The sequence below is a fragment of the Streptomyces sp. NPDC040545 genome (assembly GCF_055595065.1).
This window is the reverse complement of sequence record NZ_JBVIWA010000012.1, coordinates 120,109-233,379: the sequence shown is the minus strand read 5'-3', so window position 1 is coordinate 233,379 and position 113,271 is coordinate 120,109. Positions and strand designations below refer to the sequence as shown.

Genomic DNA, 113,271 nt, shown 5'->3' with positions numbered 1-113,271 from the left:
GCGCACCGAGGAACGCGCACCGACGTGGCACCCTCATGCAACGTCACACATTATTGGGCGGATCCGTCCCGACGCACAGGTTCTCGGTCATGATCAGCCCACCAGGGAAGTCGCACACGAGTCACGAACCCGACATATGCACCCGAACAGCGACAAGAGGACCCAGGGTTTGCGGCTCACCCACCTGCCCGGTCTCAAGATCCGAACCCCGGGTCGACACCGGGAACGACGTCCGCGACGACGCCAACCGTCTTGGCGGTCGACCGGGGACAGGGCCGCGTTCCCGACCGTCTACACTCCGCCCCCATCCACGAACCCACACCGCCCGGAAACGCCGAAGCCGCAGGTGCGATCGTTTCTGCACCTGCGGCTTGTGGTGGGGCGGGTGGGACTCGAACCCACGGCCGACGGATTATGAGTCCGCTGCTCTAACCGGCTGAGCTACCGCCCCTTCACGGCGTGGCGCGTACACGTGTGCGCGCCGTCTGCCGCAGCATAGCCGCTCATACGATCTCCTGCCTCGGATGCCTCGCATGATCGGCTTCGCCTGTTCAGAGAGACCGCGCTGAGCGCTGCCCGGTTCCGGAACGGGGCGACAAAGAAAAGAAGAGGACCCCTCAGGGTCCTCTTCTTCTTCCTTGCTCCCCCGGCTGGACTCGAACCAGCAACCCTCCGGTTAACAGCCGAATGCTCTGCCAATTGAGCTACAGGGGACCGCGCTCCCCCGACTGGACTCGAACCAGTAACCTGCCGGTTAACAGCCGGCTGCTCTGCCAATTGAGCTACAGGGGATTGCTGCGGTGCATCGAACAGCCCACCTCCGGCGTTGCCGGGGGGCGAGTGCCCGTTGCGAGTCATAGATTAGCGCAAGCAGGGGGGTGCTCCGCCAATCGGTATCGACAGCGGGCCGGGCACCACACGACGAAGGGTGACAGGCATGCGGTACAAGGTCACGTTCGTGGTCGGACTGGCCCTCGGGTACGTGCTCGGAACCCGGGCCGGACGCGAGCGCTACGAGCAGCTGCGGAAGTCCGCGCGGCAGGTCGCGCAGAACCCCGCGGTGCGCAATGCCGCCGAGACCGCCGGCCAGACCGGGCGCGAGTTCGCCGGGAAGGCCTTCACCGCGGTGAGCCACAAGGTCGGCGACGCCGTCCCGGACTCGCTCGCCGGGCGGGTACGGGGGCTGCGCGACCGGGTCGGCGGCGGCGCCGGCGAGGACGACTGGGGCACCAGCAACACCTGAGCTGCACAGCTCCGTGCCGGGGCCCACGGGATCCATGAGGTTCCGGGGGCTCCGGACCGGTCGGGTCCGGCCCCGCGTGCGGCAGAATTCACCGCATGGGGATAGTCGCCGGGCTGGACAGCTCTTCCGCGTTCACACGCATCGTCGTCTGTGACACCGAGACCGGCGCCGTGCTGCGCCAGGGGTACGCACCCCATCCACAGCCCACCGGTGAACCGGAAGGCGCGAATCCCCACGAGACCGACCCGCAGGCCTGGCTGCTCTCGCTCGGCGAGGCCGCCGGCGGCGGGCTCCTCGAAGGGGTCCAGGCCATAGGGGTCTCCGCCCAGCAGCACGGCCTGCTGCCGCTGGACCCGCAGGGCGCTCTGGTACGCCCCGCCCTCGTCGGCAACGACAAGCGCGGCCAGGTCGCCGCCGCCGACCTCATCGACGCCTACGGCGGCCGGCACGGCTGGGTCGAGGCGGTGGGCTCGGTCCCGCACTCCGCGCAGCCGGTCGCGAAGCTGGCCTGGCTGGCCCGCAACGAGCCCGAGGCGGCCCGCCGGATCGCCGTGCTGATGTCCCCGCACGACTGGCTCGTCTGGCAGCTGCTGGGCCGCCCGGCCCGCCGGACCACCGACCGCGGCGGCGCCTCCGGTACCGGGTACTGGTCGGCGGCCACCGGGACCTGGCGCCCCGACCTGGTCGAGCTCGCGCTCGGGCACCGGGCGCTGCTGCCCGAGGTGCTCGGCCCGGCCGATACCGCCGGGACCACGCCCGAGGGGCTGCTGATCTCCGCCGGCACCGGCGAGACGATGGCCGCCGCGCTCGGGCTGGGGCTCGGCCCCGGCGACGCGGTGGTCTCGCTCGGTGCCTCCGGTTCGGTGATGGCGGTGCACCACGAGGCGGTGTCGGAGCCGGGCGGGCTGGTCACCTCGCTGGCCGACGCCAGCGGGATGCACCTGCCCGTGGTGAACACCTCCAATGCCGTGCGGGCGCTGCGCGGCACCGCCGAGCTGCTCGGCACCGACCTGGAGGGGCTGTCCGAGCTCGCGCTGAAGTCGACGCCGGGCGCGCACGGCCTCGTACTCCTGCCGTACCTGGAGGGTGAGCGGACCCCGAACCTGCCGCACGCCGCCGGCACCCTGTCCGGGCTGCGCCGGGACTCGATGAAGCCGGAGCACCTGGCCCGGGCCGCCTTCGAGGGCATGCTGTGCGGGCTGGTGGACGCGCTGGACGTGCTGCGCTCGCGCGGGGGCGAGATCCGCCGGGTGTTCCTGCTGGGCGCGGCCGCCGAGCTGCCCGCCGTGCAGGCCGCGGCCCCCGGGCTGTTCGGTACGCAGGTCGTCGTACCGGCGCCGGCCGACTACGCGGCGCTGGGCGCGGCCCGCCAGGCGGCCTGGGCGCTCGGTGTGGCGCAGGGCACCCTGGCCCCGCACACCCCGCCGGTCTGGCCGGCTCCCGCGGCCCAGGTCTTCGAGCCGGGCGAGGAGTTCCCGGCGTGGCAGGCGGTGCGCCAGCAGTACATCGCGACGCGGGAGCAGATCCACCCCGGGGCGTTCTAGGTCGGGCCGGTCGGGCCGGTCGGGCCGGTCGGGCCGGTCGGGCAGCGCCTACGTCGCGGGGCGGGGCAGGGCTGGTCCTTTTGACCGGCCTTTGCGAAATCCGGTGGGGATCACAGGGCCGGTTGGCCCAAGATGGGTTGAACCCCTCGATCATGCCGACCGGAGCCTGCGCGTGCTCATACGACTTCTGCGGACCCATCTGGGTACGTACCGGAAACCCATCGCGGTGCTGGTCCTGCTGCAACTGCTGCAGACCAGCGCCAGCCTCTACCTGCCCACCCTCAACGCCGACATCATTGACAACGGTGTCGTCAACGGCGACACGGGCTACATCCTGCGCTTCGGCGCGCTGATGCTCGGCGTCTCCCTGGTCCAGCTCGTCTGCAACGTCGGAGCCGTCTACTACGGCGCCCGCACGGCCGCGGCCTTCGGCCGGGACGTCCGCGCCGCGATCTTCGACCGCGTGCAGAGCTTCTCGGCGCGGGAGCTGGGCCAGTTCGGCGCTCCGTCGCTGATCACCCGTACGACGAACGACGTCCAGCAGGTCCAGATGCTGGTGCTGATGACCTTCACCCTGATGGTCTCGGCCCCCATCATGTGCGTCGGCGGTATCGCCATGGCGCTCTCGCTCGACGTGAAGCTGTCGGGCGTGCTGCTCGCCGTCGTCCCGGTGCTCGGGATCTCGGTCGGCGCGATCGTCTTCAGGACGCGGCCGCTGTTCCGCCTGATGCAGGTGCGCCTGGACACCGTGAACCGGGTCCTGCGCGAGCAGATCACCGGCAACCGGGTGATCCGCGCCTTCGTCCGCGACGACTACGAGAAGGACCGCTTCCGCGAGGCCAACGCCGACCTGACCGGTGTCTCGCTGTCCGCCGGCAAGCTGCTGGCCTTCATGTTCCCCACGGTCATCGTGGTCGTGAACATCTCCAGCGTCGCCGTCATCTGGTTCGGTGCGATGCGCGTCGACAGCGGCGGCATGGAGATCGGCCAGCTGACGGCCTTCCTCGCCTACCTGATGCAGATCGTCATGGCCGTGATGATGGCCACCTTCATGTTCATGATGGTGCCGCGCGCCGAGGTCTGCGGGGAGCGCATCCAGGAGGTCCTGGACACCGAGTCCAGCGTGGTGCCGCCCAAGGACCCGGTGCGCGAACTCGCCCGCCGCGGCCGCCTGGAGCTGCGCGGCGCCGACTTCCGCTACCCGGGCGCCGAGGCCCCGGTCCTGCGCGGGGTGGACCTGGTGGCCCGCCCCGGTGAGACCACGGCGGTCATCGGCTCCACCGGAAGCGGCAAGTCCACGCTGCTGGGCCTGGTCCCGCGCCTGTTCGACGCGACCGGCGGCGAGGTCCTCGTCGACGGCGAGGACGTCCGCGTGCTCGACCCGGACCTGCTGGCCAGGACGGTCGGCATGGTGCCGCAGAAGCCGTACCTGTTCTCCGGGACCATCGCCTCCAACCTGCGCTACGGGCGCCCGGACGCGAGCGACGAAGAGCTCTGGCAGGCGCTGGAGGTGGCCCAGGCCAAGGAGTTCGTCTCCGCCCTGGAGGGTGGCCTGGACGCCCCCGTCAGCCAGGGCGGAACCAATGTCTCCGGCGGCCAGCGCCAGCGTCTGGCCATCGCCCGCACGCTCGTGCAGCGCCCGGAGATCTACCTCTTCGACGACTCTTTCTCGGCCCTGGACTACGCCACGGATGCGGCGCTGCGCGCGGCGCTCGCCCGCGAGACCGAGGACGCGACCGTGGTCATCGTCGCCCAGCGGGTCTCCACGATCCGCGATGCCGACCGGATCATCGTCCTGGACGAGGGCCAGGTCGTGGGTGAGGGACGCCACCACGAGCTGATGGCCGGCAACGAGACCTACCGGGAGATCGTGCTCTCCCAGCTGACGGAGGCGGAGGCCGCATGAGCGGGCCCGGAGGACGGATGATGATGGGGCCGGCCCAGCGGTCCATGGACTTCAAGGGCTCGGGCAAGCGGCTGCTGCGTCAGCTCGCGTACGACCGGGCCAAGATCTGGGGGATGGTCGCGGCCGTCGTCGGCAGTGTCGGCTGCGCGGTGGTCGGCCCGAAGATCCTGGGTGAGGCCACCGACCTGGTGTTCGCGGGGATCGTCGGCCGCGAGATGCCGGCCGGGATCACCAAGCAGCAGGCGCTGGACGGCCTGCGCGCCCGGGGCGAGGACGGTATGGCGGACATGCTCGCCGGCACCGACTTCACCCCGGGGCAGGGCATCGACTTCGGTGCCGTGGGGGTCGTCGCGATCTGGGCGCTGGTGGTCTTCACCCTGGCCGGCCTGCTGATGCTGGTCGCCACGCGGCTGTCGAACCACGTCATGAACGGCACCGTCTACCGGCTGCGCGAGGAGCTCCAGGCGAAGCTGTCGCGGCTGCCGCTGTCGTACTTCGACCAGCAGAAGCGCGGCGAGGTGCTGAGCCGGGCCACGAACGACATCGACAACATCGGCCAGACGATCCAGCAGACGATGGGTCAACTGCTGAACTCGCTGCTGACCATCGTCGGCGTGCTCGTGATGATGTTCTGGATCTCGCCGCTGCTGGCGCTGGTCGCGCTGGTGACCGTACCGCTGTCGGTGTTCGTCGCCGCGAAGATCGGCAAGAAGTCGCAGCCGCAGTTCGTGGCGCAGTGGAAGGCGACCGGCGCGCTCAACGCCCATATCGAGGAGATGTACTCGGGCCACAGCCTGGTCAAGGTCTTCGGCCGGCAGAAGGAGTCCGCGGCCGTCTTCGCCGAGCAGAACGAGGCGCTGTACCGGGCCTCCTTCAAGGCGCAGCTGGTCAGCGGCATCATGCAGCCCGTGATGTTCTTCATCTCGAACATCAACTACGTGCTGATAGCCGTCGTCGGCGGGCTCAGGGTCGCCTCCGGCACCCTGTCGATCGGTGACGTGCAGGCCTTCATCCAGTACTCGCGGCAGTTCTCGATGCCGCTGACGCAGGTCGCCTCGATGGCGAACCTCGTGCAGTCCGGTGTCGCCTCGGCGGAGCGGGTGTACGAGCTGCTGGACGCGGCGGAGCAGGAGCCGGACGCCGAGGTTCCGGAGCGTCCGCAGGAGCTGCGCGGTCAGGTCACCTTCGACAAGGTGGCGTTCCGCTACGAGCCGGACAGGCCGCTGATCGAGAACCTCTCGCTCACGGTCGAGCCGGGCCACACGGTCGCGATCGTCGGCCCGACCGGCGCCGGAAAGACCACGCTGGTCAATCTGCTGATGCGGTTCTACGAGGTCACGGGCGGGGAGATCGCCCTCGACGGGGTGGACATCGCGAAGATGACCCGCGAGGAACTGCGCGACGGCATCGGCATGGTGCTCCAGGACACCTGGCTGTTCGGCGGCACCATCGCGGAGAACATCGCCTACGGTGCTTCGCGCGAGGTCACCCGTGCCGAGATCGAGGAGGCGGCGCGGGCCGCCCACGCGGACCGGTTCATCCGCACCCTGCCGGACGGCTACGACACCGTCCTGGACGACGAGGGCGCGGGGGTCAGCGCGGGCGAGAAGCAGCTGATCACCATCGCCCGGGCGTTCCTGTCGGAGCCGGTGATCCTGGTGCTCGACGAGGCGACGAGCTCGGTGGACACCCGTACCGAGGTGCTGATCCAGAAGGCGATGGCGCGCCTCGCGCGCGGCCGTACGTCCTTCGTGATCGCGCACCGGCTCTCCACGATCCGCGACGCCGACGTGATCCTGGTGATGGAGAGCGGATCGATCGTGGAGCAGGGCACGCACGAGGAGCTGCTGGCCTCGGGCGGCGCGTACGCGCGGCTGTACGCGGCGCAGTTCGCGCAGGCGGTGGCCGAGGTCGACTAGCGGTCCCCTTCGTGCGCCGCACGGCGCAGGGCCCTCGGGTACGGGACGTACCCGAGGGCCCCTGCGGGACAGCGCTTAGCATGACGGCATGGCACTGGACGTGGTGATTCGCCCTGCTCGGGCGGAGGACGAACGCGAGATACTGGAGCTGTTCCGCTCGACATGGTCGCGCGTGAGCGAACCCGGCCCGGAGCGCCCGGCCGACGCCGCCGTCTTCGACGAGCGCCACCCCGTGGAGAACTACCTCGTCGCGGAACGCGGTCGCAGGATCGTCGGGTACATCGCCCACGCCCCGGCCAGCCCCCTCGAAACCAATCGGCACGTCCGGCACGTCCAGGGACTGGCGGTCCTCGAATCCGCCCGTGGCAGCGGGGTCGGGCAGGCCCTCGTCGAGGCTGTCTGCGCCGCCGCGCGGGCCGGTGGTGCCCGCCGTATGAACCTGCGCGTGCTCGGCCACAACGGGCCGGCGCAGCAGCTCTACCGGCGGTGCGGCTTCACCGTGGTGGGTGTGCTGCCCGAGGAGTTCCTGCTGGACGGGGCCTACGTCGACGACGTCTGGATGAGCCGGAGCCTGTCCGGCCCGCACGATCCCGCGCAGCCGTAGCCGTAGCCGTATCCGTAGACGTAGGTGGCCGAGCGACGGAGCGGGGGCGCCTGGCGGGGCGCCCCCTTTTTCCGATGGTCCGCCGGTCCGGTGCCGTCAGTCCAGGTAGCCGCGGAGCTGGTCGGCGAAGGCGTGGTCGCGCAGTTTGTTGAGGGTCTTGGACTCGATCTGGCGGATCCGCTCACGCGTCACGCCGAAGATCCGCCCGATCTCCTCCAGGGTGCGGGGCCGCCCGTCGGCGAGGCCGTACCGCAGCTGCACGACCTTGCGTTCGCGCTCGCCGAGGGTCGACAGGACGGCTTCGAGGTGCTCGCGCAGCAGGAAGAAGGCGGCCGACTCCACGGGCGAGGCGGCGTCCCCGTCCTCGATGAGGTCGCCGAGCGCGACGTCGTCCTCCTCGCCCACGGGGGCGTGCAGGGAGACCGGCTCCTGGGCGAGGCGGAGCACCTCCAGGACCCGCTCGGGGGTCAACTCCAGGTGGACGGCCACCTCTTCGGCCGTGGGCTCGTACCCGCGCTCCTGGAGCATCCGGCGTTGTACGCGGACGACCCGGTTGATCAGTTCGACGACGTGGACGGGCACGCGGATGGTCCGGGCCTGGTCGGCGAGGGCCCGGGACATCGCCTGCCGGATCCACCAGGTGGCGTAGGTCGAGAACTTGTACCCGCGGGCGTAGTCGAACTTCTCGACGGCCCGGATCAGCCCGAGGTTCCCCTCCTGCACGAGGTCGAGCATGGTGAGTCCGCGGCCCACGTACCGCTTGGCGACGGAGACGACGAGCCGCAGGTTCGACTCGATGAGCCGGCGTTTGGCCATCCGCCCCATGACGACGAGCTTGTCGAGGTCGAGGGCGAGCTGGGAGTCGAGGTCGGGGGTGTTGCCGAGTTTCTCCTCGGCGAACAGGCCGGCTTCGACGCGTCGCGCGAGGTCCACCTCTTCGGCGGCGGTGAGCAGCGGGATCCTGCCTATCTCGCGGAGGTACTGCCGGAACAGGTCGGCGGACGGTCCTGCTCCGCCTCCGCCGTCGGTGCTGCTGCGCCTGCGCTGCACGGGCACCGGCTCGATCAGCTCCAGTACCTCGGGCTCTTCGTCCACGGCCTTGGCCTCCGAGGACTCGCTCACGTTCACGGTCAGGGTCCGGGTCTGCACGGGGGCGACCTCCAGGGCTCCGAGGACGGGGGCACCGCACCTCAGTGTGGGGTACGACACATCGCGGCCACGAGGGGCGTGCGAGCACTTTCTGAGTCCGGTGCGTGACCGGATGGTTACCCGCAGGCGGGAAGCGCGATGCGGATCGGACACATGTCCGAGATGATCGACTGCATGGCGGGGTGGAGACGGTCCCGTGGACCGCGGACTCCCCCGGCCGGGCGGCGGCTGCTTCGAGCGCCACCTGAAGCTGCTGCTGCCCGCGGACTTCGACCGGGCGGCCCTGGCGTCCCTGGTCGTCCCGCACGGGGGCCCACCTGTCCTGGAACGCCCGCCGGGTCCTGGCCGCGGGCACGCACGAGCGTTTCGTGACCCGGCGGTGGCGCGGCAGGGCGGCGGAGGCGGGGGGGGTGCCTGCGACGCGCTGGTCGGCGCGCTCGGCGCGGCCGGGTACGAAATCCGTTCGGAGGAGCGGGAGTTCGTGCTGTACGACAGCGACCTGTCGGTGGACGACGGGTGGATCGAAAGCTAGGCCGGCTCGACGCGGACCGCGCAGACCTTGAACTCCGGCATGCGGGACGTGGGGTCCAGGGCCGGGTTGGTGAGGGTGTTGGCGCGGCCCTCGCCCGGCCAGTGGAAGGGCATGAAGACCGTGTCCGCGCGGATGGTGTCGGTGATGCGGGCCGGGGCGACGGCCCGGCCGCGGCGGGAGGTCACGGCGAGGGGGCTGCCGTCGACGGCGCCGATCCGGGCGGCCAGCCGGGGGTGGAGTTCCACGAAGGGGCCGGGGGCGGCCGCGTTGAGCTCGTCCACCCGGCGGGTCTGGGCCCCGGACTGGTACTGGGCGACCACCCGGCCGGTGGTGAGCAGCAGCGGGTAGTCCGCGTCGGGGACCTCGGCGGCGTCGCGGTGGGAGACGGGGACGAAGCGGGCCCGGCCGTCGTCGGTGGCGAAGCGGTCCAGGAAGAGGCGCTCGGTGCCCGGGGGGTCCTCGGTGCCTTCGGGGCCTGCGGGGCAGGGCCAGAAGACGCCCTGTTCGGCCTCGATGCGGGCGTAGGTGATGCCCGAGTAGTCCGCGGGACCACCGGCCGAGGCGCGGCGCAGTTCCTCGAAGACCTCCTCCGGCTCGGTGGGGAAGCCCTTCTCGACGCCCAGGCGGGCGGCGAGTCCGTGCAGGACGTCCAGGTCGCTGCGGACCCCCGGCGGCGGGGTCAGCGCCCGGCGGCGCAGCAGGACGCGGCCCTCCAGGTTGGTGGTGGTGCCGGTCTCCTCCGCCCACTGGGTGACCGGGAGGACCACGTCCGCGAGGGCCGCGGTCTCGGAGAGGACGACGTCGGCCACCGCGAGGAAGTCCAGAGAGCGGATGCGGTCCTCGACGTGCCCGGCGCGGGGGGCGGACACCACCGGGTTGGAGCCCATCAGGAGCAGGGCCTTCACGTCCGTACCGAGGGCGTCGAGGAGTTCGTAGGCGCTGCGCCCCGGGCCGGGGAGGCTGTCGGGGTCGACGCCCCAGACCCCGGCGACGTGGGCGCGGGCCGCCGGGTCGGTGAGCTTGCGGTAGCCGGGGAGCTGGTCGGCCTTCTGGCCGTGCTCGCGGCCGCCCTGGCCGTTGCCCTGCCCGGTGAGGCAGCCGTAGCCGGACAGCGGGCGGCCGGCCCGGCCGGTGGCCAGGCACAGGTTGATCCAGGCGCCGACGGTGTCGGTGCCCTTGGACTGCTGCTCGGGGCCCCGGGCGGTGAGGACCATGGCGGATTCCGGGGCGCAGAACATCGCCACGGCCTCGCGGAGCCTGGGGACCGGTATCCCGGTGATGCGCTCCACCAGCTCCGGCCAGTGGGCCATCGCGGCGGCCCGGGTCTCATCCCAGCCGGTGGTGCGGGCGGCGATGAACTCCTCGTCGGTCCGCCCTTCCGCGACGATCAGGTGCAGCAGGCCGAGTGCGAGGGCCAGGTCGGTGCCGGGGCGCGGGGCGAGGTGCAGGTCGGCCTGTTCGGCGGTGCGGGTGCGGCGCGGGTCGATGACGATGAGGGTGCCGCCATTGGCCTTGAGCTCGGTGAGGTAGCGCAGGGCGGGCGGCATGGTCTCGGCCAGGTTCGAGCCGACGAGGATCACGCAGCCGGTGCGCGGGATGTCCTCCAGCGGGAAGGGCAGCCCGCGGTCGAGCCCGAAGGCCCGCTGGTGGGCCGCGGCGGCCGAGGACATGCAGAAGCGGCCGTTGTAGTCGATCTGCGAGGTGCGCAGGGCGACGCGGGCGAACTTGCCGAGCGCGTAGGCCTTCTCGTTGGTGAGCCCGCCGCCGCCGAAGACCCCGACGGCGTCGGGGCCGTACGTGCGGCCGGTGCGGGCGAGTCCCGCGGCTACGGCGTCGAGGGCCTCCTCCCAGGTGGCCGGCTCCAGCTGCCCGGCGTGGGTGCGGACGAGCGGCCGGGTCAGGCGTACCCGGGAGGAGAGCACGGCGGGGGCGGTGCGGCCCTTGCCGCACAGCGCGCCCCGGTTGACGGGGAAGTCGGCCCGCTCCTCCACCGCCACGGTGGCGCCGCCCGGTTCGGGGCGCAGCCTCATCCCGCACTGCAGGGCGCAGTAAGGGCAGTGCGTGTCGGTGACGGAGCCGGAGCCGGAGCCGGAGGTGTGCATACGGTCCAGCGTGGGTCGGCGGTGTTACGCCGGCCGCCGCCGCGCGTTACGAGTGCGGGTGCTCCGCCTCAGCGCCGCCGGACGGCTGCGGTGAGGCCCGGCGCGGTGGTGGGCGGTCGACGGGTTCGGCGTACACGATCCGGCCGTCCCGCCGGCGGGCGCCGGCGCGGGTCACTGTCCCGTCAGGTACTTCACCGTCAGGCCGGCGGTCCAGCCGCCGTCGACGGCGAGTTCGGCGCCCGTGATGTAGCCGGCGGCGTCGGAGGGCAGGCGCGTCAGTCTGCCAGGGCGGCCAGGGCCCGCGACACCCCTTCCTCCTTCGGTCCGAGGAAGCGCGGTGCGGGCTTGAAGGCCGCGTCCAGCGCGGCCTTGCCCGCCGCGAAGACCTCGCGGGTCTCGCCGTAGTACCAGGTGGCGTCGTGCACGTCGGCGACCCCGACGCCGTACGACTCCAGGCCCGCCGCCTGGCACAGGGCGACGGCCCGGCGGATGTGGAAGCCCTGGGTGACCAGCACGGCCCGTTCCACGCCGAAGATCTCCTTGGCCCGCACGCAGGAGTCCCAGGTGTCGAAGCCCGCGTAGTCGCTGACGATCCGCCCGTCCGGCACCCCGTGCGCGGTGAGGTACGTGCGCATCGCGTCGGGCTCGTCGTAGTCGTGCCGGCCGTTGTCCCCGGTGACGAGGACGACCTTGACCTTGCCGGTGCGGTACAGCTCGGCAGCGGCGTCGAGCCGGTCGGCGAGGTAGGGGGTGGGCCGGCTCCCCAGCAGGCCCGCGCCGAACACCACGGCCACCTCGGCGGCGGGCGCGTCGGCCGTGGTCCGCAGCCGGTCGGCGGCCGCCGCGTGCATCCACGCCGAGGGCAGCAGCGCCAGCACGCAGCCCGCCATGACGGCCTGCACCGCCCGCCGCCGGGTCCGTACGCTGCGCAGCGCCGCCACCGCCCGGCTCCACTCGACTCTCGGCAGGCGCGGTCGGCGCATCATCCATCCCCTGGTGGTCTCGGTTGCTCGTCCGCTGGTCAGGACGCGTACGGGGGCCGCGCGGTTCGCCCGGCCCGCGATCTGCGGCAGGTACACCGCCGGCCGCGCCGGCTGCGGACAGCCGCGCCGGCCGCCCTGTGAGCACACGGCAAAGACCCGTCATCCCCGCGCAACGCGGCGGCAACCTCCGGCGCGGAGGATCGGTTCATGACGGAGCCGGTGCACCCTCCCGAGTTTCCCGCCCTCCCCTTCGACAGCACGGCCGAGCTGCTCGGCCGCATCACCCTCCAGCTGGGCACTCAGCTCAGCGGCCTGCGCCGACCCGGAGTCCGCCCATGCAGCCCACCCTCGTCGCCGTGGCCCACGGCAGCCGTGACCCGCGCGCCCTGCACACCGCCCTCGCCCTCCTCGAACGGGTCCGCGAGCTCCGCCCCCGGCTCGACGTCCGGCTCGGCCACGTCGAGCTGAACGAGCCGCTGCTCGACGACACCCTGGACGGGCTGTCCGGCTCGGCCGTGCTCGTCCCGCTGCTGCTCGGCCGCGGGTACCACGTCAAGCGTGATCTCCCCGCGGCCGCCGCCCGGGCCGGCCACCTGCTCACCCGCGTCGCCGCCCCGCTGGGCCCGCACCCGCTGCTCGTCGAGGCCCTGTACGAGCGGCTCCTGGAGACCGGCTGGACCCCGGCCCCCGGTTCGGCCGTCGTGCTGGCCGCCGCCGGTTCCCGCGACCCCGACTCAACGGCCGACACCCGCCGCACCGCCGCCCAGCTTTCCGAACGCCTCGGCGGCGTGCCGGTGACCCCCGCCTACGCCTCCGCCGCCGCGCCGAGCGCGCCCGAGGCGGTCCGGGCCCTCGCCGCCCGCGGTCACCACCAGATCGCCGTGGCCTCGTACTTCGCCGCTCCCGGCCGGTTCGCCACCCAGACCGCCGCGGCGGCGCCGGGCCCCGCCGCCGCCCCGCTGGGCGATCACCCGGCCCTGGCCCGGCTGCTGCTGCACCGCTACGACGAGGCCCGTGCGCTGCCCCTCGACCTGGTGCGGCCGGAACTCGTCTCCGCCTGATCCCGGTTTGTCAGTTGTTCCGGTTACCGTCTCTGCATGGAAGGCACCACGCACGCCCTCACCGACGACCACCGCGACCTCTACGACGCGGCCGACACCGAGCGCTGGGCCGCCGAGCCCGACAAACGGCCCGGCCGGACCGCCTTCCAGCGCGACCGCGCCCGTGTGCTGCACTCGGCCGCGCTGCGCCGCCTGGCCGGGAAGACCCAGGTCGTCACCCCCGGCAGCCGTTCCTACGACTGGGACGCGAGTCCCCGGACCCGCCTGACCCACTCGCTGGAGTGCGCCCAGGTCGGGCGGGAGCTCGGCGCCGCGCTCGGCTGCGACCCCGACCTCGTCGAAGCCGCCTGCCTCTCCCACGACATGGGCCACCCGCCTTTCGGCCACAACGGCGAGGAGGCGCTCAACGAGTTCGCCAAGGACTGCGGCGGCTTCGAGGGCAACGCCCAGTCGCTGCGCCTGCTGACCCGCCTGGAGCCCAAGCGGTTCGTGCCCGATCCGGCGAGCGGGGAGCTCGTCAGCGTCGGCCTCAACCTCACCCGGGCCTGCCTGGACGCCGCCACCAAGTACCCGTGGGCCCGCGGGGACCACCCCACCGACCCCGGCTCGGTGAAGTTCGGCGCGTACGAGGACGATCTTCCGGTCTTCGCCTGGCTGCGCCGCGGCGCGCCCGCGGACCGCAAGTGCTTCGAGGCCCAGGTCATGGACTGGGCGGACGACGTCGCGTACTCCGTCCACGACTTCGAGGACGGCCTGCACGCCGGCCACCTCGACCCCAACATGCTCTACGCCGAACCCGAGCGCACGGCGATCTGGCAGGTGGCCATCGGCCGGTACGTCCCCGCCGACACCTCGCCCGAGGAGCTGCGGGCCGCCCTCGACCGTTTGATGGAGGAGGAGTGGTGGCCGCACGGGTACGACGGTTCGGCCGTCGCCCAGTCCCGGCTGAAGGACGCCACGAGCCAGCTGATCGGCCGGTTCTGCCTGGCCGCCGAGGGGGCCACCCGGGAGGCGTACGGCTCCGGCCGCCTCACCCGGTACGGTGCCGAACTGGTGATCCCGCGCGAGGCGCGCAACGAGTGCGCGGTGCTCAAGGCGGTCGCCGACCTGTACGTGATGCAGCGCGACGAGCAGGAACGGATCCGCGCCGACCAGCGCATCGTCCTGGCCGAACTCGCGGAGGCGCTGAGCGCCCGCGCCCCCGAGGGGCTGGACCCGCAGTTCCGGGCGATCTTCGACGCGGCCCAGGACGACAAGGCGAGGAAAAGGGCGGTCATCGACCAGATCGCGTGCCTCACCGACGCATCCGCCCGTTCCCTTCACGCACGCCTCACCCGGCGCGGCCGACGCGCCGAAAGGTGAGCTGATCGAGCCACTCCCCCTTCACGCGGCAGGCTCGGTGCGGGACGCTCGCATGTGCTCGCATGTGGCGGAGAGGTTATGAGGAGGCATCAGGTGGTCGACGCACACCGGACATTCGTCATCGTCGGCGCGGGGCTCGCCGGGGCAAAGGCGGCCGAAACGCTGAGGTCCGAGGGGTTCACGGGGCGGGTGATCCTGATCGGCGACGAGCGCGACCATCCTTACGAGCGCCCCCCGCTGTCCAAGGGCTACCTGACCGGGAAGGACGACCGGGAGAGCGTCTTCGTCCACGAGCCGTCCTGGTACGCGGCCGCCGACGTCGAGCTGCACCTCGGCCAGCCGGCCGTCCACCTCGACCGGGACGCCAAGAAGGTGGTCCTGGGCGACGGCACCGTCCTGTACTACGACAAGCTGCTGCTGGCCACGGGCGCCGAGCCGCGCCGCCTGGACATCCCCGGCACCGGCCTGGCCGGGGTGCACCACCTGCGGCGCCTGGCGCACGCCGAACGGCTGAAGGGCGTCCTGGCCGGGCTCGGCCGGGACAACGGGCACCTGCTCATCGCGGGCGCCGGGTGGATCGGGCTGGAGGTGGCCGCCGCGGCCCGCGGCTACGGCGCCGAGGTCACGGTCGTCGAGCCGGAGGCCACGCCGTTGCACGCGGTGCTCGGCCCGGAGATCGGCCGGCTCTTCGCCGACCTGCACGCCGATCACGGGGTGCGGTTCCACTTCGGGGCGCGGCTGACCGAGATCGTGGGCCACGACGGCATGGTGCTGGCCGCCCGTACGGACGACGGGGAGGAGCACCCGGCGCACGCGGTGCTCTCCGCGATCGGGGCCGCCCCGCGGACCGCGCTGGCCGAGACCGCCGGGCTGGCCCTGGTCGACCGGGAGCACGGCGGCGGGATCGCGGTGGACTCCTCCCTGCGCACCTCCGACCCGGACGTCTACGCGGTCGGGGACGTGGCGGCCGCCCACCATCCGGTGCTCGGGACCCGGCTGCGGGTCGAGCACTGGGCCAACGCGCTGAACGGCGGCCCGGCGGCCGCGAAGGCCATGCTGGGCCAGGAGGTCCGCTACGACCGGGTGCCGTACTTCTTCTCGGACCAGTACGACGTGGGCCTGGAGTACTCCGGGTACGCGCCGGCCGGCGGCTACGACCAGGTGCTGATCCGCGGGGACGTGGGCAAGCGGGAGTTCATCGCGTTCTGGCTGTCGGAGGGGCGGGTCCTGGCCGGGATGAACGTGAATGTGTGGGATGTCACCGAGCACATCCAGGCCCTGATCAGGTCGAAGACCCCCGTCAACCGCGAGGCGCTGGCGGACCCGTCCGTTCCGCTTGACTCCCTGGTGCGGGGCGAGGGGGCCTGACCGGATTACCGGCGCCCGGCCGTAGACTTCACGGGTGGCAGGACGGATCAACGACGACGACGTGAAGGCGGTACGGGACGCGGTCCCGATCGACGCCGTGGTCTCCGAGTACCTCCAGCTGCGCAACGCGGGCGGCGGCAACCTCAAGGGCCTGTGCCCCTTCCACGACGAGAAGTCCCCTTCCTTCCAGGTCAGCCCCAGCAAGGGGCTCTACCACTGCTTCGGCTGCCAGGCGGGCGGGGACACCCTCGACTTCGTCATGAAGATCGACCACCTCTCCTTCTCGGAGGCGGTCGAGCGCCTGGCCGGCCTGGCCGGCATCACCCTGCGGTACGAGGAGGGCGGCTACACCGCCGGCACCAGCGGCCGCGGTGACCGCATCCGGCTGGTCGAGGCGCACAAGGCCGCCGCCCAGTTCTACGTTGACCAGCTGGGCAGCCCCGAGGCGGAGATCGGCCGCAAGTTCCTGGCGGAGCGCGGCTTCGACCAGGCCGCGGCCGCGCACTTCAGCGTGGGCTACAGCCCGGCCGGTTGGGACCACCTGACCCGCTTCCTGCGCGGCAAGGGCTTCAGCGACAAGGAGCTGATCACCTCCGGGCTCGCCCAGGACAGCCGCAGCGGCAAGCCGATCGACCGCTTCCGCGGGCGGCTGATGTGGCCGATCCGCGACATCAGCGGCGAGGTGGTCGGCTTCGGCGCGCGCAAGCTGCGCGACGACGACAACGGGCCGAAGTACCTGAACACCCCCGAGACCGCGATCTACAAGAAGTCTCAGGTGCTGTACGGCATCGACCTGGCGAAGAAGGAGATCGCGAAGACCTCCCGGGCCGTGGTCGTCGAGGGCTACACGGACGTGATGGCCTGCCACCTGGCCGGGGTCACCACCGCGATCGCGACCTGCGGCACCGCCTTCGGCGGGGACCACATCAAGATCCTGCGCCGGCTGCTGATGGACAACGCCACCGCCGAGGTGATCTTCACTTTCGACGGCGACGCGGCGGGCCAGAAGGCCGCCCTGCGGGCCTTCGAGGACGACCAGAAGTTCGCCGCGGAGACCTCGATCACCATCGCCCCCGGCGGGATGGACCCCTGCGACCTGCGCCTGGCCCAGGGCGACGCGGCCGTGTCCGGCCTGGTGGAGGCCCGTACCCCGCTGTTCGAATTCGCGCTGCGGCACATCGTCGCCCGGCACAACCTGGAGAATCCGGCGGGCCGGGCGGCCGCCCTGGACGAGGCCGCGCCCGTCGTCGCCAACATCAAGAACATCGCGATCCAGCACGAGTCGGCGGTCCAGCTGGCGGGCATGCTGGGCATCCGCGACGAGCAGTTCGTGGTCAAGCGGGTCGCACAGCTGGCGCGCTGGGCCCGCGAGCGCGGCCAGGGCGACGGCCCGCAGGGCGGCCGGCCCGGCGGGAAGCCGCAGCGGGGCCGCCCCTCCTACGAGGACGTCCCCGCGCCCGCCGCCCAGCCGGCCGGGGGCCCCGCGCTGAACCTGCGCAGCCCGGCCCACCGCACCGAACGCGAGCTGCTGAAGCTCGCGCTCCAGCGGCCCGCCCTGGTCTCCCCGGCCTTCGACGCGTACGGGATGGACGAGTTCACCGCCCCGCCCTACGCGGCGGTGCGCCAGGCCATCCTGGACGCGGGCGGTGCCTCGCTCGGCACGGAGGACTACCTGGCCCGCGTCCGCGAGGCCGCCCCGAACGACACCGTGCGCGCGCTCGTCACGGAGCTGGCGGTCGAGGCCATCCACGCAAAGACGGTGGACGAGATCTACGCGGGGGTCCAGCTGGTCCAGGTGCGGCTGCGCGCCGTCGACCGCCGGGTCCACGAGATCCAGGGCACGCTGTCGCGGCTGGGCCCGCAGGCTCCGCCGGAACAACTGGCGGCCGTCCAGGAGGAGCTGTGGGTGCTCCAGCAGTACGGCCAGCGGCTGCGCAACCGCGGCGCCGAGGGGCTCTAGGGCGTGTCTTGCCGGCGCTTGAACCAGTCGCCGCCGGGTATCTCCGTGCCTGATGCGCGCAGGTCGCGGGCGATCAGCGGGGCCGCCAGATAGACCCAGGCGCGGACCGTCGTGCCGTCGGGGCGCAGGGCCGGCCGGGCGATCCGGTCGTAGATGTTCCCCGGGCGGCCCGGGCCCTGGTACTCCTCCAGCTGGTCCAGCGCGGCGAGCAGCTTCCCGTACGCACCCGGCGCCGCCGTGATCAGCTCGCCGACGACCGCGGTGCCGGGGCGGTGGACCGCGTACGGATATCCGGGCCCGTCGTAGAGCGCCGCGTCCGGGAGGAGGGCCGGCTCCTCCGAGGCCGTGCGGCCGCGCAGGAAGAGTTCGTGGTTGACCTCGCCCGGGCGCAGGGTCCCGTAGACGAAGAACGGGAGCGGATCGCTCGGGTCCGGTAGCCGTTCGACCGATGTCACGGGGCCTCCCTCGGGTATGGCGCGGCGGTCCGCGGGCCGGGCCGAGAGTCCCGGCCTTCCCGCGCCCCACCACCGTACGCACCGCTGTCGCACAACCTCCCGGCGTTCGTGACCCGACCGGGCAGCCGGAGTCACCCGGACGGCGCGGGGCGCTCCGATGGCCGCAGCACCCGCGTTGACCTGCGAAGACGTTCCGCAGGTGGGTCAGGGAAAGGCATACCTGACGGAACATCAGCAGGCGCGCGGCGGGCCGGCCGGGTTTCCTCGGAAACACGACCCCGTGTCTCCAGGAGAGTCCCCATGCGCCGACGTACCGCACACCTGCTGACCGCGACCGCGCTGAGCGCCGCCGCGTTCGCCGGGCCGGTCGCCGGCGCGGTGGCCGCCGCGGACCTCGGCGTGGTGGGCTTCGCACCCGGGGACTTCGCGCCGCTGGAGGTATGGCCCAAGTCCGCCGCCCCCGGCGCCACCGTCACCGTGAACACCACCGCCTGCGGCAGCGGCAGTCACGCGGACGGCGATGCCACCACGGTGGGCGGCGGCCGGTTCAAGCTGGTCCCGGGCACCCACAAGGAGGTGGTCGTGGGGCAGTTCCAGATCGCCCACGGCACCCGCGGCGGGACCTACGGCATCGGCGCGACCTGCGCGAACGGCAAGTTCGCCACGGGCAACCTGATCGTCACCGAGCGCGGCCCGCAGGGCCACGTCAACACCGGGGTGGGCGGTGGCACGACCACCACCACCGACCCCGCCAAGATCGCGGCGGGGGCGGCCGTACTGGCCGCTGCCGCCGTCGGCGGTACCTGGCTCCTGCGTCGCCGGGCGAGCGGCACGCGGAGCTGACGGACGCCCACCGCGGCTCCGGCCGCGGTCCGACCGGTACCGTCCCCCGTCGCCCGCCCCGCGAGGTCCCCCCCGTTCGCGGGGCCGGGCGACGGCCAGTCACCCCGAAACGGAAGCCGAGGGGGTACGCATGGGTGGCGATTTCGGTGGCGCGCGGGGCCGCGACCGCCCCGGATCCGCAGCGCACCCCGGGCGGCGAGCGGCGAGCCGGGCCGTCCGCACCCCCACCGCCCGCCACGGCGGACTCGTCGCGCTCGCCGCCTGCGTCGGCATCTGGCTCGTGACCAGCGGTTCGCGTGAACCCGTCGGACCGCCGCTGCCCTCCGCCGCCGAGTCACTGACCGCCGCCGGCGTGGTGGGCCCCGGGATCGCCCCGCTCCCCGGTTCGCCGCCGGCCCGGATCCGGATCCCCTCCATCCGGGTCGACGCCCCGCTGACCGGGCTCGGCCTGGATCCCCGCGGCAGCCTCGAAGTGCCGCCGCCGGACCGGCGCGACCTGGCCGGCTGGTACCGCGACGGCACCACTCCGGGCGCCACCGGCACGGCCGTCATCGCCGGGCACGTGGACGACGCGGCCGGGCCGGGGGTCTTCTACCACCTGGGCGCGCTGCGCCGCGGGGCCTCCATCGAGATCCCGCGCGCGGACGGCCGTACGGCGGTGTTCACGGTGCACGCGGTCGAGGTGTACGACGCCAAGGCCTTCCCCGACACCCGCGTGTACGGGCCTTCGGCGCGCGCCGAGCTGCGGGTGATCACCTGCGGCGGCGGCTTCTCGCCACGCACGGGCTACCGCGGCAACGTGGTGGTCTTCGCGCACCTCACGGGGACGTACTAGGGGGCGTCTTGCCGGTCCGCCCTATCCCCACTGCTCGAAGCCGAGCTTGAGCACCAGCGCACCCACCACCGTCAGCAGCACGCCGCGGACGAAGCCGCTGCCCTTCTTGAGCGCCATACCGGCGCCGATCATGCCGCCGGCCAGGTTGAACACCGCCATCAGCGCGGCCAGCTGCCACAGCACCATGCCCTGGTAGGCGAACATCGCGAGCGCCCCGGCGTTGGTGCAGCAGTTCACGATCTTGGCGGTGGCGGAGGCGGTGACCAGGTCGAGGTGGAGCAGTGCCGTGAGCGCGAGCACCAGGAAGGTGCCGGTGCCGGGCCCGATGAGGCCGTCGTAGAAGCCGATGCCCAGGCCCGCGAGCCCGATGGCGAGCAGCACCCGCTGCCGGCTGACGGGTGCGGTCGAAGGGGCGGTGCCGAAGCCCGGCTTGAAGATCACGACGCCCGCGACGATCACGAGCACCACCATGATCAGCGGGCGGAGCGCGTCCTTGCTGATGCCGCCCGCGAGCGCGGCACCGCCCATCGAACCGGCGAGCGCGGCCAGGCCGATGCGGACCGCCAGCTTCACGTTCACCGGAGCCTTGCGGGCGTACGTCACAGCCGCCCCGGCGGTGCCGACGATGGCGACGGCCTTGTTGGTGCCGAGGACGGTGGCGGGGTGGGCGTTCGGCAGGCCGAGGAGGAGCGCGGGCAGGAGCAGCAGGCCGCCGCCGCCCACCACCGCGTCGATCCAGCCGGCCGCGGCTGCGGCCACACACAGGACGATGATCATGGTCGTTGATATGTCAGGCACGGCTCGACCCTATGGATCAGTTGGGTGCAGTGACCATCAATCCCCGGAAACTTGCGCAAAGGTTGAGGTTCGCCGGGCCGGCAACGGAGCACGCTGAGGGCCCCGGTGGCGGCCCCGATGATCCTCAAGACGGCCTTGAGGAAGGCCTCACCGACCCTTGACCCGGGCGCTGAGGCCGGCGTTCCGTCCGGGTAACAGGGGCGATGCCGTGGGGAAACAGCGGCCGCGCACGCTCGTGGCATGACCTCGGAACAGCGTGTGGTGGTGATCGGCGGCGGCCTCGCGGGACTGCGACTGGCCGCGCGCCTGACCGGTGCGGCGGCGGTGACCGTCCTCGGCGAGGAGCCGCACGTCCCGTACAACCGCGTCCTGCTCGCTGAGGTCCTCGCCGGCCGCTACGCACCGGAGGTCACCGCCCTCCCGACGCCCGGCCCGGCCCTGCGCCGGGGGGTCCGCGCGGTACGGATCGACCGCGCGGACCGGACCGTACGGTGCGACGACGGCACGGGGGCGGAGTACGACACGCTGGTGCTGGCCACGGGCTCGAACGCGGTGCTCCCGCCGCTGCGCGGGCTGTTCGAGCCCGAGGGGCGGGACCTTCCGGACGGGGTCCACGCCTTCCGCACGATGGACGACTGCCTGGCCCTCTCGGCGGCCGTACGCCCCGGGGTGCGGGCGGTGGTGATCGGCGGGGGCCTGCTGGGCGTCTCCGCGGCCCGTGCGCTCGCCGCGCGGGGGGCGGTGGCCGTCCTGGCCCAGCAGGGCGAGCGCCTGATGGAACGCCAGCTGGACGCCGAGTCCTCGGCCCTGCTGGCCGCGCACCTGACCTCACTCGGGGTGGAGATCCACACGGAATGCCGGGTGCGCGGCCTGACCACGACACGATCGCCTGCGGCTCCGCTGCCGGGGGCGCTGCCCCCGGACCCCCGCGCCTCAAGCGTCGGCGAGGCTGAAGTTGCCCTGCGGGCAACCCAGCCGCGCCAGGCAGGCGGGGCCGGGCCAAATCCAGCCCCTCCGGCGTTTGAGGAGCGGGATCCGGGGCGGAGCCCCGGCATTGGCGCCGCACCCGGGCAGCGGCGGGTCACCGGGGTCGAGCTCGCCGACGGCTACCGGCTGGAGGCCGATCTCGTCGTGCTCGCCTGCGGCGTCCGCCCCCGCACGGGCCTCGCCAAAGCCGCCGGCCTCGACGTCCACACCGGCATCGTGGTCGACGACCACCTCCGCACCAGCGACCCCCGCATCCACGCCATCGGCGACTGCGCCGAGCACGCCGGCCAGGTGTACGGCCTCGCGGGCGCCGCCCTGGAGCAGGCCGACACCCTGGCCGCGCTCCTCTCCGGCCGGCCCACGCACTACACCGGCACCCGCGCCCTCACCCGCCTCACCCTCGGCGGAGCCGAGAACGACTCCCTGGACCTCGCCGCCTTCGGTGAGACCACCCCGCTCCCCGGCGACGACGTGGTCCGCCTCTCCGACGCCACCCGCCGCACCTACCGCAAGGTCGTCCTGCGGGGCGACCGCCTCGTCGGGGGCGTGCTGCTCGGCGAGCTCTCCACCGTGGGGGCCCTCGCCCGCACCTGGGAGGGCGGGGAATCACCGCACGACCTGTTCCACCTGCTCACCGACGACGGAGGCCACTGACATGCCCGAGCCCCTGCCCACGATCGTGCTCATCGGGCACGGCATGGTCGGCCAGCGCTACCTCGAAGCACTCGCCGAGCGCGGGGTCACCGCCACGCACCGGATCACCGTGCTCTGCGAGGAGCCCCGGCCCGCCTATGACCGCGTGCACCTGACCTCGTACTTCTCCGGCAGCACCGCCGAGGACCTGTCCATGACGCCCGCCGGGTTCATGGAGGAGCACGGCATCGCCCTCCACCTCGACGACCCCGCCGAGCACATAGACCGGGCCTCCCGTACCGTCACCTCCCGGTCCGGGCAGGTGTTCCCGTACGACGTCCTGGTGCTGGCCACCGGCAGCTATCCCTTCGTACCGCCGGTCCCGGGCAAGGACGCCCCCGGCTGCTTCGTCTACCGCACGATCGAGGACCTGCTCGCGATCGAGGAGTACGCGAAGAGCCGCGGCTCCGGCGCGGTCGTCGGCGGCGGCCTCCTCGGGCTGGAGGCCGCCGGCGCCCTCCAGGGGCTGGGCCTGGCCACCCGTATCGTCGAGTTCGCCCCGCGCCTGATGCCCGTACAGGTCGACGAGGGCGGCGGCGCGGCCCTGCTGCGCACCATCGAGTCCATGGGGCTGACCGTCCACACCGGTGTCGGCACCCAGGAGGTGGTGACCGGCGAGGACGGTCACGTCAGCGGAATGCGGCTCTCCGACGGCTCCGTCGTCGACACCGACCTCGTCGTCTTCTCCGCCGGCGTCCGTCCCCGAGACCAGCTGGCCCGCGACGCCGGACTGGACGTCGGCGAGCGCGGCGGTATCGCGGTCGACGCCCGCTGCCGCACCTCCGACGCGCACGTCTACGCCATCGGCGAGTGCGCCCTCGCCGTCGACGGCCGGGTCTACGGACTGGTCGCCCCCGGCTACGAGATGGCCGAGACGGCCGCCGACGATCTGCTGGGCCGCGAGAAGGAGTTCACCGGAGCCGACCTCTCCACCAAGCTCAAGCTCCTCGGCGTGGACGTGGCCTCCTTCGGCGACGCCCACGGCGCCACCCCGGACAGCCTCGACGTCGTCTGGTCCGACTCCCGCTCCGGGGTCTACAAGAAGCTGGTCGTCTCGCCCGACGGGGTCCTCCTCGGCGGGGTGCTGGTCGGCGACGCGGACTCCTACGGGCTGCTGCGCCCGCTCACCGGCAGCGTCCCGCCCGTGGCCCCCGAGCAGCTGGTGCTGCCCGCCGGGGTCGGCACCCCGCTCGCGCTCGGCCCGTCCGCGCTCCCCGACCACGCGGTGATCTGCTCCTGCCACAACGTCACCAAGAAGGCCATCGCCGCCTGCGCCACCCTCGCCGAGGTCAAGAAGTGCACCAAGGCGGGCACGGGCTGCGGCAGCTGCGTCAAGGTGATCGGCCAGCTGCTGCCGGCCGCCACCGACAAGGGGCTGTGCGGCTGCTTCCCCTTCACCCGGGCCGAGCTCTACGAGATCGTCCGTACCCGCCGGCTGACCTCGTACGAGGCGATCCTCGACGGTCACGGGCGCCCGGAGGCCCGCGGCGGCGACGGCTGCGAGGTCTGCAAGCCCACCGTCGGCTCGATCATCGCCTCGCTGGCCCCGACCCTCGGGGCGAGCGGCTACGTCCTGGACGGGGAGCAGGCCGCCCTCCAGGACACCAACGACCACTTCCTCGCGAACATGCAGCGCAACGGCTCCTACTCGGTCGTCCCGCGCATCCCCGGCGGTGAGATCACCCCCGACAAGCTGATCGTGATCGGCGAGGTGGCCCGGGACTTCGGCCTCTACACGAAGATCACCGGTGGCCAGCGGATCGACCTCTTCGGGGCGAGCGTGGACCAGCTCCCGCGGATCTGGGCACGGCTCGTCGACGCCGGGTTCGAGTCCGGGCACGCGTACGGGAAGGCCCTGCGCACGGTGAAGTCCTGCGTGGGGCAGACCTGGTGCCGCTACGGGGTCCAGGACAGCGTCCGGATGGCCATCGACCTGGAGCTCCGCTACCGGGGGCTGCGCGCCCCGCACAAGCTGAAGTCGGCGGTCTCCGGCTGCGCCCGCGAGTGCGCGGAGGCGCAGAGCAAGGACTTCGGCGTCATCGCGACGGCGAGTGGCTGGAACCTGTACGTGGGCGGCAACGGCGGGGCCACCCCGCGCCACGCCGACCTGCTGGCCCAGGACCTGTCGGACGCCGAACTGGTCCGGCTGATCGACCGGTTCCTGATGTTCTACATCCGCACCGCGGACCGGCTGGAGCGGACCTCCACCTGGCTGGAGCGGCTGGAGGGGGGCCTGGCCCACCTGCGGGACGTGGTCGTGCACGACTCGCTCGGGCTGTGCGCGGAGCTGGAGGCCCTGATGGCCGACCACGTGGCGCACTACCGGGACGAATGGGCCGAGACGCTCCAGGACCCGGAACGGCTGCGCCGGTTCGTGTCCTTCGTCAACGCTCCCGGTGCCCCCGACCCGACCGTGAAGTTCGTCCCCGAGCGCGACCAGGTCAAGCCCGACCTGGCCGTCCTGACCATAGGAGGACCCGTCCGATGACCGTGGAACTGCAGGTTGCGCAGGGCTGGCTGACGGTGTGCGAGCTGTCCTCGCTCACCCCCGGGCGCGGGGTGGCGGCGCTGCTGCCCGACGGGAGCCAGGCCGCGGTGTTCGTCGACCGCGCGGGGCGCCCGTACGCCATCGGCAACCAGGACCCCTTCACCGGGGCGCACGTGCTCTCGCGCGGGCTGGTGGGCACGGCGGGGGGCCGGCCCTTCGTGGCTTCCCCGCTGCTGAAGCAGCGCTTCGACCTGGAGTCGGGGCGCTGCCTGGACGACGAGGAGACGGTGGTCCGGACCTACCCGGTGCGGACCGCCGCGACCTCGTGACCGCATTCGGTGATGTCGTCAGCCCTGGACCATCGACGGGTCCATCCACATGATCTCCCACGTGTGGCCGTCGAGGTCGTCGAAGGCGCGGCCGTACATGACGCCGTGGTCCTGGGCGGGGCGGGGTTCGGTGGCGCCGGCCGCCAGGGCTCCGTCCACCAGCTCGTCGACCGCGGTGCGGCTCCCGGCGCTCAGACAGAGCAGCACCTCGGACGTCTTCGTGGCGTCCGCGATCTCCTTGTGGGTGAAGTCCTTGTAGCGGGCCTCGGTCAGGAGCATCGCGACGATGGTGTCGCTGATGACCATCGAGGCGCAGTTCTCGTCGGTGAACTGGGCGTTGAAGGAGTAGCCCAGCTTGCTCCAGAAGGCCTTGCTGGCGTCCAGGTCCTTGACCGGCAGGTTGACGAAGATCATGGTGGCGGACATCGAGGTCTCATTTCTCTCGTGTGCGGAGCTCGGTGCGTGCTGCCCGGTGCTTTCGAGAGGTAGACCGCCCGTCCCCGGGAAACTCATCGCTCCCCGCGAAATTTCTTCCAATTTTCTTTTCTGACCTACGAAACCGCAGGTCAGGCCATAGATACGAGGCTCAGCTCCAGCACCGCCAGCGGGATGAAGCCGGCCGCGTCCTCGCCCTGGAGCGAGGCCCCGGGTCCGGCGAGGCGCTGGTGGAGGGCGAGCGCGATCCGCTCCCCCTGCCCCTTGGCCCGCTCGGCGTTCGGCCCCCGGTGCCGTCCGTCGATCGCGGCCCTCCACAGCTGGACCCAGCGGCCGAAGTCGGCGGCGGTCAGCTCCCGCACCGCGTGCAGGGCGGCGTGCGGGGCGAAGGCGTCGCGCCGGTAGTCGGCGGTGCGGAAGAGGGCCCGCTCCCAGAAATCGGTGATCCGGGGCAGGTGGGACTCCAGGTCCGTGCCCGCGAGTTCGGTGAAGAAGGGCCCGATCCGCGGGTCGGCGAAGGCGGCCGTGTAGAAGCGGCGCAGTACGACGTCGAGGTCGGCACGGCCTGAGATGTCGGCGGCGGCGAAGTGGTCCATTGCCGCACCATCCTCCCCCACGGGGGGCCTCCCCCGGGCGGAAAGTCCCGCGGTGCGCCCCGCCGTTGCGCGGTCCGGCGTATTGCACGTCGAGCGGTCGCCCGTGCGTCATGGGGAGTTGGCGCCACGGCAACTGGCGCCTCCTAGGTTCCTCGACGCGTGCGACCCCGCGTCCGACCGGCCGCGGGGCCTTCCTCCCACAGGAGTGACCGTGGAACGTCGTACCTTCCTGCGCGGCGCAGTGATCGGTTCGTCGGCCGCCGCCTTCGGCGGCACGTTGATGCACGGGGCCGCCTACGCCGCCCCCGCCCAGCCGGGTGCCGGACCCTACGGGGCGCTCGGCGCGGCCGACGCCAACGGCATCATGCTCCCCAGCGGCTTCACCAGCCGGGTCATCGCCCGCTCCGGCCAGACCGTCAGCGGCACCTCGTACAGCTGGCACAGCGCCCCCGACGGCGGTGCCTGTTTCGCGGACGGCTCGGGCTGGATCTACGTGTCGAACTCGGAGATCAACCCCTCCGGCGGCGCGAGCGCGGTCAGGTTCAACTCCTCCGGCACCATCACCGGCGCCTACCGCATCCTGTCCAACACCCGGCAGAACTGCGCGGGCGGCAAGACCCCCTGGAACACCTGGCTGTCCTGCGAGGAGGTCGACCGCGGCTTCGTCTACGAGACCGACCCGTACGGGGTGAACGCGGCCGTGCAGCGCCCTGCGATGGGCCGCTTCAGGCACGAGGCGGCCGCCGCCGACCCGGTGCGCCGGGTGATCTACCTGACCGAGGACGAGACCAACGGCTGCTTCTACCGCTTCATCCCGGCCACCTGGGGCAACCTCTCCTCCGGCACCCTCCAGGTCCTGAAGGCCGGCACCGCCACCTCCGGCTCCTTCACCTGGCAGAACGTCCCGGACCCGGACGGTTCGCCGACCGTGACCCGCAGCCAGGTCTCGGGCTCGAAGAAGTTCAACGGCGGCGAGGGCTGCCACTACGCCAACGACACCGTCTGGTTCACCACCAAGGGCGACAACCGGGTCTGGCAGCTGAACCTCACGAACAGCACGTACGAGCTGGCCTACGACGACTCGCTCGTGCCCGGCGGCGCGGCCCCGCTGACCGGTGTCGACAACGTCACCGGGTCCTCGTACGGCGACCTGTACGTCGCCGAGGACGGCGGCAACATGGAGATCTGCGTGATCACCCCGGACGACGTGGTGGCGCCCTTCCTGCGGATCACCGGCCAGTCCTCCTCGGAGATCACCGGCCCGGCCTTCTCGCCCGCCGGCAACCGCCTCTACTTCTCCAGCCAGCGCGGTACGAGCGGCAGCTCGTCCGGCGGCATCACCTACGAGGTGACGGGCCCGTTCCGCGTCTAGCCCCGCCGTCGTTCCCCTCCAGCCCCGCCAGGGGGCACCTCCCAGCGGTAGCGGGGGGAGTTCGAGGCGCGGGGCCCGGGGGCAACGGCGCCGCACCCGCACGACCGGCCGCACCCCGACGGGTTCACCCCGCCGAGGTGCGGCCACCGTCATGAGGCCACGGCCCCACCCTTCAGCAGCGCAGCCCCCAGCGGGGTCACGGTGTGCAGCACCGCGTTCCCCCGCCGCAGCGTGGTGACCAGCCCCGCCTCCCGCATCACGCACGCGTGCTGGCTCGCGGAGGCCAGCGAGACCCCGGCCCGGCGGGCCAGCTCACTGGTGGTCGCCCCGTCCCCTATGGCCCGCAGCACGACCGAGCGGGTGTGCCCGACCAGCTTGCCCAGGGTGCGCTGGCGCTGCTCCTCCACGGGCCGCGCCGCCTCGCCCCCCGCCGGCGCCGAGGCCAGCTGCGCCGCGGCCGGGTAGACGAGCACCGGCGGCAGCTCGGGATCGTGCAGGGTCACCGCGGTGCGCCGGCAGAAGAAGGAGGGCTGGAGCAGCAGCCCCCGCCCCCGCAGCCGTACGTCACGGTCCACGGGGTAGTCGCACTCCAGCACCGGGGCCCGCCAGCGCAGCATGGGCGGCAGGGAGTCCAGCAGCTCGTCCGCGCCGCCGTCCAGCAGGGCCCGGCCGCGCGCGGCGCGCTCGGCCTCGATCTGGGCCTGGATATGCGTCCAGTACGGCTCCACGGCGGCCCGGTGGTACGCGCGGAGCTCGCCCATGAGCCGCGGCAGCTGCTTGTCACCGCCGTCCATGAACTCCCGTAGCCGTGGCGTCATCGGGGCACCGGCGGCCAGCAGCTGCAGCTCGCGCCGCATGCGCTCGGGACGAATCCCGCGCAGCGCGTCGAGGCCCACGTCCCACCCGTACTGCCCCTCCACAGGGGTCAAGAAATCGGGGAAATAACCACGACTCGGTATGAGCATACCGAGCGTGCGTGTTTCACTATTCAACCTGCTCCGGGTTTCCGTACGCCATTCACCGAACAACCGGGCATCGCGCCGGTCCCTTAAGCGGTGAAAGCTCAGAATCGTTTCCCACAACGCATCGGGACGCCCTGCCATCCGTACGCGTGCCAGGTCCACTCCAGTGAAATGGATACGCAGCACCGAACCCCCACCTGTGCAACCGCAATCCCCCCGCCCCATGAGTATGCACGCCGTCACACGTTGTCACCACGCCCTTTCGGCCACAGTTGAAACCCCTTTCGGCGGGGGCGTGACAACCGAAATCCTGTACTCCGCCGGGCACACTCCGGTGCGACCGAAACGCTCCGCGAAGGCCGTGGGGGGCTTTGCGGGGCCTGGCGGTCGGTCGCACCGGGAAGCGCCGACGTGCCCGGCAGAATGACAGCGGCGGTGGACGGGTGGGGATCCGTCCACCGCCTGCTGGCGTAAAGATTTGTTGAACAACAAAAATAGGCGCGCCCGCCCCCGGGCAGTCAGGGAACCCGGGGACAGGCGCGGTCTATGGGGCCCTAGGCGGGCTGTGGGTCAGCGGCTGTCGCTGCCCTTCGCCTCGGCGGCCGCACGGCCGGCCTCAAGGCGCGCCACCGGAATCCGGAAGGGCGAGCAGGAGACGTAGTCGAGGCCGACCTCGTGGAAGAAGTGGACGGACTCGGGGTCGCCGCCGTGCTCGCCGCAGACGCCGAGCTTGAGGTCGGGGCGGGTGGCCCGGCCCAGCTTGGCCGCGTGCCGGACCAGCGAGCCGACACCGTCCTTGTCGATGGTCTCGAAGGGCGAGACCCCGAAGATGCCCTTCTCCAGGTAGGCGGTGAAGAAGCTGGCCTCGACGTCGTCGCGGGAGAAGCCCCACACCGTCTGGGTCAGGTCGTTCGTGCCGAAGGAGAAGAACTGCGCGGCCTCGGCGATCTGGTCGGCGGTCAGCGCGGCGCGCGGCAGCTCGATCATCGTGCCGATGGTCAGCTTGAGGCTGGTGCCGGTCGCGGCCTCGACCTCGGCGATGACCTGGTCGGCCTCGTCGCGGACGATCTCCAGCTCCTGGACGGTGCCGACGAGCGGGACCATGATCTCGGCGCGCGGGTCGCCCTTGGCGTTCTTGCGCTCGGCCGCGGCCTCGGCGATCGCCCGGACCTGCATCTTGAACAGGCCGGGGATGACCAGGCCGAGGCGGACACCGCGCAGACCCAGCATCGGGTTCTGCTCGTGCAGCTTGTGCACGGCCTGGAGCAGGCGCAGGTCGTTCTCGTTGGCGTCCTTGCGGGACTCGGCGAGGGCGACGCGCACCGACAGCTCGGTGATGTCGGGCAGGAACTCGTGCAGCGGCGGGTCCAGGAGGCGGACGGTGACGGGGAGGCCGTCCATCGCCTCGAACAGCTCGACGAAGTCCTTCTTCTGCAGCGGCAGGAGGGCACTGAGTGCCTCCTCGCGCTCTCCGTCGGTGTCCGCGAGGATCAGTCGCTCCACGAGTTCACGGCGCTCACCGAGGAACATGTGCTCGGTGCGGCACAGGCCGATGCCCTGGGCGCCGAAGCGGCGGGCGCGCAGCGCGTCCTCGGCGTTGTCGGCGTTGGCGCGCACCCGCAGGCGGCGGACGCGGTCGGCGTAGGCCATGATCCGGTGCACGGCGGCGACGAGCTCGTCGGCGTCGTCGGCGCCGGCGTGCATGCGGCCCTCGAAGTACTCGACGACCGGGGACGGTACGACGGGTACCTCACCGAGGTAGACCTTGCCGGTGGAGCCGTCGATGGAGACGACGTCGCCCTCTTCGATGACCGTTTCGCCGACCGTCATGCGGCGGCGCTTGGTGTCGACGTCGAGCTCCTCGGCGCCGCAGACACAGGTCTTGCCCATGCCGCGGGCGACGACGGCGGCGTGCGAGGTCTTGCCGCCGCGCGAGGTCAGGATGCCCTCGGAGGCGATCATGCCGTCCAGGTCGTCCGGGTTGGTCTCGCGGCGGATCAGGATGACCTTCTCGCCGGAGCGGGACCACTTGACGGCCGTGTAGGAGTCGAAGACGGCCTTGCCGACCGCCGCGCCCGGGGAGGCGGCGATGCCGCGGCCGAGCAGGGTGGTCTTGGCGCCCTCGTCGAAGCGCGGGAACATCAGCTGGGCCAGCTGGTGGCCGCTGACGCGCTGGAGGGCCTCGGCCTCGTCGATCAGGCCCTGGTCGACGAGCTGGGTGGCGATGCGGAAGGCGGCGCCGGCGGTGCGCTTGCCGACGCGAGTCTGGAGCATCCACAGCTGGCCGCGCTCGATGGTGAACTCGATGTCGCAGAGATCCTTGTAGTGGGTCTCCAGCGTCGTCATGATCGTCATGAGCTGGTCGTACGAGGCCTTGTCGATGGCCTCCAGGTCCGCGAGCGGCACGGTGTTGCGGATACCCGCGACGACGTCCTCGCCCTGGGCGTTCTGCAGGTAGTCGCCGTAGACGCCCGCGTGGCCGCTGGCGGGGTCGCGGGTGAAGGCGACGCCGGTGCCGGAGTCGGGGCCGAGGTTGCCGAAGACCATGGAGCAGATGTTGACCGCGGTACCCAGGTCGCTCGGGATGCGCTCCTGGCGGCGGTAGAGCTTGGCGCGGTCGGTGTTCCACGAGTTGAAGACGGCCTCGACGGCGAGGTCGAGCTGCTCGCGGGCGTCCTGCGGGAACTCGCGGCCGGCCTGCTTGGCGACGATCTTCTTGAAGCGGGTGACCAGCTTCTTCAGGTCGGCGGCGTCCAGGTCGGTGTCGACGGTGACCTTCTTGGCGGCCTTGGCCTCGTCGAGGGCTTCCTCGAAGAGCTCGCCGTCGACGTCCAGCACGGTCTTGCCGAACATCTGGATGAGGCGGCGGTAGGAGTCCCACGCGAAGCGCTCGTTACCGGCCTGGGAGGCAAGGCCGGTCACGGACTCGTCGGAGAGGCCGATGTTGAGGACGGTGTCCATCATGCCGGGCATCGAGAACTTCGCACCGGAGCGCACGGAGACCAGCAGCGGGTCGTCCGACTGTCCGAGCTTCTTGCCCATCTTCGCCTCGAGGGCGGCAAGGTGGGCGCTGACCTCTTCGCGCAGCGCGGCCGGGGCCGTGCCGCTCTCGAGGTAGACCTTGCAGGCCTCGGTGGTGATGGTGAAGCCGGGAGGGACCGGCAGACCCAGGTTGGTCATCTCGGCGAGGTTGGCACCCTTGCCGCCGAGAAGGTCCTTGAGGTCGCGGTTGCCCTCGGTGAAGTCGTAGACGAACTTCTGATCTTTGTTTTCCGACACGGGTCTCGACTCCTCGAGGCTCGGTGGCTGCCCTGACGGCCAGGAACATACCCAGATCGAAGGCTTCTGGGTACGTCCACTTGGTCGTCATACGGCTGTAACCACCCGTGCGCCAGCAGATCGAAAGTAACTCATGGGTAATCAGAAAGTACGAACAGCCTTCACATCTCGAAGGGTGAGGGGGCCCTTGAGGCCTGATCACGCTCGGATGAGCGATCATCGATACATTTGCATTCAAGTCTTGAACGCACAAAGGGTGGCACCCAGTGCCACCCTTTGAAAGTCTTACCCGTGACTTCTGTGCTCATCTGAGCGAAACCCTTCCCATGCGTGGCGTATATCACGCACCACGGAGGGCGATTTGTCAGCCTCCGGAGGTGTCCAGTTCAGCGTCCTCGCTCACACCCGCGCAGTCGTACGGGTCCTTCAGCCAGCCGTCCGGCAGGACAACTCGGTTGTTTCCGGACGTCCGACCGCGAGGTCCGTCCGCGCTCTCCGGCCATGCTTGATCCAGATCGAGCTCGCTCAGATGAGCGTCCAGCTCGGCCAGGGAAGAGGTGACCGCGAGCTTCTTGCGCATCTCCGAGCCCACCGAGAAGCCCTTGAGGTACCAGGCCACGTGCTTACGGAAGTCGATCACCCCGCGCGCCTCGTCGCCGATCCACTCCCCCAGCAGTTGCGCGTGGCGGTGCATGGTGGTCGCCACCTCGCGCAGGGTGGGCTTGTGGAAGTCCTCGGGGCGCCCCTCGAAGGCCGCCACCAGGTCGTTGAACAGCCACGGCCGCCCCAGGCAGCCGCGGCCCACGACGACGCCGTCGCAGCCGGTCTCGCGGACCATGCGCAGCGCGTCCTCGGCGCACCAGATGTCGCCGTTGCCGAGCACCGGGATCTCCGGCACGTGCTCCTTGAGCCGCGCGATCGCGTCCCAGTCGGCGGTGCCGCCGTAGTGCTGGGCGGTGGTCCGGCCGTGCAGGGCTATCGCGGTGACCCCCTCCTCGACGGCGATCCGGCCGGCGTCGAGGTAGGTGAGGTGGTCGTCGTTGATGCCCTTGCGCATCTTCATGGTGACCGGGAGGTCGCCGGCGCCCGCGACGGCCTCGCGCAGGATCGCGCGCAGCAGGTTCCGCTTGTAGGGGAGGGCCGAGCCGCCGCCCTTGCGGGTCACCTTGGGGACCGGGCAGCCGAAGTTGAGGTCGATGTGGTCGGCGCGGTCCTCTTCGACGATCATGCGGACCGCCTTGCCGACCGTGGCCGGGTCCACCCCGTACAGCTGAATCGAGCGAGGCTTCTCGGTCTCGTCGAAGTGGATCAGCTGCATGGTCTTCTCGTTGCGCTCGACCAGGGCGCGGGTCGTGATCATCTCGCTCACGAACAGCCCCTTGCCGCCCGAGAACTCCCGGCAGAGGGTACGGAACGGGGCATTGGTGATGCCGGCCATGGGTGCGAGCACCACCGGGGGCTGCACGGTGTGCGGGCCGATCGCGAGGGGCGGAGGGAGCGTGGTCATCCGCCCATTGTCCCGCATGCCGAGGGGGTGCGGGGGACGTAGCATCGGCGCATGATCGAGCCGAGTCCCCGGCAGCGCATGCTCGTCCTCGCGATCTGCTGCATGAGCCTGCTGATCGTCAGCCTCGACAACACCGTGCTCAACGTCGCCCTGCCCTCGATGCGCCGTGACCTGGACGCCTCGGTCGCGGGACTGCAGTGGAGCATCGACGCCTACACCCTCGTGCTGGCCTCGCTGCTGATGCTCGCGGGCTCCACGGCTGACCGGATCGGGCGCCGGAAGGTGTTCGTGGCCGGTCTGGTGGCCTTCACCGGCGGCTCCCTGCTCTGCTCGCTCGCCCCCAGCCTCAACTGGCTCATCGTCTTCCGCATGGTGCAGGCCGTCGGCGGCGCGATGCTCAACCCGGTGGCGATGTCGATCATCACCAACACCTTCACCGATCCCGCCGAGCGGGCCCGGGCCATCGGCGTGTGGGGGGCGGTCGGGGGCATCTCCATGGCGGCGGGGCCCCTGATCGGCGGGGTGCTGGTGGACTCCGTGGGCTGGCGCTCGATCTTCCTGATCAACCTGCCGATCGGGCTGGCGGCGTTCGCGCTGACCCTGCGGCACATCACCGAGTCCCGGGCGGCCCGTCCGCGCCGCCCGGACCCGCTGGGGCAGGTGCTGGTCATCGCCCTGCTGGGCAGTCTGACGTACGGGATCATCGAGGCGCCGGCCGCCGGCTGGCGCTCGCCGCTGATCATGGGGTGCGCGGTGGTGGCCGTCGCATCGTTCCTGGGGCTGCTGATCCACGAGCCCCGCTGCGAGGAGCCGCTGATCGATCTCCGGTTCTTCCGGAGCGCGCCCTTCAGCGGGTCGACCGTGATCGCGATCAGCGCCTTCGCCGGGCTCGCCGGTTTCCTCTTCCTGAACACGCTGTACCTCCAGGACGTGCGGGGCCTCAGTGCCCTGCACGCCGGGCTCTACATGCTGCCGATGGCCGGTCTGACCGTCCTGTTCGCCCCGCTGGCCGGGCGGCTGGTGGGCAGCCGCGGGCCGCGGATCTGCCTGCTGATCGCGGGGGTGTCGATGGCGGCGAGCGGGCTGCTGTTCGCCCTGTTCGAGGCCGAGACGTCCAATCCGCTGCTGTTCACCGGGTACATGCTGTTCGGGCTCGGCTTCGGCATGGTGAACGCGCCGATCACCAATACGGCGGTGTCCGGGATGCCGCGTTCGCAGGCGGGGGTCGCGGCCGCCATCGCCTCCACCAGCCGGCAGACCGGCGGCACCCTGGGCGTGGCGGTGATCGGCTCGGTGCTGGCGGCCGGGCTGGCGAACGGCGCGGACTTCTCGGCGGCGGCCCAGCCGGCCTGGTGGATCATCACGATCTGCGGGCTGCTCGTCCTGGCCGTGGGGGCGGCGACGAGCGGCGCATGGGCCCGCCGGACGGCGGAGCGGACCGCCCGCACCCTGGAGGAGGCGGTCGGCGCCACCGCGACGACGACGGGTTCGCCGCGCGGCTGAGCGGTCCGTGGCGGGCGGCTACTCGCCGCAGTTGAAGTCCTCGGCCGAGGTGTTGACCCGGTCGAGGAGGCCGCGCAGGAGGTCGCGCTCCGCGGCCGACAGGCCCGCGAAGATGCCGCTCTCGACCTCGTCGAGGGCGGTGTTCGTCTTGTGGAGGGCCGCTTCCCCGGCGTCGGTGATGGCCACGTTGTGACGGCGGCGGTCGGCCGGGTCCCGGCGGCGTTCGGCCAGGCCCTCGCCCTCCAGGTCGTTCAGGATCCCGACGAGCACGCTCGGGTCCACCTCCAGCCGCTCGGCGAGCGCCCGCTGGCTCATGGGGCCGCCCTCCAGGTGCATCAGCGTCATCGCGTGCCGCGGGGTGAGCCCGGCCGCGCCGAGTGCCCGCTTCATCCGCGTCTGGGTGACCGACCCGTGCCAGGCCAGCAGCAGGCCCAGCCGCTGGGGAGGGTGCGGTCCGTCCTGATCTGCCGTCATGGTCCACATCGTAGCAATCAAGAAATGATTGCGTTGGAGATATCGTTGATGCTATTCAATGGTTTCACAACACCGACCGTTGGAGACCTTCATGTTCATCGCCTACGCCGTCGTCGGCGTCCTGCTCGCCCTCGTCCTCGCCGCCTCGGCCACCTTCAGCCTCCAGCGCAACGACCAGATCGTGGCGAGCATGCAGAAGGTCCAGGTCCCGGACTCGTGGCTGCCGCGGCTGGCCACGCTCAAGGCCGCGGGCGCGATCGGCCTGGTGGCCGGCCTGTGGGTGACTCCGCTCGGCGTGGCCGCGGCCGTCGGCGTGACCCTCTACTTCATCGGCGCGGTCGTCAGCCACCTCCGGGTCAAGGACTACGAGCTGGCGCCGGCGGCCGTACTGACCCTGGTCTCGGCGGCCGCCCTGGTGCTGCGGATCCTCGCCTGACACTGACGAGTGACAGATATTGAAATCTGTCACTCGTCATGTCATTCTCGTTCCATGACGAAGAGCGAGAGCACCTACGTGACCACCGACCGCCGCACTCTCGGCAGCACCGGCCCCACCGTCTTCCCGCTGGGGCTGGGCTGCATGGGGATGTCCGCCCTCTACGGGGAGGCGGACCGCGCCGAGTCCATCGCGACCATCCACGCCTATCTGGACGCCACCCCGGACGGCACGCACACGCTGCTGGACACCGGCGACTTCTACGGCATGGGGCACAACGAACTGCTGATCAACGAGGCCCTGCGCACGGCGCCCGCCGAGGCCCGCGAGCGGGCGCTGACCAGCGTCAAGTTCGGCGCGCTGCGTACGGTCGAGGGTGGCTTCACCGGTTACGACGGCCGGCCGGAGGCCGTCAAGAACTTCCTGGCCTACTCGCTCCAGCGGCTCGGCCGGGACCACATCGACATCTACCGGATCGCGCGCGTGGACCCGGACGTGCCGATCGAGGAGACCGTCGGGGCCATCGCCGAGGCGGTCCAGGCCGGGCACGTGCGCCACATCGGCCTCTCGGAGGTCGGCGCGGACACCCTGCGCCGGGCCGCCGCCGTGGCCCCGATCTCGGACCTCCAGATCGAGTATTCGCTGATCTCCCGCGGCATCGAGGACGAGATCCTGCCGACCGCCCGCGAGCTCGGCATCGGGATCACGGCGTACGGGGTGCTGTCCCGCGGCCTGATCAGCGGCCACTTCACCCGCGACCGCGCACTGGCCCCGGGCGACTTCCGCGGCATGAGCCCCCGCTTCCAGGGCGACAACCTCGGCCGGAACCTCGACCTGGTGGAGGCGCTGCGGAAGGTGGCCGAGGGCAAGGGCGTGAGCGTCGCCCAGACCGCGATCGCCTGGGTGCTCGCGCAGGGGCCGCGGCACGGGGTCGACATCGTGCCGCTGGTGGGCGCCCGGCGCCGGGACCGGCTCGCCGAGGCACTGGGTGCCATGAACGTCTCCCTCGACGCCGCCGACCTGGCCGCCGTCGAAGAGGCCGTCCCTGCGGGCGCCGCGGCCGGCGAGAGGTACCCGGCGGCCCAGATGGCCCACCTCGACAGTGAGCACTGAGCTGACGGTACGGTCGTACCCATGCCTCCCGCTGCTGCCGAGCCCCTGACTCCCGAGCGCATCCTCGCGACCACCGAGGAGGTACTGCGCCGCTTCGGCCCCACCAAGGCGACCGTGGTGGACGTGGCCCGCGCCCTGGGGGTCAGCCACGGCAGCGTGTACCGGCACTTCCCGTCGAAGGCGGCGCTGCGCGAGGCCGTCACGGACCGCTGGCTCGCCAGGAGCGTGGTCATGCTGGAGGAGATCGCCTCGGCCCCGACCGGGAGCGCCCCCTCCAAGCTGGAGGCATGGCTGGAGGCCCTCTTCGAGGCCAAGCGCCACAAGGCGGGCGACGACCCGGAACTGTTCGCCACCTACACCGTGCTGCTCGCCGAGAACAGCGGCGTGGTGGACGCGCACCTGACCGAGCTGATCGACCAGCTGGGCCGGATCATCGCCGAGGGCGTCGCGGCGGGCTCGCTCGCCGCCGACGATGTGCCGGCGGCGGCGCGCGCGGTGTTCGACGCCACCGGCCGCTTCCACGACCCGCAGTACGCGGCCGACTGGCTCTCACCGACGATCATCACCGAGTTCGAGGCGGTCACCGCCCTCGTGATCCGGGGCCTGCGCGCCTGACGCGTGGCCGCCACCAGCCGGAATCCATCCGGAATCAGTCAGTCCGGATACTTGATGATCATTTTGGCCGCGTTTTGGTTGTTCGCGTCCCGTCAATGTCCTTACGGTCCCCCTACCGCACGTCATCAGGCACGTTCCAGGGGGAACCTTGTCCACTCCGGCAACTCACCACGCACGACCGGCACCTCCGAAGCGCTCGGGCCGAGCCGCCGCCCTCGGCTGGATCCTGACCATCGGGCTCAACGTGGTCGCGCCGATCATCACGTACAACGCACTCACCAAGGACCACGGCTGGAGCGAGTTCTCCGCGCTGCTGCTCAGCAGTGCCTGGCCGGTGCTCGAAAGCGCCATCAGCCTGGCCTGGCGGCGCAAGCTCGACGAGTTCGCCGTCGTCACCCTGGTGCTCATGGCGATCACCGCCGTCGTCTCGCTCGTCGGCGCGCACTCGGCCCGCGCACTGCTCATCAAGGACTCGGGAGTCACCGGGCTCTTCGGGCTGCTCTGCCTGGCTACGCTGCTCGCGCCGCGGCCGCTGATGTTCTACTTCGGCCGCAAGTTCGCCACCGACGGCACCCCGGAGAGCACCGCCTGGTGGAACGGTCTGTGGCAGTACGAGGGCTTCCGCACCACCCTGAACCGGATGACCCTGGTGTGGGGCCTCGCGTACGTCGTCGAGGCGATCGTCCGCGTCTTCCTCGCCTACACGCTGGACACCAAGACCATGGTGGCGGTCAGCCCGATCATGATCTACGGGGTACTGGCCGCACTCGGCGTGTGGACCGCCATGTACGGGAAGCGGTCCCAGGCCGAGGGCGAGCGCCGCGCGGCCGAAGCGGCGGCCCAGGCGGCAGCGGCCTCCTGAGCCGGACCCGCCCCGCGAAAAGACCGGTGGCCCGGTGCGATTCGAGCGCACCGGGCCACCGGTCTTCGTGCGGCAGGACCTAGCAGCCGAGCAGGCGGCTGCCGAGGTAGGTCTGGATCTGGTCCAGGGAGACGCGCTCCTGCTTCATGGTGTCGCGCTCGCGCACGGTCACCGCGTTGTCGTCCAGGGTGTCGAAGTCGACGGTGACGCAGAACGGCGTACCGATCTCGTCCTGGCGGCGGTAGCGGCGGCCGATGGCGCCCGCGTCGTCGAACTCGATGTTCCAGAACTTGCGCAGGTCGGCGGCCAGGCCCTTGGCCTTCGGCGACAGCTGCGCGTTACGGGACAGCGGCAGGACGGCGACCTTGACCGGGGCCAGGCGCGGGTCGAAGCGCATCACGGTGCGCTTCTCCATGACGCCCTTGGCGTTCGGGGCCTCGTCCTCGTTGAACGCGTCGAGCATGAAGGCGAGCATGGCGCGGTTCACGCCGGCCGCCGGCTCGATGACGTACGGGGTGTACTTCTCCTTCGTCTCCTGGTCGAAGTAGACGAGCTCCTGGCCGGAGGCCGCGGAGTGCGCCTTCAGGTCGAAGTCGGTGCGGTTGGCGACGCCCTCCAGCTCGGAGAACTCGTTGCCGCCGAAGTTGAAGCGGTACTCGATGTCGGCGGTGCGCTTCGAGTAGTGGGACAGCTTCTCCTTCGGGTGCTCGTACCAGCGGATGTTCTCCTCGCGGATGCCGAGGTCGCGGTACCAGTTCCACCGCTCGGCCATCCAGTACTCCTGCCACTGCTCGTCCTCGCCCGGCTTGACGAAGAACTCCATCTCCATCTGCTCGAACTCGCGCGTGCGGAAGATGAAGTTGCCCGGAGTGATCTCGTTGCGGAAGGACTTGCCCATCTGCGCGATGCCGAACGGGGGCTTCTTGCGCGAGGTGGTCTGCACGTGGGCGAAGTTGGTGAAGATGCCCTGGGCGGTCTCGGGGCGCAGGTACGCCTTCGAGCCGGTGTCCTGGGTCGGGCCGAGGTGGGTCTCCAGCATGCCGGAGAACTGCTTCGGCTCGGTGAACTGGCCCTTCACACCACAGTTGGGGCAGTTGATGTCGGCGAGACCATTGGCGGGCAGACGGCCGTGCTTGGCCTCGTACGCCTCTTCAAGGTGGTCCGCGCGGTGGCGCTTGTGGCAGGAGGTGCACTCGGTCAGCGGGTCCGAGAAAGTGGCGACGTGGCCGGAGGCCACCCAGACCTCGGGGGCCAGGATCACGGAAGAGTCGAGGCCGACGATGTCCTCGCGCCCGGTGACCATGGCCTTCCACCACTGGCGCTTGATGTTCTCCTTGAGCTCGACACCCAGCGGACCGTAGTCCCAGGCGGCCTTGGAGCCGCCGTAGATGTCACTGCACGGGAAAACGAAGCCACGGCGCTTGCTCAGGCTGACGATGGTTTCGATCTTGTCGGCGGCCACGGTGCTCTCTTCATTACGAGGACGAACGGCGAAGTCTTTAGATTACCGGCGCCCGCACCCCCCCTTTCAAATCGGTTCCCCTTCCGCGCCCGCCCGCCCAGGCCTCCCACCTGGGTTTTTGACAATCGTTTCCATCTTTGATGAAAATGGATGTCATGAACGTACGACGCCTCATACCCACCGCCGCCCTCGCCGGAGCCGTCGCCCTCGGCGCCACGGCCCTGACCGCCTGCTCCGGAGCCGGCGCCACCGGGAGCAAGGACGGCAAGGTCGGCGTGACGGCGTCGTTCTACCCCCTGCAGTTCCTGGCCGAGCAGATCGGCAAGGACCACGTGAAGGTCGACGGCCTGACCAAGCCCGGCGTCGAACCGCACGACCTGGAGATCACCCCGAAGCAGACCGCGCAGCTCGGCGAGGCGGACGTGGTCCTCTACCTCAAGAGCCTGCAGCCCGCCGTCGACAAGGCCGTGGCCCAGTCCGGCGTGAAGAACATCGTCGACGCCGCGACCCTCACCGAGCTGGAGGTCCACGGCTCCGGCCACGACCACGGCGCCGAAGAGGGCCACGCCGAGGGCGAGGGCCACGACCACGGCCACGGCGAGGGCGGCAAGGACCCCCACGTCTGGCTCGACCCCGTCAAGTACGCGGAGATCGCCAAGGGTGTCGGCGCCGCCCTGGAGAAGGCCGACCCCGGCCACGCCGCGGACTACAAGAAGAACACCGACGAGCTCGTCGCCAAACTGGCCGCGCTGGACACGGAGTTCAAGGACGGCCTGAAGAACACCGCCTCCAGGACCTTCATCACCACCCACTCCGCCTTCGGCTACCTCGCCGAGCGCTACGGCCTCGACCAGGAGGGCATCTCCGGCGTCGACCCCGAGTCCGAGCCGAGCCCGGCGCGGATGAAGGATCTTCAGGCCGTCGCGAAGAAGGACAATGTCACCACCGTGTTCTTCGAGACCCTGGCCAGCGACAAGACGGCCAAGACCCTCGCGACGGACACCGGCCTGACGACCGACGTCCTGGACCCGCTCGAAGGAATCACCGGCACCTCCCAGGGCGCTGACTACTTCGAGGTCATGCGGTCCAACCTGAAGAACCTCCAGAAGGCGCTCGGAGCCAAGTAGATGACAGCAGCAACGGAGGCGCGAGCCATGCAGTCCACACCGGGGCAGGCGGCGGACCAGCCGCCCGTCATATCCCTGCGCGGGGCCACGGCCTCGCTCGGCTCGCGCCCCGTGCTGCGCGGGATCGACCTCACCGTCCACCGCGGTGAGGTCGTCGCGCTGCTCGGTGCCAACGGCTCCGGCAAGTCCACGGCCGTGCGCGCCGTGGTCGGCCAGGTCCCGCTGACCGACGGAACCCTCGACCTCTTCGGCACGGACTTCAAGCGCTTCCGCGACTGGTCGCGCATCGGGTACGTCCCCCAGCGCACCACCGCCGCCGGCGGCGTCCCGGCCACCGTCCGCGAGGTCGTCTCCTCCGGCCGGCTCGCCCGCTCCCGCTTCGGCCTCCTGCGCAAGGCCGACAGGGCCGCCATAGAGCACGCCCTGGCCCTGGTCGACATGGACTCGTACGCCGACGCCTCGGTGGACGCCCTCTCCGGCGGGCAGCACCAGCGCGTGCTCATTGCCCGGGCGCTCGCCGTCGAACCCGAGCTGCTGATCATGGACGAGCCGATGGCGGGCGTGGACCTCGCCAACCAGGAGGTCCTGGCGAGCGCCCTGCGCGCGCAGGTCGCCGCCGGCTCCACCGTCCTGCTCGTGCTGCACGAGCTGGGCCCGCTGGAGCCCCTGATCGACCGCGCCGTCGTCCTGCGCGACGGCTGCGTCGTCCACGACGGCCCGCCCCCGGAGGCCGTGGGGCAGCACGCCCTGCCCGGCCACGACCACGTACACCCCCACGCGGCGCACGACGCCGGGCCCCTGCGGACGGGACTGCTGAGCTGATGGACATCCTCGACTACGCCTTCATGCAGCGCGCACTGATCGCGGCGGCCCTGGTCGGCATCACGGCGCCCGCCATCGGCACGTACCTCGTCCAGCGCCGCCAGGCGCTGATGGGCGACGGCCTCGGCCACGTCGCGATGACCGGTGTCGCACTCGGCTTCGTGCTCCAGACCAGCCCGGTCTGGATGGCGACGCTCGTCGCCGTCGTCGGCGCCGTCGGCATGGAACTGATCCGGGCCCGCGGCAGGACCAGCGGGGACGTCGCCCTCGCCATGCTCTTCTACGGCGGCCTCGCGGGCGGCGTCATGATCATCAACCTCGGGGGCGGACAGACGGCCAGCCTCCTCGGCTCGATGTTCGGCTCGATCACCACGGTCGCCGCCGAGGACGTGACCGCGATGGCGATCCTCGCCGCCTTCGTCCTCGCCGTGGCCATCGGCCTGCGCAGGCAGCTCTTCGCCGTCTGCCAGGACGAGGAGTTCGCCCGGGTCACCGGCCTGCCCGTGCGCGCCCTGAACCTGCTGATCGCGGTCACCGCCGCCGTCACCGTCACCGTCGCGATGCGCATCGTCGGCCTGCTGCTGGTCAGCGCGATGCTGGTGATCCCGGTCGCGGCCGCGCAGCGCCTCACCCGCAGTTTCGCGGCCACGCTGGGCCTGGCGATGGCCATCAGCGTGACCGTCTCGCTGACCGGCACGGCGGCCACCTACTACATCAACGTGCCCTCGGGCGCGACGATCGTGCTGCTCGCGATCGGCGTCTTCATGGTGATGACCGCCCTCTCCGCCCCCCTGGCCCGGCGCCGGGCCAGAGCCGCACTCGCGGCCGAAGAGGTCTGCACGCGCGACGATGTGAAGGTCTAGGGGGCGGCGAGATCCGGAGGAGACGGCCTGGCGGGCTGGCACAATGGCGGCAGGCCTATACGAGGAGGAACCGGTGGCGACTGCGCCTGGCGAGATGAATACCGCGCCAGTACGAGGACGATCCACCCGGCAGCGGGCCGCGGTCGCGGCGGCGCTGGACGAGGTGGACGAGTTCCGCAGCGCCCAGGAACTCCACGACATGCTCAAGCACCGTGGCGACTCCGTGGGCCTGACCACCGTCTACCGCACCCTCCAGTCCCTCGCGGACGCCGGCGAGGTCGACGTGCTGCGCACCAGCGACGGCGAGTCCGTCTACCGCCGGTGCTCCACCGGGGACCACCACCACCACCTGGTCTGCCGAAAGTGCGGCAAGGCCGTCGAGGTCGAGGGCCCGGCCGTGGAGAAGTGGGCGGAGTCCATCGCGGCCGAGCACGGCTACGTGAACGTGGCGCACACGGTGGAGATCTTCGGCACCTGCGCCGACTGCGCCGCCGCGGGCCAGACGGCCTAGACCCGCTTCAGGTTCCGGGCCAGGATCGCGCGCATGCGGTCGATGTCCTCGGGGTTCTGGGCGCCCCGCTTCGGCAGTGTCGCCACCGCAGCCGCACGCGTGCCCCCGAACAGGACGAACAGCTCCGGCGTCTCCGTGTACTGCACGAAGAGCGTCCAGTCCATCGTGTACGACATGGTCTCGCCGGTGGTCGCGGTGCCCCGCTCGTCGGCCACCGTGCGGCACTCCCCGTACGGCTCCGCCACGGAGAACACCCGGCGGGCCATGCTGCGCCGGATCCAGAAGACACCGACGATCGCGACGGACAGGGCCGCGACCGCCGAGGCCACGAGCACGGCCGGCCGGGAGCCGTCGAGCAGGCCCAGCCCCGCGGTGGCGACGGCCGTCAGCAGCGGCAGGAGCAGCGTCTCCGCCCGGCCCGCCGGCGTCCGGCGGGCCCGGGCCCGAACTGCTCCCCTGATGTCGGCGAGCGTCAACCGGTAGGTGAAGGCGACCTGCTCCTGCTCCCCCGACACCCCGGCCCGGCCGGTCTGCTCCGCCACCTGCTGACTGTGATCCCCACCCATGTTCATGCGGCGAGGATAACGTCAGCTCAGCCCGCTGAACCCTCGGCCTGGTTCGGGACGGCGCCGCCGAAGCGGCGGTCGCGCTGGGCGTACTCCAGGCAGGCCGCCCAGAGGTTCCGGCGGTCGAAGTCCGGCCACAGCACGTCCTGGAAGACCATCTCGGCGTACGCGCTCTGCCAGAGCAGGTAGTTGGAGGTGCGCTGCTCGCCGCTGGGGCGCAGGAAGAGGTCCACGTCCGGCATGTCCGGGTAGTACATGTACTTCGCGAAGGTCTTCTCGTTGACCTTCGACGGGTCCAGCCGGCCGGCCGCCACATCGCGGGCGATGGCCTGCGCCGCGTCCGCGATCTCCGCGCGGCCGCCGTAGTTGACGCAGAAGTACAGGGTCATGGCGTCGTTGTCGACGGTCTGCTCCTGGGCGACCTGGAGCTCCTGGACGACCGACTTCCACATCTTCGGCATGCGGCCGACCCAGCGGATGCGGATGCCCAGCTCGTTCATCTCGTCGCGGCGGCGGCGGATGACGTCGCGGTTGAAGTTCATCAGGAAGCGGACCTCGTCGGGCGAGCGCTTCCAGTTCTCCGTCGAGAAGGCGTACAGGGAGAGGTTCTTGACGCCCATCTCCAGGCAGCCCTTGAGCACGTCGAGCACGACGCCCTCGCCGACCTTGTGGCCCTCGGTGCGCGGCAGACCGCGCTCCTTGGCCCAGCGGCCGTTGCCGTCCATGACGACCGCGACGTGGTTCGGGACCAGCTCGCCGGGGATCTTCGGCGGGACCGCGCCGGACGGGTGCGGCTCGGGAACCTTGTACTCGCGGCGAGAGCGCCCCAGAATCCCGCGTCGTGCCATGTGTCCAGCTCCTATTTCTCGACGTATCGCAGGGAGCGTAGCCCGCGCTCCAGATGCCAGTGCAAATAGGCGGAGACCAGCCCGCTGCCCTCCCGCACGTGACGCGCCTCGCACGCGTCGGCATGCCCCCAGTCGCCCGTCAGCAGGGCGCTGAGCAGGGCGATGGCCTCCGATGAGGGTACGACGCTGCCGGGCACCCGGCAGTCCCCGCATATGACTCCGCCCGCGGCGACGGAGAAGTGGCGGTTGGGTCCGTGGATGCCGCACTTCGCGCAGTCCTCGAAGCTGGGCGCGTAGCCGTTGACGGCGAGGGAGCGCAGCAGGAAGGCGTCGAGGATCAGGTGGGGCTCGTGCTCACCGCGCGCGAGGGTGCGCAGGGCTCCGACGAGCAGCAGGTACTGCTGCACGGCGGGCTCGCCCTCGTTCTCGGTGAACCGCTCCGCGGTCTCCAGCATGGCGGTGCCGGCGGTGTAGCGGGCGTAGTCGGTGACGATGCCGTTGCCGTACGGCGCGATGATCTCGGTCTGGGTGCAGAGCGGGAGGCTGCGGCCGATCAGTTCGCTGCCCCGGGCGAAGAACTGCACGTCGGCGTGGGAGAAAGGTTCCAGCCGGGCACCGAATTTGGACTTCGTACGCCGGACCCCGCGGGCGACGGCCCGCACCCGGCCGTGGCCGCGGGTCAGCAGCGTGATGATGCGGTCCGCCTCACCCAGCTTCTGGGTGCGCAGCACGATGCCGTCGTCGCGGAACAGACTCATGCGCCCATTGTCCCGTACGGCGACGCAACCACGGGCAGCCTGTCCCCGCCGTGAACGGCAGCGGCCCCGGCCGGGCGCGGGGCCCGGCCGGGGTCACCCCTTGGGAGGGTCAGGAGGCCGGCGTACGGGCTTCTTCGCCCTCACCCGACGGGGCCGGTACGGCTGCTGCGGACTCCTCGCCCGCCGTCGGCTGGGCGGGCAGTTCGACCTTGGGGGCGTCGTGGGCGCCTTCCTTGCCCAGGCCGTTGAAGACCAGGTTGAGGACGATGGCGGCCGTGGCACCGAGCGTCACACCGCTGTTGAGCAGCGAGGACAGGTCCGGGTCCATGTGCTTGCTGAAGAGGACCGGGACGGTCGCGGGGAGCAGGGCGAAGGCGAGGGAGACGCCGACGATCAGCGCGTTCTTCTCCTCCTTCAGGTCCACCTTGGCCAGGGTCTGGATACCGGCCAGGGCGACCATGGCGAACATGACGGTCGCGGCGCCGCCGAGGACTCCGTGCGGGACGGCGGCGACGATCGCGGCGGCCTTGGGCAGCAGACCCAGGACGATCATGAAGACACCCGCGGCGACCACCACGAACCGGCTCTTCACCTTCGTCATCCGCACCAGGCCGACGTTCTCGGCGAAGGCCACGTACGGGAAGGAGTTGAGGACACCGCCGAGTGCGGTCGCGGCGCCGTCGGCACGCAGGGCGCGGGCCACGGTCTCGCTGTCGACCTCCTTGCCGACGATGTCACCGACGGCGTAGGTGTCACCGGTCGTCTCGACCATGGTGATCAGCATGACGATGAGCATCAGGACGATCGGGAACCACTCGAACTTCGGGGCACCGAAGTGGAAGGGGGTGGTGATCCCGATCCACTCGGAGTTGCCCACGTCGCCGAACTTCGCGTCGCCGAGCAGGAAGGCGACGGTGGTGCCGACGACCAGGCCGAGGAGGATCGAGATGCTGGAGAGGAACGGCTTGCCGATCTTCATCAGGATGAGGATGAAGATCATCGTGCCGCCGGCGTAGGCGAAGTTCTTCGGGTCGCCGAAGTCGGGGCTGCCGAGGCCGCCGGCCGCGTCGTTGAGACCGACCGGGATCAGGACGATGCCCAGCACGGTGATCACCGTGCCGGTGACGACCGGCGGGAACAGCCGCATCACCGTCCGGAACGCCTTGGCCGGGAGCCAGGCGAAGGCGAAGGTGGCGATACCGGCGGTGATCACCGCGCCGTAGATGACCAGCAGGGCGGCGGTACCACCCCCGGCGCCGAGACCTATGGCGATCATCGGGGAGACCGCGGTGAAGGTCACGCCCTGGATCAGCGGCAGGCGCGCACCGATCCGGCCAATGCCCCAGGCCTGGATGATCGAGGCGATACCGCAGGTGAAGAGGTCCGCGTTGATCAGGTAGACCAGCTGTTCAGGGCTCAGCTTCAGCGCGTTGCCGACGATGATCGGAACGATCACCGCGCCGGCGTAGAAGGCGAGTACGTGCTGGAAGCCGTACAGCGCGAGCTTGGGGAGGGGGAGCACCTCGTCGACCGGGTGCGTGCTCTGCTCTCCGTCGGTGGAAAGCCGGGCGGCGACACGTGCCATCTCAGCCTTGCCCTTCAAGGTAGGTAAGTGAGAGGAGATCTGGTTATCCCTGGGCGTAGTGGGTCGCTAACCCGTTGGTACGCCAGGGTTGTCAGTGCATTCACGTTGAAGTGAATCGAAGCCGCGCTGTGTTAACGGCGCCGTCTTGTCGTGTGACCGGAATTGAACGCCTGTGGGTGGCCTCACACATATCGTCGACTTCGACAAATTGTTGACGTGCAGGCCTGTCCGATCTGTAGGTTTCTCCAGTGGTGCGGAGCCCTCGGCAGGGGTATGCGCACAGCGGTGCGGAGGCGGGCGTTCTTGCCGCGCACCTGTGAAGCACATGCCCCGCGACGTGCGGATATGGAGTTCGCGGCCCTTCGGAGGGGCAAACTCGAAGGCGTCGTTCCGGCCGTCCGACTGGTGGACGCGCCGGGCGCCGGGCGTGCGTCCGCACCTTTCACACGGCGTTCACGCGTCCCGAAATGGGCCCTGCGAGGCCGGATTGTTACGTCACGCAGGCCCGTTTCGGACGGAACGGAGCCCTCCGGAGTCCACGGACCGGACCCGAGCGGCCCTGCGCGATGAATTCGCACAGGGCCGCTCGGGGCTCGGATCCCTTTTCGGACCCGTGCCGGATCCGTGGAACACCCCCGTCAGGGAGCGCGTACCGCCGACAGCAGCCGGGTCACCTCGTCCGTGTCGATCCGCAGCGCCGCGCCGACCGTCGCGAGCACCTCGCGCTCGGCCGGGGTGTACGGGCCGTCCGCGAGCGCGATACGGGCCCCCTGGAGCAGGATCGATTCACGGCCCGGGCCGGCCAGGTGCGGGGCCAGCGGTTCCAGGGCCTCGTGGAGCTCTATCGACAGCGCGGCCCCGCAGCACTCCGGGACGTCGTACAGCCCCAGCCGGCCCTCGTCCGTGGACAGCGCCTCCACGAGGGACTCCAGCTGCTCCTCGGTGCAGTCCTGGAAGCCCGCGGCCCGTACGGCGCCCACCGCGGCCTCCAGCGCGCCGCGCGAGGCCGTTCCGCCCGCGGTGAGCACGGCCAGCGCCACGGTGTGCACGGCGTCGCGCAGGAGGGCCGTGAAGCGGGTCGTGGTGAGGTGGTCCAGGACATCGGTGGCGAAGCGCGCACGGCAGCCCTGGCACTCGATGACGGGCCCGGCCTGCCCGCGGGGCAGCAGCGGCACCCCGAGGACGGTGAACCGGCGCCTTCCGGTCCGCCTGCGGTAATTGCGGTCCCCACCGCAGGCGGGGCAGAAGAACTCCCCGTCCCCCACGGTGCTCCAGGTGGTACGGGTGCCCCAGACCGTCAGCTTCCGGCCGTCCCCACCCCGAACTGGCAGCACGTCGCACCTCCGTAACCTTCCGGCAACATCGCCGGGTGGGCGTGATGTTAGCCACATCGATGAGGATGCGTCAGTCGTGTGACAAGACAACATGTCCCGCGCCCCGGACTTGGCCGGTCTGCGTCCCCGGCGTCCCCCCACCCCCTGCCCGCCCCCTCTAGGGTTCGCCGCATGAACGAGAAGTCCTGTCTGGTCACCGGCGCCGCGAGCGGGATCGGCCGGGCCACCGCCCTGCTGCTGGCCCGCTCCGGGGCCCGGGTGACCGCGGCCGACATCGACGGCCCCGGGGTCGAGGCCCTGCGTACGGAACTGGCCGACGAGGGGCACTCGATCACCGCGGTCGCCGGTGACGTCTCCGATCCGGAGGCCAATCGCGCGATGGTCGCGGCCGCCGTCGGAGCCTACGGGCGCCTGGACGTGGCCGTGGCGAACGCCGGGGTGCTCCCCCTCTCCGACGTACGGGAGACCAGTCCCGAGGACTGGGACCACGTCATGGCGGTCGACGGCCGCGGAATGTTCCTGACCTGCAAGTACGCCATCGAGGCGATGACCGCGCAGCCGCGCCCCGGCGGGGCTCTGGTCTGCGTGTCCTCGATCTCGGGAGTGGCCGGGCAGGCCCGCCAGGCCGCGTACGGACCCGCCAAGTTCGTGGCTTCGGGGCTGACCAAGCACCTCGCGGTGGAGTGGGCCGCGCACGGGATCCGGGTCAACGCGGTGGCACCGGGAACCATCCGTACGGAGCGGGTGATCGCGCTGCAGGACGAGCCGGGCGGGCCGGAGTACCTGTCGGAGATCGAGGGGGCGCACCCGATGGGCCGGCTCGGGGAGCCCGAGGAGGTGGCCCGCGTCATCGCCTTCCTGGCCTCGGACGCGGCCTCGTTCGTGACGGGCGTGATCCTGCCGGTGGACGGCGGCTACCTGGCCCGCTGAGCCGCCCGGCGGGCCGGCCCACGGGCCCGCCGGGCCCGCCGGGCCTGCCGGGCCTGCCCGGGAACGACGGAACCCCGCCCCCTCCGGAAAGGAGGGAGCGGGGTTCACGTTCCAGGATCAGCGGCCCGCGCGGTTGACGGCGGAGATGACCGCCTTCAGGGAGGCGCGGGTGGTGTTGGCGTCGATGCCGATGCCCCACAGGACACGGCCTTCGATCGCGCACTCGATGTACGAGGCGGCCACGGCGGAGGCGCCCTCGCTCATGGTGTGCTCGGTGTAGTCCAGCAGGCGGACGTCGACGCCGATGCCGTTCAGGGCGTCGAAGAAGGCCGAGATCGGACCGTTGCCGGTGCCGTTCAGGACCGTCTCCACGCCGTCCACGACCGCCTCGACGGTCAGTGTGTCCGTGCCGTCCTTGTCGGTGGCCGTCGAACCGGAGCGCAGCTGGATGCGGCCCCACGGGTTCTCGGGGTTGGGCAGGTACTCGTCCTCGAAGACCGACCAGATCGCCTTCGGCGTGACCTCTCCGCCCTCGGAGTCGGTCTTGGCCTGGATGATCCGGGAGAACTCGATCTGCATGCGGCGCGGCAGGTCCAGCTTGTGGTCGTTCTTCAGGACGTACGCGATGCCGCCCTTGCCGGACTGCGAGTTGACCCGGATGACCGCCTCGTAGGAGCGGCCGACGTCCTTCGGGTCGATCGGCAGGTACGGCACGGCCCACTCGATGTCATCGACGGTCTTGCCCTGGGCGGCCGCATCGGCCTCCATCGCGTCGAAGCCCTTCTTGATGGCGTCCTGGTGGGAGCCGGAGAAGGCGGTGTAGACCAGGTCGCCCGCGTAGGGGTGGCGCGGGTGGACCTCCATCTGGTTGCAGTACTCGCTGGTGCGACGGATCTCGTCGATCTGCGAGAAGTCGATCTGCGGGTCGATGCCCTGGGAGAACAGGTTCATACCCAGGGTGATCAGGTCGACGTTGCCGGTGCGCTCGCCCTGCCCGAACAGGCAGCCCTCGATGCGGTCGGCGCCGGCCATCAGGGCCAGCTCGGCGGCGGCGACGGCGGTGCCGCGGTCGTTGTGCGGGTGCACGGAGATGCAGATGTGCTCGCGGCGGGTCAGGTTGCGGGCCATCCACTCGAAGCGGTCCGCGTGCGTGGACGGCGTCGAGCGCTCCACGGTGGCGGGCAGGTTCAGGATGATCTCGCGGCCCTCGGCCGGCTGCCAGACGTCGCACACGGCCTCGCAGACCTCCAGGGCGAAGTCCAGCTCGGTGTCGGTGAAGATCTCCGGGCTGTACTGGTAGCCGAAGGTGGTCTCCGGGCCCAGCAGCTTCTCGGCGTACTCCATGACCAGGCGGGTGCCGTCGACGGCGATCTGCTTGATCTGCTCCTTGGAGCCGCGGAAGACCACGCGGCGGAAGGTCGGGGCGGTCGCGTTGTACAGGTGGACGGTGGCGCGCCTGGCGCCGACCAGGGACTCCACGGTCCGCTCGATCAGGTCCTCACGGGCCTGGGTCAGCACGGAGATGGTGACGTCGTCCGGGATCGCGCCCTCTTCGATGATGGAGCGCACGAAGGCGAAGTCGGTCTCGCCGGAGGAGGGGAAGCCGACCTCGATCTCCTTGTAGCCCATGCGCACCAGCAGGTCGAACATCTCGCGCTTGCGGGCGGGGGTCATCGGGTCGATCAGCGACTGGTTGCCGTCGCGCAGGTCGGTGGAGAGCCAGCGGGGGGCCGTGGTGACGCGGGCGTCCGGCCAGGTGCGGTCGGGGATGTCCACCTGCTCGTACGAGCCGTACTTGTGGATCGGCATCCCGGAGGGCTTCTGGGTGTGGGTCGCGTTCGTGATGGGCGTGGGGCGACCGACAAAAGGCTGCTGGCTCATGGCGTTGGGCTCCTCGCGTGTCCGCGTGTAGTTCGCTGGGACGGCCGACGGCGGTAGTGAAAACCGCAACACCAAACTCCGCGGGGAGGGGGTCGGCCTACGACTACAGACCCTCGCCGCGGCAGCTAAGGAGAAGCAGCCCGAAACGCATGATGGGCCGAGCCTAGCCGAGCCGCGCCGTAACGCGAGGACCTGTTTCAGTATGCAAGACCCGAGGGTCCGATTTGCACCAAATGTGAGCCAAGCCTCCTTCGCTCCACCCGGGTCCGGTCGTTCCGTCAATCCAGCGTTACCGCTTTCAGACAAGTGAATGAATCATGGTCGCAGGTAGTGACACCGTCATGACCCACTGCCACATTGCCGGGCATGAATGCCTCCCACGCTCACCGCCATCACCCCGTCTTCTGCACGGTCGTACCGCCGCACCTCCTCGACAAGGCCGCCCTGTCCGAGGACTCCCGCCGCGCCGACCTCGCCCAGCGCACGCTGGAGCGGGACTCCCTGCTGCGCACCAGGCGCCGGGTCACCGCCGTCCGGGGAATCGTCCCCACCCTCGCCGCGCCCGCCTCCGACGACCCGGAGCGGACGGTCTACGACGCCCAGCACCGCACCCGGCTGCCCGGGACGAAGGTCCGCGGGGAGGGCGACCCGCTGAGCAAGGACGCCACCGTCAACCGCGCCTACGCGGGGCTCGGGGCGACGTACGAACTCTTCCTGAAGGGCTTCGGCCGGCGCTCGATCGACGACTCCGGACTCCCCCTGGACGCGACCGTCCACTACGGCGAGGACTACAACAACGCCTTCTGGGACGGTCAGCAGATGGTCTTCGGCGACGGCGACGGGGACCTCTTCCTCGACTTCACCGTGTCGGTGGACGTCATCGGCCACGAGCTGACCCACGGGGTCACCCAGTACACGGCGAACCTGACCTACCGCGGCCAGTCGGGCGCCCTGAACGAGTCGATGTCGGACGTCTTCGGCTCGCTGATCAAGCAGTACTCGCTGGAGCAGACGGCCGAGGAGGCCGACTGGCTGATCGGGGCCGGGCTGCTCGGCCCGAACGTGACCGGGGTCGCGCTGCGCTCGATGAAGGCCCCGGGCACCGCGTACGACGACGACGAGCTCGGCAAGGACCCGCAGCCGGCCACGATGGACGGCTACGTGAACACCCACAGCGACAACGGCGGCGTCCACATCAACTCCGGCATCCCCAACCACGCCTTCTACATCGTGGCGACCGAGCTGGGCGGCAAGGCCTGGGAGCGGGCCGGGCAGATCTGGTACGACACCCTGACCGGCGGCGACCTCACCCCCCGGGCCGACTTCGCAGACTTCGCCCGGCTCTCGACCGCGGCGGCCGTGACCCGGTACGGGGAAGGCGGCGCGGAGCACCAGGCGCTCCAGAAGGCGTGGTCCGCGGTGGGTGTTCCGCTCGCGGGGTAGAGGGCTCCCATGCGCATTCAGGTGATACGGACGGGCGGCTTCGCGGGCATCGAGCGCCGGGCCGAGGTGGACACCTCGGGCCGGCCGGACGAGAACGAGTGGCAGGCCCTGGCCCAGCTCGCGCTGCGGCCCGGCCCGCCGGGCGACCCGGCGGACCGGGTCCGGGACGGCTTCTCGTACCGGATCACGGTGGACGGACGGACGGTGGCCTGCGCGGAGCCCAACCTGTCGGACTCCCAGCGGGCGCTGATCTCGCGCGTGCTGAAGGAGGGCGCCTGAGCGGGTCCGGAAAGGAGGTGCCCGCGCGGCGCCGCTTTGTTTGGATGGCCGGATGACCGACCACATGATCGATTCGACGCTGTCCGAGCTTGAGCGGTACTACGACACGGTGCCGCGGGTGGGCGGGGCCCGCGCCGAGGACTTCGGCGCGCTGACCCTGTTCGTCCAGGAGGGCGCGGGCTGGCCGTACTACGCCCGGCCCGCGCTCGGCGGCCCCGAGGCGACCCGGGCCGACGTGACACGGGTCTGGGAGCGCCAGCGGGAACTGAAGGTGCCCGAGGCCTTCGAGTGGGTGGCCGAAACCAGCCCCTCGCTACGGGCCGCGGTGGAGGCGGCGGGACTCCATGTCCACGCGCACCCGCTGATGGTCCTGGACCCCTCGGCCGAAGCCCTTCCCCCGCACCCGGAAGTGCGTCTGCTCGACGCCGACGACCCCCTGCTCGCCGCCGCGGTGACGGTCCCGTCCCTGGCCTTCGCGGCCCCGGGAACGGCGGTCGGCGAAGCGGGCCCCGCCGAACTGGCGGCGGCTCTGACGGACCCGGCGGCCGAGGCGGGCCGGGCCCGGGTGTCCGGGAAGCTGGCGGCGGGCAGCACGGTCCTGGCCGCGGCCGTACGGGAGGGCGTGGTGCTGTGCGCGGGCCAGTACAACCCGGTCGGGGACGTCGTGGAGGTGGTGGGCGTCGGCACGCTGCCGTCGGCCCGCCGCCAGGGCCTGGCCCTCGGGGTCACGGCCGCCCTGGTCGCGCAGGCGCGGGCGCGCGGGGCCCGCACCGTCTTCCTGTCGGCGGGCGACGAGGACGTGGCCCGCGTCTACGCCCGCATCGGCTTCCGCCGGGTGGCCACGGCCCTGATCGCCGAGCCGCAGGTGTGACGCGCCCGCTCGGGCGGCAGGCCGCGTTCCTCTTTGCCGGGTCGGCAACAAAGTTTGCCGTAGGCCGCCGGGCGGCCGGAGCATCGCCCCTACCGGCACCCGTACTGGAAGAGGAAGCCATGACCGAGCACGCGCACACCCACACGCACACCCACCACGAGCCCGAGCCCGGGACGGCGGCGGGCGAGGAGTTCTGGGACGGCCGGTACGGGGAGAACCACCGCATCTGGAGCGGCGAGGCCAACGCCATGCTGGTGCACGAGGTGTCCGCCCTCGCCCCGGGCCGCGCCCTGGACCTGGGGTGCGGGGAGGGCGCCGACGCCGTATGGCTGGCCCGGCGCGGGTGGACGGTCACCGGGACCGACATCTCCGGGGTCGCCCTCGGCCGGGCGGCCGAGCACGCGGCGGAGGCCGGGGTCACCGACCGCGTCTCCTTCGCCCGGCACGATCTGACGCAGTCCTTCCCGCAGGGGGAGTTCGACCTCGTCTCCGCGTGCTTCCTGCACAACTACGGGGACTTCCCCCGTGACGCGGTCCTGCGCACGGCCGCCGCGGCCGTGGCCCCCGGCGGCACCCTGCTGGTGGTCGGGCACGCGGGCTGGGCGCCGTGGCAGGAGGAGCGGGAGGAGGCGCACTTCCCCACGCCCGAGGAGGTCCTCGCGCAGCTGGAGCCCGTCACGGCGGGCTGGGAGGTGCTGCGGGCCGAGGAGACCGAGCGGGTCCAGAACCAGCCCGACGGGACGCCCGGGACCCGTACGGACAACGTGGTCCGGGTGCGCCGGCCCGCGTAGCCCGGGACGGAACGACGGACGGACGGAACGACGGACGGACGCCGTCCCCCGCACGGGGACGGCGTCCGTTCGTCGTCGTGTCTCAGAAGCCGAGCTTGCGCAGCTGCTTGGGGTCCCGCTGCCAGTCCTTGGCGACCTTCACGTGCAGGTCGAGGAAGACCGGGGTGCCGAGCAGCGCCTCGATGTGCTTGCGCGACTTCATCCCGACCTCCTTCAGGCGGGAGCCCTTCGGGCCGATGATGATGCCCTTCTGGCTCGGCCGCTCGATGTAGACGTTGGCGTGGATGTCGAGCAGCGGGCGGTCCGCCGGACGGTTCTCGCGCGGGATCATCTCCTCGACGACCACGGCGATGGAGTGCGGGAGCTCGTCCCGGACACCCTCCAGCGCGGCCTCGCGGATCAGCTCCGCGACCATGACCATCTCGGGCTCGTCGGTGAGGTCGCCCTCGGGATACAGCGGCGGGCTCTCCGGCAGCAGCGGCGCGATCAGGTCGGCCAGCAGCTGGACCTGGGTGTCACCGACGGCCGAGACGGGGACGATCTCGGCCCACTCGAAGCCGAGCTCGGCGCCGAGCTGGTGCACGGCGAGGAGCTGCTCGGCCAGCTGCTTGGACTCGACCAGGTCGGTCTTGGTGATGATGGCGATCTTGGGGGTCTTCTTGATCCCCGCAAGCTCCTTGGCGATGAACTTGTCGCCGGGGCCGAGCTTCTGGTCGGCCGGCAGGCAGAAGCCGATGACGTCGACCTCGGCCCAGGTGGTCCGTACGACGTCGTTGAGGCGCTCGCCGAGCAGGGTGCGCGGCTTGTGCAGGCCGGGCGTGTCCACGAGGACGAGCTGGGCGTCGGGGCGGTGCACGATGCCGCGGACGGTGTGGCGGGTGGTCTGCGGCCGGTTGGAGGTGATCGCGACCTTGGTGCCCACGAGTGCGTTGGTGAGGGTCGACTTCCCCGCATTGGGGCGGCCGACGAAACAGGCGAACCCCGCACGGTGCGGGGCGGTGGACTCGGGGGAACGATCGCTCATACGGGCCATTCTCCCCGATGCGGCTCCCAGCGCCGACCAGATCACGGCGGCAAGGGCCGGCACGGCCGTGAGCGAGGGGTACTCGGCGAGGTCCGCACGGCCCTGAGCTGTGGTTCCGTCGGCCCGGGCGCGCACCGTGACCTCGGCCCATTCCGCTCTGGGCGCGCCCTCCCAACGGGCGCCGAGCCGCACTTCCTGACCCGGCAGCAGTTCGGCGGGCAGCCCGCCGAGGTCGCGGGCGAGGAGCGGGCGGCCGAGGACGCCGGCGGCGGTGAGGGTGGCCCGGGGGCGGAGGGTGACATTGCCGATGTTGTGGAGCGTGTACGAGACGTCCGCGCCGGAGCCGCGCCGGTTCACGGTGACTCCCCGGACGGTGAGGGCGGGGGCGGTGGGTCCGGTCACCCGCAGGTACAGCCGGGCGGCGACGGCCTGCTGTACGCCGATCCTCCGGCCGGTGCCGGCCGCGGCGGCCGGCCGTTCCTCCAGGGCCACGACGGCGCCGGGGTGGTCGCCCGGTTCCGCCCGGTCGGGGACGGTGAGGGTGAAGGGGACGGAGACCGACGAGCGGGCCGCCACGGTGACCCGCTCCCGGTCGAGCCTCGCCCACGCGGCGGTGGCCAGCCGCGGCTCGTCGGGTCCGCGCAGGGCGAAGCCGCCGTCGCGGGCGGTGTTGTAGGCGTCGGCGGCGTACAGCCGGAAGGTGCGGGGCCGGTCGGTGCGGTTGGTGAGGGTGACGGCGTCGGCGACGGACTGGCCGGGCGCGGCGGCGAGGTAGAAACAGGGCCGCTGCCCGACGCCTGTCGCGGCGGGCAGCACGGACCACCGGCCGTCGTCCGCGGACTCGGCCGGCGCGGCGAGCAGGAGGAGGATCCCGGCGGCAAGAACAGCCCCGCCAGGGGGCACCGCCCAGCGGTAGCTGGGGGAGATTGAGGCGCGGGGTCCGGGGCGGAGCCCCGGGAAACGGAGAAAGGGCGGGGCGGGGAGAGCCCCGCGCAGCGGCGGCCGCAGGCGCCCGGTCACGACAGGGTCAGGGTCAGGACCGCCGTGTACGCGCCCGGCGGGGTGTACGGCGGCACCTTGAGGGTGACCGTGGCGTCGATCGTGAAGGTGCCGCCGACCAGCGGGGCGTCGGGGGTGGAGGCCAGGACGGCTCCCTCCGGGCCGACGACGCCCGCGCTGCCCGGCGTACAGGTGCTGCGGCTGCCCGCGGCCGCCACGCACCTCGGGGTCCAGGACAGGGAGGCGCCCGGGATGCGGATCCCGCCGGGTCCGGTGAAGTCGGTGACCTTGCCGATCAGGGACCAGCCGGCCGGGCCGCCGCGGGCGTCGGTGACGGTCACCGTCCCGATCCGGCCGGGGGCGGCGCCGCCGTCGCCGTACGGGACGGCGCCCAAGGTGATGTCCTCGCCGGTCTGGGTCATGCCCAGGACCCCCGGCTCGACGGTGGCCGTGACCTTCCGGGCGGCGGAGGACGGCGGCGGAGCCGCGTCGATGACCGTGTACGCGGCCGGGCCCGAGCCCTGGCGTGCCGACCAGGCGCCACCCTCGTAGGCGATCACCGCGGTGGTGGCCTTGTCGGTGACCGGCAGCTCGACCACCGCCGTGCCCCGTTCGTCGGCGGTGGTGCTCACCCGGTCGGCGGTCTCGGCGGCTCCGGACCGGCCGGCCACCGTGACGGCCGCGCCCGGCGGGAAGCCCGCGGCGGTGACCTTGACCTCGGCGCCCGGCCGGCCCTGGGCCGCGCCGAGGAAGACGCTGCGCAGGTTGGCCGTCGGCAGCGCGGTCGCGGTCAGGCGGGCGGAGACGGGGGCGGCGGACGCGGCATCGGCGGTGCACGTGGTGTCGAGGTCCAGCAGGTGGCCGGTGTGCAGGGTGTAGCCGCCCGGGGCGAGCGTGGTCTCGCCGGGCGCGGTGACGGTGAACGTGCCGGTCATCGTGACGGCGGGGAGGGCCGCCCCCGCCGGGACGGGGTCGTTGCGTTTGGCCCCGACCACGGTGATCTCGCCGCTCTGGGCGCCCGCCAGCAGGATCCGGCCGGTCGGGGTCAGCACGTCGGCGGGGAGTTCGCCGCCGACCGGGTTGAGGGCCGGGGTCCGGACCACCTGGTAGGTCACGGTGACGGTGTCGCCGACCTGCGGGGCCGGGTTGTCGACGGTGATCCGCGCGGTGGTCGGCCCGTCCGCGGGCGGGAGCCCGGCCTCCTGGGGCGCCGGGCAGTGGGTCGGGAAGTCCACCTGGCCCGGGGGTGTCTCCCCCTCGGCCGCGGCGGGCGCGCTCAGCGCGCCCCCGGTCGTGGCCGCCAGCACGGCCAGGCCCACGGCCGCCGGCCATCTCCGCTTCCGCGCCCCTGTTCGCACTGCCCGCCCCTTAGGTTCCCGCGCGCCCGAGCCCGGCGCAGGGGGCCATTCACGAGCGGGGGGCGGGAGAAGTCAATGCGCGGGTCCGGCAGCAACTGATGGCCCATCAGGAGATGGCAGTTCGCCCGCCTGACCTGCCGCACGGAACGTGCGGCGGTAGGCCGTCGGGCTCACCCCCAGCGCCGCCTGTACGTGCTTGCGCAGCGACTGGGCCGTACCGAAACCGCTGTCCCGCGCCACCTGCTCCATCGGCAGCTCCGTCTGCTCCAGCAGCTGCCGGGCCCGCTCCACCCGGCGGCCGACGATCCACTGGCCGGGGCTGACGCCCGACTCCTCGCGGAACCGGCGCGTGAACGTCCGTACCGACATGGCCTCCTGCCGGGCCAGGTCGGTCAGCCGGAGCGGTTCGTGCAGCCGGTCCAGCACCCAGGCGCGGGCCGCCGTGGTGGTGGCGAGCTGCGGCTCCGGCATCGGGCGTGCGATGAACTGCGCCTGCCCGCCCTCCCGGTGGGGCGGTACGACGGTCCGCCGGGCCACCTCGTTGGCGACGGCCGCGCCGTGGTCGCGGCGCACGATGTGCAGGCACAGGTCGACACCGGCGGCGACTCCGGCCGAGGTCAGCACGTCCCCGTCGTCGGTGTAGAGGACGTCGGGGTCGACCCGGACGGCCGGGAAGAGCCGCTGGAAGTGCTCGGCGGAGGCCCAGTGGGTGGTGGCGGGGCGCCCGTCCAGGTACCCGGCCGCGGCGAGCACGTAGCCGCCCGTGCAGATGGACACGAGCCGGGTACCGGGCCGGATGTGGGCGAGGGCCGCCGCGAGCTCGTCGGTCAGCCGGCCCTCCTCGTGCACCGGACCCAGCTCGTACGAGGCCGGCACCACCACCGTGTCGGCGGTGGCCAGCAGCTCCGGACCGTGCTCGACGTGGATCGCGAAGTCGGCGTCCGTGCGCACCGGCCCCGGGGCGAGCCCGCACGTGAGGATCTCGTACAGCGGCCGCCCGGCCGGGTCCTTGGCCCGCCCGAAGATCCGGTGCGGGATACCCAGCTCGAAGGGCAGCAACCCGGTGAGGGCGAGGACGACGACCCGGTGTGCCTTCTTCTCCGACTTCTCCGACTCCATGGCCCGATCGTAGCGAAGCATGACAGTCAAGCCACTTTCCTGCGGTCCCCAGGTGGCCGGAAGCTGTCGGCGTGCCCCAGACAGCCCCCGCCTCCGCTCCCGTGGACCGCCGCTCCCCACGGCGGCCCGCCCGCGTCCACCGCGCCTGGTCCGTCGCCGCCGTCGCCTTCGTGACGATCATCGGCGCGGCCGGCTTCGCCTCCCTGCCCGGACTGCTCATCGAGCCGCTGCATGCGGAGTTCGACTGGTCGCGCGGGACCATCGGCCTCGCCGTCTCCGTCAACCTCGCGCTGTACGGGCTCACCGCCCCCTTCGCCGCGGCCCTGATGGACCGCTTCGGTATCCGCCGGGTCGTGGCCCTGGCCCTGCTCGTCATCGCCTCGGGCTCGCTGGCCACGGTGTGGATGACCGCGCCCTGGCAGCTCGTGCTGTTCTGGGGCGTCCTCGTGGGGCTGGGCAGCGGCTCCATGGCCCTGGCCTTCGCGGCGACGGTGACGGGCCGCTGGTTCACGGCCCGGCGCGGCCTGGTCACCGGCATCCTGACCGCGGCCGGGGCCTCCGGCCAGCTGGTCTTCCTGCCGCTGCTGGCCTGGCTGGTCGACCAGCACGGCTGGCGCCCGGCGGCGGTGACGGTCTCCCTGTCGGCCCTGGCCGTCGCCCCCTTCGTGTGGCTGCTGCTGCGCGACCACCCGGCGGACGTGGGGCTCGCGCCCTACGGCGGCACGTACGCGCCGAAGCCGGCCCCGGTGCCGGGCGCGGCCCGGCGCGCCCTGCGGGTGCTCCTCGACGCGGCCCGGACCGGCCCGTTCTGGCTGCTGGCGGGCACCTTCGCGATCTGCGGGGCCTCGACCAACGGCCTGGTCAAGACCCACTTCGTGCCCGCCGCCCACGACCACGGCATGCCGGTGACGGCGGCCGCGGGGCTGCTGGCGGTGGTCGGCGTGTTCGACGTGATCGGCACGGTGGCCTCGGGCTGGTTCACGGACCGCTTCGACTCGCGGCGGCTGCTGGCCGTCTACTACGCCCTGCGCGGGGTCTCGCTGCTCTTCCTGCCGATGCTGCTGGCGCCGACGGTGCGGCCGCCGCTGCTCTTCTTCATCGTCTTCTACGGCCTGGACTGGGTCGCGACCGTCCCGCCGACGATCGCCCTGTGCCGCGAGCACTACGGGGACGACGGCGCGATCGTCTTCGGCTGGGTCCTGGCCTCGCACCAGATCGGCGCGGCGCTGGTGGCCTTCCTGGGCGGCCTGACCCGCGACCTCACCGGCTCGTACGACACCGTCTGGTACGCCTCGGGCGCGCTGTGCGCGATGGCCGCGCTGATGGCGATGACGATCCGCCGCGGTGGCCTCCGGCGGGCAGACGTCAGCCCCGCCGGCGTTTGAGCAGGGGGCACCTCCCAGCGGTACCTGGGGGAGGGTCCGGGCGGAGCCCGGTGCCCGGCGGAGCCGGGTTTCCCGGGGCTCCGCCCCAGACCCCGCTCCTCAAACGCCGGCGAGGCCGGGTTCGGCCGGGCGGGAGTCGTCGGTTGCCCCCGCCGGGAGGCTAGGGGCCGGCCGGGGTCGTCGACTTCAGGGTGCCGTCCGGGCCCGCCAGGAGGACCGGGGTGTCCGGGCCCCCGAGGTCACGGACGGCCGCCCGGTCCGCCTCGGCCGGGGCGTCGGCCGCGCTGACGACGGCCGCCGCCTCCAGCGACCGCGCACCGCTCGCCACCGCCATCGCGACCGCGGTCTGCAGCGCGCTCAGCTTCAGGGAGTCGAGCGCCACCGTCCCGGCGACGTACGTGCGGCCCGTCTCGTCCCGCACCGCCGCCCCCTCGGGCACCGCGTTGCGGGCCCGGGCGCTGCGCGCCAGCGTGATGATCTTGCTGTCCTCGGGGTCGATCCCGGTGCTGTCGGTCATGGTCGAAAGCATAGGGAGCCGCCCTGCGCCCCCGCACGACCACCCCGCCGCCAAGGCGGGCGCACCGTCACGGCCGGTCCAGGCGCAGCCGCTCCGCCCTCGGCAGACCCGCGACCACCAGGTCGTACGAGTCCTCCACCAGCTCCCGCACCAGCCGCTCCGGCAGGCCGCCCGGCCCGCCCACCGTCACGGTGTTCCAGTGCCGCTTGTTCATGTGGTAGCCCGGCACGATCGCCTCGTGCTCCTCGCGCAGCCGCACCGCCAGCTCCGGGTCGCACTTGAGGTTGACCTTGAGCGGCTCCGCGTCCAGCGCCGACAGCGCGAACACCTTGCCCAGCACCTTGAACACCGAGGTCTCCGGCGTGAAGGGGAACTCCTCCACCGCCGCGTTGAAACCCAGGCAGAACGCGCGCAGTTGCTCCGGGGTCACTCCCCCTCCTCCCCGGCGGTCTCCACCGCGGCCACCGGCTCCACCAGAACCGTCACGATCTTGTTCCGCCGGCCCGCCGGGGATTCGGCGGTCAGCCGCAGCGGACGCCCGTCCGGCAGTTCCACCACCGAGGAGGCGCCCGCGATCGGCACCCGTCCCAGCGCCTTCGCCAGCAGTCCGCCGACCGTCTCCACGTCCTCGTCGTCGAAGGCCTCGACCTTGAACAGCTCACCGAGGTCGGTGATGTCCAGCCGCGCGGTGACCCGGTAACGGTCCTCGCCGAGGTCCTCGACCGGCGGGAGTTCCCGGTCGTACTCGTCCGTGATCTCGCCGACGATCTCTTCGAGGATGTCCTCGATGGTGACGATGCCGGCGGTGCCGCCGTACTCGTCGATGACGACGGCCACGTGGTTGCGCACCTGCTGCATCTCGCGCAGCAGATCGCCCGCGTTCTTGGTGTCCGGCACGAAGAGGGCCGGCCGCATGGCGGTCGAGACCAGGTCGGCCTCGGCCTCCCGGCTGATGTGCGTCTTGCGGACCAGGTCCTTCAGGTAGACGATCCCGACGATGTCGTCCTCGTTCTCCCCGGTCACCGGGATGCGGGAGAAACCGGAGCGCAGCGCGAGCGTGGTCGCCTGACGGATCGTCTTGTACCGCTCGATGCAGACGAGGTCGGTGCGCGGCACCATCACCTCGCGCACCAGCGTGTCGCCGAGCTCGAAGACCTGGTGCACCATGCGGCGCTCGTCGTCCTCGATCAGCGATTCCTTCTCCGCGAGGTCCACCATCGCGCGCAGCTCGGCCTCGGAGGCGAAGGGCCCCTTGCGGAAGCCCTTGCCGGGCGTGAGCGCGTTGCCGATGAGGATCAGCAGCTGTGGGATCGGCCCCATGATCCGGGCCAGCGGTACGAGGACGTACGCGGCCGCGGTGGCCGTGTTCAGCGGGTGCTGGCGGCCGATCGTGCGCGGCGAGACGCCCACGGCGACGAAGGAGACGAGCACCATGACGGCGATGGCCACCAGCAGCGCGGTCCAGTTGTCGCCGAACTCATCGAGGCAGACGTAGGTGACGAGCACCCCGGCGGCCATCTCGCAGGTGACCCGGACGAGCAGGGCCACGTTGAGGTAGCGGGTGGGGTCGCCGGCGACCTGGGCGAGCTTCTCGCTGCCGCGCCGACCCTCCCGTACGGCCTGCTCGGCCCGGAAGCTGGAGATGCGGGCGATGCCGGACTCGGCGCAGGCCGCGAACCAGGCCACCACCACCAGCAGGACCGCGCCGGTGATCAGCTGGGGGGCGTTCACGAGACGGTCGGAGCCGGGGACGGACCGGTCATGCCGCGCTCACCGCGCCAGCCGTCGACGATGGCCGCCTGGAGGCCGAACATCTCCGCCTTCTCGTCCGGCTCCTCGTGGTCGTAGCCGAGCAGGTGCAGCACTCCGTGGACGGTCAGGAGCTGCAGCTCCTCGTCCATGGAGTGCTGCGTCGGGGCTTCCTCGCCCTGCCGCTTGGCGACCTCGGGGCAGAGCACGATGTCGCCGAGGAGCCCCTGCGGGGGCTCCTCGTCGTCCTTGGACGGCGGACGGAGCTCGTCCATCGGGAAGGACATGACGTCGGTCGGACCGGGCAGATCCATCCACTGGATGTGGAGCTGCTCCATGGCGTCCTCGTCGATGACGATGACGGACAGTTCGGAGAGCGGGTGGATCCGCATCCGGGTGAGCGCGTAGCGGGCGATGTCGAGGATCGCCTGCTCGTCGACCTCGGTTCCGGACTCGTTGTTGACGTCGATCGACATGGTGCGCTGAGTTCTACTTCCCGTGTTGGCCGTTCCGGCCGTTACGACCGTCCTGGGCCTGCTGACTCTCGTCGTACTTCTCGTACGCGTCGACGATACGGCCGACCAGCTTGTGCCGGACGACATCCTCGGACGTGAGCCGCGAGAAGTGGATGTCCGGGAGCCCTTCGAGGATCTCCTGGACCTGACGCAGACCGCTCTTGGCGCCACCCGGCAGGTCGATCTGCGTGACGTCACCGGTGACGACGATCTTCGAGTCGAACCCGAGCCGGGTCAGGAACATCTTCATCTGCTCGGCGGTCGTGTTCTGCGCCTCGTCGAGGACGACGAACGCGTCGTTGAGGGTGTTGTGCGTCAGCAGGTAGTCCTGCGTCACGTACAGCGAGTCCTCGGCGGCCACCTGGATGCACACCGCCTCCTCGCGACCCGCGGGCTCGATGGAGTCGATGAAGCGCATCGGGCGCCCGCCGCCGCCGGCCGCGTGGTACGCGTCCCGCTTGCGTGCGAGACGGAAGGGCTCGATGCCTTCGGGAAGGCGGATGTCGACGACGTGCGAGTCGTACCGGTGAGCGCCCGGTGCGGTGCCCTGCACCCGGCCTTCGGCCCTGCGGCGCCGGGTGTAGGCAACACCGCCGAGCGACTGGACGAGAGCGATCACGTCGTCCCGCAGGACGATCGAGGCAGTGGAGTACTGGATCCGGCAGGTACGGTCCCGCTGGGCGACCGGGCCTCCGTCGGAGTCGAGCAGGCCTTGGAGTACCGCGAGGCGGACCTCTGCCGTGTTGAACAGGTAGTCGTCCGGCACGGACTTGACGGGGTTCTCCAGAGTGACCACGTCACCGGACGACTTCACCCTGTTCAGGACGTAGTCGGGACCGCCCTTGTGCCGTGCGGCGACTCCTGGAAGCGCTGTCTCCAGGGCGCGGACGAGCTCCTCGTCCTCTGCGGCGAAGGACGGCGTGGTGGAGCCGGTGAGACAGCCGTCGCCGAGCAGCAGACCGAGCGCGTACGGGTCCATGGGAACCTCGCGCCCGGGGAAGGCGACGGGAGCGGTGAGCATCGGCAGCTCGTACCGGCGGGCGTGCGCAGCCCGGAGGTTGCCGATCATGTCCTTGGTCTCCAGGACCCGCCACGGCTTGTCGCGGCGCTTGTCGTCGCGCGTCCTGACAGTCCACAGGTGCTCGCCGCAGCACAGGGTCCAGGACCCGTCCTGGGCCGTGAGACGGTAGATGTCCTTCTCGCCCTGCGGGTACACACCGAGGACCGGGGTCGGCTCGCCGTTCGATCCGACGACCAGGTCACCCACCTGGAGGTCCCCGATGGGGCGCCAGCCGTCCGGCGTCAGAACCTTCGTGAAGACGGGCATCGCGCGCCCCCTCATGTATGCGAGGGGCGCGACCTCGATGGTCCCGGCGGCCATGAGGCGCGGGATCGAGTCGGGGTCGATCATGTCGTGCAGCGCGTCGTAGAGCGGGCGCAGGTACGGGTCGATCTTGTCGAAGAGGGTGCCCGGCAGGAAACCGAGCCGCTCCCCCGCCTCGACGGCGGGCCGGGTCAGGATGATACGGCTGACCTGCTTGGACTGGAGGGCCTGGACGGCCTTGGCCATGGCGAGGTAGGTCTTGCCGGTACCGGCGGGGCCGATGCCGAAGACGATCGTGTTCTTGTCGATCGCGTCGACGTACCGCTTCTGGTTGAGGGTCTTGGGCCGGATGGTGCGGCCGCGGCTGGAGAGGATGTTCTGGGTGAGCACCTCCGCCGGCGTCTCGGCAGGCCCGTCGCCGTTGCCGTTGCCGCTGGCCTTGAGCATGGCGATCGAGCGTTCCACTGCGTCCTCCGTCATCGGCTGCCCGGTGCGGAGCACCAGCATCATCTCGTCGAAAAGCCGCTGGATCAGGGCGACTTCCGCCGCTTCACCGATCGCGCTGACCTGATTGCCCCGAACATGGATGTCGGCCTTCGGGAAGGCCTTCTCGATCACGCGCAACAGGGCGTCGCCCGAGCCGAGCACGGTCACCATCGGGTGCGTGGCCGGAACGGTGAAGTGGGCTCGCGCCTGCCCCGGCGCAGGGATGTGGGCTGTCGGTGTCTGAGTCATGGGCCGGCACTGTGGCCTGCGCATACCTCCCGCTGAGGGGCCGCGCCGATCGACGACCTCCGGAGTACCAAGCGTACGTCTCCGCCGCTGCATCCCCGAGAGGTTTTACCGCCGGATCGCACGCCTAGACCGAGTGCCGGAAGCCGATCGTCGGTACGGCCCTGCGCCGGGCCGCCGGGGTCCCGCCCGGCGGGACCAGATCGTCCAGGAAGCCGTACCGGCCGCGCAGCTCCCGCGGGGCGTCCCGCCACCAGTGGGCCACCTCCGGCCAGCCGGGGGCCGAGAGGGAGCCGCCGAACTCCTGAACCGACAGGGCCGCCGTCAGCCCGGCGAAGGCCAGCCGGTCGGCGAGCGGCCAGCCCGCCAGGGTGCCGGTCACGAAGCCCGCCACGTAGACGTCGCCCGCGCCGGTCGGGTCCAGCTCGTCCACCGTGATCCCGGGGACGTGCGCGGTCTCCCCGGTGCGCCCGTCCACCGCGTACGAGCCCTCCGCGCCCATCGTCACCACCGCGATCGGCACCTTCTCGGCCAGCGCCCGGGCCGCGGCTCTCGGACAGTCGGTCCGGGTGTAGCGCATGGCCTCGCCCGCGTTGGGCAGGAAGGCCTCGCAGTGCTCCAGGTCGGCCAGGGCCCCCAGGTCCCAGCGGCCGCTCTCGTCCCATCCCACGTCCGCGAAGATCCGCGAGCCGCGCCGGGCGGCCTCGCCGATCCACTCCTCGCCGCGGCCGGGTCCCAGCGCGGCCACGGCCGCACGGGCCCGGGGCGGGCACTGCGGGAAGGGCCCGGGGCCCGCCGGCGGAGGGGCTTCGTGGCCGTGCGAGACCATCGTGCGCTCGCCCTCGTAGGCCATCGAGACGGTGACGGGGCTGTGCCAGCCGGGGATGGTGTGCGACATGGACAGGTCGATGCCCTCGCCCTGTTCGAGGGCGTCCCAGCAGTACTCACCGTAGTGGTCGTCCCCGAAGGCGGCGGCCAGCGAGGTGCGCAGGCCGAGCCGGGCCAGGGCGGTGGCCATGTTGGCGACGCCGCCGGGGCTGGAGCCCATGCCGCGCGCCCAGGACTCCGTACCGCGCACCGGGGCCGAGTCGAGGCCGGTGAAGATGATGTCGAGGAAGACCGTTCCGGTCAGGAAGACGTCACAGCCGGGTTCCTGGGGGTCACGCAGCGGACCGAGCGGGTCCACTCCTGCTGCGCGGATTTCGAAGTCCCGACCGGTCACGGCGATCTCCCCGTTGTTTCTCGAAGGCCCGTTTCTGCATGACGTTTTCCCGTGGAAAGCTGCCAGCCCTGCCCATCCGGGCGGGACCAAAACCCAGTGTGGCGCAGATCACCCTCGGAAAGCCCTTCGTCACTCGGACCACTCGACCCGCTCCGGCCGCTCGGCGACGGCGGCCCGGGCAGGGGCCCGGGCCATCGTCGCGGTCAGCCCCGCTTGGGCAGGGGCACCCGCATCAGGTCCGCCGCCACCGTGAGCTCGCCCTCGAAGCCGGCCGCGCGGGCCTGGCGCTCGAACTCGGCCGGGTCGGTGTAGCGCTGCGAGAAGTGCGTCAGCACGAGGTGCCGTACGCCCGCGTCCCGCGCCACCCGCGCCGCCTGGCCGGCGGTCAGGTGCCCGTGGTCGGTGGCCAGCCGTTCGTCCTCGTCGAGGAAGGTCGACTCGATCACCAGCATGTCGCAGCCCTCGGCCAGCGCGTCCACGCCGGGGCAGAGCCGGGTGTCCATGACGAAGGCGAACCGCTGCCCCGGCCTGGGCTCGCTGACCTCGTCCAGGGTGACCGCCCCGAGCCGCCCCTCACGCTGGATCCGGCCCACGTCCGGGCCCTTGATCCCGTGCCGCGCGAGCAGCTCGGGCACCATGCGGCGCCCGTCGGGTTCGGTGATCCGGTAGCCGAAGGACTCGACCGGGTGCGACAGCAGCCGGGCCTCCAGGACGTACGAGGACGCTTGGGCCAGGGTGCCGTCCCCGGCCACCGGCTCCTCACGGAGCGCGACGGTCTCCCGGTAGGCCGTGGCGTAGCGCAGCCGTTCGAAGAACTTCTGGCCCGAGGCCGGGTAGTGCGCGGTGACGGGGTGCGGGACCTGGTCGAGGTTGATCCGCTGGATCACCCCGGCGAGGCCGAGGCTGTGGTCACCGTGGAAGTGGGTGACGCAGATCCGGTTGATGTCGTGCGCGGCCACCCCAGCGCGCAGCATCTGGCGCTGGGTGCCCTCGCCCGGGTCGAAGAGGATGCCCTCGCCGTCCCAGCGCAGCAGGTAGCCGTTGTGGTTGCGGTGGCGGGTGGGCACCTGGCTGGCCGTGCCCAGCACCACGAACTCTCGTACGGACACGTGCTATCCGGGGGGCCACTGGAGGCCGCGGCCGCCGAGGACGTGCGCGTGGGCGTGGAAGACGGTCTGCCCGGCGCCGGAGCCGGTGTTGAACACGACCCGGTAGCCGTGTTCGACGATCTTCTCGTCGAGGGCGACCTGGCCGGCCTCGCGCAGTATGTCGGCGGCGACGGACGGCTCGGCCTCCACGAGGGAGGCCGCGTCGGCGTAGTGCACCTTGGGGATGACGAGCACGTGCGTGGGCGCCTGCGGGTTGATGTCCCGGAAGGCGACCGTGGTCTCGGTCTCCCGTACCACGGTCGCGGGGATCTGCCCCGCGACGATCTTGCAGAACAGGCAGTCGGCCTGCGGTTCCCCGGCCATTGCTGAGCCTCCCGTGACGGTGATCGGTCCGGGCATCGTATCCAGCCGGGCGCCCGCCGCGGGCGCGGTCGCGTCAGGACCAGCGGCCCGTACGGGCCAGCAGCACCGCCGTGGCCGCCGTCCCGGCCGTGGAGGTCCGCAGGACGGAACGGCCCAGGCGGTAGGGGTGCGCCCCCGCGGCGGCGAAAACGGCCAGCTCCTCCGGGGAGACGCCGCCCTCCGGGCCGACCACCAGCACGACGGAACCGGCCTTCGGGAGCTCGGCCGTGGCCAGCGCCCCGGACGGGGTGTCGCGGTCCTCGTGGAGCACCATCGCCAGGTCGGCGCCGGCCAGCAGCGCCGCCACCTGCTTGGTGGACATGGCCTCGGCCACCTCCGGGAAGCGCACCCGGCGGGACTGCTTGCCCGCCTCCCGGGCCGTGGCCCGCCACTTGGCCAGGGACTTGGCCCCGCGGTCGCCGCGCCACTGCGTGATGCAGCGCGAGGCCTGCCAGGGCACGATCGCGTCCACGCCGGTCTCGGTCATCGTCTCGACGGCCAGCTCGCCCCGGTCCCCCTTGGGCAGGGCCTGGACCACCGTGATCCGCACCTCCGGCTCCGGCTCCTCCGTGACGGTGTGCAGGTCCATGACGACCAGCCGGTCCTTGCCCTCGGCAGCCTTGACCACGCCCTCCGCCCAGTGGCCGCGCCCGTCCGTGAGGACCACGTCCTCGCCCGGGTTCAGGCGCTTCACGGACACCGCGTGCCGGCCCTCCGGGCCGTCCAGCACGAACTCGGGCCCCGCGGGGACCTCTTCCACCACGAACACCGGGGCGGTCATGACGCACTCCTCATCTGCATTGCCTTCAACGTGCTCTGTGCCTCGGCCAGTTCGGCCGCCAGCACCTCCACCAGCTCCCCCGCCGGCAGCGGTCGCGCCAGCCGGTGCCCCTGGCCCGCCCACAGGGCCATGCCCTGCGGGTCCCCGGCCGCGGCGGCGGCCTTGCGCAGCCCCGAGGTCAGGTGGTGGACCTGCGGGTACGCGGCCGGGGCGTACGGCCCGTGCTCGCGCATGAAGCGGTTGACCAGAACCCGCGCCGGCCGCCCGGAGAAGGCCCGGGTCAGCTCGGTGCGGGCGAACAGCGGGTCCGTCAGCGCCTTCTTGTGGACCGGGTCCGCACCCGATTCCGGGCAGGCCAGGAAGGCCGTCCCGAGCTGCGCCGACTCCGCGCCCGCGGCCAGCAGGGCCGCGATCTGCGAGCCCCGCATGATCCCGCCCGCCGCGATGATCGGGAGCGCCACGGCCTCCCGTACCTGCGCCACCAGTGCGAGGAGGCCCACGGTCGCCGTGCCGTCGATCTGCGGGTCGTCCCGGTGCGTGCCCTGGTGGCCACCGGCCTCGGCGCCCTGGACGCAGACGGCGTCCGCACCCGCGTGCTGGGCGCTGCGCGCCTCCTCGACGGAGGTGACCGTGACGACGGTGTACGTACCGGCCTTGCGCAGGGCCGCGAGGGCCGCGAAGGCGGGACAGCCGAAGGTGAACGAGACCACCGGGACCGGGTCTTCGAGGAGGATGGCCAGCTTGGCGTCGTAGCCGTCGTCGCTGGTGCCGATGATGTCCTCCTCGGCGAGCGAGATCTCGTACCAGCTCGCCTCACCGGCCAGCTGCCCGCGGTAGGCCTCCACGGCGGCCGGATCGACGTAACCGGTCTGCGGCATGAAGAGGTTGACACCGAAACGGCGCCGGGTCAGCGCCCGCACCTGCTTGATCTCCTGGTACATCCCGTCGGCGGTCTTGTAGCCGCCGGCCAGGAAGCCCAGCCCGCCCGCCTCGCACACGGCGGCGGCGAGCACGGGACAGGAGGCGCCGCCCGCCATGGGAGCCTGCACGATCGGGTACGGGGAGAGACCGTTCGGTGCCGAGGACATGGACTGCATCGTGCCACGTCCCGCGCACGGGGCCGAATCATGGCATTCGCCTGGCATAGTCCGCTTCCTGACCGGCCTCCGGCCGCCGCCGGGCCCATGTGACGAGCCCGGCCGGGGAATCCCCAGGCCGGGCTCGTGACGGTGGATCGCGGTCGGTCAGCGACCGTTGAAAGCGTCCTTCAGCCGGCTGAACAGACCCTGCTGACCCGGCGCGAACTGACCCATCGGCCGCTCCTCGCCGCGCAGCTTCGCCAGCTGGCGGAGCAGGTCCTCCTGCTGGGCGTCCAGCTTGCCCGGGGTGGTGACCTCGACGTGCACGATCAGGTCGCCGCGTCCACCACCGCGCAGGTGGGTGACACCGCGCCCGTGCAGCGGGATCGCCTGGCCGGACCCGGTGCCGGGCCGGATGTCGATCTCCTCCAGCCCGTCCAGCGTCTCCAGCGGGCACTTGGTGCCCAGCGCGGCCGCCGTCATCGGGATGGTGACCGTGCAGTGCAGGTCGTCCCCGCGCCGCTGGAAGGTCGGGTGCGCCAGCTCGTGGATCTCCACGTACAGGTCGCCGGCGGGGCCGCCGCCGGGGCCGACCTCACCCTCGCCCGCGAGCTGGATCCGGGTGCCGTTCTCGACACCGGCCGGGATCTTGACCGTGAGACTGCGGCGGGAGCGGACCCGGCCGTCGCCCGCGCACTCGTGGCACGGGGTCGGGACCACGGTGCCGAAGCCCTGGCACTGCGGGCAGGGGCGCGAGGTCATGACCTGGCCCAGGAAGGACCGGGTGACCTGCGAGACCTCACCGCGGCCGCGGCACATGTCACATGTCTGCGCCGAGGTGCCAGGAGCGGCGCCCTCACCGGAGCAGGTGTTGCAGACGACGGCCGTGTCGACCTGGATGTCCTTGGTGGTCCCGAAGGCCGCCTCGTCCAGCTCCAGGTCCAGACGGATCATCGCGTCCTGGCCGCGCCGGGTCCGCGAGCGCGGGCCGCGCTGCGAGGCCTGGCCGAAGAAGGCGTCCATGATGTCGGAGAAGTTGCCGAAGCCACCCGCTCCGAAGCCGCCCGCTCCGCCGCCGCCGCCCGAGGAGGACAGCGGGTCGCCGCCGAGGTCGTAGACCTGCTTCTTCTGCGGGTCCGAGAGCACCTCGTAGGCCGCGTTGATCTCCTTGAAGCGCTCCTGCGTCTTCGGGTCCGGATTCACATCCGGGTGGAGTTCACGCGCGAGGCGCCGGAAGGCCTTCTTGATCTCGTCCTGCGATGCGTCGCGGCGCACGCCGAGAACGGCGTAGTAGTCCGTGGCCACTTACGACTCCGCCAGGATCTGTCCGACGTAACGTGCCACTGCGCGTACCGCTCCCATCGTTCCGGGGTAGTCCATGCGGGTCGGTCCGACCACGCCGAGTTTGGCGACTGCTTCGCCGCCCGAACCGTAACCGACCGAGACGACCGACGTGGAGTTCAGTCCCTCGTAGGCGTTCTCATGCCCGATCCGTACGGCCATTCCCGACTCGTTGGCCTCGCCCAGCAGCTTGAGGAGCACGACCTGCTCCTCCAGCGCTTCGAGCACCGGCCTGATCGTCAGGGGAAAATCGTGTCCGAAGCGGGTGAGATTGGCGGTACCGCCGATCATCAGCCGCTCTTCGGCTTCCTCGACCAGGGTTTCGAGGAGGGTCCCGAGCACGGTGGAGACCGTGCCGCGGTCCTCGGCCTCGAAGGATTCGGGGAGGTCCTGGACGAGCGGGGGCACATCGGTGAAGCGGCGCCCGACGACCCGGCTGTTCAGCCGGGCCCGCAGGTCCGCCAGCGAGGTCTCCCCGAAGGGGCTCGGGCAGTCGATGAGCCGCTGCTCGACCCGCCCGGTGTCCGTGATCAGTACGAGCATCAGGCGCGCGGGAGCGAGCGAGAGCAGCTCCACGTGCCGGACGGTCGACCGGGTCAGGCTCGGGTACTGGACGACGGCGACCTGCCGGGTGAGCTGCGCGAGCAGCCGCACCGTGCGGCCGACCACGTCGTCGAGGTCGACGGCGCCGTCGAGGAAGTTCTGGATGGCCCGGCGCTCGGGCGACGACAGCGGCTTGACCCCCGCCAGCCTGTCGACGAAGAGCCGGTAGCCCTTGTCGGTGGGAATCCGGCCGGCGCTGGTGTGGGGCTGGGCGATGTAGCCCTCCTCCTCCAGCACGGCCATGTCGTTGCGCACGGTGGCGGGCGAGACGCCGAGCCGGTGCCGCTCCGTGAGCGCCTTGGAGCCGACCGGCTCCTCCGTCCCGACGTAGTCCTGGACGATGGCGCGCAGCACTTCGAGTCTGCGTTCGCTGAGCATCGCGCACACCTCCAGCTGTGGTCCGTTGCCGTGTTCTGCCGTGTTCTGCCGTGTTCGTTGGCACTCTGATCGTTCGAGTGCCAGAGAGCCCCCGCTCAGTGTACGGCCGGGCGGTAAGCCCCTGGCAAGGGAGGCCCGCCAGGGTAGCGTCGCGGTATGGACGTGCGTTGGGAAGAGTCCGGCTGGGAACGGCTGACGGGACGGGCCGGCCGGCGGCGGCTGCCGGTGTGGGACTGCACCGTGGGGCTGGTGGTGGGCGAGGATTCGGTCCTTCTGATCGACCCCGGTTCGTGTGTACGCGAGGGCGCCCAGGTGCGGGCCGAGGCGGAGCGGCTGACAGGGCGGCGCGTGACCCATATCGCATTCACGCACGGTCATTTCGATCACGTCCTGGGCGGGGCCGCCTTCGCCGGGGCCGAGGTGTTCGGGGCGGTCGGGCTGGCCGCACTGCTGTCGACGGGGCGCGAGGAGCTGCGCGGGGACGCGGTACGGCACGGGCTCGCGGAGGCGGAGGCGGCGCAGGCGGTGGACCTGCTGGTGCCGCCCGGGCACGCGGTGTCGGGCGAGTGGACGCTGGAACTGGGCGGCGTACAGGTGCTGCTGGCGAATGTGGGGCCCGGGCACACCGGGCACGACCTGGCCGTCTTCGTGCCGGGCGAGCGCGAGGTGGTCTTCTGCGGGGACCTGGTCGAGGAATCGGGCGAGCCCTCGGTGGGGCCGGACGCCAGGCCCGGGCAGTGGCCCGCGGCCCTGGACCGGCTGCTGTCGCTGGGCGGCGACGACGCACTGTACGTGCCGGGTCACGGAGCGGTGGTCGGGGCGGACTTCGTCCGTGCCCAACGCGCCACACTGGCGGCCCGTTTCGGCGTGTCGGAGGCGTGACGCGCGCGGCTCTCCTACTGTCGGCCGGATGCGCGAGTACTCCCCCGACCTGACCCCGCAGTGGAAGCGACCCAAGGCCGTGCCTGAGGTGGCGGCGGACCTGGACCTGGTGGTCGAGGTGGCCGGTACGGACTTCTGCGGCGCGGTGGTGGCCTGCGAGGCGGGCACGGTGACCCTGGAGGACCGCTTCGGCAAGCGGCGGGTGTTCCCGATGGAGCCGCGCGGGTTCCTGCTGGACGGCGACGTGGTCACCCTGGTCCGCCCCGCCCGCAGGCCCTCCGGGCCGCTCCTGACGGCCTCGGGCTCGCTGGCGGTGCCCGGGGCGCGGGCGCGGGTGGCGCGGGCCGGCCGGATCTACGTCGAGGGCCGGCACGACGCGGAGCTGGTGGAGCGGGTCTGGGGTGACGATCTGCGGATCGAGGGCGTGGTGGTGGAGTACCTGGAGGGCATCGACGACCTCCCGGCCGTCGTCGCCGACTTCGCCCCGGCGCCGGACGCCCGCCTCGGCGTCCTGGTCGACCACCTCGTCCCGGGGTCAAAGGAGTCCCGTATCGCGGCGTCGGTGACCTCGCCGGACGTCCTGATCGTGGGCCACCCGTACGTGGACGTCTGGCAGGCGGTGAAGCCGTCCGCGCTGGGCATCTCCGCGTGGCCGGTGATCCCGCCCGGCCAGGACTGGAAGACCGGCGTCTGCCGGGCCCTGGGCTGGCCGGAGAACACGGGCGCCGCCTGGCAGCACATCCTGTCCCGGGTCACCTCGTACCGCGACCTGGAACCCACCCTCCTGGGCTCGGTGGAACACCTCATCGACCACGTCACAGCCCCACCCAGCCCCGCCGGCGCTTGAGGCGGTCTTTCAGCCCCGCCGGCGTTCGAGGCGCCGGGGCCGGGGGCGGCGCCCCCGGCAACGGCGCCGCAGGCTAGTCCACCAGGTCCCGGACCACGGCGTCGGCCAGCAACCGCCCCCGCAGGGTCAGTACGGCCCGCCCGCCCTCGTACGGGCCAGGGGCCAGCAGACCGTCCGCCAGGGCCTTGCGGGAGGCGGCGAGCCCGGCCGGGGCCAGCAGCGACAACGGCACCCCGTCCACCAGCCGGAGCTCCAGCAGGATCCGCTCCACCCGCCGGTCCTCCCCGGAGAGGAGCTCGCGCCCCGCGCCCGGGGAACGGCCCTCCGCCAGCGCCGCGGCGTACGCGCCCGGGTGCTTCACGTTCCACCACCGCACCCCGCCCACGTGCGAGTGCGCACCCGGCCCCGCGCCCCACCAGTCGGCGCCGCGCCAGTACAGCTCGTTGTGCAGGCAGCGGCCGGCCTCCGAGGTGGCCCAGTTGGAGACCTCGTACCAGGAGTACCCGGCCTCGGCCATGACCGAGTCCGCGATCAGGTACCGGTCGGCGTGGACGTCGTCGTCCGTCATCGGGACCTCGCCGCGGCGGATCCGCCGCGCCAGCTGCGTGCCCTCCTCGACGATCAGCGCGTAGGCGCTGATGTGGTCCGGCCCGGCGCCCAGCGCCGCCGAGAGGGTCGCCCGCCAGTCCTCGTCCGACTCCCCGGGCGTGCCGTAGATCAGGTCGAGGTTGACGTGCTCGAAGCCCGCGGCCCGCGCCTCCGCGACGCACGCCTCGGGGCGCCCCGGCGTGTGGGTGCGGTCGAGCACCTTCAGGACGTGCTGCTTGGCGCTCTGCATGCCGAAGGAGACCCGGTTGAAGCCCCCGGCGCGCAGCTCGGCCAGGTACTTCGGGTCCACCGACTCCGGATTGGCCTCCGTGGTGATCTCTGCGTCCTCGGCCAGGCCGAATTCGTCCCGGATCGCCGCGAGCATGCGTACGAGGTCGGCGGCGGGCAGCAGCGTGGGCGTGCCGCCGCCGACGAAGACGGTCCGGACCTCGCGCGGGTCGTCGCCGAGCACCTTGCGCGCCAGCCTGACCTCGTCGATCAGGGTGTCGGCGTAGTTCTCCCGGGAGGCGAGCACACCGCCGGTGCCCCGCAGCTCGGTGGCCGTGTAGGTGTTGAAGTCGCAGTACCCGCAGCGCGTGGCGCAGTAGGGGACGTGCAGGTAGAAACCGAGCGGCCGCTCCCCCGCGCCCGCCAGGGCATCGGACGGCAGCGCGCCGTCTTCGGGCATGGGTTCACCGTCGGGGAGTGCGGAAGGCATACCCCCATCATCCCGCACCGGAAAAGCCCCGCCGTCGACACATCCGGCCCCGCCGGCGTTCGAGGCGCGGGGTCCGGGGCGGAGCCCCGGGAGCCGGCACGCGGCCGACACCCGCGGCCGCCCGGGAACGGCGGGGTCCGCGGGGCGGTCCGCCGCCCCGCCCGGCCAGGCCCGCGGCAGGCGTTACGCCTCGCGGGACCCCTCGTACATCTCCTCGATCAGGTGCTTGAACTCACGCTCGACCACCGGTCGCTTCAGCTTCAGGCTGGGCGTGAGGTCGCCGTGCTCGACGTCGAGGTCGCGCGGCAGCAGCCGGAACTTCTTGACCGTCTGCCAGCGCTGCAGGCCCTCGTTCAGGGTCTGTACGTACGTCTCGATCAGGCGGTTGGTCTCCGGCGCCGCCAGGACCTCGCCGTACGTCTTGCCCTCCAGCCCGTTCTCGGCCGCCCAGGTCAGGATCGACGGCTCGTCGAGGGCGATCAGCGCCGAGCAGAAGTTACGGTCGGCGCCGTGCACGACGATCGTCGACACGTACGGGCAGATCGCCTTGAACTGGCCCTCGATCTCCGCCGGGGCGACGTACTTGCCGCCCGAGGTCTTGATCAGGTCCTTCTTGCGGTCGGTGATGCGCAGATAGCCGTCGGCAGACAGCTCGCCGATGTCGCCCGTGTGCAGCCAGCCGTCGGACTCCAGGACCTCGGCGGTCTTGTCCGGCTGCCGGTGGTAGCCCTGCATGATGCCGGGGCCGCGCAGCAGGACCTCGCCGTCGTCGGCGATGCGGACCTCGGTACCGGGGAGCGGCTTGCCGACGGTGCCGGTGCGGTAGGCCTCGCCCGGGTTGACGAAGGAGGCCGCGCTGGACTCGGTCAGGCCGTAGCCCTCCAGGATGTGGACGCCCGCGCCGGAGAAGAAGAAGCCGATCTCGGGGGCCAGGGCGGAGGCGCCGGAGACGGCGGCGCGCAGCTTCCCGCCGAAGGCCTCGCGGAGCTTGGAGTAGACGAGCGCGTCGGCGATCTTGTGCTTGGTGGTGAGGCCGAAGGGGGCGGTCGCCTGGCCGGTGCGGCGGAAGTTGTCCTGCGTGACCTTCGCGTACTCGCGGGCGACGCCGGCCGACCACTTGAAGATCTTGTACTTGGCTCCGCCGGCGGCGCGGGCCTTGGCGGCCACGCCGTTGTAGACCTTCTCGAAGATGCGCGGAACGGCGGCCATGTACGTCGGCTGCACGATCGGCAGGTTCTCGATGATCTTGTCGATCCGGCCGTCGACGGCGGTCACGTGCCCGGCCTCGATCTGCCCGGAGGTCAGCACCTTGCCGAAGACGTGGGCCAGCGGCAGCCAGAGGTACTGGACGTCCTCCTTGCCGATCAGCCCGGTGGCGACCATGGCCTTGGCCAGGTACGACCAGTTGTCGTGCAGCAGCCGGACACCCTTGGGGCGGCCGGTGGTGCCGGAGGTGTAGATGAGGGTGGCGAGCTGGTCGGAGGTGATGGCCCCTACCCGCTCCTTGACCGCCTCAGGGTGCTTGGCGAGGTACTCCTTGCCGCGTGCCTCCAGCTCGGCGAGCGAGAGCACCCAGCCCTCGGGGTCTCCTGCGGCGGCGACCGCGTCATCGGCGTCCAGGACCACGACGTGGGCGAGGTTCGGCAGGTCGGCGCGGCGCTCGCGCGCCTTCGCCAGCTGCTTGGCGTCCTCGGCGATGAGCACCCGGCTCTCGGAGTCCGAGAGGATGAACGCCGACTCGTCCGCATTCGTGCTGGGGTAGATCGTGGTGACGGCGCCGCCCGCGCACATCACGCCGAGGTCGGAGAGGATCCACTCGACCCGGGTGTTGGAGGCGAGCGCGACGCGCTCCTCCGTCCGGACACCGAGAGCGATCAGCCCGGCGGCGATGGCGAACACCCGCTCGGCCGCCTGGCCCCAGCTGAGTGATTTCCAGTCGTCGGCGCCGCCCTGGCCGCCGGCCGCCGGCACCGGGTACCGGTAGGCCTCGTCGTCGGGCGTCGCTGCGACGCGCTCAAGGAAGAGCACCGCCACGGTGGGCGGGCGGTTCTCGAGATAGGTCTGTGTGTCGCTCACGACATCCTCCGGACCGATCCACGCGGTAGTGCGTGGGCGTGGGGCGCTGGGGGCGCTGGGGACTGGCGGGTATGCAGCCGTTGACTTTTTAAACTGGCGAGTAACCATCGAGCAGTGATCAGACTAGAGCGCGACCGGCGCGTGCGTAAGGGCCCGCGAGCGGCCGCTTCATAACGAAACAGGCCCCCGCACCTGAGTGCGGGGGCCTGTCTGCGTCGGGTGACGGCGGGGCTGCTACTTCTTCTTGCCGCCGGACTCGTCGCTGGAGAGGACGGCGATGAAGGCCTCCTGCGGGACCTCCACGGAGCCGACCATCTTCATCCGCTTCTTGCCTTCCTTCTGCTTCTCCAGCAGCTTCCGCTTACGGGAGATGTCACCGCCGTAGCACTTGGCGAGGACGTCCTTGCGGATGGCGCGGATGGTCTCGCGGGCGATGACGCGGGAGCCGATCGCGGCCTGGATCGGCACCTCGAAGGCCTGCCGCGGGATGAGCTCGCGCAGCTTGGCGACGAGGCGCACGCCGTAGGCGTAGGCGGCGTCCTTGTGCGTGACGGCGGAGAAGGCGTCGACCTTGTCGCCGTGCAGCAGGATGTCGACCTTGACCAGGCTGCCGGACTGCTCGCCCGTGGGTTCGTAGTCCAGGGAGGCGTAGCCGCGCGTCTTGGACTTCAGCTGGTCGAAGAAGTCGAAGACGATCTCCGCGAGCGGCAGGGTGTAGCGGATCTCGACCCGGTCCTCGGAGAGGTAGTCCATGCCGAGGAGGGTGCCGCGGCGCTGCTGGCACAGCTCCATGATCGCGCCGATGAACTCGGTGGGCGCGAGCACGGTGGCCTTGACGACCGGCTCGAACACGTCCGAGATCTTGCCCTCGGGGAACTCGCTCGGGTTGGTGACGGTGACTTCCTTGCCGTCCTCCATGACCACCCGGTAGACCACGTTGGGCGCGGTGGCGATCAGGTCGAGGCCGAACTCGCGCTCCAGGCGCTCACGGACCACGTCCAGGTGGAGCAGGCCGAGGAAGCCGACGCGGAAGCCGAAGCCGAGCGCCGCCGAGGTCTCGGGCTCGTAGACGAGCGCGGCGTCGTTGAGCTGCAGCTTGTCCAGTGCCTCGCGCAGGTCCGGGTAGTCCGAGCCGTCGAGCGGGTAGAGGCCCGAGAAGACCATCGGCCGCGGGTCCTTGTAGCCGCCGAGGGCCTCGGTGGCGCCGTTGTGCAGGCTGGTGATGGTGTCACCGACCTTGGACTGACGGACGTCCTTCACGCCGGTGATGATGTAGCCCACCTCGCCGACGCCGATGCCGTCGGACGGGGTCATCTCCGGGGAGGAGACACCGATCTCCAGCAGCTCGTGGGTGGCGCCGGTGGACATCATCCGGATGCGCTCGCGCTTGTTCAGCTGCCCGTCGACCACACGGACGTACGTGACGACGCCCCGGTACGAGTCGTAGACGGAGTCGAAGATCATGGCGCGGGCCGGGGCGTCCTTGACGCCGACCGGGGCCGGGACCGTGGCGACGACCTTGTCGAGCAGCGCCTCGACACCGAGACCGGTCTTCGCCGAGACCCGGAGCATGTCCTCGGGCTGGCAGCCGATGAGGTTCGCGAGCTCCTCGGCGAACTTCTCCGGCTGGGCGGCCGGCAGGTCGATCTTGTTCAGGACGGGGACGATCGCGAGGTCGTTCTCCATCGCCAGGTACAGGTTGGCGAGGGTCTGTGCCTCGATGCCCTGGGCGGCGTCCACCAGGAGGACGGTGCCCTCGCACGCGGCGAGGGAGCGCGAGACCTCGTAGGTGAAGTCGACGTGCCCGGGGGTGTCGATCATGTTGAGGATGTGGGTGTTGCCCTGACCCTCGCCCGTGGTGGGTGCCCAGGGCAGCCGGACCGCCTGGGACTTGATCGTGATGCCGCGCTCACGCTCGATGTCCATGCGGTCGAGGTACTGGGCGCGCATCTGCCGCTGGTCGACCACACCGGTGATCTGAAGCATCCGGTCGGCAAGGGTCGACTTGCCGTGGTCGATGTGCGCGATGATGCAGAAGTTGCGGATCAGCGCCGAGTCGGTACGGCTCGGCTCGGGCACGTGGCTGGGGATCGCGGGCACGCAGTGTCCTGGTTCTCGGTCGCAGTCGGAAGCATTTGCGGAGCGTCGGTCGGAGCGAAAGTCCGGCTCCCGTCGCTGTCGGCGGCGCGATGTCGGATCTATACGCAGACTCCCATGGTCCCATGGACGGGGCAGTGCGCTCGGTTTGGGCCGCCCGTAGCGTGCCTGGTAGCCTGGGCAGCTGTGTCTCGTATGCCCTCTCAGCTGTCGGGACACAATCCGAAGATCAAACTCTGAACCTGAAAAGGCTCTTTCGTGGCGAACATCAAGTCCCAGATCAAGCGGAACAAGACGAACGAGAAGGCGCGCCTGCGCAACAAGGCCGTCAAGTCCTCGCTCAAGACCGCGATCCGCAAGGCCCGCGAGGCCGTCGTCGCCGGTGACGTCGAGAAGGCCACCGTGGCTTCTCGCGCTGCCGCGCGTGCGCTCGACAAGGCTGTCTCGAAGGGTGTCATCCACAAGAACGCCGCCGCCAACAAGAAGTCGGCGCTGGCCACCAAGGTTGCCTCCCTGCAGGGCTGAGCTCCCTGATGTGATCGCCGGAAGGGACCCAGTGGGCCCTCTCTCCCGCTCCTGACCGGCACCCCGCTCCGCACACGAAGCGTTCGCCACGCGGGTGCGGCGCAACCAGAAGTAACCGAAGGCCCCGGCCTCCACCCTTCCCCAGGGCGGTGGCCGGGGCCTTCGTGCTGCCCGAAGCGGGCCTCACCGGGCCGCTCAGGCGTAGAGGTGCTGGGGCGGTACGCGGTGCGGCAGCGGCCGGCGCCAGTCGCCCTCGCGGGCGACGAGCATCCGGCGGGCCAGGGTGCGCACCTCGTTCCAGGCGGCCGGCTCGGCGGTCAGTGACTCGGCCCACAGGCCGACGCGGCCGAAGACGTCGGCCTCGTCGAGGAGCCGGCCGATGGTCCGCAGGTCCCGCAGGGCCTCGGGTGCGAGGGCCTCCCGCTCCGCCATCCCCTCGGCCAGGTGGATGACGAAGCGGACGTCCTCGACGACGGGAACGCTCTTCACCCCGTGCTCACCGGCCCAGGTCAGCTGAGCCCCGGCAGCGGCGGCGAGGACGGCCACCAGCCTCGCGATCCAGCGCTCCCAGTAGTCGGCACCGTCATACATGCGGGGGTACGCGCTAACGGCGCTGGGGGCGGGCCGCGCGGGCCACCGCGACGACGGCCTTCTCCAGGGCGTACTCGGGGTCGTCGCCGCCGCCCTTGACCCCGGCATCGGCGGCGGCCACGGCGCGCAGGGCGTCCGAGACACCGTCCGCCGACCAGCCGCGCATCTGCTGGCGGACCCGGTCGATCTTCCACGGGGGCATGCCCAGGTCCCGGGCGAGGTCGCCGGGGCGGGCTCCGCGCGGGGCGGAGGCGAGCTTGCCGATCGCGCGGACCGCCTGGGCCAGGGCACTGGTGATCAGGACCGGCGCCACCCCGGTGGACAGGGACCAGCGCAGGGCCTCCAGGGCCTCGGCCGCCCGTCCCTCGACCGCCCGGTCGGCGACCGTGAAGCTGGATGCCTCGGCCCGGCCGGTGTAGTAGCGGGCGACGACGGCCTCGTCGATGGTCCCCTCGACGTCGGCGCACAGCTGCGCGGCGGCGCTCGCCAGCTCCCGCAGGTCGCTGCCGATCGCGTCGACCAGGCTCTGGCAGGCCTCCGGGGTCGCAGACCGGCCGAGCGTGCGGAATTCGCCGCGCACGAAGGACAGCCGGTCCGCGGCCTTCGTCATCTTCGGGCAGGCGATCTCCCGCGCGCCCGCCTTGCGCGCGGCGTCCAGCAGGCCCTTGCCCTTGACCCCGCCCGCGTGGAGGAGGACCAGGATGATCTCCTCGTAGGGCGCGGCGAGGTAGGCCTTGACCTCCTTGACCGAGTCCGCGGACAGGTCCTGCGCGTTGCGCACGACCAGCACCTTGCGCTCGGAGAAGAGCGAGGGGCTCGTCAGCTCGGCGAGCGTGCCGGGCTGGAGCTGCTCGGAGGCGAGGTCGCGGACGTCCGTGTCGGCGTCGGCGGCGCGGGCGGCCGTCACGACCTCGCGCACGGCACGGTCGAGCAGCAGCTCCTCCTGCCCCACCGCGAGGGTGAGCGGGGCAAGCGGATCGTCGGTGGAGTTCTTCCTGGTGGCCATCGGCTCCAGCATCCCACGCCGCACTGACAGCCCCCCGCCCCGCGTGCCCGAGAATGGTCGCGTGAATGTGCGACATGTACTCGTCCTGCCCGACCGCGACGCCGCCGAGGAGGTGGCCCAGGAGGCCGCCGACCGCTTCGGCCTCCCGGAGGAGCCGCAGTTGGTCCGCGACGCGCTGGCCGGCGAGGACGACGCCGAGGACGCCCAGTGGCTGGTGGTCGTCGAGGACCCGCAGGAACGGCTCGACACCACCTCGCTGGACGACCTCGCCGCCGAGTACGAGGGCTGGCTGGAAGCCCCGTAGGGGACCGCGCGTCAGGCCTTGCGCACGGCCTGGACGTCCAGCGTCACTTCCACGCTCGAACCGATGGCCGCGATCCCGTGCGCCAGCATCGACTGCCAGTTCAGGGTGAAGTCCTCGCGGTGCAGCTCGGCGGTGGCCCGGCAGGCTGCCCGGAGCTCGCCCTCCAGGCCCGTGCCCAGACCCAGGTACTGGGTGTCCAGGGTCACGGACCGGCTCACCCCGTGGAGGGTCAGCGCCCCGGCCACGGCCCAGCTGCTGCCGCTGCGGTGGATGAAACGCTCGCTGTAGAACTCCACCGTGGGGTGGCGGACCGCGTCCAGGAAGTCCCCCGACCTCAGGTGGTCGTCGCGCAGCCGCACCCCGGTGTCGATGCTCGCCGCATCGATGATCACGTGCATGGAGGAGTCCTCCATGCGCTCGGCTATCCGCACCGCCCCGGCGAACGTGGTGAACCGGCCGCGGATCCGGGCCAGCCCGATGTGGCGGGCCGTGAAGCCGATGGACGAGTGCGTCGGGTCGAGCTCCCAGTGGCCGGGCTGCGGCAGCAGCGGCGGCTCCACCGTGTCCAGGATGATCTCCGCGGTGCCGGGCTGCCCGGGGTCCCCGACGATCGTCACCCCGTGGAAGGGCGCGTACCCCTCCGCGGTCACGGAGAGCCGGTACTCCCCCTCCGGTACGGCGACGGCGAAGCCGCCGAACGGGTCGGTCTCGCCGCTGACGATGCGGCGGCCGATCGGGTCGGTCACCTCGAACGTGGCCTGCCGGACCGGCCGGTGGACCGTGTCGAGGACCCGGCAGCTGAGCAGACGCGCCGTCGGCGGGAGCGTCAGTGTCGCGGATGTGGAGGGGCTGGAACTTCCGGCCGTCTCCATCCCCCGTCGGCGACCGAACATGGCTGATGCACCCCCGTGCTGTGTGGACTTGGACCGTTCTGGCGAAGACGCATTCGATCATGCTGTCGGGTTGTGGGCAAACAGAGTGGTCGAGCCCGGTATGACCGCGCCGATTCCGCCGTCGGCTGGCCGGAAACGACCGTAGCCGAACTCCGCTTCCGGCGACGGCGATCGAGCCGTCCGTGTCGGTGCGCAGCACGGTCGCCCCCAGCTCCCGCAGCCGGGCGAGCGTACTGGGCGCGGGGTGTCCGTAGCGGTTGGCCACGCCGACGGGAACGAGCGCGAACCGTGGCCGGATCCGGGCGTACAGCTCCGGGTCCTGGTGCGCGGAACCGTGATGGGCGACCTTGAGGACGTCGACCGGCCCGAGGTCCGGATGGGCCCTCAAGAGGGCTTGCTGCGCGCGAGGTTCGAGGTCGCCGAGCAGGAGCAGGGTCAGCCCCGCGCCGCGCACCAGCAGGGCCACGCTCGCGTCGTTGGGCCCCTCGGGCGGCGGTCCGGCCGGCGGCGGCCAGAGCACCTGCCACTCGAACGCCCCGGCCCGGCGCCGCTCCCCCTGCACCGCCGTCACGACCGGCACACCGGCGGCCGCCGCGGTCCGGTGCACGAACTCGGCCTGCCCCGGCGGTTCTTCGAGCGAGGTGGCCTGGATCACCGCCACGGACCGGCCCCGCAGCACCCCCGACAGGCCTCCCACATGGTCGGCGTGAAAATGCGTCAGCAGGAGCAGCGGCACGCGGTGGACGCCCAGCGCGCGCAGGCAGTCGTCCACCGGTCCGGGCTCCGGGCCGGCGTCCACCACCAGGGCCTCCCCCGGGCCGACGGAGAGCACGGCGGCGTCCCCCTGCCCCACGGCGCACTGGACGTAGCTCCAGTCGGGCGGCGGCCAGCCGGAGAGCGTGCGGGTGAGCTGCGGCGGCCGCAGTACGGCCAGGAGCAGCAGCACCGCCAGGGCGGAGCAGAGCCACGCGCGCCCGCGGAACCGGCCACCGGCCACCACGACGACGGCCAGGGTGGCGGCGGCCAGCAGAACGCCCCCGGCGAGCCCGCCCGGCCACGACAGCTCCGCGCCCGGGAACCGGGCCCCGGCCCGGGCCACCCCCGCGATCCACCCCGCCGGCACCGCCGCGCACCGGGCGAGCAGCTCCGCGGCGGGCATCCACACCGGGGCCACCGCGAGCGCGGCGAAGCCGAGGACCGTCGCGGGACCGGCCGCCAGTTCGGCCAGCAGGTTGCACGGCACCGCCACCAGGCTGACCCGGGCGGCGAGCACGGCCACCACGGGCGCGCACACCGCCTGGGCGGCCGCCGCGGCCCCCAGCGCCTCGGAGAGCCGCGGTCCCGCCCCACGGCGCCGCAGGGCGTCGCTCCACCGGGGAGCGAGGGTGAGCAGCGCCCCGGTGGCCAGTACGGAGAGCAGGAAGCCGGGGCTGCGGGCCAGCCAGGGGTCATAAAGCACCAGCAGCAGCACGGCGGCACCCAGGGCCGGGATCAACGACCTGCGCCGTCCGGTGGCGATGGCCAGCAGGGTGACCGCCCCGCAGGCAGCGGCCCGCAGCACGCTCGGCTCGGGCCGGCACACCACCACGAAGGCCAGGGTCAGGGCCGCCCCGCACAGGGCGGTCACCCGCAGCGAGAGGCCGAGCCGGGGTGCCAGCCCGCGCCGTTCGGCCTGCTGCGCGCGGGCCGGGGGCCCGATGAGCAGGAACAGCACCACGGTGAGGTTGGACCCGGAGACGGCCAGCAGGTGCAGCAGGTCGGTGGCCCGGAAGGCCTCGTGCAGGTCGGACGGAACCCTGGAGGTGTCCCCGACGACGAGCCCCGGCAGCAGGGCCCTGGCATCCGGTGCGAGCCCCTCGGTGGCCTCGCGCAGCCCGGCTCGCAGCCGCCCCGCGAGCCGCTGGAGGGTGTCCGGGCCGCCGGTCACCCCGGGCGGGGTGTCACCGGCCGGCCTGAGCAGCGCCACGGCCCGCTCCCCACCTTGCGCCGGCGCCAGCCGGGCGACCACCACCACCCGGGTGGAAGGCTGCAGCCCGGCCCATCCCGGATGCCCGGCCAGCACCCGCACCGGGGTCTCGACCCGGGTACTCGTCCCGTCGGGCCCGGTCACCCGGTTCACCACCGCGTCCAGCACCACCACCGGCGGCCCGCTCGCGCTCCGGGCGGCCATCGGGTCGGAGCCGACGGTGAGCTCCGCGAGGACGCGGGCGTGCTCCTGCGCCAGCCCGGCCACCGGCCCGGCCCGCGCCTCGGCCCGCTGGAGCCCCGCCACCCCGGCCCCGGCCGACGCGCACAGCAGGGCCGCCGCCGCGGCCGGGGCGAGGCGCCACAGCGGCCCCGGACGCCGGCACGCGCCCAGCATCAACAGGCCCGCGCAGACCATCCCCAGGGCCACCCCGAGGGCGGTCCGGTGGACGGGCAGGTCCAGGGCGAGGGCGGCCGCCGCCCAGGCGGCCCCGGCGGGCACCGCGAGGCGGAGGTCCGGCGGGCCCGGACTCTCCGGGCGGTTCACGGCCGCACCAGCCTGCGCAGGTCGGCGAAGCGCCGCTCACCGATGCCGTCGACCTGGCGGAGCTCCTCCACCGAGCGGAAGCCGCCGCGGGCGGTACGGAAGTCGACGATGTGCTGCGCCAGTACCGGCCCGACCCCCGGCAGCCCGTCGAGCTGGGCGACCGTGGCCGAACCAAGACTCAGCGGGCCAGAGGCGGCACCAGGACCGGAGCCGGCACCGCCGCCCGGCCCGGCGGCCGGTGCCGGCTGCGCCGGGGCGCCGACGACCACCTGCTCGCCGTCCACCAGCACGCGGGCCCGGTTCAGCCCGGTCGTGTCGGTGCCCGGACGCACTCCCCCCGCGGCGGCCAGCGCGTCCTCCACCCGCGAACCCGCGGGCAGCCGCCGCACCCCGGGATCCCGGACCTTGCCGCTGACGTCGACGACGATCCGCGCGGCTCCACCGGCCCCGCCGGCCCCCGCTCCCGGGGCCGGAGCCCCCGCCGGTGCCATGGCCGCCGCCGGGACGGCCCCCGGGGCGACCACCGCGGGCACGGTCACCGCCCGCGGCCGGGCCGACCAGTACTGCTGCCCGGCGAACCCGACGGCGGCGAGCAGCACCACCCCGACGGCAGCCACCGCACGCGGCCGCACCTCGCAGCTGTCCTGCAGCCACAGCGGCAGCCGCTCCCGCACGGCCAGCCTCCGCGCAGCCCCTGGGGGCAGCCCGGACGCCCCGTCGGACGGTGCCCGGGCATCGGCCCCGTCCGGGGCCGCGGGCGGCGCCTGGAGTGCCCGGGGCGGCGGGGCCGGGGCAGGCGGCGGGCTGCTGCCGCCCAGCAAGGCTTCGGCCCGTCGGCGCACCGCGCCCGGCTCGGGGTGAGGAACCCGCCGGCCTCGACGCGCCGCACGGCGATGCCGGAGACGGCCGTCGGAGAGACGGCTGCCGGAGAGCCGGCTCTCGGAGAGCCGGCCGTCGGAGAGACGGGGGCGGCCCGGGCCACTGGTGGCGCCCGACGGATACGAAGCACGCGTTCGAAGAGTCATGCCACGACCGTAGAGGCCGATCCCGCCCCCGGTTCGGATCACTCAATTCCGGTGGAAAAAAGCCCCGTTGTGGATAACCGCGCCACCCGTTCCGGTGATCAGCGGGGCGAGACGACCGTCGCCAGCAGCCCCGGGCCGGTGTGCGCCCCGATCACCGCACCGACCTCGCTGACGTGCAGCTCGACCAGCCCTGGGATGCGCTCGCGGAGCCGCTCGGCGAGCTTCTCCGCCCGCTCCGGAGCCGCCAGGTGGTGCACCGCCACGTCGACGGCGGCGGACCCGGCGCGCTCGACGGCCAGCTCTTCCAGGCGGGCGATGGCCTTGGACGACGTACGGACCTTCTCCAGCATCTCGATCCGCCCGCCGTCCAGCGTCAGCAGGGGCTTCACCGCCAGGGCGGAGCCGAGGAGGGCCTGCGCGGCCCCGATCCGGCCGCCGCGGCGGAGGTAGTCGAGGGTGTCGACGTAGAAGTACGCGGCCATGTCCGCCGCACGCTTCTCGGCGGCCGCCACGGCCTCGTCCACGGACCCGCCCGCCTCGGCCACCTCGGCGGCGGCGAGCGCACAGAAGCCCAGAGCCATCGCGATCATGCCGGTGTCCACGACGCGCACCGGTACGGGTGCCGTCTTCGCGGCGAGCGCGGCGGCATCGTAGGTGCCGGACAGCTCGGCGGACAGGTGCAGGCTGACGATGCCGGTCGCCCCGGCGTCCGCGGCCGCCCGGTAGGCCCGGACGAACTCCTCCGGGCTGGGGCGCGAAGTGGTGACCGAGCGGCGCTTCTGCAGGGCCAGGGCCAGGCTGCGCGCCGAGATCTCGGTGCCTTCCTCGAGTGCCTCACCACCGAGCACCACGGTGAGCGGAACGGCGGTGATTCCGTGCCGCGCCATGGCCGGTCGAGGCAGGTAGGCCGTGGAATCGGTGACGATGGCGACATGGCGGGACATGAGCCGGAGGTTACCGCCCGTGGGGGCATGACGGCAGCCTGGCCCCACGACGCGACCGCCGACCGGGGCCCCGGGGCGGCGAGAGCCTACGGTACGAACCCGGTACGAGCCCCTACGCGTGCCCGTGCGCCCCGCCTCAGGTGGTGCTGCCCCGCCTCAGGTGGTGCTTTCCGGTCGACGTGCCTTCTGCCAGGGGTACTGCGGCGCCGGAGCGGCCGGATTCAGGGCCTGCGGCTGATCCGCGCCCCACGCCGGGCTCGCCGCCGCCGCAGGCCGCCCCGGAGCGTTCGCCGGGGCCTTGCCCGGAGCCTGCGCCGGACCTGCCGGAGCCCCGTCCGCCTGCGCAGCATCCCATGCCGCGGCCGCGGCCGCGAGGTCGTCCACCGGCTCCCGCTGCCAGTCCCGCAGCGCGTCGGACTCGACCTCGATCTGGGCCGACAGCGTGGACAGGTCGTCCTGCGCGAAGCGCTGGGCCCGGTCCCGCGCGGCCCACCGCAGCGAGTCCGCGGCCTGCTTGATCTTGGCCGTCCGCTCCCGCAGGTCCGGCAGGCGCTCCGCGATCCGCCCGCGGTCCGGGTCCTGCTCCAGCCGCTTCAGCTCGTCGTCGAGCTCGCGCCCGTGCGCGCTCAGCCGCTCGAACAGCGCGATCGACTCGTGCAGCGAGGCGTCCACCCGGACGCCGTCCCGCAGCGCCTGCTCCGTGGCGCGCATCGAGGTCCGCAGGTCGAGCCGCAGCTGCGCCAGCGCCCCCGTGACCCCCACCTGACCGAAGCTCTTGGCGCGCAGCGTGGTGTCCTCCACCGTCCGCCGCGCCTGCGTGATGGTCCGGTCCACACCGCGCTTGGTCGCCTGCACCACCTTGACGGTCGCGTACACGCCCAAGCCCAGGAAGGTGAAAAGCACCATCAGCGCGAAGATGATCAACGCGGCCTCCATGAGCATCCCTTCCCCAGTACCCGACGGCTCTTTTCCGTCCCCTCCACGGTAAACGCCACGGGCAGGCCAGGGGTTCCAATCGAACCCCCAACCTGCCCGTACGGGATCCCCCCTATGCGGGGGTGCGCCCTCAGATGACGATGTTCACCAGCTTCGGCGCGCGCACGATCACCTTGCGGATCTCCGCGCCGCCCAGCGCCGCCACGACACCCTCATCGGTCACGGCCAGCTGCTCCAGCTCCGTCTCGGAGATCGTCGGCGGCACCTCCAGACGCGCCTTGACCTTGCCCTTGACCTGCACCACGCACGTCACGCTCTCGTCCACGACGTACGCCGGGTCCGCGACCGGGAAGTCCTGGTGGACCACCGACTCGCTGTGCCCCAGGCGGTGCCACAGCTCCTCCGCGATGTGCGGGGCCAGCGGGGCGACCAGCAGCACCAGGGCCTCGGCGACCGAGCGCTCCAGCGGGCGGCCGGCCTTCGTCAGCGCGTTGTTCAGCTCGGTGATCTTCGCGATGGCGGTGTTGAAGCGCAGCCCGGCCAGGTCCGAGCCGGCCCCGTCGATCGCCTTGTGCAGCGCGCGCAGGGTGTCCTCGGCGGGCTCCCCGTCCACGACGGTGACCTGGCCGGTCTCCTCGTCGACGATGTTGCGCCACAGGCGCTGCAGCAGCCGGTACTGGCCCACCACGGCACGGGTGTCCCACGGACGGGAGACGTCCAGCGGGCCCATCGCCATCTCGTACAGGCGCAGCGTGTCCGCGCCGTACTCCTCGCAGATCTCGTCGGGCGTGACGGCGTTCTTCAGGGACTTGCCCATCTTGCCCAGCTCGCGCTTGACCGGCTCGCCCTCGAAGAAGAACTTGCCGTCGCGCTCCTCGACCTCGGTGGCCGTGACCGGGAAGCCTCGCTCGTCGCGGTAGACGTAGGCCTGGATCATGCCCTGGTTGAACAGCTTGTGGAACGGCTCGACCGAGGAGACGTGGCCCAGGTCGAACAGCACCTTGGACCAGAAGCGGGCGTACAGCAGGTGCAGCACCGCGTGCTCGGCGCCGCCCACGTACAGGTCGACACCGCCGTGCGGCGCACCCTCGCGCGGGCCCATCCAGTACTGCTCGATCTCCGGGTCCACCAGGGCCGAGGCGTTGTTCGGGTCCAGGTAGCGCAGCTCGTACCAGCAGGAACCGGCCCAGTTGGGCATCGTGTTGGTCTCGCGGCGGAAGGAGCGCACGCCCCGGCCGTCGCCCAGGTCCAGCTCCACGTTGACCCACTCGCCGTTGCGCGACAGCGGGGTCTCCGGCTTGGAGGTGGCGTCGTCCGGCTCGAAGGTGCGCGGGGAGTAGTCCTCGACCTCCGGCAGCTCCAGGGGCAGCATCGACTCGGGCAGCGGGTACGCGACGCCGTCCTCGTCGTAGACGATCGGGAAGGGCTCGCCCCAGTAGCGCTGACGGCTGAACAGCCAGTCGCGCAGCCGGAAGTTGACCGTCCCCTCGCCGATGCCGCGCTCGGCCAGCCAGTCGGTGATCGCGGCCTTCGCCTCGACGACGCCCAGGCCGTCCAGGGCGATGCCCTCGGCCGTCGAGTTGACCAGCTTCGCGTCGTAGGAGACGAAGGCGTCGTCCCACTCGGCGGGGTCGGTGCCGCGCCCGTCCGACGGCTCCACGACGCAGCGCATCGGCAGCTCGAAGGCGCGCGCGAACTCGAAGTCGCGGCTGTCGTGCGCCGGGACGGCCATGATCGCGCCGGTGCCGTAGCCCATCAGCACGTAGTCGGCGATGAAGACCGGGACCTTGTCCCCGCTGACCGGGTTGATCGCGTACTCACCGGTGAAGACACCGGTCTTGTCCTTGGCCTCGGCCTGCCGCTCGACGTCCGACTTCGAGGCGGCCTGCTTGCGGTACGCGCTGACGGCCTCGGCCGGCGTGGCGTGCCCGCCGGTCCACACCTCGTGGGTGCCCTCGGGCCAGGCGGCCGGGATGAACTTCTCCACCAGCGGGTGCTCGGGCGCCAGCACCATGTAGGTGGCGCCGAACAGGGTGTCCGGGCGGGTGGTGAAGACGGTGATGGCCTCGTCGCCCAGCGCGAAGTCGACGCGCGCGCCCTCGCTGCGGCCGATCCAGTTCCGCTGCTGCAGCTTGATGGCCTCGGGCCAGTCCAGCGCGTCCAGGTCGTCGATCAGCCGGTCGGCGTAGGCGGTGATCCGCATGTTCCACTGGCTCAGCCGGGACTTGAAGACGGGGAAGTTGCCGCGCTCGGACCGGCCGTCGGCGGTGACCTCCTCGTTGGCCAGCACGGTGCCCAGCCCGGGGCACCAGTTCACCGGCGCGTCCGAGGAGTACGCCAGGCGGTACTCGTTCAGTACGTCGGCCCGCTCGGCCGCGGTCAGAGCCGCCCAGGCACGGCCGCCGGGGACCTCACGGGAGCCGTCCTCGAAGGCGGCGACCAGCTCGGCGATCGGCCGGGCCTTCTTCGCGTCGGCGTCGTACCAGGAGTTGTAGATCTGCAGGAAGATCCACTGGGTCCACTTGTAGTAGTCCGGGTCGATCGTGGCGAACGACCGGCGCTTGTCGTGACCCAGGCCCAGCCGGCGCAGCTGGACCTTCATGTTCTCGATGTTGGCCTCGGTCGAGACGCGCGGGTGCGTGCCGGTCTGCACGGCGTACTGCTCGGCCGGCAGGCCGAAGGCGTCGAAGCCCAGGGTGTGCAGGACGTTGTGGCCGGTCATCCGCTGGTGGCGGGCGAAGACGTCGGTGGCGATGTACCCGAGCGGGTGTCCGACGTGCAGGCCCGCACCGGACGGGTACGGGAACATGTCCATGATGAACTTCTTGGGCCGTGCGACCACCGCGGGGTCCCCGGCCAGGTCACCGGTCGGGTTCGGGGCCTCGTACGTGCCCCGCGCGTCCCAGACGTCCTGCCAGCGTGCCTCGATGTCGGCGGCCATGGCAGCCGTGTAGCGGTGCGCCTCGGCCGCCTCGGGGGCCGGGGTGTTCGTCTCGCTCATGATTTCTGAAGCTCCATCGATCGTCTCTGCCGCCTCTGCCTGCCCAAACGAAAAAACCCCTCGCACAGGAGGGGACGCCGCGCCGGGTCCGACCATCTCGAAGGGTCGGTACTGATCAGCGCGGCTCGGTAAGCAGAAGGCGTACGGCACGCATGGCGTCAGGGTACCGCAGCGGCCCCTTCCGACGCTCGGCCGTTCCACCCGTCGACACGACACGCGGTACCCAGGGCACGAGGGCACAAGGGCACAACGAGAAGCGGGCCACCCGATCCGGGTGGCCCGCTTCTTCACTGTGGAGCTAAGGAGAATTGAACTCCTGACCTCCTGCATGCCATGCAGGCGCTCTACCAACTGAGCTATAGCCCCTTGTTGTGCTTGCCGCTTCGGTTTCCCTTGCCGGTTCCCCTTGGCGACGTCCCAAACATTACACGGTCATGGCCCTGGTCCAAAAATCGGTTTCCACCGACCAGAGGCCATGTCCGATTTGATCCGACTTGTCACGCTCTCGCGAACTGATAGAACCGCTTGAGCGTGCAGTGCTCGTCGAGCAGCCGCCCGTAGATCGGCTCCCCTTCCAGCTCACGGTACGTCTCGATCGGGTCGCCTTTTATGATCAGCGCCCGAGCGCATTCCTCGCACCAGTACTGGTAGTCGGGGTTGACCGGGTCCATGTCCCGCACGATCGGCGTGCCGTTGTTGCACCAGTCGCACCGGCGCCGGTGTGCACCCATCCGTCAGCGACTCCCTCCCGCGTCGGGCCGTCGTCTCCCCCTCCGGCGGTCACGATTCTGCCATGCCGGTGCGGGCCAGGTCAGCAAACGCAAAGGGTACAAAAGCAAGGATCCCGCCCCCTGTTGGGGACGGGATCCTGATTGTGGAGCTAAGGAGAATTGAACTCCTGACCTCCTGCATGCCATGCAGGCGCTCTACCAACTGAGCTATAGCCCCGCTCTCCGCCGCGCTCCCCCCGTCTCCGGTGTTCTGCGCTGCGAACAAGAAGAACTCTAGCCTGTGACCAGCCGGAAAGTGAAATCCGGGTGGAAGCCCCGCCTGGGAGCGGCGGAAGGCCGCTCAGTCGTCGTCGCCGAGCACCGGTTCCGGCAGCGTGCCGGCGTTGTGCTCCAGCAGACGCCAGCCGCGCGCGCCCTCGCCGAGGACGGACCAGCAGCAGTTGGAGAGCCCGCCGAGGCCCTCCCAGTAGTACGAGTCCAGGCCCAGCAGGCGCCCGATCGTCGTACGGATGGTGCCGCCGTGGCTGACCACGACGAGGGTGCCGGACTGCGGCAGCCGGCCGGCGTGTTCCAGCACCACCGGCGCTGCGCGGTCGGCGACCTCGGTCTCCAGCTCACCGCCGCCGCGGCGGACCGGTTCGCCGCGCTTCCACGCCGAATACTGCTCGCCGTACTTCTCGAGGATCTCGTCGTGCGTGAGGCCCTGCCACTCGCCGGCGTACGTCTCGCGCAGCGCAGCGTCGTGCGACACCGTCAGCCCCGTGAGGGCCGCCAGCTCGGCAGCCGTGGCGGAGGCGCGCTCCAGGTCGGAGGCCACGATGGCATCCGGCTTCAGCGAGGCGAGCAACCGCGCGGAGCGGCGCGCCTGCGCCACACCCGCCTCGGTCAGCTCGATGTCCGTGGAGCCCTGGAAGCGGCGCTCCAGGTTCCACGAGGTCTGGCCGTGCCGCCAGAGGACGATCTTCCTGCCGGACTTGCCCGAGGCGGTCGCGCTCAGAACAGATCACCGTCCAGTTCGTCGTCGCCCGCAGCCTCACGCAGCTTGGCGTGCTCCTCGGCCTTGCCGATGGTGAGCTTGGCGTCCTCGGGGAGCTCGATCTCGGGGCAGTCCTTCCACAGGCGCTCCAGCGCGTAGAAGACACGCTCCTCGCTGTGCTGGACGTGGACGACGATGTCGACGTAGTCGAGCAGGATCCAGCGGGCGTCGCGGTCGCCCTCGCGGCGCACCGGCTTGGCGCCGAGCTCCTTGAGCAGGCGCTCCTCGATCTCGTCGACGATCGACTTGACCTGGCGGTCGTTGGGCGCCGAGGCGAGCAGGAAGGCGTCGGTGATCGACAGCACGTCGCTGACGTCGTACGCGATGATGTCGTGCGCGAGCCGGTCGGCCGCGGCCTGGGCGGCGGCGGTGATGAGCTCGATGGAGCGGTCCGTGGCGGTCACTGGCCATGCTTTCGGGTTGGCGGGCAGATCCTTACAAGGGTCTCATGTACCGCCGACACCGCCCGCGCGCAGCGTCGCGCGCGGGCGAAAGCCTGTCCCGCAGCCTGCCTCGGAGCCGGTCCGGAGCCTGGTCAGGACGCCTTGTAGTCCTTGCCCAGGATCACCACGATCTCCGCGTTCACCGCGTTCTCACCCTTCTTCACGGCCGTCTCGGGCAGTCCCAGCGTCTTGGCGACCTCGATCGCGCGCTCCCGCTGCGCGTCGTCCTGGTAGGTGATCTGCGAGGTGGCCGCCGTCTTGTCGGCCTTGCCGCCGTCGACGAAGGCGTAGCCGCCGTTCACGAGCGTCGCCTTCGCCGCGACCTGCATCTTCTCGTCGCCGGTGGCGTCCTTGAGGCCGACGCGCGGGGCCGCACCGGGCTGCGCCGCGGCGCCGGAGCCGCCCAGCACCTCCTTGACGACCGACTTGTTCGCGTCGTCCGTGAGCGTGCCGTCCGCCTTCACCGCGAGGACGTCCGTGCGGTACGCGCCCACCTTGGCGTGCGCGCCGAGCCGGGACAGCAGGGCCCCGAGGGTCTGCGCGTTCAGGGCGGGATCGAGGATCTGGCCGATGCTCTCGACGGTCACGGCCGCCGCCTTCGGGTCGCTCGGAACCTTGCGCAGCACCGCCTGGAGCACCTTGCCCACGCGTTCCAGCTGCTTGGCCTCCGGTTCGCCCTGCCCGCGGAACGTGGCGTACGCCACGGCCATCGGGCCGCTCAGGCTCTGCTTCTGGCCCTGGGCCACGGCCGGGGTCTTGGCGGCGTCGTCGGCGGGGACCGCGGTGTCGGTGTCGACCTCGATGCCGCCGACCAGCTCGACGAGGTTCTCCAGGAAGGGGGTGTCCAGACGCCAGGTGCCGCCGATGCGGGTGCCCAGCACGGAGTCGAGGGCCTCGCGGGTGCCGAGACCGCCTTCCTCGACCGACTTGCCGAGCCCCGTCGGCGTCCCGTCCTGGCCGGTGACGGCCAGGGTGTTCGGCAGCAGGACGGTGGCGCCCTTCTTGGTGGTGACGTTGTCGACGAGCAGCGCCGAGGAGGTGCCGCCCTTCTTGGTGTTGTGCAGGTGGACGACGATGATGTCCCGCTTCTGCGCTCCGGCGTCGGCGGTCGCGCCGGTCTTCTTCTCGCCGGGGCCGTCGAGGAAGGGCAGCTTGCCCGCGTACCAGAGGTAGCCGAGTCCGCCGACGACGAACAGGGCGAGGACGACGATCAGCGCCACCACCCGGTTGCGGCCGCGGCGGCGGGCCTCCTCGCGGCGTTCGGTGCGGCTCTCGGTGAATTTCAGCCAGTCGATGACGTCCTCGGAGTCCTCGTCCGGCTGGTCGATGAAGGCGAACATCTCGGTGCGGTAGTCCCGGTCCGCCTGGGGCTCGCCGTCACGCTCGCGGTCGCGGTCGCGCTCGTCGCTCCGCGCACCGTCCTCGTCGGCGCCCGGCCGGCGCGGCTCGGGGACCTGGGCGGCCGGCCGTTCGGCGGGGGCCGGGGGCTCCGGGGCGGTCTGCTGCGGGATCCACTGCTGGGTCTGCTGCGTGTCGTACCCGTAGGCGGGCGCCTGGGTGTACTCCTGCTGCCCGTACTCCTGGGCGGCCGGCTGCTGCGGGTAGTACTGCTGCTGTTGCGGCTGCTGCTGGCCGTAGCCCTGGTAGTCGTAGCCGTACTGCTGCTGCTCGTACTGCTGCCCGTACTGCTGCGGGGCGGCCGGAGCGGGCTGGGCGGGCTGCGCGGGCACCTGGCCGTACACCGGCCGCCCGTACGCGTCGTAGCCGACGAGCTGCTGCTCCTGGGCGGCATACGGGTCGTACGGATCCTGTCGGTCGTTCACCGCGGGGCCCCTCTCTCCGGAAGCTCAGGCTCCCCGGTACAGCTCACGCTTGTCGATGTAACGCACGACACCGTCCGGCACCAAGTACCAGACAGGGTCCCCCTGGGCCACCCTCGCACGGCAGTCGGTGGACGAGATCGCGAGCGCGGGCACCTCCACGAGGGAGACGCCGCCTTCCGGGAGCCCGTCGTCGGTGAGCACGTGGCCCGGCCGGGTGACTCCGATGAAGTGGGAGAGCGAGAAGAGCTCTTCGGCGTTGCGCCAGGTCAGGATCTGCGCGAGCGCGTCGGCACCGGTGATGAAGAACAGGTCGGCATCGTCGTTCTGCGCCTTCAGGTCCCGCAGGGTGTCGATGGTGTACGTCGGCCCGCCGCGGTCGATGTCGATGCGGCTCACCGAGAACTGGGGGTTCGAGGCCGTGGCGATGACCGTCATCAGGTAGCGGTCCTCGGCCGGTGACACCGCCCGCTGCGACTTCTGCCACGGCTCGCCGGTCGGCACGAACATCACCTCGTCGAGGTGGAAAAGGGCGGCCACCTCGCTGGCGGCCACCAGGTGTCCGTGATGGATCGGGTCGAATGTCCCGCCCATCACTCCGAGCCGGCGCTTGACCGGACCGGTAGGCATCTCCTGCTCTCCCATGAGCGCAGAGCCTACTGGCCCGGGGGACGCGGCGTTCTCGGCGGGTTCAGGGGGTTCAGCGGTCGCGGTTCAGGCGCGTGGTGACCCAGAGCATCAGGATCAGGATCAGGAAGGCACCGCCGCCGGTCAGGTACGGGTTCAGGCTGTCGTGGTTGCCGCCGTGCTGCTCGGCCCCCTCCGAGGCGAGGACGACCAGGTTGTGGGCGGTGGTGGAGAGGCTCATCAGGCAGATACCTATCGAGTCGGGGAGCGGGCGGAGACTTCGCTCACATCGTATGCGGGGGCCTGGGGCACGCTCACGCCGACTCAGGCGTTGGAGAGGATAGACGCAGGGTCGATCAGGTCATCCAGGGGAGGGCGCTATGACGGAAACAGGGTTCGGACAAGCACCGGCGCGGGACCGGAGGCGGTTCCCCGGCATCTCGTCGCGGGCGTACGAGCATCCGGCGGACCGCTCCGCGCTGGTGGCACTGCGCAAGCTGAGCGGCTTCGACACGGTGTTCAAGGCGCTGAGCGGGCTGCTTCCGGAGCGGAGCCTGAGGCTGCTGTTCCTGTCGGAGTCGGTGCGGGTGGGCGAGACGCAGTTCCCGCACCTGTACACGATGCTGCGCGACGCCTGCTCCATCCTGGACCTGGAGAAGGTCCCGGAGATGTACGTGCAGCAGGACCCGAACCCCAACGCCATGTGCATCGGGCTGGACGAGCCGATCATCGTGGTGACCACGGGCCTCGTCGAGCTGCTCGACGAGGAGGAGATGCGTGCGGTGGTGGGCCACGAGGTGGGCCACGCGCTGTCGGGGCACGCCGTCTACCGCACGATCCTGCTGTTCCTGACCAACCTGGCGCTGAAGATCGCGTGGATCCCGCTGGGCAATGTGGCGATCATGACGATCGTGACCGCGCTGCGGGAGTGGTTCCGCAAGTCGGAGCTCTCGGCCGACCGGGCCGGGCTGCTGGTGGGACAGGACGTGCAGGCCTCGATGCGCGGGCTGATGAAGATCGCGGGCGGCAACCACCTCCACGAGATGAACGTGGACGCCTTCCTGGCCCAGGCCGAGGAGTACGAGTCGAGCGGCGATCTGCGCGACTCCGTGCTGAAGATCCTGAATCTGCTGCCCCGGACGCACCCCTTCACCACGGTGCGGGCGGCCGAGCTGAAGAAGTGGGCGGAGAGCCGCGACCACCAGCGGATCATGGACGGCCACTACCCGCGGCGGGACGAGGACAAGGACACCTCGGTGGCCGACTCCTTCCGCCAGTCGGCCGCGCACTACGCCGACTCGGTGCGCACCAGCAAGGACCCGCTGCTGAAGCTGGTGGGCGACATCGCGGGCGGCGCCGGCGACCTGGGCGGCAAGCTCCGCGACAAGTTCACGGGCGCCGGCACCGCGCCGCAGGACAAGGGCGGGGCTACGGAGCAGGGCTGACGGGAGCGGCCTGCGGGGGCGAGGGCGGCGTCGCGGGCGAGGTGACGGCCGGGGTCGCCGGCGAGGCCAGGACGCCGCACAGCCCGGCCGTGCGCCGCGGCTGGCCGCTGGCGTACGGGTCGCTGGCGGCCGGGCCCACCGTGGTCGGGCCGGCTCCGGCCAGGAGCGGGCGGAAGGCCCCGGCCGGGTCGGCGGAGCAGTCCTGCGGCCCGGCGATCACATAGGCCGAGGCCAGCTCCAGCCGCCGGGTCGTCAGGTCCTCCCGGTCGAAGCGCAGCCGCAGCTCGCGCCGGACGGTGAAGAGCGAGGCGCCGTCGGCCGCGGCCGGGGATCCGGTGGCGGGCCGTACGGCGTAGACGAAGGTGTGGTCGGTGGTGACCTCCAGCATGTCGGGGGCCACCTCCTCGAAGGCGAGCGTGCCGCTCACCCGGACCCGGGAGTCGGCCACGACGGCGGCGGCCTGGTCGAAGCGGACCAGCCAGCCGGTGGCCGCGTGGCGGCCGTCGCCGGAGGGCGAGGTCATGCTGCGGTCGAACTGCGCCAGCTGGTCGGGGTCGAGCAGGACGCGGACCGGGCGGGAGGCCGCTCCGGCGAGGATGTCGGGGTCCAGCGAGGACTGCACCAGGTAGTCCTTGGCGATGGACAGCGCGGCGACGACCTGGGCGTCGGTGAAGTGGTGCGTGCGGCGCACGGCGGGCAGGGTGATGCCGGCCGCTCCGACCCGGTAGTCGGCGGCGGGGCTCTTCGCGTACAGCTCGGCGGGACGGCCGCCGGGCACGGCCGCGGTCGGCGCGAGCGGGATCACGGTGCTGCTGAGCGCCTGGGCCGGTCCCCCGGACGGGGGCACGTAGGGGTTGCGCAGCCCCATGTAGACGGCGACGGCGAAGGCCGTGGCGATGAGCAGCACGAGCAGCATGCCCTGCCGTGCTCCCCGGCCGGGGGTGCTGGTCCGGGACGCGGGTCCGCTGCCGGACCAGAGGGACCGGCTGCGCACCGCGCGGGCGTGTTCGCCCATGCGTTCCTGCGCGGAGTACTCCTGGAGCCGGGCAGCGCGGACGAAGTCCTCGTCGAACACCACCGACCGGTACTCGTCCGACCGGAAGTCGTCCGAGCGGAAGTCGTCGTCGCCCCCGCCCATGCCCTCGGGGGTGCTGTTGGGTGGATCTCCTGGCACGGCCATCGCTTCTCCCCGCTGTCCCCGCTTCAGAGAAGCCCCCAGCTCCGGAGTATGCGAGTGGGGTCGTACCTTCAGGGTTGGCGAACGGAGGGATACGTAAACGCGCCGACGCCGGTGACTTCACCCCTGGGGGTACTGGCGGGCGCCGGAGCGGGGTCCGCCTCACCCGAGGCGCTGCGGTACACGGCGCTGAAGGCGAGGGCGACCATGCCGAGGCCCATCACGAAGGCGAGCACCCAGGCGACGGGGCGCAGCCACGGTGCGCGGCCGCGGTAGGGGCGCAGGCTGCCGCCGTAGGCCCCGTACGGGCCGGAGGGGTATCCGTGGCCGCCGTCGTGGTCCCAGCCGTGGTCGTCGTCGTACCCGTCGGGGTGGCCGTATCCGTAGCTGTCGTAGTCGTCGTCGCCCGTCCAGCCGCCGGCCACGGCACGGGCGGCTTCGGCCTCCGCGCGCGCTCGGTCGGCCGCCCGCTGGCGCTCGGCGGCACTCGGTTCACGGATCTCGGCGTTCCGGACGAAGTCCTCGTCGAAGACCACGGAGGCGAAGTCGTACTCCGCGCCTCCGCGGTCGTCGTCGGGCTCCCCGTCGTCCGGGAACGGCTTGCCCCCCACGTCGTCCGGCACAGGACCAGCCTAGACCTGGGGGGCCTCCTTGGGCAGGGTGTACGCCGAAATCCGGCCACACCGCGCTCAGGGATTGACTACCGAACGTGACCGTCGCCGGTGACGATGTACTTGGTGGAGGTCAGCTCGGGAAGCCCCATCGGGCCCCTGGCGTGCAGCTTCTGGGTGGAGATGCCGATCTCCGCGCCGAAGCCGAACTGGCCACCGTCCGTGAACCGAGTGGAGGCATTCACGGCGACCGTGGTCGAGTCGACCAGCTGGGTGAAGCGGCGCGCGGCGGCCTGCGAAGTGGTGACGATCGCCTCGGTGTGGCCGGAGGTCCAGCGGCGGATGTGGGTGACGGCGTCGTCGAGGGAGTCCACGACTGCGGCGGCGATGTCGTAGGACAGGTACTCGGCGGCCCAGTCCTCGTCCGTGGCGGGCAGGGCGGTGACCTTGCCGCCCTCGGCGGCGGCGAGGACCCGGGCGTCGCCGTGCACGGTGACGCCGGCGTCGGCGAGCGCGTCGAGGGCGCGCGGCAGGAAGGCCCCGGCGATGTTGCGGTGGACGAGGAGGGTCTCGGCGGAGTTGCAGACGGAGGGCCGCTGGGCCTTGGAGTTGATGAGGATGTCCACCGCCATGTCCAGGTCGGCCTGGGCGTCGACGTAGACGTGGCAGTTGCCGGTACCGGTCTCGATGACCGGGACGGTGGATTCCTCGACCACGGTCTTGATGAGGGAGGCGCCACCGCGCGGGATGAGCACGTCCACGAGGCCGCGGGCGCGCATCAGCTCGCGGACGGATTCGCGGGACTCGCCGGGGACGAGCTGGATCGCGTCGGCCGGCAGGCCGGCGCTCTCCACGGCGTCCCGCAGGATGGCGACGAGCGCGGTGTTGGAGGAGTAGGCGGAGGAACTGCCGCGCAGGAGGACCGCGTTGCCGGACTTGAGACAGAGGGCGGCGGCGTCGACGGTGACGTTGGGGCGGGCCTCGTAGATGATGCCGACGACGCCGAGCGGGACGCGGATCTGCCGGAGGTCGATGCCGTTGGGGAGCGTGTTGCCGCGGACGACCTCGCCGACGGGGTCGGGGAGGGCGGCGACGTCGCGGACGTCGGAGGCGATGGCGGCGACGCGCTCGGCGGTGAGGGTGAGGCGGTCGATGACGGTCTCGCTGGTGCCGGCGGCGCGGGCCTTGTCCGTGTCCACGGCGTTGGCGGCGATGATCTCGGCCGTACGGGCCTCCAGCGCGTCCGCGATCGCCAGCAGGGCGGTGTCCTTGGCGGACCGCGGGAGTGGGGCGATGGCCGCGGCGGCGGTGCGGGACCGCTGCGCGGTGGCGAGGACGGGCGAGGTGGCGGTGGCGGTCGCGGTGGCGGCATCGAGCGAGGTCATGCCGCCCAGGGTAATCCCCTGCCGGTATCCGGCCGTGGGGGTTCCACCCCGCGAGACGGCCTCCGGCCGGGTCGGCGGGGTGGGTGCGGGGCGGGGCGGGGCCGTCTCCCGGCCCCGCCCTTTCGCCGTTTCCCCGGGCTCCGCCCGGACCCCGGTCCTCAAGCGCCGGACGGGCTGACTGGTCCCGGACCGGCTGGGTGGTCCCTGAGGGGCTCGGTGGTCCCGGAGGGGCTGGATGGGCGCGGCTAGTACGGGTGGACGCCTACCGGGTGGGCCGGGGGTGGGCCGTAGCCCTCCGCCACGCGCTGGTGGTAGGTGGCGCGGTCGATGACCTCCAGGCCGACGATCTCCCAGGGCGGGAGCTGCGCCGAGGAGCGGTGTTCGCCCCACAGTCGCAGGGCGACGGCCGCCGCGTCGTGGAGGTCCCGGGCCTCTTCCCAGTAGCGGATCTCCGCGTGGTCGTCGGCGTACCGGCTGGTCAGCAGGAAGGGATGGTCGTGGGCCAGCTGCTCCAGCCCGCGCCGGACCTCGGACAGCGGGGCCGGGTTGCCGGAGACGCTCAGGGTCACGTGCCACAGGCGCGATGCGTGATCCTGCTCCTCCCCGCCACCGCCGCCGTCACCGTCCCCCGTGCCGACGCTGGTCAGCGCTCGTCTCACCAGCCGCCTCCTGTCTCCGCCACGCGGGTCCGCCCGCCCCTCACAGTTGACCAGTCCACGGGCCGCCGCGCTCCTCTTTTACCGAACCTCAGCCCTCCAGCAGGACCAGATCGTCCCGGTGGACGACCTCCCGCTCGTACGCGGGTCCGAGTTCCCGCGCGAGCTCGCGAGTGGAGCGGCCGAGGAGCTGCGGGAGCTCCTTGGCGTCGAAGTTGACCAGGCCCCGGGCGACGGCGCGGCCGTCCGCGGCGCGCAGTTCCACCGGGTCCCCTGCGACGAAGTCGCCCTCGACCGCCGCGATCCCGGCGGGCAGCAGCGAGCTGCCGCGTTCGGTGACCGCGCGGACGGCGCCGTCGTCGAGGACCAGGTGCCCCTGGGGGGTCGACGCGTGCTGGAGCCAGAGCAGCCGGTCCGCCGAGCGGCGCCCGGTGGCGTGGAACAGCGTGCCGGTCCCCCGTCCGGCGAGGGCGTCGGCGGCCTGGCTCGCGGAGGTCAGCACCACGGGGATCCCGGCGGCGGCTGCGATCCGGGCCGCCTCGACCTTGGTGACCATGCCGCCGGTGCCCACGCCCGCCTTGCCGGCACTGCCGATGGAGACGTGCGCGATGTCCTCGGGCCCGCGGACCTCTTCGATGCGCGTGGTGCCGGGCTGGGACGGGTCGCCGTCGTAGAGGCCGTCCACGTCCGAGAGGAGGACGAGGAGGTCGGCGCGGACGAGGTGGGCGACGAGGGCCGCCAGCCGGTCGTTGTCGCCGAAGCGGATCTCGTCCGTGGCGACGGTGTCGTTCTCGTTGACGACGGGGAGGGCGCCCATGGCGAGCAGCTGGTCGAGGGTGCGGTAGGCGTTGCGGTAGTGGGCGCGGCGGCTGGTGTCGTCGGTGGTGAGGAGCACCTGGCCGACGCGGACGCCGTACCGGGCGAAGGAGGCGGTGTAGCGGGCGACGAGCAGGCCCTGGCCGACGCTGGCGGCGGCCTGCTGCCGGGCCAGGTCCTTGGGCCTGCGGCGCAGGCCGAGCGGGGAGAGTCCGGCGGCGATGGCTCCGCTGGAGACGAGGACGATCTCCTTCTCGCCTCCGCTGCGGGCCTTGGCGAGGACGTCGACGAGCGCGTCCACCCGGTCGGCGTCGAGTCCGCCGGCCGCGGTGGTCAGGGAGGAGGAGCCGACCTTGACCACGATCCTGCGGGCGTCCACGACACCTTGCCTAGCCGCTGACACGTCTGTCCCCTTGCCCCTTGCCGATATGCCTGTTGCCGAGATGCCTGCCGTCTCAATCTACGGGGTGGGCGCGCGGGGCTGCTCGGGGGTTTCAGACCCTGGACGAGGACCCCGCCTCCACGGGGGCGGGCTCCTCGGCCCGGGCGGCACCCGGGACGAGGATCTTGCGGGAGAGCAGGAAGGTGAACGGGATGGCCACGACCGCCGCGACCAGCGGGGCGATCCGGGTGTCCATCCCGGCCCAGGTCACCAGCGCGTACAGGCCGGCGGACTGGATGACGAAGTTGGTGATGTTCGTCAGCGGGAAGAGGAAGAACTTCTTCCAGGTCGGCCGGGTCCGGTAGGTGAAGTAGGTGTTCATGAAGAACGAGCCGACCATCGCCAGGACGAAGGCGAGCGAGTAGGCGGCGAAGTACGGCATCCACGGGTGCAGGAGCAGGTAGATGACGAAGAAGGTGCCGGTGTTGACCCCGCCCACGAGGGCGAATCTGAACACCTGGCCGAGCTGGTCCTTGCGGCTCATCGGGCGCTGCGCTCCACGATCGTAGGCTCTGCGACCGGGGCCGCCGGCCGGTCATCGGTCCGTGGGAGCGGCTGTGCTCCGTGCGATTCCTTCACCAGGAAGTGCGGCCTGCGCTTGGCCTCGTAGTAGATACGGCCGATGTACTCACCGATCAGGCCCAGCATGATCAACTGTACGCCGCCGAGACCGGTGATGATGGCCACGAGGGTGACGTACCCCGGGGACTCGACGCCGTTGGTGATCGCCATGATCGTGATCCACAGGGCGTACAGACCGGTCAGCGCGACCAGCGACACGCCGAACCAGATTCCGATCCGCAGCGGCTTGTTGTTGAAGGAGATCAGGCCGTCCATGCCGTAGTTCAGCAGGGCGCCGAACTTCCACTTCGTCTCGCCCGCCTCGCGCTGCGCGTTGCGGTAGTCGAAGTGGACGGTGTCGAAGCCGATCCAGGAGAACAGTCCCTTGGAGAAGCGGTTGTACTCCGGCAGCGACAGCAGCGCGTCCACGGCCGGGCGCGAGAGCATGCGGAAGTCGCCGACGCCGTCGGTGAGCTCCACGTCGACCCAGCGGTTGACGCCCCGGTAGTAGAGGCTGCTGAGGGCGGAACGGAGCTTCTTGTCGCCCTCGCGCGTGCGGCGGGCGATGATCTGGTCGTGTCCCTGCCGGTAGTGCTCCAGCATGGTCGCGATGAGCTCCGGCGGGTGCTGGAGGTCCGCGTCCATGATCACTACGGCGTCGCCCGTGGCCTCGCGCAGGCCGGCGAGCATGCCGGCCTCCTTGCCGAAGTTCCGGCTGAAGGAGACGTAGCGGGTCTGATCGCCGTGTTCGGCGGCGATCTTCCGGAGCTTGTCGAGGGTGCCGTCGCGGCTTCCGTCGTCGACGTAGCAGACCTCGTACTCGACGGGGAGGGCGTCCAGAACCCTTCGGATCTCGACATCGAAGCTGTCGATGACGGCTTCTTCGTTGAAGCAGGGGACAACTACGGACAGCTTCGTCATGAACACTTCCTGCTGGATCCGAACGGGTGATTGTCGACGGCCGGACCCGCCTCTCACCTCTTCCTTAGAAGTATGCACGGCGAGGGTCTGACGGGAGTCGGACTGCGGGAGTGGAGGGCGGCACACGGTAGCGTGGACGAGATAAGCGGAATCAGCTGAACGTAACGAAACGAAGGGATCGAGGTGCACGTGCCCGACGTCTCCGTGGTCGTCATCGTCTACAACGACGCAGAGCGTCTGCCGACAGCAGTCCGGTCGGTTCTGGACCAGACCCTGCACAGCGTCGAAGTCGTGATCGTCGACGACTGCAGCAAGGACCGCTCGTACGCGGTCGCCCAGGAACTGGAATCCGCACATCCGGGAAGGGTGCGCGCCTTCCAGCTGCCGGAGAACAGCGGCGGCTGCGGTGCGCCGCGCAACCACGGCATCCAGCAGGCCACCGGAACGTACGTGATGTTCCTCGACAGCGACGACGTGCTGGAGCGCAACGCCTGCCGGAACATGCTGGACGCCGCCGAGCGGACCGGCTCCGACCTGGTCTCGGGCATGTGCGTACGCGTGCACCTCGACAACCGGTGGGGCAAGACCACCGAGTGGTACCCCTGGATCTACTCGCGCACCCGCACCCTGGAATCGATCACCGAGTACCCCGACCTGCTGGTCTACGACACCCTCTCCACGAACAAGTGCTACCGGCGCGCGTTCCTGCTGGAGCAGGGCCTGCAGTTCCCGGTCGGCATCCACTACGAGGACCTGCTGTTCTCCGCGCAGGCCTACGTGGCCGCCCGCCGCATCACGCTGATCCCGAACCACGTCTACTTCTGGAACGTGGTCGAGAAGGCCGCGGCCCTGTCGATCAGCAACCGGCGCCACGAGATCGCGAACTTCGTCCACCGGATGGAGATCCACCGCCGCGTCGACCGCCTGCTGGCCGAGAAGGGCCACACGGACATCAAGTCCGCGAAGGACGCCAAGTTCCTCAAGCACGACCTCGTGCTGCACCTGCGCGACCTGCCGCTGCTGAGCGACGAGTACCGCCAGGAGTTCGCCCGCCTCGCCAACGGCTACCTCGCGGGGATCGACCCGGCCGCGTACGAGAACGTCACCTACCTCCAGGCGATCTGCGCCTACCTGCTGGGCAAGGAGGACTGGGACAACCTGCTCCCGGCCGCCGACGCCATGACCAACAAGGGCCGGCTCACCTCCCCGCTCGCCGAGCGGGACGGCCGCGTCTACTGGTGTGCGCAGCACATCGACGGTCCCGACGGCGCCGAGGCCCGCCGGATACTGGACGTCACCGAGCAGGCCTACCACACCACGCCGCTCACCTCCCTCACGCTGGGCAACCGGCTGACCTCCTACGAGGACGACGGCCGCGGCACGGTCACCATGTCCGGCTCCGTCGTGAACCCGCTGGGCCGCATCCCGGCCGACGCGGAGCTGAAGGCCACGCTCGACTTCCGGGCCCGCCGGCAGATCGGCGTGCGCTCCTTCAGCTTCCCGGTGGAAACCGTCCGCCACGCCGGTGACACGATCGAGTGGACCGGCACCGCCGACGTCGCGAGCACGGTCCGCCCGCTCGGCATCATCGACGCCGTCTGGGACGTCCGCCTCAAGCTGACCGCCGGCGGCGAACGGATCACCACCCGCGTCGCGATCGGCGGGGTCGACCTGGAGTCGGCGGCCCGGCTGCGCGTGCGCCCGCGTCTGACCCGGCTGGTCTCCGACCGCTTCGGGCCCCAGATGACCAAGAAGGGCAACCTCAGCTACGTGCTGAGCGCGGAGGGCGCCGCCGCCGTCCGCACCCAGTCGCTGATCAACAACGCCATACAGGGCAAGGCGGCCGGCGTGGTCAAGCGGGGCCTGCGCAAGGCACTGCGGGCCCGCCGCAACATGGGCTCCGGCGAGCAGAAGGTGAAGATCTACCACGAGGTCTTCTCGAAGCTGCCGATCAAGAAGGGCACGGTCGTCTTCGAGAGCCACATGGGCAAGCAGTACAGCGACAGCCCGAAGGCGATCTACGAGGAGCTGGTCCGCCAGGGCGCGCCGTTCGAGGCGATCTGGTCGTATGCGGGCGCCAGGCCCACCGGCTTCCCCAAGGAGGCCACCCTGGTCAAGCGCTGGAGCTGGCCGTACCTGCGCGCCCTGGCCCAGGCCGAGTACTGGGTCGACAACCAGGGGTTCCCGCTCGCGCTGGCCAAGCGCCCGGGAACCACGTACATCCAGACCTGGCACGGCTCGGCGCTCAAGCGGATGGGCTTCCACGAGCCCCGGACCAAGGCGCAGGGCCGGGCGGGCCAGGCCCGCTTCCAGGCCGCCGTCAACCGCTTCGACCACTTCCTGATCCGCTCCGAGCACGACACCCGCACCCTCGCCAAGGGCTTCCGGCTGCGTGACGAGGTCCTGCTGCGCACGGGCTACCCGCGCAACGACGCCCTCGTCGAGGCGTACCGGACCGAGGCGGACAGCGGTGAGCGGGTCCGCGGACCCCTGGCGACCGAGCTCGGCATCGACCCGGACAAGAAGGTGCTGCTGTACGCGCCGACCTTCCGGGCGGGCGCGGACGGCGCGGTGGAGGGCTTCACCTTCCCCTTCGACGTGGAGGAGTTCGCGGACCGGCTCGGCGACCGCTTCACGCTGCTGGTGCGGACCCACTACCTCAACAGCGTCTCCCTGCCGCCGTCCGTCGCGGGCCGCGTCATCGACGTGTCCCGGCACCACGACATCACCCCGCTGCTGGCCCTCGCCGACGGTCTGATCACCGACTACTCGTCCGTGATGTTCGACTACGCGGTCCTGGACCGGCCGATGCTGTTCTTCGCGTACGACTACGAGAAGTACGCCACCGACATCCGCGGCACGTACTTCGACCTGAAGGAGAAGGCCCCGGGCCCGGTGGTGGCCACGGCGGACGAACTGCTGCAGGCGCTCGCCGCCTTCGAGGAGGCGGACGTCAAGTACGCCCAGGCGCGGCAGCGGTTCCTCGCCGAGTTCGGCGAGTACGACCGCGGGGACGCGGCCCGCCAGATCGTAGAAAAGTTCTTCACCAGGAGCGGCAAGTGAGCCAGCAGACCGCCGATCCGGGCGGCCGTGACATCTTCATCGTCTCCAACAACGTCGACGAGATCGGCGGCGTGACCACCTGGTCGCACCAGATGGCCCGGCAGTTCACCGACCGCGGCCACCGGGTGCACATCGTGGGCATCGCGCCGGTCGCCGACGACATCCGGCAGAAGCTGCCGCAGGGCCTGCCGTACGAGATGACCACCCTCTACGACGCGCACCCGCCGTCGGCCCGCCGGCTGCGCGGGATCAAGGGCCGGCTGAACGCGCCCGAGCGGCGCCGCCAGGCGGCCCGGCGGGCGCAGATGCGGGTCAAGGCCGAGCAGCTGAGCGAGCTGCTGCGGGCGGCCCGTCCGGGCGGTGTCGTCATCGTCACCCAGGTCTGGGCGATGGAGTGGGTGGCGCTCGCCGACACCAAGGGGCTCACCGTCATCGGGATGAGCCACGAGTCGTTCGAGGCCAGCCAGAAGTCCACCCGCGGGGAGCGGGTCCGCCGTTTCTACCCGCAGGTCGACCGGCTGCTGGTGCTGACCGCCGAGGACGCGGACCTGTGGATCCGGGCGGGCATGGAGAACGTGGGGAGCATGCCGAACCCGCTGCCCTTCATGCCCGACTCCCCCGCGCCGCGCACGGAGAAGGTCGTGGCGTGCGTCGGCCGCCTCGCCTTCGAGAAGGGCGTCGACCTGCTGCTCGACACCTGGGCGGACGTCGCGCCGCACCACCCCGACTGGACCCTGCGGATCTACGGGGCGGGCACGGAGGAGGCGACGCTGAGGGCGCACTGCACCTCGCTGGGCCTGGACGACTCCGTGGAGTGGATGGGAAGCACCGACGACGTGCTGGGCGCCCTGCGCGGAGCCTCGGTCTTCGCCCAGGCCTCACGGGCCGAGGGCTTCCCGATCACGCTGCTGGAGGCGATGGCGGCGGGCGTGCCGCCGGCCGCTTTCGACTGCGCGCCGGGCGTACGGGAGATCGTCGAGCACGGCGAGGACGGGCTGCTGGCCCGGCTGGGCAACACGATGGAGCTGGCCGGGCACCTGCGCGAGCTGATGTCCGACCGTGAGCTGCGCGACCGGCTCGGGGACAACGCCTTCCGCGCGGTGCAGCGTTACTCCAGCCCCGAGATCACCGACCGGTGGGAAGAGCTGTTCTCCTTCCTGGAGCGCTGACCGCACCCCGCACGGCACCGATGTGAAGCAGCCCGCCCCGGACACTTCCGGGGCGGGCTGCTTCACTCACGGCACACGCGGGTCGTCTCCCGCCGGTCAGGCCTTGTGGACGTCCCGGTGGGCGTCCTTGCGGGCCGCCTTGTTGGCCTCCCAGCCCGCCCACGCGGAGGTGACCATCTCACGGACGTCGTGCCGGGCCTTCCAGCCCAGCTCCGCGGTGATCTTGTCGGCCGAGGCCACGACCTTCGCCGGGTCGCCGGGGCGGCGCGGGCTGATCACGGGGGCGATGTCGTGCCCGGTGTTCTTGTTCAGGAGCTCGACCATCTCGGCGACGGAGACGCCCTCGCCGCGCCCGATGTTGACGGTGAGGTCCTTGTAGTCGCCGGCCGCGGCCCACTCGGCGAGCTTGCGGGCGGCCGCCACGTGCGCCTCCGCGAGGTCCTCGACGTGGATGTAGTCGCGGATGCAGGTGCCGTCCGGGGTCGGGTAGTCGTCACCGAAGATCTTGGCGCCCTGGCCGGCGTCGTAGCGCTCGAAGACCATCGGGACCAGGTTGAAGACGCCGGTGTCGGCGAGCTCGGGGGTCGCGGCGCCCGCCACGTTGAAGTAGCGCAGGCAGGCGGTGGAGATGCCGTGCGCCCGGCCCGCGGCGCGCACCAGCCACTCTCCGGCCAGCTTGGTCTCGCCGTAGGGGCTCAGCGGCTTGCAGGGGGTGTCCTCGGTGACCAGGTCCACGTCGGGCATGCCGTAGACGGAGGCGGAGGAGGAGAAGAGGAAGTTGCGGATGCCCGCGTCGGCCACGGCCTGGAGCAGGACCGACAGGCCCTGCACGTTCTCGTGGTAGTAGTACATCGGCTTCTCGACGGACTCGCCGACCTGCTTCTTGCCCGCCAGGTGCACCACGCCGGTGATCTTGTGCTTGCGGATGACCTCCTCCACGGCCAGCCGGTCGAGGACGGAGCCGACCACCAGCGGGACGCCTTCCGGTACGCGGTCCTCGTCGCCCGTGGAGAGGTCGTCGAAGACGACGACGTCCTCCCCCGCGAGCCGCATCGCGCGGACGACGTGCGCGCCGATGTATCCGGCGCCACCGGTGATCAGAAACGTCATGTGTGTCTCCTTGGTCCTGTCCGACTTCGGGATGAAGAGCGCGGCGTTGTGCAGATCTGCGGCCGTGGCCCGGCTACGGGGCCTCAGCCCGCCCCACGGCCCGCCCGGGCCCGGTGGAGGCGGTTGCGTACGAGGTACAGCGCACCCTCGGCGCCGGGCGCGAGGCGCAGCGCGAGGGCGCCGGCCCCCGTCCGGTAGGGCTGCGCCAGCAGAACACCGTACCGGCTGCTGGGCAGCGCCCGACGGCGGAGCAGTCGGCCCCGGGGGCGCAAGGAGGTGAACACCGAGCTCCCGTCGGCACACCGCACGCCCACCCCCACGTTCCACGCCTGCATCCTGCGCAGTCCCTGGCGCCGGCCCGTGACGGCGAGGTCGGCGAGCCGGAAGGGCAGTACGGCGGTCCAGCCGCCGCTGCGGTCGGGCCGCAGCTCGACCGGCTGTGCGAGGACCGCCTCGCCGCCCGCACGGGGCTGGAAGCTCAGCTGCGCGGTGAGGGGCCCGGCCTCGGCCAGGCGCCCGTACAGGTCGTGCAGGTGGATCCGGACGGCGCCGCGGCCGGCCGGTTCGGCGTCGACGGTGACGGGCAGCTCGCCGACCGGCAGCCCGGGCAGACCCGCCAGCTCGACCGGGAGCTCCTCGCTCCACACCGGAACCCCGGCGGGACCGGTCGCGTACGGGGGCAGCAGCCGCGGCGGCTCGGCGGCCAGCCGGGTGAGCCGCTCGACGTCGGCGGGCGGGGTCGCGGTGGCGCGCAGCACGGAGACGATCCAGCGGGCGTGGGCCGCCGCGGACTCGATGTCGGCCTCGGGGAACGTGTCGACGTACTCACGGGTCAGGGTCCACCAGGCGGCCTGGTACTGGGGGTCCCGGCCGAGCTCGCGCAGGTACATGCGCAGGTCGTACTCCAGGAACTTCACCCGGCAGGCACTGCCCAGCACCGGGGAGGCCTCGGTGAGGATCGTGGCGGCCGTGCGGTGGGCCTCGATGCGGGAACGCCAGTTCCCTACGTCCTTGCGGTCCAGGGAGATCGACACCTGGGTGGCGCTGCGGCGCACGTGCCAGACGTAGACGAGGTCGCCGGTGACGGCGATGCGGGGGGCCGCGGCGAGCACGCGGGCGGTGAAGACGAAGTCTTCGTAGATGAAGCGGCCGTCGGGGAAGCGCAGGCCGTGTTCCTGGAGGAAGGCGCGCTCGTACAGCTTGTTGACGCAGAGGGTGTCGCGGACGAGCTGGGGCCGGTCCACCGGCCGCTCGATCACCTCGCCCGGTGTGTGCAGGCCGGGCATCCACGGGACGTCGTGGTGCTGGGGCAGCTCGCGCCGCACCGCCGCGCCCACGGTGACCGGGGCGCGGTGCTCCTCGGCGGTGCGCACCAGGGCGTCGGCGGCCCCCGGCGGCAGGACGTCGTCGCTGTCGAGGAAGAGGACGTACCGGCCGGAAGCCGCCGCGATCCCGTCGTTGCGCGGGGTACCGCACCCCCCGCTGTTCTCCGTCCGGTGCACGACCCTGAGGCGGGGGTGGACGGCCGCCAGGTCGTCCAGCACCCGCGCGGTGCCGTCGGACGAGGCGTCGTTCACCGCGATGACCTCGGCGACCACCGGGCCCTGGGCGAGGGCCGAGGAAACGGCCTCGCCCACGAGCCCGGCGTCGTTGTACGCGATGACCACGACGGAAACGGTGGGGAGGTTGCTGCTGTTCACCCGGAAGATCCTAGGCGACCGACGTAAAGACGCCTTCAAACCTTCCGGGCACACGTCCCTCGGGAGGGGCTCAGAACGGCCGGAATTCGTCGTATTCCTTCTGCGCCGAGTCCCCGCGCTGGGCTTCCTTGTCCTTGCGGCGGGTAGTGGCCGGACGCGGGGCGTCCAGACGGTGGTCCTCGCCACGGCGGCCCAGCATCTCGGCGCCGGCCATCACGGTCGGCTCCCAGTCGAAGACGACCGCGTTCTCGTCGGAGCCGATGGCCACGCCGTCGCCGGCCCGGGCGCCGGCCTTCTTCAGCGCCTCCTCGACGCCGAGGCGGTTGAGGCGGTCGGCGAGGTAGCCGACGGCCTCGTCGTTGTTGAAGTCGGTCTGGCGGACCCAGCGCTCCGGCTTCTCGCCGCGCACGTTGTACACGTCCTCGACCTCGTCGTAGGTGACGGTGAAGCCGGAGTCGTCCACGGCCTTCGGGCGGATGACGATACGGGTCGCCTCCTCCTTCGGCTTGCGGGCGCGGGCCTTGGCGATGACCTCGGCGAGGAAGTAGGAGAGCTCCTTGAGACCCGTACGGGCGACCGCGGAGACCTCGAAGACCTTGTAGCCGCGGGCCTCCAGGTCCGGGCGGACCATGTCGGCGAGCTCCTGACCGTCCGGGATGTCGACCTTGTTGAGGACGACGAGACGCGGACGCTTCTCCAGGCCGCCGCCGTAGAGCTTGAGCTCCTCCTCGATGACGTCGAGGTCGGCGATCGGGTCGCGGTCGGACTCCAGCGTGGCGGTGTCCAGGACGTGCACCAGCACCGAGCAGCGCTCGACGTGGCGCAGGAACTCCAGGCCCAGGCCACGGCCCTGGCTGGCGCCGGGGATCAGACCCGGGACGTCGGCGATCGTGTAGACCGTGGAACCGGCCGTGACGACGCCCAGGTTCGGGACGAGGGTGGTGAAGGGGTAGTCCGCGATCTTCGGTTTGGCCGAGGACAGTACCGAGATCAGCGAGGACTTGCCGGCGCTCGGGAAGCCGACCAGCGCCACGTCGGCGACGGTCTTGAGCTCCAGCACGATGTCGCCGGTGGTGCCGGGGACGCCGAGGAGCGCGAAGCCGGGGGCCTTGCGGCGGGCGGAGGAGAGCGCGGCGTTGCCGAGGCCGCCGCGGCCGCCCTCGGCGGCCACGTAGGTGGTGCCCTGGCCGACGAGGTCGGCGAGGACGTTGCCCTCCTTGTCGAGGACGACGGTGCCGTCCGGCACGGGCAGGATCAGGTCCGTGCCGTCCTTGCCGGAGCGGTTGCCGCCCTCGCCGGGCTTGCCGTTGGTGGCCTTGCGGTGGGGGCTGTGGTGGTAGTCCAGCAGCGTGGTGATCGCCTGCTCCACCACCAGGATGACGTCGCCGCCACGGCCGCCGTTGCCGCCGTCGGGGCCGCCGAGCGGCTTGAACTTCTCCCGGTGAACGGAGGCGCAGCCGTGGCCCCCGTTACCCGCGGCGACGTGCAGCTCGACGCGGTCCACGAAGGTGGTCATGGGTGTTCCTCCAGATACATACGGGAATGTCCCGGGCAGGCCTTGCTGCCCATTAAAACGTGGTCTGTATGACAACGCGCCGAGGGCGGACCTCTCTTCCCGGCTTGCGCCGGGAAGAGCTGAGATCCGCCCTCGGGAAGTTACGAACGCTCGATCAGCCGAAGCTGGATCAGGCGGCCGGAACGATGTTGACGACCTTGCGGCCACGGTGCGTGCCGAACTGGACCGAACCGGCCTGCAGCGCGAACAGCGTGTCGTCGCCACCACGACCGACACCCGAACCCGGGTGGAAGTGGGTGCCGCGCTGGCGGACGAGGATCTCACCAGCGGAAACGACCTGACCGCCGAAGCGCTTCACGCCGAGCCGCTGGGCATTGGAGTCGCGCCCGTTCCGGGTGGACGATGCGCCCTTCTTGTGTGCCATGTCTCAGTCCCTCTTACTTCGCAGCCGCGGGGATACCGGTGACCTTGATCGCCGTGTACTGCTGGCGGTGACCCTGGCGACGGCGGTAGCCGGTCTTGTTCTTGTAGCGCAGGATGTCGATCTTGGCGCCCTTGTGGTGGTCCACAACCTCGGCCGTGACCTTGATGCCGGCCAGGACCCACGGGTCGCTGGTCACGGCTTCGCCGTCGACAACGAGCAGGGTCGAGAGCTCGACCGTGTCGCCAACCTTGGCAGTGGAAATCTTGTCAACCTCAACGATGTCGCCGACAGCAACCTTGTGCTGGCGACCACCGCTGCGCACGATGGCGTACACGCGGATCTCTCTCTCACTCGGGACGGATGCTCCTGAAGCCAGCCGCTCAGGCAGATCCCGTCGAGGACGGGACCGCACCGATCCGGATTGGACGAGCGGCCTCTCTCGCACGACGCTTGCGCGTACGGAACGTGAGGAAGGTGCTCAGGAGCGCGGCGCGCGCTAAGACACGCCGACGGTCTAGGTTACGGGGCCGGTCCCGTAGGAGCAAACCGGGCCCCGCACGGCCGTGGGGGGGGGGGAGGGGGGGGGGAGGGGGGGGGGGGGGGGGGGGGCGGGGGGGGGGGGGGGGGGGGGGGGGGGGGGAGAGGGGGGG

99 protein-coding genes, 5 tRNA genes and 1 pseudogene are annotated in these 113,271 nt (G+C 71.6%); 38 read left to right on the top strand and 67 right to left on the bottom strand.

All coding sequences use genetic code 11. The features are described 5' to 3' along the window. Positions 1-374: 374 nt before the first annotated feature. From ACZ573_RS23425 to ACZ573_RS23415, 3 genes are all read right to left on the bottom strand, one after another. Positions 375-451: transfer RNA gene (locus ACZ573_RS23425), tRNA-Ile, on the bottom strand. A 190-nt stretch (positions 452-641) separates the two neighbouring features. Then, positions 642-714, bottom strand: a tRNA-Asn gene (locus ACZ573_RS23420). Positions 715-719: 5 nt separating this feature from the next. Then, a tRNA-Asn gene (locus tag ACZ573_RS23415) sits at positions 720-792 on the bottom strand. Between the two features lie 145 nt (positions 793-937). On the opposite strand from ACZ573_RS23415, the gene ACZ573_RS23410 reads away from it, so the two are divergent. From ACZ573_RS23410 to ACZ573_RS23390, 5 genes are all read left to right on the top strand, one after another. After that, positions 938-1,243, top strand: a complete 306-nt coding sequence (locus tag ACZ573_RS23410) for a YtxH domain-containing protein (RefSeq protein WP_471307135.1) — start codon at positions 938-940, stop codon at positions 1,241-1,243. Positions 1,244-1,338: 95 nt separating this feature from the next. Next, on the top strand, positions 1,339-2,787 hold the full coding sequence (locus ACZ573_RS23405; protein ID WP_471307133.1) for an FGGY family carbohydrate kinase: 1,449 nt from the start codon (positions 1,339-1,341) through the stop codon (positions 2,785-2,787). A 172-nt stretch (positions 2,788-2,959) separates the two neighbouring features. Further along, positions 2,960-4,693, top strand: coding sequence for an ABC transporter ATP-binding protein (locus ACZ573_RS23400; protein ID WP_471307131.1), 1,734 nt, complete (start codon positions 2,960-2,962; stop codon positions 4,691-4,693). Then, positions 4,690-6,612 carry an ABC transporter ATP-binding protein gene (locus tag ACZ573_RS23395; protein ID WP_471307129.1) on the top strand — a complete coding sequence of 641 codons (1,923 nt, stop codon included), beginning with the start codon at positions 4,690-4,692 and terminating at the stop codon, positions 6,610-6,612. Before ACZ573_RS23400 ends, ACZ573_RS23395 begins: the two co-directional genes overlap by 4 nt. Before the next feature lie 88 nt (positions 6,613-6,700). After that, the gene (locus ACZ573_RS23390) at positions 6,701-7,216 is read left to right on the top strand and encodes a GNAT family N-acetyltransferase (RefSeq protein WP_471307127.1); all 516 of its coding nucleotides are present in this window, start codon (positions 6,701-6,703) and stop codon (positions 7,214-7,216) included. A gap of 96 nt (positions 7,217-7,312) precedes the next feature. Here ACZ573_RS23390 and ACZ573_RS23385 read toward each other — a convergent pair whose 3' ends face one another. Continuing rightward, the gene (locus tag ACZ573_RS23385; protein WP_471307125.1) at positions 7,313-8,425 is read right to left on the bottom strand and encodes an RNA polymerase sigma factor; all 1,113 of its coding nucleotides are present in this window, start codon (positions 8,423-8,425) and stop codon (positions 7,313-7,315) included. 136 nt (positions 8,426-8,561) lie between these two features. Here ACZ573_RS23385 and ACZ573_RS23380 point away from each other — a divergent pair, with 136 nt between their 5' ends. Next, a complete protein-coding gene (locus ACZ573_RS23380) occupies positions 8,562-8,897 on the top strand; it encodes a hypothetical protein (RefSeq protein WP_471307122.1) in 336 nt (111 codons plus the stop codon). Here the strand turns inward: ACZ573_RS23380 and ACZ573_RS23375 are convergent. Further along, positions 8,894-10,999 carry a molybdopterin oxidoreductase family protein gene (locus tag ACZ573_RS23375; RefSeq protein ID WP_471307121.1) on the bottom strand — a complete coding sequence of 702 codons (2,106 nt, stop codon included), beginning with the start codon at positions 10,997-10,999 and terminating at the stop codon, positions 8,894-8,896. The two genes, ACZ573_RS23380 and ACZ573_RS23375, sit on opposite strands and share 4 nt — an antisense overlap. Positions 11,000-11,274: 275 nt before the next feature. Further along, positions 11,275-11,982, bottom strand: a complete 708-nt coding sequence (locus tag ACZ573_RS23370; RefSeq protein ID WP_471307164.1) for a SanA/YdcF family protein — start codon at positions 11,980-11,982, stop codon at positions 11,275-11,277. A gap of 335 nt (positions 11,983-12,317) precedes the next feature. Here ACZ573_RS23370 and ACZ573_RS23365 point away from each other — a divergent pair, with 335 nt between their 5' ends. The 4 genes from ACZ573_RS23365 (at position 12,318) to dnaG (ending at position 17,733) form a co-directional block, all read left to right on the top strand. Then, on the top strand, positions 12,318-13,043 hold the full coding sequence (locus ACZ573_RS23365) for a sirohydrochlorin chelatase (RefSeq protein ID WP_471307119.1): 726 nt from the start codon (positions 12,318-12,320) through the stop codon (positions 13,041-13,043). Positions 13,044-13,079: 36 nt separating this feature from the next. Then, a complete protein-coding gene (locus ACZ573_RS23360; protein ID WP_471307118.1) occupies positions 13,080-14,405 on the top strand; it encodes a deoxyguanosinetriphosphate triphosphohydrolase in 1,326 nt (441 codons plus the stop codon). A gap of 93 nt (positions 14,406-14,498) precedes the next feature. After that, entirely contained in the window at positions 14,499-15,773 is a 1,275-nt protein-coding gene (locus ACZ573_RS23355) for an NAD(P)/FAD-dependent oxidoreductase (protein WP_471307116.1), read from the top strand. Positions 15,774-15,807: 34 nt separating this feature from the next. Next, positions 15,808-17,733 (top strand): DNA primase, encoded by a 1,926-nt coding sequence (gene dnaG / locus ACZ573_RS23350; protein WP_471307115.1) that lies wholly within the window; start codon positions 15,808-15,810, stop codon positions 17,731-17,733. On the opposite strand, the gene ACZ573_RS23345 is transcribed toward dnaG, so the two are convergent. Continuing rightward, entirely contained in the window at positions 17,730-18,188 is a 459-nt protein-coding gene (locus ACZ573_RS23345; protein WP_471307113.1) for a gamma-glutamylcyclotransferase family protein, read from the bottom strand. The two genes, dnaG and ACZ573_RS23345, sit on opposite strands and share 4 nt — an antisense overlap. Positions 18,189-18,488: 300 nt before the next feature. On the opposite strand from ACZ573_RS23345, the gene ACZ573_RS23340 reads away from it, so the two are divergent. Continuing rightward, a complete protein-coding gene (locus tag ACZ573_RS23340) occupies positions 18,489-19,031 on the top strand; it encodes a hypothetical protein (RefSeq protein WP_471307111.1) in 543 nt (180 codons plus the stop codon). 130 nt (positions 19,032-19,161) lie between these two features. After that, on the top strand, positions 19,162-19,866 hold the full coding sequence (locus ACZ573_RS23335) for a class F sortase (RefSeq protein ID WP_471307109.1): 705 nt from the start codon (positions 19,162-19,164) through the stop codon (positions 19,864-19,866). 21 nt (positions 19,867-19,887) lie between these two features. On the opposite strand, the gene ACZ573_RS23330 is transcribed toward ACZ573_RS23335, so the two are convergent. After that, positions 19,888-20,664, bottom strand: a complete 777-nt coding sequence (locus ACZ573_RS23330; protein ID WP_030012032.1) for a sulfite exporter TauE/SafE family protein — start codon at positions 20,662-20,664, stop codon at positions 19,888-19,890. 240 nt (positions 20,665-20,904) lie between these two features. On the opposite strand from ACZ573_RS23330, the gene ACZ573_RS23325 reads away from it, so the two are divergent. Genes ACZ573_RS23325 through nirD form a run of 3 tightly spaced genes read left to right on the top strand, consistent with a single transcriptional unit; the run spans position 20,905 to position 25,161 of the window. After that, positions 20,905-22,305, top strand: coding sequence for an NAD(P)/FAD-dependent oxidoreductase (locus tag ACZ573_RS23325; protein WP_471307106.1), 1,401 nt, complete (start codon positions 20,905-20,907; stop codon positions 22,303-22,305). A 1-nt stretch (position 22,306) separates the two neighbouring features. Further along, positions 22,307-24,832 (top strand): nitrite reductase large subunit NirB, encoded by a 2,526-nt coding sequence (nirB, locus tag ACZ573_RS23320; RefSeq protein ID WP_471307104.1) that lies wholly within the window; start codon positions 22,307-22,309, stop codon positions 24,830-24,832. Next, a complete protein-coding gene (gene nirD, locus ACZ573_RS23315) occupies positions 24,829-25,161 on the top strand; it encodes a nitrite reductase small subunit NirD (RefSeq protein WP_301371303.1) in 333 nt (110 codons plus the stop codon). Before nirB ends, nirD begins: the two co-directional genes overlap by 4 nt. An 18-nt stretch (positions 25,162-25,179) precedes the next feature. Here nirD and ACZ573_RS23310 read toward each other — a convergent pair whose 3' ends face one another. Beyond that, positions 25,180-25,587 carry a VOC family protein gene (locus ACZ573_RS23310; RefSeq protein WP_301371301.1) on the bottom strand — a complete coding sequence of 136 codons (408 nt, stop codon included), beginning with the start codon at positions 25,585-25,587 and terminating at the stop codon, positions 25,180-25,182. A gap of 140 nt (positions 25,588-25,727) precedes the next feature. Continuing rightward, on the bottom strand, positions 25,728-26,192 hold the full coding sequence (locus ACZ573_RS23305; RefSeq protein WP_471307101.1) for a group III truncated hemoglobin: 465 nt from the start codon (positions 26,190-26,192) through the stop codon (positions 25,728-25,730). A 211-nt stretch (positions 26,193-26,403) separates the two neighbouring features. Here ACZ573_RS23305 and ACZ573_RS23300 point away from each other — a divergent pair, with 211 nt between their 5' ends. Then, positions 26,404-27,564, top strand: coding sequence for an alkaline phosphatase PhoX (locus ACZ573_RS23300; RefSeq protein WP_471307099.1), 1,161 nt, complete (start codon positions 26,404-26,406; stop codon positions 27,562-27,564). A 149-nt stretch (positions 27,565-27,713) separates the two neighbouring features. Here ACZ573_RS23300 and ACZ573_RS23295 read toward each other — a convergent pair whose 3' ends face one another. From ACZ573_RS23295 to dusB, 3 genes are all read right to left on the bottom strand, one after another. Then, positions 27,714-28,712, bottom strand: coding sequence for an ArsR/SmtB family transcription factor (locus tag ACZ573_RS23295; RefSeq protein ID WP_301371298.1), 999 nt, complete (start codon positions 28,710-28,712; stop codon positions 27,714-27,716). Positions 28,713-29,096: 384 nt separating this feature from the next. Further along, the gene (gene ppdK, locus ACZ573_RS23290; protein WP_471307097.1) at positions 29,097-31,805 is read right to left on the bottom strand and encodes a pyruvate, phosphate dikinase; all 2,709 of its coding nucleotides are present in this window, start codon (positions 31,803-31,805) and stop codon (positions 29,097-29,099) included. Positions 31,806-32,169: 364 nt separating this feature from the next. Then, positions 32,170-33,330 (bottom strand): tRNA dihydrouridine synthase DusB, encoded by a 1,161-nt coding sequence (dusB, locus tag ACZ573_RS23285; protein WP_301374717.1) that lies wholly within the window; start codon positions 33,328-33,330, stop codon positions 32,170-32,172. 33 nt (positions 33,331-33,363) lie between these two features. On the opposite strand from dusB, the gene ACZ573_RS23280 reads away from it, so the two are divergent. Further along, on the top strand, positions 33,364-34,815 hold the full coding sequence (locus ACZ573_RS23280) for an MFS transporter (protein ID WP_471307096.1): 1,452 nt from the start codon (positions 33,364-33,366) through the stop codon (positions 34,813-34,815). Between the two features lie 18 nt (positions 34,816-34,833). On the opposite strand, the gene ACZ573_RS23275 is transcribed toward ACZ573_RS23280, so the two are convergent. Then, a complete protein-coding gene (locus ACZ573_RS23275; RefSeq protein ID WP_351149453.1) occupies positions 34,834-35,289 on the bottom strand; it encodes a MarR family winged helix-turn-helix transcriptional regulator in 456 nt (151 codons plus the stop codon). Positions 35,290-35,380: 91 nt separating this feature from the next. Here ACZ573_RS23275 and ACZ573_RS23270 point away from each other — a divergent pair, with 91 nt between their 5' ends. The 4 genes from ACZ573_RS23270 (at position 35,381) to ACZ573_RS23255 (ending at position 38,315) form a co-directional block, all read left to right on the top strand. Further along, the gene (locus ACZ573_RS23270) at positions 35,381-35,725 is read left to right on the top strand and encodes a DoxX family protein (protein ID WP_471307094.1); all 345 of its coding nucleotides are present in this window, start codon (positions 35,381-35,383) and stop codon (positions 35,723-35,725) included. Positions 35,726-35,779: 54 nt separating this feature from the next. After that, complete coding sequence (locus ACZ573_RS23265; protein WP_471307093.1) at positions 35,780-36,838, top strand: aldo/keto reductase; 1,059 nt, start codon at positions 35,780-35,782, stop codon at positions 36,836-36,838. A 21-nt stretch (positions 36,839-36,859) separates the two neighbouring features. Beyond that, positions 36,860-37,453, top strand: a complete 594-nt coding sequence (locus ACZ573_RS23260) for a TetR/AcrR family transcriptional regulator (RefSeq protein WP_030008968.1) — start codon at positions 36,860-36,862, stop codon at positions 37,451-37,453. A gap of 148 nt (positions 37,454-37,601) precedes the next feature. Beyond that, a complete protein-coding gene (locus ACZ573_RS23255) occupies positions 37,602-38,315 on the top strand; it encodes a VC0807 family protein (protein ID WP_471307091.1) in 714 nt (237 codons plus the stop codon). Between the two features lie 79 nt (positions 38,316-38,394). Here ACZ573_RS23255 and ACZ573_RS23250 read toward each other — a convergent pair whose 3' ends face one another. Next, positions 38,395-39,777 (bottom strand): glycine--tRNA ligase, encoded by a 1,383-nt coding sequence (locus ACZ573_RS23250; RefSeq protein WP_471307089.1) that lies wholly within the window; start codon positions 39,775-39,777, stop codon positions 38,395-38,397. 155 nt (positions 39,778-39,932) lie between these two features. Between ACZ573_RS23250 and ACZ573_RS23245 the strand changes: the two genes are divergently transcribed. The 4 genes from ACZ573_RS23245 to ACZ573_RS23230 all read left to right on the top strand — a co-directional run bounded on the left by ACZ573_RS23245 (position 39,933) and on the right by ACZ573_RS23230 (position 43,100). Next, complete coding sequence (locus tag ACZ573_RS23245; RefSeq protein ID WP_471307086.1) at positions 39,933-40,904, top strand: metal ABC transporter substrate-binding protein; 972 nt, start codon at positions 39,933-39,935, stop codon at positions 40,902-40,904. A 27-nt stretch (positions 40,905-40,931) separates the two neighbouring features. Further along, complete coding sequence (locus ACZ573_RS23240) at positions 40,932-41,726, top strand: metal ABC transporter ATP-binding protein (protein ID WP_471307162.1); 795 nt, start codon at positions 40,932-40,934, stop codon at positions 41,724-41,726. Further along, the gene (locus ACZ573_RS23235; RefSeq protein WP_189736833.1) at positions 41,726-42,589 is read left to right on the top strand and encodes a metal ABC transporter permease; all 864 of its coding nucleotides are present in this window, start codon (positions 41,726-41,728) and stop codon (positions 42,587-42,589) included. The genes ACZ573_RS23240 and ACZ573_RS23235 overlap by 1 nt, the downstream gene beginning before the upstream one ends. A 73-nt stretch (positions 42,590-42,662) precedes the next feature. Beyond that, positions 42,663-43,100: a Fur family transcriptional regulator gene (locus ACZ573_RS23230; RefSeq protein WP_351149478.1), complete on the top strand. Its 438-nt coding sequence runs from the start codon at positions 42,663-42,665 to the stop codon at positions 43,098-43,100. On the opposite strand, the gene ACZ573_RS23225 is transcribed toward ACZ573_RS23230, so the two are convergent. The 5 genes from ACZ573_RS23225 to ACZ573_RS23205 all read right to left on the bottom strand — a co-directional run bounded on the left by ACZ573_RS23225 (position 43,097) and on the right by ACZ573_RS23205 (position 48,191). Then, positions 43,097-43,672, bottom strand: coding sequence for a YcxB family protein (locus ACZ573_RS23225; RefSeq protein WP_471307084.1), 576 nt, complete (start codon positions 43,670-43,672; stop codon positions 43,097-43,099). The two genes, ACZ573_RS23230 and ACZ573_RS23225, sit on opposite strands and share 4 nt — an antisense overlap. Before the next feature lie 20 nt (positions 43,673-43,692). Next, positions 43,693-44,514 carry an isoprenyl transferase gene (locus ACZ573_RS23220; protein WP_301371274.1) on the bottom strand — a complete coding sequence of 274 codons (822 nt, stop codon included), beginning with the start codon at positions 44,512-44,514 and terminating at the stop codon, positions 43,693-43,695. Positions 44,515-44,525: 11 nt separating this feature from the next. Beyond that, positions 44,526-45,272: a DNA repair protein RecO gene (recO, locus tag ACZ573_RS23215; RefSeq protein WP_471307082.1), complete on the bottom strand. Its 747-nt coding sequence runs from the start codon at positions 45,270-45,272 to the stop codon at positions 44,526-44,528. A gap of 109 nt (positions 45,273-45,381) precedes the next feature. Next, a complete protein-coding gene (locus ACZ573_RS23210; RefSeq protein WP_471307080.1) occupies positions 45,382-46,857 on the bottom strand; it encodes a nucleobase:cation symporter-2 family protein in 1,476 nt (491 codons plus the stop codon). A gap of 638 nt (positions 46,858-47,495) precedes the next feature. After that, a complete protein-coding gene (locus ACZ573_RS23205; protein ID WP_471307077.1) occupies positions 47,496-48,191 on the bottom strand; it encodes a TerB family tellurite resistance protein in 696 nt (231 codons plus the stop codon). Between the two features lie 171 nt (positions 48,192-48,362). On the opposite strand from ACZ573_RS23205, the gene ACZ573_RS23200 reads away from it, so the two are divergent. Then, positions 48,363-49,121 (top strand): SDR family NAD(P)-dependent oxidoreductase, encoded by a 759-nt coding sequence (locus ACZ573_RS23200; protein ID WP_471307076.1) that lies wholly within the window; start codon positions 48,363-48,365, stop codon positions 49,119-49,121. A gap of 117 nt (positions 49,122-49,238) precedes the next feature. On the opposite strand, the gene leuA is transcribed toward ACZ573_RS23200, so the two are convergent. Then, positions 49,239-51,002 (bottom strand): 2-isopropylmalate synthase, encoded by a 1,764-nt coding sequence (gene leuA, locus ACZ573_RS23195; RefSeq protein WP_471307074.1) that lies wholly within the window; start codon positions 51,000-51,002, stop codon positions 49,239-49,241. Positions 51,003-51,368: 366 nt separating this feature from the next. Between leuA and ACZ573_RS23190 the strand changes: the two genes are divergently transcribed. The 4 genes from ACZ573_RS23190 (at position 51,369) to ACZ573_RS23175 (ending at position 54,386) form a co-directional block, all read left to right on the top strand. Continuing rightward, entirely contained in the window at positions 51,369-52,445 is a 1,077-nt protein-coding gene (locus ACZ573_RS23190) for a M4 family metallopeptidase (protein ID WP_471307072.1), read from the top strand. Positions 52,446-52,454: 9 nt separating this feature from the next. Continuing rightward, entirely contained in the window at positions 52,455-52,724 is a 270-nt protein-coding gene (locus ACZ573_RS23185) for a protealysin inhibitor emfourin (protein ID WP_471307069.1), read from the top strand. Between the two features lie 52 nt (positions 52,725-52,776). Next, positions 52,777-53,595, top strand: a complete 819-nt coding sequence (locus ACZ573_RS23180; protein ID WP_471307067.1) for a GNAT family N-acetyltransferase — start codon at positions 52,777-52,779, stop codon at positions 53,593-53,595. A gap of 119 nt (positions 53,596-53,714) precedes the next feature. Then, a complete protein-coding gene (locus ACZ573_RS23175) occupies positions 53,715-54,386 on the top strand; it encodes a class I SAM-dependent methyltransferase (RefSeq protein WP_471307065.1) in 672 nt (223 codons plus the stop codon). A gap of 82 nt (positions 54,387-54,468) precedes the next feature. On the opposite strand, the gene era is transcribed toward ACZ573_RS23175, so the two are convergent. From era to ACZ573_RS23160, 3 genes are all read right to left on the bottom strand, one after another. Continuing rightward, complete coding sequence (era, locus tag ACZ573_RS23170) at positions 54,469-55,419, bottom strand: GTPase Era (RefSeq protein ID WP_030384631.1); 951 nt, start codon at positions 55,417-55,419, stop codon at positions 54,469-54,471. 1,007 nt (positions 55,420-56,426) lie between these two features. Further along, complete coding sequence (locus ACZ573_RS23165) at positions 56,427-57,722, bottom strand: WxL domain-containing protein (RefSeq protein WP_471307161.1); 1,296 nt, start codon at positions 57,720-57,722, stop codon at positions 56,427-56,429. Between the two features lie 117 nt (positions 57,723-57,839). Next, positions 57,840-58,886, bottom strand: coding sequence for a GlxA family transcriptional regulator (locus tag ACZ573_RS23160; protein WP_471307062.1), 1,047 nt, complete (start codon positions 58,884-58,886; stop codon positions 57,840-57,842). A gap of 71 nt (positions 58,887-58,957) precedes the next feature. On the opposite strand from ACZ573_RS23160, the gene ACZ573_RS23155 reads away from it, so the two are divergent. After that, the gene (locus ACZ573_RS23155) at positions 58,958-60,271 is read left to right on the top strand and encodes an MFS transporter (protein WP_471307060.1); all 1,314 of its coding nucleotides are present in this window, start codon (positions 58,958-58,960) and stop codon (positions 60,269-60,271) included. 160 nt (positions 60,272-60,431) lie between these two features. On the opposite strand, the gene ACZ573_RS23150 is transcribed toward ACZ573_RS23155, so the two are convergent. From ACZ573_RS23150 to hrcA, 12 genes are all read right to left on the bottom strand, one after another. Beyond that, positions 60,432-60,788, bottom strand: coding sequence for a cytidine deaminase (locus ACZ573_RS23150; RefSeq protein ID WP_471307058.1), 357 nt, complete (start codon positions 60,786-60,788; stop codon positions 60,432-60,434). A gap of 67 nt (positions 60,789-60,855) precedes the next feature. Next, positions 60,856-61,218 (bottom strand): MmcQ/YjbR family DNA-binding protein, encoded by a 363-nt coding sequence (locus ACZ573_RS23145; RefSeq protein ID WP_030757419.1) that lies wholly within the window; start codon positions 61,216-61,218, stop codon positions 60,856-60,858. Beyond that, positions 61,215-62,519 (bottom strand): hemolysin family protein, encoded by a 1,305-nt coding sequence (locus tag ACZ573_RS23140; protein WP_471307056.1) that lies wholly within the window; start codon positions 62,517-62,519, stop codon positions 61,215-61,217. The genes ACZ573_RS23145 and ACZ573_RS23140 overlap by 4 nt, the downstream gene beginning before the upstream one ends. Continuing rightward, positions 62,516-63,013, bottom strand: coding sequence for an rRNA maturation RNase YbeY (gene ybeY / locus ACZ573_RS23135; RefSeq protein WP_301371251.1), 498 nt, complete (start codon positions 63,011-63,013; stop codon positions 62,516-62,518). The genes ACZ573_RS23140 and ybeY overlap by 4 nt, the downstream gene beginning before the upstream one ends. 13 nt (positions 63,014-63,026) lie before the next feature. Continuing rightward, on the bottom strand, positions 63,027-65,111 hold the full coding sequence (locus ACZ573_RS23130) for a PhoH family protein (protein WP_471307053.1): 2,085 nt from the start codon (positions 65,109-65,111) through the stop codon (positions 63,027-63,029). 124 nt (positions 65,112-65,235) lie between these two features. Beyond that, complete coding sequence (locus tag ACZ573_RS23125; protein WP_471307159.1) at positions 65,236-66,336, bottom strand: carbohydrate kinase family protein; 1,101 nt, start codon at positions 66,334-66,336, stop codon at positions 65,236-65,238. A gap of 197 nt (positions 66,337-66,533) precedes the next feature. Beyond that, positions 66,534-67,439: a ribonuclease Z gene (locus ACZ573_RS23120; protein WP_471307051.1), complete on the bottom strand. Its 906-nt coding sequence runs from the start codon at positions 67,437-67,439 to the stop codon at positions 66,534-66,536. 3 nt (positions 67,440-67,442) lie between these two features. Further along, positions 67,443-67,802, bottom strand: coding sequence for a histidine triad nucleotide-binding protein (locus tag ACZ573_RS23115; protein ID WP_301371243.1), 360 nt, complete (start codon positions 67,800-67,802; stop codon positions 67,443-67,445). 73 nt (positions 67,803-67,875) lie between these two features. Continuing rightward, a complete protein-coding gene (locus ACZ573_RS23110) occupies positions 67,876-68,622 on the bottom strand; it encodes a 16S rRNA (uracil(1498)-N(3))-methyltransferase (protein WP_471307048.1) in 747 nt (248 codons plus the stop codon). Next, positions 68,619-69,710 (bottom strand): nitronate monooxygenase, encoded by a 1,092-nt coding sequence (locus ACZ573_RS23105; protein ID WP_471307046.1) that lies wholly within the window; start codon positions 69,708-69,710, stop codon positions 68,619-68,621. Before ACZ573_RS23105 ends, ACZ573_RS23110 begins: the two co-directional genes overlap by 4 nt. 156 nt (positions 69,711-69,866) lie before the next feature. After that, on the bottom strand, positions 69,867-71,006 hold the full coding sequence (gene dnaJ / locus ACZ573_RS23100; protein WP_030010180.1) for a molecular chaperone DnaJ: 1,140 nt from the start codon (positions 71,004-71,006) through the stop codon (positions 69,867-69,869). After that, entirely contained in the window at positions 71,007-72,023 is a 1,017-nt protein-coding gene (gene hrcA / locus ACZ573_RS23095; RefSeq protein WP_301371237.1) for a heat-inducible transcriptional repressor HrcA, read from the bottom strand. A gap of 156 nt (positions 72,024-72,179) precedes the next feature. On the opposite strand from hrcA, the gene ACZ573_RS23090 reads away from it, so the two are divergent. Together ACZ573_RS23090 and ACZ573_RS23085 are read left to right on the top strand one after the other, a co-directional pair. Continuing rightward, positions 72,180-72,905 (top strand): MBL fold metallo-hydrolase, encoded by a 726-nt coding sequence (locus ACZ573_RS23090; protein ID WP_471307043.1) that lies wholly within the window; start codon positions 72,180-72,182, stop codon positions 72,903-72,905. A 28-nt stretch (positions 72,906-72,933) separates the two neighbouring features. After that, positions 72,934-73,752 (top strand): DUF3097 domain-containing protein, encoded by an 819-nt coding sequence (locus tag ACZ573_RS23085; RefSeq protein ID WP_471307040.1) that lies wholly within the window; start codon positions 72,934-72,936, stop codon positions 73,750-73,752. 73 nt (positions 73,753-73,825) lie between these two features. On the opposite strand, the gene hemW is transcribed toward ACZ573_RS23085, so the two are convergent. The 3 genes from hemW to lepA form a co-directional block, all read right to left on the bottom strand. Then, entirely contained in the window at positions 73,826-75,058 is a 1,233-nt protein-coding gene (gene hemW, locus ACZ573_RS23080; protein ID WP_471307038.1) for a radical SAM family heme chaperone HemW, read from the bottom strand. Between the two features lie 183 nt (positions 75,059-75,241). Further along, positions 75,242-77,134 carry an AMP-dependent synthetase/ligase gene (locus tag ACZ573_RS23075; protein ID WP_471307036.1) on the bottom strand — a complete coding sequence of 631 codons (1,893 nt, stop codon included), beginning with the start codon at positions 77,132-77,134 and terminating at the stop codon, positions 75,242-75,244. A 234-nt stretch (positions 77,135-77,368) separates the two neighbouring features. Beyond that, complete coding sequence (lepA, locus tag ACZ573_RS23070; protein WP_471307034.1) at positions 77,369-79,234, bottom strand: translation elongation factor 4; 1,866 nt, start codon at positions 79,232-79,234, stop codon at positions 77,369-77,371. A gap of 255 nt (positions 79,235-79,489) precedes the next feature. Here lepA and rpsT point away from each other — a divergent pair, with 255 nt between their 5' ends. After that, entirely contained in the window at positions 79,490-79,756 is a 267-nt protein-coding gene (rpsT, locus tag ACZ573_RS23065) for a 30S ribosomal protein S20 (protein ID WP_030384651.1), read from the top strand. 195 nt (positions 79,757-79,951) lie between these two features. Here rpsT and ACZ573_RS23060 read toward each other — a convergent pair whose 3' ends face one another. Next, complete coding sequence (locus ACZ573_RS23060) at positions 79,952-80,347, bottom strand: hypothetical protein (protein WP_471307032.1); 396 nt, start codon at positions 80,345-80,347, stop codon at positions 79,952-79,954. A 13-nt stretch (positions 80,348-80,360) separates the two neighbouring features. Then, entirely contained in the window at positions 80,361-81,353 is a 993-nt protein-coding gene (holA, locus tag ACZ573_RS23055) for a DNA polymerase III subunit delta (RefSeq protein WP_314244843.1), read from the bottom strand. 61 nt (positions 81,354-81,414) lie between these two features. Here holA and ACZ573_RS23050 point away from each other — a divergent pair, with 61 nt between their 5' ends. Next, positions 81,415-81,657, top strand: coding sequence for a hypothetical protein (locus tag ACZ573_RS23050; protein ID WP_351149550.1), 243 nt, complete (start codon positions 81,415-81,417; stop codon positions 81,655-81,657). Between the two features lie 11 nt (positions 81,658-81,668). Here ACZ573_RS23050 and ACZ573_RS23045 read toward each other — a convergent pair whose 3' ends face one another. From ACZ573_RS23045 to ACZ573_RS22980, 14 genes and pseudogenes are all read right to left on the bottom strand, one after another. Further along, on the bottom strand, positions 81,669-82,550 hold the full coding sequence (locus ACZ573_RS23045) for a YceI family protein (protein WP_301371224.1): 882 nt from the start codon (positions 82,548-82,550) through the stop codon (positions 81,669-81,671). Positions 82,551-82,686: 136 nt separating this feature from the next. Further along, positions 82,687-84,912, bottom strand: a pseudogene (locus ACZ573_RS23040) (ComEC/Rec2 family competence protein); the annotation flags it as partial. A gap of 146 nt (positions 84,913-85,058) precedes the next feature. Then, positions 85,059-85,736, bottom strand: a complete 678-nt coding sequence (locus ACZ573_RS23035) for a ComEA family DNA-binding protein (RefSeq protein WP_471307029.1) — start codon at positions 85,734-85,736, stop codon at positions 85,059-85,061. 449 nt (positions 85,737-86,185) lie between these two features. Then, complete coding sequence (locus tag ACZ573_RS23030) at positions 86,186-87,031, bottom strand: DegV family protein (RefSeq protein WP_471307027.1); 846 nt, start codon at positions 87,029-87,031, stop codon at positions 86,186-86,188. A gap of 156 nt (positions 87,032-87,187) precedes the next feature. Further along, positions 87,188-87,967 (bottom strand): hypothetical protein, encoded by a 780-nt coding sequence (locus ACZ573_RS23025; RefSeq protein ID WP_471307026.1) that lies wholly within the window; start codon positions 87,965-87,967, stop codon positions 87,188-87,190. 130 nt (positions 87,968-88,097) lie between these two features. Beyond that, positions 88,098-90,968, bottom strand: coding sequence for a leucine--tRNA ligase (gene leuS, locus ACZ573_RS23020; protein ID WP_471307024.1), 2,871 nt, complete (start codon positions 90,966-90,968; stop codon positions 88,098-88,100). 293 nt (positions 90,969-91,261) lie between these two features. Further along, a tRNA-Ala gene (locus ACZ573_RS23015) sits at positions 91,262-91,334 on the bottom strand. A 131-nt stretch (positions 91,335-91,465) separates the two neighbouring features. After that, positions 91,466-91,699 carry a hypothetical protein gene (locus tag ACZ573_RS23010; protein ID WP_008738908.1) on the bottom strand — a complete coding sequence of 78 codons (234 nt, stop codon included), beginning with the start codon at positions 91,697-91,699 and terminating at the stop codon, positions 91,466-91,468. Positions 91,700-91,843: 144 nt separating this feature from the next. After that, a tRNA-Ala gene (locus ACZ573_RS23005) sits at positions 91,844-91,916 on the bottom strand. A 123-nt stretch (positions 91,917-92,039) separates the two neighbouring features. Then, positions 92,040-92,696, bottom strand: a complete 657-nt coding sequence (locus ACZ573_RS23000) for a histidine phosphatase family protein (protein WP_471307157.1) — start codon at positions 92,694-92,696, stop codon at positions 92,040-92,042. Then, entirely contained in the window at positions 92,693-93,139 is a 447-nt protein-coding gene (gene rsfS / locus ACZ573_RS22995) for a ribosome silencing factor (protein WP_030008628.1), read from the bottom strand. Before rsfS ends, ACZ573_RS23000 begins: the two co-directional genes overlap by 4 nt. Positions 93,140-93,270: 131 nt before the next feature. Then, positions 93,271-95,001, bottom strand: a complete 1,731-nt coding sequence (locus tag ACZ573_RS22990) for an LCP family protein (RefSeq protein ID WP_471307022.1) — start codon at positions 94,999-95,001, stop codon at positions 93,271-93,273. A 24-nt stretch (positions 95,002-95,025) separates the two neighbouring features. After that, positions 95,026-95,643 carry a nicotinate-nucleotide adenylyltransferase gene (gene nadD / locus ACZ573_RS22985; protein ID WP_030008626.1) on the bottom strand — a complete coding sequence of 206 codons (618 nt, stop codon included), beginning with the start codon at positions 95,641-95,643 and terminating at the stop codon, positions 95,026-95,028. A gap of 55 nt (positions 95,644-95,698) precedes the next feature. Next, positions 95,699-95,866 (bottom strand): hypothetical protein, encoded by a 168-nt coding sequence (locus ACZ573_RS22980; RefSeq protein WP_202201594.1) that lies wholly within the window; start codon positions 95,864-95,866, stop codon positions 95,699-95,701. Between the two features lie 139 nt (positions 95,867-96,005). On the opposite strand from ACZ573_RS22980, the gene ACZ573_RS22975 reads away from it, so the two are divergent. Then, positions 96,006-97,070 (top strand): M48 family metallopeptidase, encoded by a 1,065-nt coding sequence (locus ACZ573_RS22975; protein WP_471307020.1) that lies wholly within the window; start codon positions 96,006-96,008, stop codon positions 97,068-97,070. On the opposite strand, the gene ACZ573_RS22970 is transcribed toward ACZ573_RS22975, so the two are convergent. The 7 genes from ACZ573_RS22970 to ACZ573_RS22940 all read right to left on the bottom strand — a co-directional run bounded on the left by ACZ573_RS22970 (position 97,054) and on the right by ACZ573_RS22940 (position 103,639). After that, positions 97,054-98,250: an SCO2583 family membrane protein gene (locus tag ACZ573_RS22970; RefSeq protein ID WP_471307018.1), complete on the bottom strand. Its 1,197-nt coding sequence runs from the start codon at positions 98,248-98,250 to the stop codon at positions 97,054-97,056. The genes ACZ573_RS22975 and ACZ573_RS22970 overlap by 17 nt on opposite strands. Positions 98,251-98,318: 68 nt before the next feature. Further along, positions 98,319-98,870: an SCO2584 family spore wall biosynthesis protein gene (locus ACZ573_RS22965; protein ID WP_471307017.1), complete on the bottom strand. Its 552-nt coding sequence runs from the start codon at positions 98,868-98,870 to the stop codon at positions 98,319-98,321. A 77-nt stretch (positions 98,871-98,947) separates the two neighbouring features. Then, positions 98,948-100,243: a glutamate-5-semialdehyde dehydrogenase gene (locus ACZ573_RS22960; RefSeq protein ID WP_471307015.1), complete on the bottom strand. Its 1,296-nt coding sequence runs from the start codon at positions 100,241-100,243 to the stop codon at positions 98,948-98,950. A gap of 245 nt (positions 100,244-100,488) precedes the next feature. After that, positions 100,489-100,956 (bottom strand): hypothetical protein, encoded by a 468-nt coding sequence (locus tag ACZ573_RS22955; protein ID WP_471307154.1) that lies wholly within the window; start codon positions 100,954-100,956, stop codon positions 100,489-100,491. A gap of 34 nt (positions 100,957-100,990) precedes the next feature. Further along, positions 100,991-102,118: a glutamate 5-kinase gene (gene proB / locus ACZ573_RS22950; protein WP_189964274.1), complete on the bottom strand. Its 1,128-nt coding sequence runs from the start codon at positions 102,116-102,118 to the stop codon at positions 100,991-100,993. Between the two features lie 91 nt (positions 102,119-102,209). Continuing rightward, on the bottom strand, positions 102,210-102,641 hold the full coding sequence (locus ACZ573_RS22945) for a GtrA family protein (protein ID WP_471307014.1): 432 nt from the start codon (positions 102,639-102,641) through the stop codon (positions 102,210-102,212). Then, complete coding sequence (locus ACZ573_RS22940) at positions 102,638-103,639, bottom strand: glycosyltransferase family 2 protein (RefSeq protein ID WP_037711621.1); 1,002 nt, start codon at positions 103,637-103,639, stop codon at positions 102,638-102,640. Before ACZ573_RS22940 ends, ACZ573_RS22945 begins: the two co-directional genes overlap by 4 nt. Positions 103,640-103,822: 183 nt before the next feature. Between ACZ573_RS22940 and ACZ573_RS22935 the strand changes: the two genes are divergently transcribed. Further along, complete coding sequence (locus tag ACZ573_RS22935; protein ID WP_471307013.1) at positions 103,823-106,702, top strand: bifunctional glycosyltransferase/CDP-glycerol:glycerophosphate glycerophosphotransferase; 2,880 nt, start codon at positions 103,823-103,825, stop codon at positions 106,700-106,702. After that, entirely contained in the window at positions 106,699-107,871 is a 1,173-nt protein-coding gene (locus tag ACZ573_RS22930) for a glycosyltransferase (protein WP_471307012.1), read from the top strand. Before ACZ573_RS22935 ends, ACZ573_RS22930 begins: the two co-directional genes overlap by 4 nt. A gap of 96 nt (positions 107,872-107,967) precedes the next feature. Here the strand turns inward: ACZ573_RS22930 and galE are convergent, their stop codons facing one another. The 5 genes from galE to rplU all read right to left on the bottom strand — a co-directional run bounded on the left by galE (position 107,968) and on the right by rplU (position 112,955). Continuing rightward, positions 107,968-108,981, bottom strand: a complete 1,014-nt coding sequence (galE, locus tag ACZ573_RS22925; RefSeq protein ID WP_471307010.1) for a UDP-glucose 4-epimerase GalE — start codon at positions 108,979-108,981, stop codon at positions 107,968-107,970. An 83-nt stretch (positions 108,982-109,064) separates the two neighbouring features. After that, on the bottom strand, positions 109,065-110,681 hold the full coding sequence (locus tag ACZ573_RS22920; RefSeq protein WP_471307009.1) for a glycosyltransferase family 2 protein: 1,617 nt from the start codon (positions 110,679-110,681) through the stop codon (positions 109,065-109,067). A gap of 70 nt (positions 110,682-110,751) precedes the next feature. Further along, positions 110,752-112,197 carry a GTPase ObgE gene (gene obgE, locus ACZ573_RS22915; protein WP_471307007.1) on the bottom strand — a complete coding sequence of 482 codons (1,446 nt, stop codon included), beginning with the start codon at positions 112,195-112,197 and terminating at the stop codon, positions 110,752-110,754. 169 nt (positions 112,198-112,366) lie between these two features. After that, positions 112,367-112,621 (bottom strand): 50S ribosomal protein L27, encoded by a 255-nt coding sequence (gene rpmA / locus ACZ573_RS22910; protein WP_030840805.1) that lies wholly within the window; start codon positions 112,619-112,621, stop codon positions 112,367-112,369. 13 nt (positions 112,622-112,634) lie between these two features. Beyond that, the gene (gene rplU, locus ACZ573_RS22905; RefSeq protein WP_030013082.1) at positions 112,635-112,955 is read right to left on the bottom strand and encodes a 50S ribosomal protein L21; all 321 of its coding nucleotides are present in this window, start codon (positions 112,953-112,955) and stop codon (positions 112,635-112,637) included. Between the last annotated feature and the right edge of the window lie 316 nt (positions 112,956-113,271).

What these genes read in the sequence shown, in the direction of transcription:
- ybeY (WP_301371251.1), bottom strand. Translation starts at nt 63,013, where the DNA reads ATGTCGATCGACGTCAACAACGAGTCCGGAACCGAGGTCGACGAGCAG.
- hrcA (WP_301371237.1), bottom strand. Translation starts at nt 72,023, where the DNA reads ATGCTCAGCGAACGCAGACTCGAAGTGCTGCGCGCCATCGTCCAGGAC.
- ACZ573_RS23310 (WP_301371301.1), bottom strand. Translation starts at nt 25,587, where the DNA reads ATGTCCGCCACCATGATCTTCGTCAACCTGCCGGTCAAGGACCTGGAC.
- ACZ573_RS23210 (WP_471307080.1), bottom strand. Translation starts at nt 46,857, where the DNA reads ATGGCACGTGTCGCCGCCCGGCTTTCCACCGACGGAGAGCAGAGCACG.
- ACZ573_RS23045 (WP_301371224.1), bottom strand. Translation starts at nt 82,550, where the DNA reads ATGTTCGGTCGCCGACGGGGGATGGAGACGGCCGGAAGTTCCAGCCCC.
- rpmA (WP_030840805.1), bottom strand. Translation starts at nt 112,621, where the DNA reads ATGGCACACAAGAAGGGCGCATCGTCCACCCGGAACGGGCGCGACTCC.
- ACZ573_RS23410 (WP_471307135.1), top strand. Translation starts at nt 938, where the DNA reads ATGCGGTACAAGGTCACGTTCGTGGTCGGACTGGCCCTCGGGTACGTG.
- ACZ573_RS23030 (WP_471307027.1), bottom strand. Translation starts at nt 87,031, where the DNA reads ATGTCCCGCCATGTCGCCATCGTCACCGATTCCACGGCCTACCTGCCT.
- leuS (WP_471307024.1), bottom strand. Translation starts at nt 90,968, where the DNA reads ATGAGCGAGACGAACACCCCGGCCCCCGAGGCGGCCGAGGCGCACCGC.
- obgE (WP_471307007.1), bottom strand. Translation starts at nt 112,197, where the DNA reads ATGACCACCTTCGTGGACCGCGTCGAGCTGCACGTCGCCGCGGGTAAC.
- ACZ573_RS23235 (WP_189736833.1), top strand. Translation starts at nt 41,726, where the DNA reads ATGGACATCCTCGACTACGCCTTCATGCAGCGCGCACTGATCGCGGCG.
- ACZ573_RS23390 (WP_471307127.1), top strand. Translation starts at nt 6,701, where the DNA reads ATGGCACTGGACGTGGTGATTCGCCCTGCTCGGGCGGAGGACGAACGC.
- ACZ573_RS23010 (WP_008738908.1), bottom strand. Translation starts at nt 91,699, where the DNA reads ATGGGTGCACACCGGCGCCGGTGCGACTGGTGCAACAACGGCACGCCG.
- ACZ573_RS23060 (WP_471307032.1), bottom strand. Translation starts at nt 80,347, where the DNA reads ATGTATGACGGTGCCGACTACTGGGAGCGCTGGATCGCGAGGCTGGTG.
- ACZ573_RS22945 (WP_471307014.1), bottom strand. Translation starts at nt 102,641, where the DNA reads ATGAGCCGCAAGGACCAGCTCGGCCAGGTGTTCAGATTCGCCCTCGTG.
- ACZ573_RS23405 (WP_471307133.1), top strand. Translation starts at nt 1,339, where the DNA reads ATGGGGATAGTCGCCGGGCTGGACAGCTCTTCCGCGTTCACACGCATC.
- ACZ573_RS22975 (WP_471307020.1), top strand. Translation starts at nt 96,006, where the DNA reads ATGACGGAAACAGGGTTCGGACAAGCACCGGCGCGGGACCGGAGGCGG.
- ACZ573_RS23180 (WP_471307067.1), top strand. Translation starts at nt 52,777, where the DNA reads ATGACCGACCACATGATCGATTCGACGCTGTCCGAGCTTGAGCGGTAC.
- ACZ573_RS23200 (WP_471307076.1), top strand. Translation starts at nt 48,363, where the DNA reads ATGAACGAGAAGTCCTGTCTGGTCACCGGCGCCGCGAGCGGGATCGGC.
- ACZ573_RS22960 (WP_471307015.1), bottom strand. Translation starts at nt 100,243, where the DNA reads ATGACCTCGCTCGATGCCGCCACCGCGACCGCCACCGCCACCTCGCCC.
- nirD (WP_301371303.1), top strand. Translation starts at nt 24,829, where the DNA reads ATGACCGTGGAACTGCAGGTTGCGCAGGGCTGGCTGACGGTGTGCGAG.
- ACZ573_RS23130 (WP_471307053.1), bottom strand. Translation starts at nt 65,111, where the DNA reads ATGACTCAGACACCGACAGCCCACATCCCTGCGCCGGGGCAGGCGCGA.
- ACZ573_RS23085 (WP_471307040.1), top strand. Translation starts at nt 72,934, where the DNA reads ATGCGCGAGTACTCCCCCGACCTGACCCCGCAGTGGAAGCGACCCAAG.
- ACZ573_RS23220 (WP_301371274.1), bottom strand. Translation starts at nt 44,514, where the DNA reads ATGGCACGACGCGGGATTCTGGGGCGCTCTCGCCGCGAGTACAAGGTT.
- ACZ573_RS23375 (WP_471307121.1), bottom strand. Translation starts at nt 10,999, where the DNA reads ATGCACACCTCCGGCTCCGGCTCCGGCTCCGTCACCGACACGCACTGC.
- ACZ573_RS23265 (WP_471307093.1), top strand. Translation starts at nt 35,780, where the DNA reads ATGACGAAGAGCGAGAGCACCTACGTGACCACCGACCGCCGCACTCTC.
- ACZ573_RS23110 (WP_471307048.1), bottom strand. Translation starts at nt 68,622, where the DNA reads ATGACCGCCCCGGTGTTCGTGGTGGAAGAGGTCCCCGCGGGGCCCGAG.
- holA (WP_314244843.1), bottom strand. Translation starts at nt 81,353, where the DNA reads ATGGCCACCAGGAAGAACTCCACCGACGATCCGCTTGCCCCGCTCACC.
- ACZ573_RS23090 (WP_471307043.1), top strand. Translation starts at nt 72,180, where the DNA reads ATGGACGTGCGTTGGGAAGAGTCCGGCTGGGAACGGCTGACGGGACGG.
- ACZ573_RS23025 (WP_471307026.1), bottom strand. Translation starts at nt 87,967, where the DNA reads ATGGAGGCCGCGTTGATCATCTTCGCGCTGATGGTGCTTTTCACCTTC.
- ACZ573_RS23340 (WP_471307111.1), top strand. Translation starts at nt 18,489, where the DNA reads ATGCGCCGACGTACCGCACACCTGCTGACCGCGACCGCGCTGAGCGCC.
- ACZ573_RS23280 (WP_471307096.1), top strand. Translation starts at nt 33,364, where the DNA reads ATGATCGAGCCGAGTCCCCGGCAGCGCATGCTCGTCCTCGCGATCTGC.
- ACZ573_RS23335 (WP_471307109.1), top strand. Translation starts at nt 19,162, where the DNA reads ATGGGTGGCGATTTCGGTGGCGCGCGGGGCCGCGACCGCCCCGGATCC.
- ACZ573_RS22940 (WP_037711621.1), bottom strand. Translation starts at nt 103,639, where the DNA reads ATGACGAAGCTGTCCGTAGTTGTCCCCTGCTTCAACGAAGAAGCCGTC.
- ACZ573_RS22980 (WP_202201594.1), bottom strand. Translation starts at nt 95,866, where the DNA reads ATGAGCCTCTCCACCACCGCCCACAACCTGGTCGTCCTCGCCTCGGAG.
- ACZ573_RS23185 (WP_471307069.1), top strand. Translation starts at nt 52,455, where the DNA reads ATGCGCATTCAGGTGATACGGACGGGCGGCTTCGCGGGCATCGAGCGC.
- ACZ573_RS23190 (WP_471307072.1), top strand. Translation starts at nt 51,369, where the DNA reads ATGAATGCCTCCCACGCTCACCGCCATCACCCCGTCTTCTGCACGGTC.
- hemW (WP_471307038.1), bottom strand. Translation starts at nt 75,058, where the DNA reads ATGCCTTCCGCACTCCCCGACGGTGAACCCATGCCCGAAGACGGCGCG.
- ACZ573_RS22970 (WP_471307018.1), bottom strand. Translation starts at nt 98,250, where the DNA reads ATGGCCGTGCCAGGAGATCCACCCAACAGCACCCCCGAGGGCATGGGC.
- ACZ573_RS23105 (WP_471307046.1), bottom strand. Translation starts at nt 69,710, where the DNA reads ATGTCCTCGGCACCGAACGGTCTCTCCCCGTACCCGATCGTGCAGGCT.
- nirB (WP_471307104.1), top strand. Translation starts at nt 22,307, where the DNA reads ATGCCCGAGCCCCTGCCCACGATCGTGCTCATCGGGCACGGCATGGTC.
- ACZ573_RS23115 (WP_301371243.1), bottom strand. Translation starts at nt 67,802, where the DNA reads ATGGCCGGGGAACCGCAGGCCGACTGCCTGTTCTGCAAGATCGTCGCG.
- ACZ573_RS23160 (WP_471307062.1), bottom strand. Translation starts at nt 58,886, where the DNA reads ATGGAGTCGGAGAAGTCGGAGAAGAAGGCACACCGGGTCGTCGTCCTC.
- ACZ573_RS23370 (WP_471307164.1), bottom strand. Translation starts at nt 11,982, where the DNA reads ATGCGCCGACCGCGCCTGCCGAGAGTCGAGTGGAGCCGGGCGGTGGCG.
- ACZ573_RS23325 (WP_471307106.1), top strand. Translation starts at nt 20,905, where the DNA reads ATGACCTCGGAACAGCGTGTGGTGGTGATCGGCGGCGGCCTCGCGGGA.
- ACZ573_RS23365 (WP_471307119.1), top strand. Translation starts at nt 12,318, where the DNA reads ATGCAGCCCACCCTCGTCGCCGTGGCCCACGGCAGCCGTGACCCGCGC.
- ACZ573_RS23305 (WP_471307101.1), bottom strand. Translation starts at nt 26,192, where the DNA reads ATGGACCACTTCGCCGCCGCCGACATCTCAGGCCGTGCCGACCTCGAC.
- ACZ573_RS23225 (WP_471307084.1), bottom strand. Translation starts at nt 43,672, where the DNA reads ATGAACATGGGTGGGGATCACAGTCAGCAGGTGGCGGAGCAGACCGGC.
- recO (WP_471307082.1), bottom strand. Translation starts at nt 45,272, where the DNA reads ATGAGTCTGTTCCGCGACGACGGCATCGTGCTGCGCACCCAGAAGCTG.
- ACZ573_RS23275 (WP_351149453.1), bottom strand. Translation starts at nt 35,289, where the DNA reads ATGACGGCAGATCAGGACGGACCGCACCCTCCCCAGCGGCTGGGCCTG.
- nadD (WP_030008626.1), bottom strand. Translation starts at nt 95,643, where the DNA reads ATGGGAGAGCAGGAGATGCCTACCGGTCCGGTCAAGCGCCGGCTCGGA.
- era (WP_030384631.1), bottom strand. Translation starts at nt 55,419, where the DNA reads ATGGCCCGTATGAGCGATCGTTCCCCCGAGTCCACCGCCCCGCACCGT.
- leuA (WP_471307074.1), bottom strand. Translation starts at nt 51,002, where the DNA reads ATGAGCCAGCAGCCTTTTGTCGGTCGCCCCACGCCCATCACGAACGCG.
- dusB (WP_301374717.1), bottom strand. Translation starts at nt 33,330, where the DNA reads ATGCGGGACAATGGGCGGATGACCACGCTCCCTCCGCCCCTCGCGATC.
- ACZ573_RS23395 (WP_471307129.1), top strand. Translation starts at nt 4,690, where the DNA reads ATGAGCGGGCCCGGAGGACGGATGATGATGGGGCCGGCCCAGCGGTCC.
- ACZ573_RS23175 (WP_471307065.1), top strand. Translation starts at nt 53,715, where the DNA reads ATGACCGAGCACGCGCACACCCACACGCACACCCACCACGAGCCCGAG.
- ACZ573_RS23150 (WP_471307058.1), bottom strand. Translation starts at nt 60,788, where the DNA reads ATGACCGACAGCACCGGGATCGACCCCGAGGACAGCAAGATCATCACG.
- ACZ573_RS23270 (WP_471307094.1), top strand. Translation starts at nt 35,381, where the DNA reads ATGTTCATCGCCTACGCCGTCGTCGGCGTCCTGCTCGCCCTCGTCCTC.
- ACZ573_RS23260 (WP_030008968.1), top strand. Translation starts at nt 36,860, where the DNA reads ATGCCTCCCGCTGCTGCCGAGCCCCTGACTCCCGAGCGCATCCTCGCG.
- galE (WP_471307010.1), bottom strand. Translation starts at nt 108,981, where the DNA reads ATGACGTTTCTGATCACCGGTGGCGCCGGATACATCGGCGCGCACGTC.
- ACZ573_RS23240 (WP_471307162.1), top strand. Translation starts at nt 40,932, where the DNA reads ATGCAGTCCACACCGGGGCAGGCGGCGGACCAGCCGCCCGTCATATCC.
- ACZ573_RS23245 (WP_471307086.1), top strand. Translation starts at nt 39,933, where the DNA reads ATGAACGTACGACGCCTCATACCCACCGCCGCCCTCGCCGGAGCCGTC.
- ACZ573_RS23360 (WP_471307118.1), top strand. Translation starts at nt 13,080, where the DNA reads ATGGAAGGCACCACGCACGCCCTCACCGACGACCACCGCGACCTCTAC.